This window comes from Empedobacter sp. UBA7252 (assembly GCF_002472765.1).
GTDB classification, from domain to species: domain Bacteria; phylum Bacteroidota; class Bacteroidia; order Flavobacteriales; family Weeksellaceae; genus Empedobacter; species Empedobacter falsenii_B.
In genome coordinates this window covers 1-115343 of sequence record NZ_DKSQ01000044.1, presented here as the reverse complement: position 1 = coordinate 115343, position 115343 = coordinate 1, and the positions used below count along the sequence as shown (strand labels likewise).

95 protein-coding genes, 4 tRNA genes and 4 pseudogenes (1 of these 103 running past the window's edge) are annotated in these 115343 nt (G+C 32.8%); 61 read left to right on the top strand and 42 right to left on the bottom strand.

Going from position 1 to position 115343, the window contains the following annotated elements:
* Positions 1–59, top strand: partial view of a TIGR00730 family Rossman fold protein gene (locus tag B2X73_RS06000; protein ID WP_225538918.1) — the final stretch only. The gene continues 658 nt to the left of window position 1, outside the view; 59 of the gene's 717 nt are visible here — the last part of the coding sequence; its start codon lies beyond the left edge, outside the window; its stop codon occupies positions 57–59.
* A 53-nt stretch (positions 60–112) separates the two neighbouring features.
* Here the strand turns inward: B2X73_RS06000 and B2X73_RS05995 are convergent, their stop codons facing one another.
* The 7 genes from B2X73_RS05995 to B2X73_RS05965 form a co-directional block, all read right to left on the bottom strand.
* Positions 113–280: a sialidase family protein gene (locus tag B2X73_RS05995; RefSeq protein ID WP_225532378.1), complete on the bottom strand. Its 168-nt coding sequence runs from the start codon at positions 278–280 to the stop codon at positions 113–115.
* Positions 267–470, bottom strand: coding sequence for a sialidase family protein (locus B2X73_RS05990; protein ID WP_225532379.1), 204 nt, complete (start codon positions 468–470; stop codon positions 267–269). Before B2X73_RS05990 ends, B2X73_RS05995 begins: the two co-directional genes overlap by 14 nt.
* Positions 464–850 (bottom strand): sialidase family protein, encoded by a 387-nt coding sequence (locus B2X73_RS05985; protein ID WP_349678966.1) that lies wholly within the window; start codon positions 848–850, stop codon positions 464–466. Before B2X73_RS05985 ends, B2X73_RS05990 begins: the two co-directional genes overlap by 7 nt.
* A 366-nt stretch (positions 851–1216) precedes the next feature.
* Positions 1217–4021, bottom strand: coding sequence for an alpha-amylase family glycosyl hydrolase (locus tag B2X73_RS05980; RefSeq protein ID WP_188319574.1), 2805 nt, complete (start codon positions 4019–4021; stop codon positions 1217–1219).
* 88 nt (positions 4022–4109) lie between these two features.
* The gene (locus B2X73_RS05975; protein WP_125349454.1) at positions 4110–5135 is read right to left on the bottom strand and encodes a SusE domain-containing protein; all 1026 of its coding nucleotides are present in this window, start codon (positions 5133–5135) and stop codon (positions 4110–4112) included.
* A 1-nt stretch (position 5136) separates the two neighbouring features.
* The gene (locus B2X73_RS05970) at positions 5137–6762 is read right to left on the bottom strand and encodes a RagB/SusD family nutrient uptake outer membrane protein (RefSeq protein ID WP_291095999.1); all 1626 of its coding nucleotides are present in this window, start codon (positions 6760–6762) and stop codon (positions 5137–5139) included.
* A gap of 10 nt (positions 6763–6772) precedes the next feature.
* Complete coding sequence (locus B2X73_RS05965) at positions 6773–9691, bottom strand: SusC/RagA family TonB-linked outer membrane protein (protein WP_125349452.1); 2919 nt, start codon at positions 9689–9691, stop codon at positions 6773–6775.
* Positions 9692–9915: 224 nt separating this feature from the next.
* On the opposite strand from B2X73_RS05965, the gene B2X73_RS05960 reads away from it, so the two are divergent.
* The 11 genes from B2X73_RS05960 to B2X73_RS05910 all read left to right on the top strand — a co-directional run bounded on the left by B2X73_RS05960 (position 9916) and on the right by B2X73_RS05910 (position 27821).
* Entirely contained in the window at positions 9916–10935 is a 1020-nt protein-coding gene (locus B2X73_RS05960) for a LacI family DNA-binding transcriptional regulator (RefSeq protein WP_291095997.1), read from the top strand.
* A gap of 162 nt (positions 10936–11097) precedes the next feature.
* Complete coding sequence (locus B2X73_RS05955) at positions 11098–12444, top strand: MFS transporter (RefSeq protein ID WP_038331042.1); 1347 nt, start codon at positions 11098–11100, stop codon at positions 12442–12444.
* A 5-nt stretch (positions 12445–12449) separates the two neighbouring features.
* A complete protein-coding gene (pgmB, locus tag B2X73_RS05950; RefSeq protein WP_221853995.1) occupies positions 12450–13106 on the top strand; it encodes a beta-phosphoglucomutase in 657 nt (218 codons plus the stop codon).
* A gap of 27 nt (positions 13107–13133) precedes the next feature.
* Positions 13134–15431 carry a glycoside hydrolase family 65 protein gene (locus B2X73_RS05945; RefSeq protein ID WP_114998830.1) on the top strand — a complete coding sequence of 766 codons (2298 nt, stop codon included), beginning with the start codon at positions 13134–13136 and terminating at the stop codon, positions 15429–15431.
* Positions 15432–15706: 275 nt separating this feature from the next.
* A complete protein-coding gene (locus B2X73_RS05940; RefSeq protein WP_291047710.1) occupies positions 15707–17563 on the top strand; it encodes a glycoside hydrolase family 13 protein in 1857 nt (618 codons plus the stop codon).
* 107 nt (positions 17564–17670) lie between these two features.
* Positions 17671–19776 (top strand): glycoside hydrolase family 97 protein, encoded by a 2106-nt coding sequence (locus B2X73_RS05935; protein ID WP_219033777.1) that lies wholly within the window; start codon positions 17671–17673, stop codon positions 19774–19776.
* Positions 19777–20091: 315 nt separating this feature from the next.
* Positions 20092–22260 (top strand): glycoside hydrolase family 97 protein, encoded by a 2169-nt coding sequence (locus tag B2X73_RS05930; protein WP_221853992.1) that lies wholly within the window; start codon positions 20092–20094, stop codon positions 22258–22260.
* Positions 22261–22329: 69 nt separating this feature from the next.
* Entirely contained in the window at positions 22330–23985 is a 1656-nt protein-coding gene (locus B2X73_RS05925) for an alpha-amylase family glycosyl hydrolase (RefSeq protein WP_291095995.1), read from the top strand.
* 25 nt (positions 23986–24010) lie between these two features.
* Entirely contained in the window at positions 24011–25399 is a 1389-nt protein-coding gene (locus B2X73_RS05920; protein ID WP_291095993.1) for an alpha-amylase family glycosyl hydrolase, read from the top strand.
* Between the two features lie 79 nt (positions 25400–25478).
* Positions 25479–26090: a PepSY-like domain-containing protein gene (locus B2X73_RS05915; protein ID WP_286495093.1), complete on the top strand. Its 612-nt coding sequence runs from the start codon at positions 25479–25481 to the stop codon at positions 26088–26090.
* 129 nt (positions 26091–26219) lie between these two features.
* Entirely contained in the window at positions 26220–27821 is a 1602-nt protein-coding gene (locus B2X73_RS05910; RefSeq protein WP_221853989.1) for a class I SAM-dependent methyltransferase, read from the top strand.
* Between the two features lie 73 nt (positions 27822–27894).
* On the opposite strand, the gene B2X73_RS05905 is transcribed toward B2X73_RS05910, so the two are convergent.
* Both B2X73_RS05905 and B2X73_RS05900 read right to left on the bottom strand, forming a co-directional pair.
* Positions 27895–28911, bottom strand: coding sequence for a hypothetical protein (locus B2X73_RS05905; RefSeq protein ID WP_038331054.1), 1017 nt, complete (start codon positions 28909–28911; stop codon positions 27895–27897).
* Between the two features lie 218 nt (positions 28912–29129).
* On the bottom strand, positions 29130–31811 hold the full coding sequence (locus tag B2X73_RS05900) for a M16 family metallopeptidase (RefSeq protein ID WP_257468010.1): 2682 nt from the start codon (positions 31809–31811) through the stop codon (positions 29130–29132).
* Between the two features lie 180 nt (positions 31812–31991).
* Here B2X73_RS05900 and B2X73_RS05895 point away from each other — a divergent pair, with 180 nt between their 5' ends.
* Both B2X73_RS05895 and B2X73_RS05890 read left to right on the top strand, forming a co-directional pair.
* On the top strand, positions 31992–34406 hold the full coding sequence (locus B2X73_RS05895; protein WP_291047720.1) for an alpha-ketoacid dehydrogenase subunit alpha/beta: 2415 nt from the start codon (positions 31992–31994) through the stop codon (positions 34404–34406).
* Positions 34407–34490: 84 nt separating this feature from the next.
* Positions 34491–35747, top strand: coding sequence for a type IX secretion system plug protein domain-containing protein (locus B2X73_RS05890; protein ID WP_286495085.1), 1257 nt, complete (start codon positions 34491–34493; stop codon positions 35745–35747).
* Positions 35748–35752: 5 nt separating this feature from the next.
* Here B2X73_RS05890 and B2X73_RS05885 read toward each other — a convergent pair whose 3' ends face one another.
* Positions 35753–36112, bottom strand: coding sequence for a DUF2200 domain-containing protein (locus B2X73_RS05885; RefSeq protein WP_219033767.1), 360 nt, complete (start codon positions 36110–36112; stop codon positions 35753–35755).
* A 100-nt stretch (positions 36113–36212) separates the two neighbouring features.
* On the opposite strand from B2X73_RS05885, the gene B2X73_RS05880 reads away from it, so the two are divergent.
* From B2X73_RS05880 to B2X73_RS05860, 5 genes are all read left to right on the top strand, one after another.
* Positions 36213–37202: a hypothetical protein gene (locus tag B2X73_RS05880; RefSeq protein ID WP_291095991.1), complete on the top strand. Its 990-nt coding sequence runs from the start codon at positions 36213–36215 to the stop codon at positions 37200–37202.
* Positions 37199–39760 (top strand): hypothetical protein, encoded by a 2562-nt coding sequence (locus B2X73_RS05875; RefSeq protein ID WP_291047727.1) that lies wholly within the window; start codon positions 37199–37201, stop codon positions 39758–39760. The genes B2X73_RS05880 and B2X73_RS05875 overlap by 4 nt, the downstream gene beginning before the upstream one ends.
* Positions 39761–39826: 66 nt before the next feature.
* Complete coding sequence (locus B2X73_RS05870) at positions 39827–40546, top strand: DUF1003 domain-containing protein (RefSeq protein ID WP_291047729.1); 720 nt, start codon at positions 39827–39829, stop codon at positions 40544–40546.
* Between the two features lie 113 nt (positions 40547–40659).
* On the top strand, positions 40660–42288 hold the full coding sequence (pruA, locus tag B2X73_RS05865; protein WP_219033765.1) for an L-glutamate gamma-semialdehyde dehydrogenase: 1629 nt from the start codon (positions 40660–40662) through the stop codon (positions 42286–42288).
* Between the two features lie 58 nt (positions 42289–42346).
* Positions 42347–43276, top strand: coding sequence for a cation diffusion facilitator family transporter (locus B2X73_RS05860; protein WP_125349438.1), 930 nt, complete (start codon positions 42347–42349; stop codon positions 43274–43276).
* 98 nt (positions 43277–43374) lie between these two features.
* Here B2X73_RS05860 and B2X73_RS05855 read toward each other — a convergent pair whose 3' ends face one another.
* Positions 43375–44019: an OmpW/AlkL family protein gene (locus B2X73_RS05855; RefSeq protein ID WP_286495079.1), complete on the bottom strand. Its 645-nt coding sequence runs from the start codon at positions 44017–44019 to the stop codon at positions 43375–43377.
* Between the two features lie 239 nt (positions 44020–44258).
* On the opposite strand from B2X73_RS05855, the gene B2X73_RS05850 reads away from it, so the two are divergent.
* The 19 genes from B2X73_RS05850 (at position 44259) to B2X73_RS05760 (ending at position 62006) form a co-directional block, all read left to right on the top strand.
* Positions 44259–45401, top strand: a complete 1143-nt coding sequence (locus B2X73_RS05850) for an acyl-CoA dehydrogenase family protein (protein WP_291059283.1) — start codon at positions 44259–44261, stop codon at positions 45399–45401.
* Positions 45402–45469: 68 nt separating this feature from the next.
* A complete protein-coding gene (gene rpsU, locus B2X73_RS05845; RefSeq protein ID WP_038331168.1) occupies positions 45470–45664 on the top strand; it encodes a 30S ribosomal protein S21 in 195 nt (64 codons plus the stop codon).
* 82 nt (positions 45665–45746) lie between these two features.
* Positions 45747–46646 (top strand): tyrosine-type recombinase/integrase, encoded by a 900-nt coding sequence (locus B2X73_RS05840; protein WP_291095989.1) that lies wholly within the window; start codon positions 45747–45749, stop codon positions 46644–46646.
* 2 nt (positions 46647–46648) lie between these two features.
* Positions 46649–46948: a ribosome hibernation-promoting factor, HPF/YfiA family gene (hpf, locus tag B2X73_RS05835; RefSeq protein ID WP_038331066.1), complete on the top strand. Its 300-nt coding sequence runs from the start codon at positions 46649–46651 to the stop codon at positions 46946–46948.
* A 130-nt stretch (positions 46949–47078) separates the two neighbouring features.
* Positions 47079–47152, top strand: a tRNA-Thr gene (locus tag B2X73_RS05830).
* A gap of 32 nt (positions 47153–47184) precedes the next feature.
* A tRNA-Tyr gene (locus tag B2X73_RS05825) sits at positions 47185–47265 on the top strand.
* Positions 47266–47338: 73 nt separating this feature from the next.
* A tRNA-Gly gene (locus B2X73_RS05820) sits at positions 47339–47411 on the top strand.
* A 185-nt stretch (positions 47412–47596) separates the two neighbouring features.
* Complete coding sequence (tuf, locus tag B2X73_RS05815; protein WP_038331067.1) at positions 47597–48784, top strand: elongation factor Tu; 1188 nt, start codon at positions 47597–47599, stop codon at positions 48782–48784.
* Between the two features lie 60 nt (positions 48785–48844).
* A tRNA-Trp gene (locus B2X73_RS05810) sits at positions 48845–48915 on the top strand.
* 15 nt (positions 48916–48930) lie between these two features.
* Positions 48931–49119: a preprotein translocase subunit SecE gene (gene secE / locus B2X73_RS05805; protein ID WP_038331172.1), complete on the top strand. Its 189-nt coding sequence runs from the start codon at positions 48931–48933 to the stop codon at positions 49117–49119.
* Positions 49120–49151: 32 nt separating this feature from the next.
* Entirely contained in the window at positions 49152–49700 is a 549-nt protein-coding gene (gene nusG / locus B2X73_RS05800) for a transcription termination/antitermination protein NusG (protein ID WP_219033762.1), read from the top strand.
* Between the two features lie 73 nt (positions 49701–49773).
* Positions 49774–50214, top strand: a complete 441-nt coding sequence (gene rplK, locus B2X73_RS05795) for a 50S ribosomal protein L11 (protein ID WP_038331069.1) — start codon at positions 49774–49776, stop codon at positions 50212–50214.
* A 17-nt stretch (positions 50215–50231) separates the two neighbouring features.
* A complete protein-coding gene (gene rplA / locus B2X73_RS05790; protein WP_038331070.1) occupies positions 50232–50927 on the top strand; it encodes a 50S ribosomal protein L1 in 696 nt (231 codons plus the stop codon).
* A gap of 18 nt (positions 50928–50945) precedes the next feature.
* A complete protein-coding gene (gene rplJ, locus B2X73_RS05785; protein WP_115001950.1) occupies positions 50946–51458 on the top strand; it encodes a 50S ribosomal protein L10 in 513 nt (170 codons plus the stop codon).
* A 46-nt stretch (positions 51459–51504) separates the two neighbouring features.
* Positions 51505–51873, top strand: a complete 369-nt coding sequence (gene rplL, locus B2X73_RS05780) for a 50S ribosomal protein L7/L12 (protein ID WP_019974307.1) — start codon at positions 51505–51507, stop codon at positions 51871–51873.
* 102 nt (positions 51874–51975) lie between these two features.
* On the top strand, positions 51976–55818 hold the full coding sequence (gene rpoB, locus B2X73_RS05775; RefSeq protein WP_125349434.1) for a DNA-directed RNA polymerase subunit beta: 3843 nt from the start codon (positions 51976–51978) through the stop codon (positions 55816–55818).
* Between the two features lie 62 nt (positions 55819–55880).
* The gene (gene rpoC, locus B2X73_RS05770) at positions 55881–60158 is read left to right on the top strand and encodes a DNA-directed RNA polymerase subunit beta' (protein ID WP_291047741.1); all 4278 of its coding nucleotides are present in this window, start codon (positions 55881–55883) and stop codon (positions 60156–60158) included.
* Entirely contained in the window at positions 60158–60451 is a 294-nt protein-coding gene (locus B2X73_RS05765) for a DUF3467 domain-containing protein (protein ID WP_038331074.1), read from the top strand. Before rpoC ends, B2X73_RS05765 begins: the two co-directional genes overlap by 1 nt.
* A 235-nt stretch (positions 60452–60686) precedes the next feature.
* Positions 60687–62006, top strand: coding sequence for a dihydrolipoamide acetyltransferase family protein (locus B2X73_RS05760; protein WP_291059149.1), 1320 nt, complete (start codon positions 60687–60689; stop codon positions 62004–62006).
* 38 nt (positions 62007–62044) lie between these two features.
* On the opposite strand, the gene B2X73_RS05755 is transcribed toward B2X73_RS05760, so the two are convergent.
* Positions 62045–62620 (bottom strand): DUF3575 domain-containing protein, encoded by a 576-nt coding sequence (locus B2X73_RS05755; protein WP_291047747.1) that lies wholly within the window; start codon positions 62618–62620, stop codon positions 62045–62047.
* Between the two features lie 99 nt (positions 62621–62719).
* Here B2X73_RS05755 and B2X73_RS05750 point away from each other — a divergent pair, with 99 nt between their 5' ends.
* Entirely contained in the window at positions 62720–63235 is a 516-nt protein-coding gene (locus B2X73_RS05750) for a hypothetical protein (RefSeq protein WP_291047749.1), read from the top strand.
* Here B2X73_RS05750 and B2X73_RS05745 read toward each other — a convergent pair.
* The 3 genes from B2X73_RS05745 to B2X73_RS05735 form a co-directional block, all read right to left on the bottom strand.
* On the bottom strand, positions 63207–63689 hold the full coding sequence (locus B2X73_RS05745) for a hypothetical protein (RefSeq protein WP_286495068.1): 483 nt from the start codon (positions 63687–63689) through the stop codon (positions 63207–63209). The genes B2X73_RS05750 and B2X73_RS05745 overlap by 29 nt on opposite strands.
* 67 nt (positions 63690–63756) lie before the next feature.
* Complete coding sequence (locus B2X73_RS05740; protein ID WP_291095987.1) at positions 63757–64056, bottom strand: hypothetical protein; 300 nt, start codon at positions 64054–64056, stop codon at positions 63757–63759.
* Between the two features lie 263 nt (positions 64057–64319).
* The gene (locus B2X73_RS05735) at positions 64320–65837 is read right to left on the bottom strand and encodes a Do family serine endopeptidase (RefSeq protein WP_221853974.1); all 1518 of its coding nucleotides are present in this window, start codon (positions 65835–65837) and stop codon (positions 64320–64322) included.
* A gap of 161 nt (positions 65838–65998) precedes the next feature.
* On the opposite strand from B2X73_RS05735, the gene dapF reads away from it, so the two are divergent.
* Genes dapF through B2X73_RS05720 form a run of 3 tightly spaced genes read left to right on the top strand, consistent with a single transcriptional unit; the run spans position 65999 to position 69237 of the window.
* A complete protein-coding gene (dapF, locus tag B2X73_RS05730; protein ID WP_038331176.1) occupies positions 65999–66775 on the top strand; it encodes a diaminopimelate epimerase in 777 nt (258 codons plus the stop codon).
* 9 nt (positions 66776–66784) lie between these two features.
* The gene (mltG, locus tag B2X73_RS05725; protein WP_038331083.1) at positions 66785–67807 is read left to right on the top strand and encodes an endolytic transglycosylase MltG; all 1023 of its coding nucleotides are present in this window, start codon (positions 66785–66787) and stop codon (positions 67805–67807) included.
* Positions 67808–67836: 29 nt separating this feature from the next.
* The gene (locus B2X73_RS05720) at positions 67837–69237 is read left to right on the top strand and encodes an FAD-dependent oxidoreductase (RefSeq protein ID WP_291095985.1); all 1401 of its coding nucleotides are present in this window, start codon (positions 67837–67839) and stop codon (positions 69235–69237) included.
* 46 nt (positions 69238–69283) lie between these two features.
* Here the strand turns inward: B2X73_RS05720 and B2X73_RS05715 are convergent, their stop codons facing one another.
* The 9 genes from B2X73_RS05715 to panB all read right to left on the bottom strand — a co-directional run bounded on the left by B2X73_RS05715 (position 69284) and on the right by panB (position 78984).
* Positions 69284–72031, bottom strand: a complete 2748-nt coding sequence (locus B2X73_RS05715; RefSeq protein WP_291095983.1) for a TonB-dependent receptor — start codon at positions 72029–72031, stop codon at positions 69284–69286.
* A gap of 95 nt (positions 72032–72126) precedes the next feature.
* Positions 72127–72903: a GLPGLI family protein gene (locus B2X73_RS05710; RefSeq protein WP_291095981.1), complete on the bottom strand. Its 777-nt coding sequence runs from the start codon at positions 72901–72903 to the stop codon at positions 72127–72129.
* 141 nt (positions 72904–73044) lie between these two features.
* Complete coding sequence (gene pncA, locus B2X73_RS05705) at positions 73045–73647, bottom strand: bifunctional nicotinamidase/pyrazinamidase (protein ID WP_114998876.1); 603 nt, start codon at positions 73645–73647, stop codon at positions 73045–73047.
* Positions 73648–73746: 99 nt separating this feature from the next.
* Positions 73747–74529 carry a GLPGLI family protein gene (locus B2X73_RS05700; protein WP_291095979.1) on the bottom strand — a complete coding sequence of 261 codons (783 nt, stop codon included), beginning with the start codon at positions 74527–74529 and terminating at the stop codon, positions 73747–73749.
* A gap of 71 nt (positions 74530–74600) precedes the next feature.
* Positions 74601–75389, bottom strand: a complete 789-nt coding sequence (locus B2X73_RS05695; RefSeq protein ID WP_291095977.1) for a GLPGLI family protein — start codon at positions 75387–75389, stop codon at positions 74601–74603.
* Between the two features lie 106 nt (positions 75390–75495).
* Positions 75496–76488 carry a glycosyltransferase family 2 protein gene (locus tag B2X73_RS05690; protein ID WP_286495060.1) on the bottom strand — a complete coding sequence of 331 codons (993 nt, stop codon included), beginning with the start codon at positions 76486–76488 and terminating at the stop codon, positions 75496–75498.
* 13 nt (positions 76489–76501) lie between these two features.
* On the bottom strand, positions 76502–77362 hold the full coding sequence (locus B2X73_RS05685) for a lysophospholipid acyltransferase family protein (RefSeq protein WP_221853966.1): 861 nt from the start codon (positions 77360–77362) through the stop codon (positions 76502–76504).
* Between the two features lie 24 nt (positions 77363–77386).
* A complete protein-coding gene (locus B2X73_RS05680) occupies positions 77387–78070 on the bottom strand; it encodes an RluA family pseudouridine synthase (RefSeq protein WP_221853965.1) in 684 nt (227 codons plus the stop codon).
* A gap of 98 nt (positions 78071–78168) precedes the next feature.
* Complete coding sequence (panB, locus tag B2X73_RS05675; protein ID WP_221853964.1) at positions 78169–78984, bottom strand: 3-methyl-2-oxobutanoate hydroxymethyltransferase; 816 nt, start codon at positions 78982–78984, stop codon at positions 78169–78171.
* Positions 78985–79231: 247 nt separating this feature from the next.
* Between panB and B2X73_RS05670 the strand changes: the two genes are divergently transcribed.
* From B2X73_RS05670 to B2X73_RS05650, 5 genes are all read left to right on the top strand, one after another.
* Complete coding sequence (locus B2X73_RS05670; RefSeq protein WP_291095975.1) at positions 79232–80398, top strand: nucleotide sugar dehydrogenase; 1167 nt, start codon at positions 79232–79234, stop codon at positions 80396–80398.
* A 21-nt stretch (positions 80399–80419) separates the two neighbouring features.
* Positions 80420–81466, top strand: a complete 1047-nt coding sequence (gene rfbB, locus B2X73_RS05665) for a dTDP-glucose 4,6-dehydratase (protein WP_221853962.1) — start codon at positions 80420–80422, stop codon at positions 81464–81466.
* 262 nt (positions 81467–81728) lie between these two features.
* Positions 81729–82139 (top strand): ABC transporter permease, encoded by a 411-nt coding sequence (locus B2X73_RS05660; RefSeq protein ID WP_221853961.1) that lies wholly within the window; start codon positions 81729–81731, stop codon positions 82137–82139.
* Positions 82140–82840: 701 nt separating this feature from the next.
* The gene (locus tag B2X73_RS05655; RefSeq protein ID WP_221853960.1) at positions 82841–83557 is read left to right on the top strand and encodes a hypothetical protein; all 717 of its coding nucleotides are present in this window, start codon (positions 82841–82843) and stop codon (positions 83555–83557) included.
* 193 nt (positions 83558–83750) lie between these two features.
* Positions 83751–83930: a glycosyltransferase family 2 protein gene (locus tag B2X73_RS05650; RefSeq protein WP_221853959.1), complete on the top strand. Its 180-nt coding sequence runs from the start codon at positions 83751–83753 to the stop codon at positions 83928–83930.
* 2 nt (positions 83931–83932) lie between these two features.
* On the opposite strand, the gene B2X73_RS05645 is transcribed toward B2X73_RS05650, so the two are convergent.
* The 6 genes from B2X73_RS05645 to nusB all read right to left on the bottom strand — a co-directional run bounded on the left by B2X73_RS05645 (position 83933) and on the right by nusB (position 88871).
* Complete coding sequence (locus B2X73_RS05645; protein WP_221853958.1) at positions 83933–84628, bottom strand: response regulator transcription factor; 696 nt, start codon at positions 84626–84628, stop codon at positions 83933–83935.
* 4 nt (positions 84629–84632) lie between these two features.
* A complete protein-coding gene (locus tag B2X73_RS05640; RefSeq protein ID WP_221853957.1) occupies positions 84633–86186 on the bottom strand; it encodes a sensor histidine kinase in 1554 nt (517 codons plus the stop codon).
* A 72-nt stretch (positions 86187–86258) separates the two neighbouring features.
* Positions 86259–86861 (bottom strand): dephospho-CoA kinase, encoded by a 603-nt coding sequence (coaE, locus tag B2X73_RS05635; RefSeq protein WP_221853956.1) that lies wholly within the window; start codon positions 86859–86861, stop codon positions 86259–86261.
* A 70-nt stretch (positions 86862–86931) separates the two neighbouring features.
* Positions 86932–87288, bottom strand: a complete 357-nt coding sequence (gene yajC, locus B2X73_RS05630) for a preprotein translocase subunit YajC (RefSeq protein WP_221853955.1) — start codon at positions 87286–87288, stop codon at positions 86932–86934.
* A gap of 24 nt (positions 87289–87312) precedes the next feature.
* Positions 87313–87804: a DUF1573 domain-containing protein gene (locus tag B2X73_RS05625; protein WP_221853954.1), complete on the bottom strand. Its 492-nt coding sequence runs from the start codon at positions 87802–87804 to the stop codon at positions 87313–87315.
* Positions 87805–87848: 44 nt separating this feature from the next.
* Positions 87849–88871 (bottom strand): transcription antitermination factor NusB, encoded by a 1023-nt coding sequence (nusB, locus tag B2X73_RS05620; protein ID WP_260509518.1) that lies wholly within the window; start codon positions 88869–88871, stop codon positions 87849–87851.
* On the opposite strand from nusB, the gene B2X73_RS05615 reads away from it, so the two are divergent.
* Positions 88862–90619, top strand: coding sequence for an ABC transporter ATP-binding protein (locus B2X73_RS05615; protein WP_291095973.1), 1758 nt, complete (start codon positions 88862–88864; stop codon positions 90617–90619). The two genes, nusB and B2X73_RS05615, sit on opposite strands and share 10 nt — an antisense overlap.
* A 117-nt stretch (positions 90620–90736) precedes the next feature.
* A complete protein-coding gene (locus B2X73_RS05610) occupies positions 90737–91117 on the top strand; it encodes a PUR family DNA/RNA-binding protein (protein WP_280052022.1) in 381 nt (126 codons plus the stop codon).
* 56 nt (positions 91118–91173) lie between these two features.
* On the opposite strand, the gene B2X73_RS05605 is transcribed toward B2X73_RS05610, so the two are convergent.
* Together B2X73_RS05605 and sucC are read right to left on the bottom strand one after the other, a co-directional pair.
* Positions 91174–91884 (bottom strand): hypothetical protein, encoded by a 711-nt coding sequence (locus B2X73_RS05605; RefSeq protein ID WP_286495049.1) that lies wholly within the window; start codon positions 91882–91884, stop codon positions 91174–91176.
* A gap of 203 nt (positions 91885–92087) precedes the next feature.
* Entirely contained in the window at positions 92088–93281 is a 1194-nt protein-coding gene (gene sucC, locus B2X73_RS05600) for an ADP-forming succinate--CoA ligase subunit beta (RefSeq protein WP_221853950.1), read from the bottom strand.
* A gap of 402 nt (positions 93282–93683) precedes the next feature.
* Between sucC and B2X73_RS05595 the strand changes: the two genes are divergently transcribed.
* Together B2X73_RS05595 and B2X73_RS05590 are read left to right on the top strand one after the other, a co-directional pair.
* On the top strand, positions 93684–94358 hold the full coding sequence (locus tag B2X73_RS05595; RefSeq protein ID WP_038335263.1) for an ABC transporter ATP-binding protein: 675 nt from the start codon (positions 93684–93686) through the stop codon (positions 94356–94358).
* A pseudogene (locus tag B2X73_RS05590) lies at positions 94359–94874 on the top strand (DUF2400 domain-containing protein); the annotation flags it as partial.
* A 16-nt stretch (positions 94875–94890) separates the two neighbouring features.
* Here B2X73_RS05590 and B2X73_RS05585 read toward each other — a convergent pair.
* A complete protein-coding gene (locus tag B2X73_RS05585) occupies positions 94891–96765 on the bottom strand; it encodes a recombinase family protein (protein ID WP_291095971.1) in 1875 nt (624 codons plus the stop codon).
* Positions 96766–96795: 30 nt separating this feature from the next.
* Between B2X73_RS05585 and B2X73_RS05580 the strand changes: the two genes are divergently transcribed.
* The 4 genes from B2X73_RS05580 (at position 96796) to B2X73_RS05565 (ending at position 103492) form a co-directional block, all read left to right on the top strand.
* The gene (locus tag B2X73_RS05580; RefSeq protein ID WP_291095969.1) at positions 96796–98346 is read left to right on the top strand and encodes a type I restriction-modification system subunit M; all 1551 of its coding nucleotides are present in this window, start codon (positions 96796–96798) and stop codon (positions 98344–98346) included.
* Between the two features lie 66 nt (positions 98347–98412).
* A complete protein-coding gene (locus B2X73_RS05575) occupies positions 98413–99633 on the top strand; it encodes a restriction endonuclease subunit S (RefSeq protein ID WP_291095967.1) in 1221 nt (406 codons plus the stop codon).
* A 15-nt stretch (positions 99634–99648) separates the two neighbouring features.
* Positions 99649–102510 carry a type I restriction endonuclease subunit R gene (locus B2X73_RS05570; RefSeq protein WP_291095965.1) on the top strand — a complete coding sequence of 954 codons (2862 nt, stop codon included), beginning with the start codon at positions 99649–99651 and terminating at the stop codon, positions 102508–102510.
* Positions 102511–102895: 385 nt separating this feature from the next.
* Positions 102896–103492 carry a hypothetical protein gene (locus B2X73_RS05565; protein ID WP_291095964.1) on the top strand — a complete coding sequence of 199 codons (597 nt, stop codon included), beginning with the start codon at positions 102896–102898 and terminating at the stop codon, positions 103490–103492.
* A gap of 199 nt (positions 103493–103691) precedes the next feature.
* Here the strand turns inward: B2X73_RS05565 and B2X73_RS05560 are convergent, their stop codons facing one another.
* Positions 103692–104306 (bottom strand): recombinase family protein, encoded by a 615-nt coding sequence (locus B2X73_RS05560; protein ID WP_276681381.1) that lies wholly within the window; start codon positions 104304–104306, stop codon positions 103692–103694.
* 99 nt (positions 104307–104405) lie between these two features.
* On the bottom strand, positions 104406–105164 hold the full coding sequence (locus tag B2X73_RS05555) for a TIGR02757 family protein (RefSeq protein WP_276681380.1): 759 nt from the start codon (positions 105162–105164) through the stop codon (positions 104406–104408).
* Between the two features lie 47 nt (positions 105165–105211).
* Between B2X73_RS05555 and B2X73_RS05550 the strand changes: the two are divergent.
* Both B2X73_RS05550 and B2X73_RS05545 read left to right on the top strand, forming a co-directional pair.
* A pseudogene (locus B2X73_RS05550) lies at positions 105212–105481 on the top strand (DUF2400 family protein); the annotation flags it as partial.
* Positions 105482–105542: 61 nt separating this feature from the next.
* Positions 105543–106193, top strand: coding sequence for an alpha/beta hydrolase (locus B2X73_RS05545; protein ID WP_291095960.1), 651 nt, complete (start codon positions 105543–105545; stop codon positions 106191–106193).
* A gap of 139 nt (positions 106194–106332) precedes the next feature.
* Here B2X73_RS05545 and B2X73_RS05540 read toward each other — a convergent pair whose 3' ends face one another.
* Positions 106333–106848 (bottom strand): hypothetical protein, encoded by a 516-nt coding sequence (locus tag B2X73_RS05540; protein ID WP_221853947.1) that lies wholly within the window; start codon positions 106846–106848, stop codon positions 106333–106335.
* A gap of 105 nt (positions 106849–106953) precedes the next feature.
* Between B2X73_RS05540 and B2X73_RS05535 the strand changes: the two are divergent.
* The 3 genes and pseudogenes from B2X73_RS05535 to B2X73_RS05525 form a co-directional block, all read left to right on the top strand.
* Positions 106954–107121 (top strand): annotated as a pseudogene (locus B2X73_RS05535) (glycosyltransferase); the annotation flags it as partial.
* Between the two features lie 16 nt (positions 107122–107137).
* A complete protein-coding gene (locus B2X73_RS05530; protein ID WP_312081786.1) occupies positions 107138–107887 on the top strand; it encodes a CpsD/CapB family tyrosine-protein kinase in 750 nt (249 codons plus the stop codon).
* A gap of 5 nt (positions 107888–107892) precedes the next feature.
* Positions 107893–108468: a sugar transferase gene (locus tag B2X73_RS05525; RefSeq protein WP_221853946.1), complete on the top strand. Its 576-nt coding sequence runs from the start codon at positions 107893–107895 to the stop codon at positions 108466–108468.
* A 53-nt stretch (positions 108469–108521) separates the two neighbouring features.
* On the opposite strand, the gene B2X73_RS05520 is transcribed toward B2X73_RS05525, so the two are convergent.
* The 4 genes from B2X73_RS05520 to glmM all read right to left on the bottom strand — a co-directional run bounded on the left by B2X73_RS05520 (position 108522) and on the right by glmM (position 113766).
* Positions 108522–110150, bottom strand: coding sequence for an acyl-CoA carboxylase subunit beta (locus tag B2X73_RS05520; protein WP_286495349.1), 1629 nt, complete (start codon positions 110148–110150; stop codon positions 108522–108524).
* 63 nt (positions 110151–110213) lie between these two features.
* Entirely contained in the window at positions 110214–110807 is a 594-nt protein-coding gene (locus B2X73_RS05515) for an ACP phosphodiesterase (protein WP_280045538.1), read from the bottom strand.
* A gap of 104 nt (positions 110808–110911) precedes the next feature.
* A complete protein-coding gene (locus B2X73_RS05510; RefSeq protein WP_291095958.1) occupies positions 110912–112291 on the bottom strand; it encodes a tetratricopeptide repeat protein in 1380 nt (459 codons plus the stop codon).
* Positions 112292–112383: 92 nt separating this feature from the next.
* Positions 112384–113766: a phosphoglucosamine mutase gene (gene glmM / locus B2X73_RS05505; RefSeq protein WP_286495351.1), complete on the bottom strand. Its 1383-nt coding sequence runs from the start codon at positions 113764–113766 to the stop codon at positions 112384–112386.
* A gap of 119 nt (positions 113767–113885) precedes the next feature.
* Here glmM and B2X73_RS05500 point away from each other — a divergent pair, with 119 nt between their 5' ends.
* Complete coding sequence (locus tag B2X73_RS05500; protein ID WP_180905890.1) at positions 113886–114200, top strand: GlsB/YeaQ/YmgE family stress response membrane protein; 315 nt, start codon at positions 113886–113888, stop codon at positions 114198–114200.
* A gap of 66 nt (positions 114201–114266) precedes the next feature.
* Here B2X73_RS05500 and B2X73_RS05495 read toward each other — a convergent pair whose 3' ends face one another.
* Both B2X73_RS05495 and B2X73_RS05490 read right to left on the bottom strand, forming a co-directional pair.
* Complete coding sequence (locus B2X73_RS05495; protein WP_286495352.1) at positions 114267–114833, bottom strand: acetate uptake transporter; 567 nt, start codon at positions 114831–114833, stop codon at positions 114267–114269.
* 213 nt (positions 114834–115046) lie between these two features.
* A pseudogene (locus tag B2X73_RS05490) lies at positions 115047–115343 on the bottom strand (membrane protein insertase YidC); the annotation flags it as partial.

Sequence of the window (115343 nt, the reverse complement as noted above, 5' to 3'; positions counted from 1 at the left end):
AAGCAGTTGCTCACATCGAGAATTTCTACGAAAAATATAATATTAAGCTTAATTTTTAAGCAACAAAAAACCTCATCATTTGATGAGGTTTTTTATATTTTTATGATTGAATTTATTTTAAATCAACTACTTCAAAAACCATATCTTGGTAATCATTAGCTTCATAAAAAATACCAATTTTATTTTTTGATATATTCGTTAAAACGGAATAAGCCGAAGAATTTGGTTCTATAGTTTTGAAAAAATTCCATGTTTTCGCTTGATCTCTACTTACTTTCAATCCCAGGTTTTTGACTATCTTTTGAATCATGCAAATTACTAAACACAATATCTTTTCCTAAAACCAATGTCGAAGCATTACAAGTTGGATCAATTAATTGTTCATCCATTTTAGAAGTCCATGTTTTTCCTTGATCTTTTGAGATAAATATTTTACGGAAACCAGCATTTTGAATGCGCGCATTTAACATCCAATTTTTGTTTCGTCAGCTTTTTCTGCAACACTCGAAATTCGTTCCCACGTTTTTCCATGATCTTTACTTCCGAATACGTAAACACCGTCTTTCAATCGAACCAATGTATTCAAAATCCAACCTTCTTTTGTGTATGCGCCACGACCAGAAGTAATGAATTTAAAATCTTTTTTCCATTCCGTTGGCGTAATTTGGTCCGTAATATCAACAGGTTTTGACCACGTTTCTCCATTGTCAGCACTTTTTACAAAATGTAATCGAAATTCATTTTTCGCAATTTTATGATTCATGTAATTGTAAAAAAGATAAATTTCTTTTGTCTTTTCATCCAAAACCATTGATACATCAGAAGCAGATTCTTGATCTGGAAAATCGATAACTCGCTTGATTGCTGACTATGTTTTTCCCTTGTCATCACTTTTCCTAATCACAATATTGATATTAGGATTGTAAAGTAAATCGCCACAATTTGGAACACGCTCGTCGATTGCCGCAATCAATATTCCTTTTGCTGATGTAATGATACTCTAAATGCGATAACATTTGACATCCGATTGATTTTTGATTGTAAATAAAACTTGTTTGTTGGTTTGGGCAAATCCCAGCGTATAAGCGAAGGAAAAAATGGCAAGTAGAATTTTTCTTTTTTGTCATGGTGTAAATTAACCGACAAGTTATTGATTTTTCAACGATTTGTGAAAATGAAAAGCCATCAAAACGAATTTTAATGGCTTTTTTTAAAATTAATTTTTAATCAGTTTCGCCGACGATTTTCGATTTTTAGCTTCAATGTCAAGAATGTAAATACCTTTTGGTAATTCTTTGATGTTAAATTGATGTATTGCTGAAAATTTTCCTGAAAATTCTTTGACCAACTTTCCTGATAAATCATAAATTTTTACTTTTTCTGAATTAATATTTAATGAAAAAGAGGAAGAAACTGGATTTGGAGTTACAGAGATTTTTTCTGAATTAACCTCAATATTATCTGTTGATAAATTTGCTTTTGCATTCCCGAAAATTCTAAATTCACCTGGATTTAGATTAACTGTAAATGATGAATTTGTATTGGTGACATTCAGCGTTGTTTCGTCCATCAAATTGTACCAATTTCCTGTAAATGGAAAAAGTGGCGCAATTGCTTGAGTGCTTGTTGTGAAGTTTGCAATAACAATTACCTCATATAAATCAGACGACGATAATAAATTATTTGTAATCTGAATACGCGGTTTTAAATCTCCAGATGTAATTGTATAATTATCAGTTTCGAAAACTTTGTTGTTTAATTTAAGACCAATAATTTTTGACCAAACTTCATAAACAGATTTTCTATCGGCATTTGTTAAGTAACCAATTTCGCTTGGAATAGGTTTTGGATTGGTGCGACATCCGTCATTATTTGTTCCATCTTCGCAATGATTGATCGAATAATCATATCCTAATTCTCCAAATTGCCACAACATTTTAGGACCAGGAATCGTAAATAGAACGGCACCTAAAGCTTTTTGTCTTTCTAAAGAAGTTTTTAAATCTTTTACATTATAAGTTCCTGATGATGCACCATATTGTAAATTCTTGTACATCATTCTTTCTTCATCATGACTTTCTGCGTAGGCAACCAAATGTTTTTTCGTAAAACCTTTTACAGTATGCTTCAACCAATCAAAGTTACTATCCGAAGCATATCCCATTGTATTTTGATTAAAATTATTAGTCGCTTTACCCCAAAGCATAATTCCTTTACCTTCGTTAATGCGATAATTCGCCCATTCTGTTTCCTCTTGTGCTGAACCATTATTTCCTAAATGTTCAAAAATGATGTAGGAATTCGGATCAATTGTCCATTGCATATCTGCATATTTTTTTAAAATTGCTACACGATCAGCCTGATATCCGTTTGTACAAGTTTCATCAGAAGGTGTACAATTTTGTGTAAATCCTTTTGTTAAATCCCATCTAAATCCATCAATTTTGAACTCTTCAATCCAATGTTTTAATGTACGTTGTACATAATTTTGAGTTGGTGTTAATTGATGATTTAAATCGTATCCAACATTGTAACTATGTTTTGAGGTTTGATTAACATAAGGATTTGTAGTAGTTGGTTCTCCAAAACCATCATTGTCGGGATCATTCATCCACATTCTAACCAACGGAGATCGACCATAAACATGATTTAAAGCAACATCTAAAATGATTGAAATTCCATTTTGATGACACAAATCGATGAACTCTTTCATTTTATCTGCTGGTCCATAAGCTTTATCCAAAGCAAGATGATAAGCTGTATTATAACCCCAAGAAATATTTCCTTCAAACTCCATTACGGGCATAACTTCGATTGCGTTGATGTTTAATTTTTTGAAATAATCAAAATCATCAATTAAAGATTGCCATGTTTTTGTCGAATTGAAATCACGAATTAATAATTCGTAAATCATCAAATTCTCTTTATTTGGGCGATTGAAATTTGAAACTTTCCAATTGTATTTTGCTTGATTTGTTTGTAAAACCGAAACTTCAAATTGTTGTCCAGTAGGATATACAGGCATATTTGGGTAAGTTGCTGCGGTAATATACGGATCATCATAAGGCGATAAAACTAAAGTCGAATAAGGATCTGCAGTTTTGATTCCATCACTTGTTCGATATTGAAACGTATAGATTTCACTTGCTTTAAGATTAGATAATTCAATCCAATATAAATCCTTGTTAGTTGTATCTCGATTCATCACATATTGATCAGAAAGTTGCCAATTATTGAAACTTCCGATTACATGAATGAACTCTTTTTGTGGAGCGTATAAAACCAAATATGCTTTTGTAAAATCATTATTCAAATAATTAATTCCTTCATGTAAATTAGATGGAATGGCTACATCTTTAACCGTTGGTTTGATATTAATTGTAAAAGATTTGCTTATTGTTTGACCATTAAAAGTTGCATTTAATGTATAATTCTGATTTTGTAAAATGGTATAATTTTTATCAAAAGAAGTTGAATTATTTAATGCATCAATTTGAGTTCCGTTAGCAGATAATGTCCAATTAGCAGATTTTGTAGCTATCGCTTTGATGTTAAAACTTGATCCTGAAGAAACATTTGTAATTGAATTTTCGAGCGGATTAGTTAAAGTAACTTTGAAAGAACCTACCGAAATAGAAAGATCCGTAGTTTGTTGTTTTCCATCTGCACTTCTAAAAACAACATCTATTGCTGTAATATTTTTAGAAGTATCAACTCCATAGAATTGATAAATAGATGTAGGGATTTCTAATTTGTAGGTTGATCCAGAAACGAAAGTTAATTTGGGTTGAGTGGTATTATTTCCCCAACTTTCAATTATATTTTCCCATTGTTTTCCATCAATAGTTACGCCTGTATGCGCATAAATATCTCCTGAATAATTGGCAAGACCTGTTCCTGTTTTATCGAAGTTTATTACAACTGCTTGGTTTGCTTCGGGTGGTGAAGGAGTTGTTGTAATTTGTGCTTTGGTAAAAGATATTACCATTAAAAGCATTAAAATAGATAGAATGTTTTTCATGTTTTGTGTAGTTTTAGAAAAAAGCCATTAAAAAACGTAATTGAATTTTAATGGCTTTTAAAAAATTATTTGTTGATGAGAAAAAATTTTATTGAGCTTCTACTGTATAAGTTTTCTTGTTGAAATTAGCTGTGATTTTATATTTCCCAGCTTTTATTTTGATGTTAGTACCGTCTTTGTCTGTTAATTCTCCTGCATTACTTGTACCACCAAAATTTGTTCCCCAATCATTATTTAAACGGAATTTAAATTCTCCATCTTTTAATGTTGTAGTAATAGTCCAAGCATCTAAAGTACCATCATAAGACAATTTTTGGTCTGGACCATCCCATCCGTTTGCTGTAGCGTCACCTACTAATCCCCAAGAATAATTATCTAATTTATAAGTTAGATTTGTTAAGTCCATAGTTATCTTGTAAGTACCGGCATCTACTGCGATGTTTTTACCTCCTTTTTCAAGTTTTCCATTAGATCCACCATAATCTAACTCCCATTTGTTGTCTTGACGGAATTTGATTTCACCAGCTTTTAAATCTGTATACGCTACAAATACATTTGTAACATCAGTTTTCCAAAATTGAACATCTGGCCCGTCCCAACCGTTAGGAGTAGCAGAACCAACAACACCCCAATTTGTAGATAAATCTGTTGGATATGGCGTTATTTTTAATATATTGACATTAGAAATTAACTGTTGAGAACCAGGAGTACCAACTGTAGAGACAATACGATATTCTATTTCTCCTTCTTTAAAAGGTTCTAATCCTAAAGCAATAACTGCTAAATTCAATTCTTTTACGGTAACATCAGCTGTTAATGTTGAAGTTGAAGTAAGAACTTGATGATTTTCAAAATTATCTCCTTTTACATCAATTTGTAATTCATATTTAGGAGGAGTATTTGTTCCATAATTTGCGGCACTCCAATTAAATGTCATTGCTGTATTTGCAGCATTTTCTTCTAATAATTCAATTGTTGATGAAGCAGGTGTTTCTACTTTCGGTGCAACAAAATTTGAGGGATCTAATTTGATGATATCTTCATCATCGTTACATGCGCTTAAGGCAAAAATACTCGCACAAGCTAACGAAATATATTTTATAAAATTTTTCATCTTAATAACCTGGGTTTTGAGTTAAGTTTGGATTAATGACAATAATATTGTTTGGAATTGGGAAGATAGCTTTTGTAGCATCTACAGAAGTTCCGTTATGAACGCCTCCTTTCCAAGGCCAATTGTAATTATTTGTATATCTACTGAAACGAATTAAATCCGTTCTACGCGTTCCTTCCCAGTACAACTCTCTTGATCTTTCTGCTAAAATGAAATCTAAGTTTAATTGTCCGTCAGTAATATTACCTGATGTATTTCCGTATGCACGAGTTCTTAATTCGTTGATTAAGCTCAATGCAGTTGCACGATCACCACCAGTTCCTCCACGTAAAACAGCTTCGGCATAGTTTAAATAAACTTCTGCTAAACGAATTATAGGAACATCTGTGTCAACATATTCTCCTGTTGCGTCGTTTGCACTTTTTCCGTCTGAACGTTTATTTGACCATTTGTAAACAGCATAACCTTCTCCAAATGTACCTATGTTGTTAATTTCAAATGTTTGTCCATCTGTAAAGAACATCGCACGTTTATCTTTCCATGCAGTTGGATTTCCGTTACTGTCTTTCGTTGTTACAGCATCTGTAAATTGATTCACCAATGCTTTTGTAGAACGAGGACCTCCCCATCCACCATTTACACCATAATCAGCAGCTGTCATTTTTCCACCAATTGCAGCTTTTACTAAGAAAGTAGAACCTCCATATGTACGAGAATTATTTCCGTCAAAATTTAAAACGAAAATAGCTTCGTTCTGCGCGCCATTCGTATTGTTATCAGCTAAAAATAATTCGTCATAAGCAGAACCATTTTTATTTCCATCAGTTATGTTAAGCGTATATCCAGCTTGCATAGCCAATTTAGAATAAGTGATGGATTCTGTATATTTTGCTTCACCAATCCAAGTTTCTGCATTTAGATATAAACGAGATAATAATGCTTCGGCAGCTGCTTTGTCTACACGTCCGTATTCGTTTGTACGACCAGCTTTTAATTCAGCTTCGATAGCTTTTAGTTCGCTTTCAACGAAAGTGAAAATCTCTTTACGATTGCTTTGTTTCGGTAATTCAGAAGAAACTTCTGTTACTAACGGAACATTCGCATATAAATCCATTAAGCTATAATAAGCATATGCTCTAATGAAACGCGCTTCAGCTACATATTCTTTCACTTCTGGAGTTGTGCTTGATAAAGCTTCAGCGTTTGCAATAAATGAATTAGAGAAAGAAACGGTTTGTGCTAAACGATAATACATCGCTTCAACAAAACTGTTACTTGCTCCCCAAGAAATCTCATGCAAGTTTGGTAAACCTGGATCTCCCCAGCCAACAATAGATTCGTCTGTTGTTAATACATTTAAGTTGAACATTAAACGAGTATATTGAGAAGCACCTTCGTCAATACCTTGAATATCTCCACTTCCCGCTGGACCTTTTTGTCCAGTAAGTGCTAAAGAAGAATATACTTTTGCTAAAGCAGATTTTGCAGTAGCAACATCTTTGAATACATCAAATTGTGTATAAGTATCTGGATCATTTGGCATTAAATCTAAATCATCATGACATGAAGAAACAGAGAAAGCCAATGCCGCAGCTAAAATATATGTTGAAATTTTAATCTTTTTCATTGTAGTTTTCTTAGAAATTAACATTTAAACCAAATACATACGTTCTCGGTCTTGGATAAAAACTATTATCAATTCCGCGGTAAATTTCAGGATCTAAACCACTGTAATTTGTGAATACAGCTACGTTTTGAACCGCTCCATAAAGACGAATATCTAATCCTTTGATTGCTTGTTTTAGGTTGTAACCTAATGTAATGTTATCAATACGGAAGAAAGATGCATCTTCTATAAAGTGGTCACTTAACAAATTAGTTTCTGTGATACTTGTGAAACCTGTGTTGTAGTAGCTTGAAAGCACATTAGATAAATAGTTTTGACCATTTCCTGTCGCTTTTTTGCTGTAACCTTTAGACGAAGCCATGTTATTGTAAGCATAGTTTCCGATATTAGCACGAGCAGTTGCACTTAAATCCCAATTTTTGTAACGGAAGAATGTATTGAATCCCATTGTTACTTTTGCGAAAGGACTTTTGTGAATATAACGGTCTTTTTCGTTGATGATTCCGTCGTTGTTCAAATCTTCGTAAGCTCCTTCGATAGGCTTTCCGTTTGCATCATAAATTTGTTTGTATACGTAGAAACTAAATGGTTCTTCTCCTTCACGTTGAATTTGAATATTGTTACCAGTTCCTCCATCGATACCACCTGTTAAATTATCAGTAGGTAAGTTGACAATTTTATTATCATTAAAAGCGATGTTGTATCCAAAAGACCAATCAAAATCTTTTGTTTTTACGATATCAGCATTGATGCTAAATTCGATTCCTTTATTTTCCATATCACCGATATTTTTATCGATCATATTTCCAAAGTTTGTAAATGGATCTACATAAACACTCGCAATTAAATCACTTGTTTTTTTCTTGTAAACGTCTAATGTACCATAGATTCTATTTTTGAATAAAGAGTAATCAATACCAGCATTTAATGTACTAGAAATTTCCCATTTTAAATCACCATTAAATGGTTGAGGACGATAAGTTTGATAGAATGTTGAACCAAATTGATAATAAGCAGTTGATTCTGATCCTTGATAACGCGTTAAGAATTGGAAGTTTCCTAATCCGTTCACATTACCAACTTTACCATATCCAACACGTAATTTCAAATCATTTACAACAGAACTTCCTTTCAAGAATTCTTCTTTAGAGATATTCCATGCAATAGCTGCAGAAGGGAAATAACCCCATTGGTTGTCATGGCTTAATTTTGATGAAGCATCTGCACGCATAGTAGCTGTTAAGATGTAACGATTATCAAAATTATAGTTTAAACGTCCGAAGTATGATAGTAAAGAATAGTGATCACGGTCTACGAATGTAAATTGATCAGAACCTTGTTGTTCTAATTCACTATCGTAATTGGTGTTGTATGTATTAAAGTATTGATAACTGTAACCTCCAACAACAGTTAATCCGTGTTGTCCAAAATCTTTGTTGAATGTTAAATATGCATCAAATAATTTGTTGTAGAATTGTGCGCTAAATGTTGTTTTAGAACCATCCCATGTCAAAGAAGAGTTTGGCATATTTGCAGTTGTTACATTACGTCCATTCGCATTAGAAATATCATAACCTACATTAACTGTTGCAGTAACAGATGGTAAGAAATGTAATTTATAATCCATTTTTGCATTTCCTACAAAACGACGAACTTCTGATGTATCTCTGTTTTCGTTGATTAATGCAACTGGGTTAGTTGGCGCTAAATTGTGTTTAACAGATCCGTCCATCCAAGTGTGGTAACCTCCAAATATATTTGCTCCAGAATAAACTGGTTGAGTTGGATCATACTCTAAAGCAGCTCCAATTGCACCTCTGTTTGCAAATTGATTTTCGATATAAGAACCTCGAGCATTCAATTCAAATTTTAAGTGATCATCTAAGAAAGATGGACTTAAGTTCATAGAAGCTGTTGTACGATTGATGTTATCTCCTTTCAAAATACCATCTTGATCTGTGTTAGAAATAGAAAAACGAGACGGCATTTTACCTCCAATATTTCCTGTTGCACTAAAGTTGTGATCAAAACCTACAGCTGTTCTATAAATTTCTTTTTGCCAATCTGTATTTGCGTTACCTAAACGAGAAATTTCGTCAGCTGTTCCTACAGATTTTACCAATTCACGGAATTGATCTGCATTCATTACATCAATATAACCTTCTGGTTGATAAATTGATGTAATTGAATTATAATTAAAACGGAATTTTTTTCCTTTTCCTTTTTTAGTTGTAACCATTACAACCCCATTCGCAGCACGAGAACCATAAATGGCAGTTGCAGAAGCATCTTTCAAAATAGTCATCGTTTCGATGTCGTTAGGATTTAAGAAATCCAAAGGATTTCGAGAACCTCCAATATTTACTTCAGATAAAGGAACACCATCAACTACATATAATGGTTGAGAGTTTAATGATAACGAACTATTACCACGAATGATAATGTTTTGACCGTCACCAGGAGCTCCACCAGCAGATGTTACCACAACACCAGCGATTTTCCCTGTCATTAATTCTTGCGCAGAAGTGATTGATCCTTTGTTGAAATCTTCTGAATTTAATTGATTTACAGAACCTGTGACATCTTCTTTTTTAGCTGTACCATATCCAATTACAACTACTTCTTTCAAGTTTTCTGTCGTTTTAGACATACGAAGTTGTAATTGCGTTTGTCCCGCAAAAGTTATTTCTTGATCGTCATAACCAAAAAAACTGATAACAATTATATCACCATCGTTCGCTTCTAATGTAAAATTTCCTTTTTCATCAGAAACTGTCGATTCTCCTGTTGTAATGTTCGAAACATCTGCACCAGCTAAAACCGTGTTATTAGCGCTATCTTGTACTGTTCCTTTTATCGCAGTTTGTGCAGATAAAATAGCAGGGCTTGATAAAACTAATGCTAGAAGAGATTGTTTTAAAATCCTCATATATTTTTTGTTTTGTTTCGTTAATTATTAATTTATATTTTTACTTCTCATTACCAAATATAAGTTGTTTAATTGATTGATTGTGTATGTAATACACTAACTAGTTGAACGAAAACGTTTTCGTGTTAATAAATAATTAAATTAATTGTTATAGCATGTTAATTTTTAATAAAAAAGACGGAAATTAGTAGAATAAGATTGATGGTTAAGGTAGAAAGAAGATTATGAAAAAGAATTTGACATTAAAACAGATTGCAAAAGAGTTAGATGTTTCGATATCAACGGTTTCTAAGGCGTTGAAAAATAGCGAAGAGATTAGTGCTGTAACGAAACAAAAGATTCAGGCATTTGCAAAATTATACAACTACAAACCGAATAATATAGCATTAAGTCTAAAGAATCGTAAAACGAAAACCATTGCCGTGATTATTCCCGAAATCGTTCACGATTTTTTTGCGATGGTAATTAGTGGAATCGAAAATTTAGCCAATCAATATGGTTATAATGTCTTAATATGTTTGTCAAATGAATCGTACGAACGTGAAGTGATTAATATGGAGATGCTTGCAGCGGGTAGTATAGACGGATTTGTGATTTCTCTTTCGAAAGAAACTCAAGCCAAAAAAGATTATCATCATATCAAAGAAATCATGAACCAAGGAATGCCAGTTGTGATGTTCGACCGTGTAACGCGTGAGGTTTATACTGATAAAGTGATTATTGATGATGTACTTGCGACACAAGAAGCAATTCAGTATTTTATAAGTAAAGAACGCAAGAAAATCGGTTTTATCACAACGCCAGATTATATAAGTGTTGGACGCTTAAGAACCGAAGGATATAAAAGAACATTAGAAGCGAATGGAATTGCAGTTGACGAAAACTTGATTTTGCGTGTAGAAGACGAGAGTCAGTTGGACACTATGATTGATGAGTTTTTCGAAAAAAATAAATTTGACGCAGTAATGGCAGTAAATGAATTATATGCCGTAAAAGTGTTGAGAGCAGCACTGAAAAAAGGAATCAAAGTGCCAGAAGAATTACATTTAATAGCTTTTACAGATGGTGTAATTTCCAAGAACTCAATTCCAAGCATTTCTACAGTCAAACAAAATGCATTCAAAATGGGTGAGATTGCAGCGCGTTTATTGATTCAAAAATTAGAGTCAGAAAACGAGCATGAGCATTACATTACCGAAGTTGTCGGAACAGAATTATTACACAGAGAAACTACAACGATTTAGTAAGTTTTTTTTGGTTAAATAATTGTTACAGTTGCAATAATTCCAAAAAAAAGTTTTAACATTGTAAACAAATCAAAACATATTTTTACTTCTCAAATTACAAAAATATAGTTTTGATAAGCATAAAACGCTTATCGTAAAATACATAAAAAAATTACGATAATGAGAAAGCGTAGATTAGGATTTCTTGAAATCTGGAATTTAAGTTTCGGATATCTAGGAGTTCAAATGGGTTTCGCCTTGCAAAACGCAAATGCGAGCCGTATTCTAAGTTCATTTGGTGCCGATGTGCACGAATTGTCTTGGTTTTGGATTGTTGCACCGCTAATGGGATTGATTGTTCAACCTATTATTGGTCATTATTCAGATAATACTTGGTCTAAATTTGGACGAAGAAAACCATACTTTTTAGTAGGAGCTTTATTGGCTTCTTTCGGATTAATCTTAATGCCACAAGCAGGTGCATTTACGGCATTGATGCCTGCATTATGGATGGGTGCTGGATTCTTGATGATAATGGATGCTTCATTCAATATCGCGATGGAACCGATGCGTGCATTTGTAGCAGATATGTTGCCTTCGGATCAACGTACATTAGGATATTCAATTCAAACTGTAATTATTGGTTTAGGAGCTGTTGTCGGTTCGTGGTTGCCTTATATTTTGAGCAACTGGTTTGGTGTTTCAAGTATTGCAGCGGAAGGAGAAGTTCCGTTTCACTTAATTTTATCATTCATTATTGGAGCAATTGCAATTATTGTAACCGTTTTAATTACCATTTTTACAACAAAAGAATATTCGCCAGAAGAATTAGACGCTTTCGAAAAAGCAGAAGGTAGAGAACCAATTGTTGAAGAAAAAGCAAGCTTAACACAGATTTTTACCGATTTTGGGAATATGCCAAAAACGATGAAACAATTAGGTTTGGTACAGTTCTTTACGTGGTTTGCATTATTCGGTATGTGGGTATTTGCTACGCCTGCAATCGCTCATCATGTGTACGGTTTGTCTTTGAGTGATACACATTCAGAAACGTACCAAAAAGCAGGGGATTGGGTTGGAATTATCTTCGGAGTTTACAACGGAATTTCTGCAATATTCGCCTTCTTTTTACCAGCAATAGCCTTAAAATTTGGTCGAAAAACAACACATGCTATTTCATTAATTTGTGGAGGATTAGGATTAATTTCAATCTATTTTATTCACGATCCAAAATTACTAATCCTTTCCATGATCGGAGTAGGAATCGCTTGGGCAAGTATCTTATCGATGCCTTATGCAATTTTAGCGGGAGCAATTCCAGCGAAAAAAATGGGTGTTTACATGGGAATTTTCAATTTCTTCATTTGTATGCCTCAAATCGTCAACGCATTGTTAGGCGGTCCAATTGTAAAATATTTATATCACGATAATCCAATTTTCGCCATTGTTACCAGCGGTGTTGCGCTAATTATTGCAGCACTTTTTGTAACGCGCGTAAAAGATGTGGATGAACCAATCAAAGCATAATCATTTTGAAAACTAAAGCATTTATTTTTGATTTAGATGGTGTCATCGTCGACACTGCAAAGTACCATTATTTAGCATGGAAAAAATTAGCGAATAATCTAAACATCGATTTTACGCACGAACATAACGAATTATTGAAAGGTGTTTCTCGTGTGCGATCATTAGAAATTATTCTTGGATTGGGAAATGTTGAAGCTTCTGATGAGCAGAAAAACGAATGGTTAATTCAGAAGAACAAAGAATATTTAGAATACATTGATAAGATGGACGATTCTGAAATTTTACCAGGCGTTATGGACGTTTTAAACTTTCTAAAAGAAAACAATCAACCAATTATTTTGGGATCAGCTTCTAAAAATGCACGTCCAATTTTAGAGAAAGTTAATATTCTAAATTATTTCGATGATATCGTAGATGGAAACGATGTTTCTAACGCAAAACCAGATCCAGAAGTTTTTATCGTTGGAGCGAAAAAAGCGAATCAAACAAACGAAAATTCAATTGTATTTGAAGATTCTGTTGCAGGAATTGAAGCAGCAAATGTAGCAGGAATGACAAGCATCGGAATTGGAGAAGCTTCGGTTTTGAATGAAGCGAAATACAACTTTAAAAATTTTACTGAAATCTCAGAGGATTTCTTGGTCGAATTAATCAATCAATAATTATACAAACTACATACAACAAACAAAATGAATCAAGATTATATCATCCCGAATGCGTGGTCAATTATCGAAGAAGGGTTTGAAAAAGATCGTGTAAAATCGTCTGAAAGTTTATTTTCTATCGGAAATGGAGCAATGGGACAACGTGCCAATTTCGAAGAATTTTATTCAGGTGATACATTTCAAGGAAGCTATATTGCCGGCGTTTATTATCCTGACAAGACAAAAGTGGGATGGTGGAAAAACGGTTATCCAGAATATTTTGCAAAAGTATTAAATGCGCCAGTTTGGATTGGAATTGACATCGAAATTAACGGTGAAAAATTTGATTTAAACACTTGTAAAGAAGTTAAAAATTTCCGTCGCGAATTGAATATGAAAGAAGGTTTATTGGATCGTTCATTTATTGCGATTTTACCTTCAGGATTAGAAATTGAGGTTTTTGTTCGACGTTTTCTTTCTGCTGATTTAGATGAATTAGGAGCAATTAAATATGACATCAAACCAATCAATGATGATGCGAAAATTGTCTTCAAACCTTATGTTGATGCAGCTGTAAAGAACGAAGATGCGAACTGGGAAGAGATTTTTTGGGAACCAATTTTTTCTGAAATTAAAGGTGAACAAGGTTTTGTACAAGCGCGTACGTTCAAAACTCATTTTGAAGTCGTAACATTTATGCAGAATAAAATCTTGGTAAATGGAAGTTATCAACAAAATACACCAACAAGTGATGTTAAAACTGAAACAAAAGTAGAATTTACATATGAAGTTGAGGTAAAAGCGAATGATACCGCGACAATTGAGAAATTTGGAGGTTATGTAGTTTCGACAAATCATCCTAAAAATGAATTAATTAACGCTGCCGAAAATGTATTATCTCAAGCAAATGAACAAGGTTATGAACAATTGTTAATAAACCAAAAAGAAGCTTGGGCAAAGATTTGGGAAATGGCTGATATCACTATAGAAGGTGATACAAAAGCGCAACAAGGTATTCGTTTTAATATTTTTCAATTAAATCAAACGTATTCTGGAAAAGATGAGCGTTTGAATATCGGTCCAAAAGGCTTTACGGGAGAGAAATATGGAGGTTCTACATATTGGGATACAGAAGCATATTGTTTGCCATTTTACATGGTAACAAAAAATCAAGAAGTTGCGCGAAACTTATTAATGTATCGTTTTAATCAATTGGATAAAGCGATTGAAAATGGAGAAAAATTAGGCTTCAACAAAGGTGCAGCTTTGTATCCGATGGTTACGATGAATGGTGAAGAATGCCATAACGAATGGGAAATTACATTCGAGGAAATTCACCGTAATGGAGCTATTGCATTTGCGATTTACAACTATGTTCGTTTTACGGGAGATCAAACGTATATTCCAGAAGCTGGTTTAGAGGTTTTATTAGGAATTGCACGTTTTTGGAAACAGCGTGTGAATTGGTCAAACGACAAAAAACAATATGTGATGTTAGGAGTTACGGGACCTAACGAATATGAAAATAATGTCAACAACAATTTCCATTCAAATTATTGTGCACAATGGTGTATGAATTATTTGTTGGAACAAGTTGAAAACGTCAAAACAAATTATCCAGAGGATTTCGCTCGAATCGCTGCAAAGAGAAGTATTACTGATGCTGAATTAGCAGAAATGAAAGAAGTTGCAGAGAATATTTATTTTCCATTCAGTGAAGAATTAGGAATTTATTTACAGCAAGATGGTTTCTTGGATAAAGATTTAACACCTGTTTCTGAATTACCAAAAGAAGAACGTCCGATTAATCAAAAATGGTCTTGGGATAGAATTTTACGTTCAGCTTATATCAAACAAGCAGACGTTTTACAATCGTTCTATTATTTCGAAGATCAATTTTCGAAAGATCAATTAGAAAAACATTTTGATTTTTACGAACCATTAACGGTTCACGAATCATCATTATCGCCTTGTGTTCATTCCATCCAAGCAGCAACGTTAGGAAGAATGGAGCAAGCATATACATTTTATTTGAGAACTTCTCGTTTAGATTTAGATGATTATAACAAAGAAGTTCACGAAGGATTACACATCACATCTATGGCTGGAACTTGGATGTCGATTGTAGAAGGATTTGGTGGAATGCGTGTGAAAAACGATCAATTGTATTTTGAGCCGCGTTTACCAGAACAATGGGAAGGTTTTTCGTTCAAAGTCAATTTCCGTCATCAAATCCTAAAAGTTATTGTAAATAAAGGAGAAACAATTTTTGAACTGGAAGGAACAGAACCGTTAGAGGTTTATGTTTTCGACCAGAAAGTAGTTGTTCAGCCTTCGATTTAATAAAGGGAATCTAATACCTTGAAGGCTTCGGTTTTCAGGGTATTTTTATTTAGAATAGATGTTTTAAGTTCTAAGTTTATTCTGAAAACTTATTTTAAAAAAGTCATCCTGAATTCATTTCAGGATCGCATGAAGCAGAGAATGAGAAGCTGAAACAAGTTCAGCTGGACAGAGAATTTAAAAAGATTCTTTGATAAACTCAGAATGACAAGTTCATTAACGACAATAAAGTAAATGTCATTCCGCAGAATGGAGGAATCTAAAAAACAAAACACATGAAAAAAATACTATTATTATCATCTTTCCTATCAACATTTGCTTTTGCACAGATTCAAAAAGTAGAGCCAATGTTTTGGTGGAAAGGAATGAAAAATCCAGAAGTTCAAATTCTGGTTTATGGAAAAGATATTAGTAAATACAATATTGAATTATCGGATAATGTAAAAATTCAAAATTTACAGAAAACTGAAAATCCAAATTATGTTTTTGTAACGATTAATACGAATGAAGTAAACAAATCATCATTCAAAATTAACATCAAAAACAAAAATAAAATCGTTGATTCGTATACATACGAGTTAAAAGATCGTCAACCAAATTCAGCGAATCGTTCATCGTTTTCATCAAAAGATGTGGTGTATTTAATTATGCCGGATCGTTTCGCCAATGGAGATGAAAGCAATGATTCGAAAAAAGAATTGCGTGAGAAAGTTAATCGTCAATTGCCAGGTGGTCGTCACGGAGGAGATTTACGAGGAATTATCAACAACTTAGATTATATCCAAAATTTAGGAGCCACTGCAGTTTGGTTAACTCCAGTAAACGAAGACAATGAAAAAGAATATTCGTATCACGGGTATGCTCAAACCGATTTATATAAAATTGATGGTCGTTACGGGACAAACGAAGAATACCGTGAATTGTCTCAGAAATTGAATCAACGTGGAATGTATTTGATTCAAGATTATGTCACGAATCACTGGGGAATCTCACATTGGATGATTCAGGATTTACCTTCAAAAGATTGGATCCATACATTTCCAGAAGGAGAAAATGGATTCCGTCGTTCGAATTATAGAACAACAACCCAATTTGATCCTAATGCTTCAGAGATTGATAAAATAGGCGCATTAAATGGTTGGTTCGATACGACGATGCCAGACATCAATCAAGCAAATCCATTAGTATTAAAGTACATCACTCAAAATGCCATTTGGTGGATAGAATATGCCGAATTAGGAGGTTTACGTGTAGATACATATCCTTACAATAACAAAGAAGGAATGGCAACTTGGGTAAAAGCAATTACAGATGAATATCCCAATCTAAATGTAGTAGGAGAGGCGTGGATGCATTCGCCAGCTCATGTATCGTATTGGCAAAAAGATTCGAAAATCGGTGAAATGGCGGGGTACAATTCGAATTTACCAGCGGTGATGGATTTTTCGTTGTATGCAAATATGACGAAAGCTTTTCAGGAAGAAGAATCGTGGGATAAAGGTTTGGTGAAAATCTACGAATCATTCACGAATGATTTCTTATATCCAGACATCAATAATTTATTGGTCTTTTTTGAAAATCACGATACCGAACGTTGGAACGAAATCTACAAAGGAGATATTAAGCCGTATCAACTAGCAACGACTTTAATCGGAACGGTTCGTGGAATTCCACAAATTTATTACGGCACTGAAATCGGTATGGCTGGAGATAAAAATACTGGTGGAGATGCAGCAATTCGTCAAGATTTTCTTGGTGGTTGGAAGTCTGATACACAAAATGCATTTAATCCAAATTCACGAACAGCAACGCAAAAAGCGTTCTATGATTTTACAGCGAAAGTATTCAATTGGCGTAAAAATAAAGAGGTGATTCATTCCGGTAAAACCAAACATTATGCACCAATCAATGATGTCTATGTGTATTTCCGATACAATGACAACGAATCGGTAATGGTGATTTTAAATAATAAATTAGATAAGCAAACCCTCCAATTGGATCGTTTTGAAGAATCGATCAAAGGATATCATACTGGAAAAGATATTTTATCGAATCAAGATTTCACAATTCATCCAAACGGTGAAATCACAATTGATGGAAAATCTTCGATGATTATTGAATTGATGAAATAGAATTACTGTCACACTGAGCTTGTCGAAATGTTTTTTATAATTCTTAAAAAGCTCAGAATAACAAAATCGTATAACGTAAAACATATCACGTACAACGTAAAAAGCAAATGAAAAAATTAACAACAACTATATTTACTTTACTTGCCATAGGCGCATTAAATGCCCAAATCATTGAATCGCCATCAAAGGAAGTAAAAGTTAACTTCGAATTAACAGCTAATGGTCAACCATCGTATTCGGTAACTTATAAAGGAAAAGAAATTGTAAAACCTTCAACATTAGGTTTCATTTTAAAAGATGCAGAAGCTTTAGAAAACGGATTTACAGTTACAAATTATACGACTAAATCAGTAAATGATGCTTGGCAACCTGTTTTAGGAGAATACAAAGAAATTAAAGATATTCATAACGAAGGTACGTTTCAATTAACGCAAACTTCTACTAACCGAAATGTAAATGTTACGTTTCGAGTTTTTGATGAAGGTGTAGCTTTTCGCTATGAATTTCCGAAGCAACAAAACTTAAATTACTTTGTCGTAAAAGAAGAAAAAACACAATTTAATTTAACAGGAGATCATCAAACATTTTGGTTACCTGGTGATTTCGATACACAAGAATATACATACATCGAATCGAAGATTTCAGGAATCGATCACAGTAAAATTGATATGAATAATGGGATTGGAGTGAAATCAATTGGGAAACCAAATTCAGTTCAAACGCCATTACAAATGAAAACTTCGGATAATATTTACTTAAATATTTTCGAAGCTGCAGTGGTTAATTATCCAGTAATGCATTTAGAATTTGATAAAAACTCCTATCAATTCAAATCGCATTTAGCACCAAACGCAATTGGAGATTTAGCTTATTTACAAGCGCCTTTCAACACACCTTGGCGTACAATAATGGTATCAGATGATGCCCGAGATATCGTAGGGAAAGGTCCTCAAATGATTTTAAATTTAAATGAACCATCAAAAATTGAAGATACATCTTGGATTAAACCAATGAAATATGTCGGAATTTGGTGGGAAATGCACGTTGGGAAATCAACGTGGGATCGTCAAGGAACTCAAAACGCACAAAACCAAGTCGGACAGGAGGCAATTAAATTTCCTCACGGAGCGACTACAGAAAATACAAAACGTTACATCGACTTTGCAGCGAAACACGGATTCGACGGAGTTTTAGTGGAAGGTTGGAATGAAGGATGGGAAGATTGGTATGGGAACTGGAAAGAAGATGTTTTCGATTTCACAACACCTTATGCTGATTTCGATATCAAAGAAATTTCTGCTTATGCAAAATCAAAAGGTGTAAAAATGATTATGCACCACGAAACTTCTGGTTCAGTAGCCAACTACGAACGTCGTTTTGACCGTGCAATGGAGGTAATGAAACATTACGAATATCCTGCAGTAAAAACAGGTTATGTTGGTCGCATCATTCCAAGAGGAGAATATCACGATGGACAAACAATGGTCAATCATTTCAATTGGACGGTAGAGCGTTTCGCTGAAAATAAAATTTTAGTCAATACACACGAGAGTTCTCGTCCTTCGGGTTATCACCGTACGTATCCAAATTATATTGCTGCTGAGGCAGGGAGAGGAAACGAGTTTAATGCATGGAGTTATGGAAATCCTCCAGCGCACGAAACCATTCTACCCTTCACACGTCAGTTAGGTGGTCCTATGGATTATACGCCTGGTATTTTTGAAACAGAAATGAAAGTGTATAATGTTGGTCGTGATACAAAAGTGCATACCACTTTAGCGAAACAATTGGCTTTATATGTGACGTTATATTCTCCGTTACAAATGGCTGCCGATTTACCAGAAAACTACGAGAAGTATGCCGATGCTTTCCAATTCATCAAAGATGTGGCAGTGGATTGGGACGATACAAAATACTTAGAAGCTGAGCCTGGTGATTATTTAACAGTAGCGCGTAAAGCAAAAGGAAGGGAGAATTGGTTTGTAGGTGCGATTACAGATGAAAATCCTCGAAAAACTGAAATTAAATTAGATTTCTTAACGCCTGGAGTAACTTACGAAGCAACAATTTACCAAGATGCGAAAAATGCACATTGGGATAAAAATCCAAAAGCATACGACATCAAAAAAGTAAAAGTAAATTCAAAATCAAAACTGAAATTGAATTTAGCGGCGAGTGGAGGAACAGCAATTTCGATTTTTCCAATAAAGTAGAAAATGTTTTAAGTTCTACGTGATACGTTTTACGTAGAACTTCTTTCAATTCTCATTAATAAATTGTCACACTGAGCTTGTCGAAGTGTATTTTTAAGCTTCTTTGATAAGCTTAGAATGTTATTTAAAGTAATCTTGAATAGGTCACTGAGCGAAGTCGAAGTGCAGGATCAAATTAAAGATGATGAGAAGCTGAAATAAATTTAGCTTGACAATTTGAATACTTTTTTATCAAGAAAAGAATATTGGAGAATTAATTCTTCGGCAATCTCAAAAAGACAAAAAAATATAGATATAAAAAATAAACAAATTATAATGAAACACTTAAAATCAATTATAGCGTTAGGAATTTCAATGATGAGCGTCGTTTACGGTCAAGAATTGAAATCACCAAATGGAAATTTCAAATTAGATTTTTCTTTATCGAAAGATGGAAAACCAACGTATCAATTAAAATACAAAGGGAAAGATGTCATCAAACCTTCAACTTTAGGATTCGAATTTAAAGCGAACAATCAAATGAGTTTTGAATGGGAAAATCAAGTCGGAGATAAAAATGCATTTACAAATTTTGTATCTGGTTTTCAAATCGTAGATACAAAGACTTCAACTTTTGATGAAACGTGGACACCAGTTTGGGGAGAAGTAGCTAAAATCAGAAATAATTTTAACGAATTAGCAGTTACAGTTTCTCAACCGAAAACAGATCGTCAAATGGTGATTAGATTCCGATTATTTGATGATGGTTTAGGATTCCGTTACGAATTTCCTGAGCAAAAGAATTTAAAATATTTTGTGATAAAAGAAGAGCATTCTCAATTTGCTATGGCAGGAGATCACAAAACATGGTGGATTCCGGGTGACTATGATACGCAAGAATATGATTACACAGAATCAAAGTTATCAGAAATTAGAGGATTATTTGATCAAGCCTATACTGGAAATGCATCACAAAAATCATTTTCTAAAACAGGAGTTCAGACTTCATTAATGATGAAAGCTGAGAATGGATTATACATCAACATTCATGAAGCAGCTTTAATCAATTATCCAGCAATGAATCTAAATTTAAACGATAAAAATTTAGTATTTGAATCGTGGTTAACGCCTGATGCATTAGGTGATAAAGGATATTTACAAGCGCCTTTTAATACACCTTGGAGAACAGTTATTGCAAGTGATAATGCGGCAGATATTGCGTTTAAAGGGCCACAATTAGTATATAATTTAAATGAACCATCAAAGATTGAAGATACTTCATGGATCAAACCAGTGAAGTATGTAGGTATTTGGTGGGAAATGATTACAGGTCGTGGTTCTTGGGCTTATACAGACGATTTTTCTACAGTGCAATTAGGAATAACGGATTATAAAAACGCAAAACCAAATGGAAAACATGCGGCTAATAACGAAAATGTAAAAAATTACATTGACTTTGCTGCAAAACATGGTTTCGATGCGGTATTGGTAGAAGGTTGGAACGAAGGTTGGGAAGATTGGTTCGGAAATCACAAAGATTATGTGTTCGATTTTGTAACGCCTTATCCAGATTTTGATGTAAAAGCATTAAATGAATATGCAAAATCAAAAGGTGTAAAAATTATGATGCATCACGAAACTTCGGGATCAATTCGTAATTACGAAAGACATTTGGATAAAGCATATAAATTCATGAACGATAATGGTTATACATCTGTAAAAAGTGGATATGTTGGTGATATCGTTCCTCGTGGAGATTATCATTACAGCCAAAATACAATTAATCATTATCAATATGCAATCGAAAAAGCGGCTGATTATAAAATAATGGTCAACGCACACGAAGCGGTTCGTCCTACAGGAGTTGCGCGTACATGGCCAAATTTAATCGGAAACGAATCTGCACGTGGAACAGAATACCAAGCTTTCGGTGGTTCTAAACCAAATCACGTAACGGTTTTACCTTTCACACGTCTATTAGGTGGACCAATGGATTACACGCCTGGTATTTTCGAAATGGATGTGAAAAAATTAAATCCAAACAATCATTCTCACGTTAATTCTACGATTGCAAATCAGTTGGCTTTATACGTGACAATGTATTCTCCTTTACAAATGGCTGCTGATATTATCGAGCATTACAAACAATTTTCTGATGCATTTCAATTCATCAAAGATGTGCCTGTAGATTGGCAAGATTCTAATTATTTGGAAGCTGAACCAGGAAGATATTTAACAATTGCGCGTAAAGATAAAAATTCGAACAATTGGTTTGTTGGAAATGTAAATGGTGAAACGCCTCGTTCAACAAAAATTAAATTAGATTTCTTAGATAAAGGAAAAAAATACGAAGCGAAAATTTATGCAGATGCAAAAGATGCGCATTACAAAACAAATCCACAAGCCTATAAAATTGAAACAAAAAAGGTTGATTCAAAATCTGTTTTAGATTTAACATCTCAAGCTGGTGGAGGTTTTGCAATTAGTATCAAAGAAATTAAATAAGTAATGAGTGATGAGTATTGAGAAACTTGTTACTCAATACTCAAAACTTACTACTCAAAACTTTTTAGTATGAAAAAAATACTTTTCACGTTAGGAATAGCTTCATTGTTTTTAAGCTCTTGTTCAAAAACAACAACACAAGCTACGCAGACAAATCATTCAGAAAAACAACTATTTGTTTGGAATGGTGCAAATATTTATTTTTTATTGACCGATCGTTTCGAGAATGGAGATAAAAAGAATGATGTTAATTACGGGAGAACTGCTAAAACATCTAAATTAAGAGGTTTTGAAGGAGGAGATTTTCGTGGGGTAATCAATAAAATCGAAGATAATTATTTTTCAGATTTAGGAGTTAATGCGATTTGGATGACACCGATTGTGGAGCAAATTCATGGATATGTTGATGAAGGACAAGGAAAAACATATGGATTTCACGGTTATTGGACAAAAGATTGGACGTCGATTGATAAAAACTGGGGAACTGAAAAAGAGTTACAGGAATTAGTAGACAAAGCACATGCGAAAGGCATTCGTATTATGTTGGACGCGGTGATTAATCACACAGGTCCAGTTACAAATTCGGATGGTGTGTTTCCTGCTGATTGGGTTCGTGTTTCGCCACAATGTACTTATGAGTCTTACAAAACGACGATTGAATGTACGTTGGTAAAAAATCTTCCAGACATTTTAACGGAATCAGAAAATGATGTGATGTTGCCCCCGCAATTGTTAGCAAAATGGTCGCAAGAAGGTCGTTTAGACAAAGAAGTTGCTGAATTGAATGCTTTTTTCGCGAAATATAATCTTCCAAAAGCACCGAAATATTACATTATGAAATGGCTTTCAGATTATATTAGAAAGTATGGAATTGATGGTTATCGTGTCGATACGGTGAAACATACGGAAGAAAATGTTTGGAAGAAATTCGAAGAAATTTGTCTAGATGCTTTCGCAGAATATAAAACGAATAATCCTACAAAAGTATTGGATCAAAATAAGTTTTTCTTGTTAGGAGAAGTTTATGGATATTCGATTAATGATGGTCAGCAATATAATTTTCCTGATAAAACAGTTAATTATTTCGAGAATGGATTTGATGCATTAATCAATTTCGATTTGCGTTCAACTCAAAAAGAATCTAATCAAACTGTTTTTGATCGATACAATGATATTCTTCAAAATAAGATGAAAGGAAAGTCTGTGATGAGCTACATTACCTCGCACGATGACGGTTCGCCTTTTGATAAAAATCGTCAAAATACTTGGGATGCAGGAACTCGATTGTTATTGGCGCCAGGGATTTCGCAAATTTATTATGGAGACGAAACGGCTCGTCCGTTAGAGATTGAAGGTGTTGATGGAGATGCAAATCTTCGTTCGAATATGAACTGGGAAGATATTAAACCAAATTCAGAAACGGAATCATTATTGAATCATTACCAAAAATTAGGACAATTTAGACGAAATCATCCAGCGGTTGGAGCAGGAAATCAAACAGATTTGCAAAATTCTCCGTATATTTTTACAAGAAAATATAAGACAGACGAAGTGGTGATTGGATTGGAAATGCCAATTGGAAAAAAAACAATTAATGTAAGTTCTGTTTGGAAAGATGGTACCAAAGTTCGCGATGCTTATTCAGGTTTTTCTGGAAAAGTTGTGAACGGAAATTTAGAATTGAATACGACTTCCAATATTGTATTATTGGAAAAAGTGAATTAGTTTTTTGAGAAGTAATAGAAGAAAAATGATAAAAAAAATAGTTGGTTTAACCTTGATGACAACTTTGTTTTTAACAAGTTGTGAAAGCAAAAAAGAAACAAAGTCAGAAGACGTTAAAACTGAAAGGAAAGAACAAAGCATTTTGCCTTTTACGGCTGATATGGCAGAAACTTCTGTGATTTATGAAGTGAATGTTCGTCAGTTTTCACCAGAAGGAACTTTTGCAGCGGTTACAAAAGAGATTTCGAATATCAAGAAATTAGGGGTTAAAATCCTTTGGATTATGCCCATTTACCCAATTGGAGAAGAAAATCGAAAAGAAGGTTTAGGTTCGTATTATTCGATCAAAGATTATAGAGGAATCAATCCAGAATTTGGAAATGCCGAAGATTTTAAGAAATTGGTTGATGAAGCGCACAAAAACGGAATCTATGTGATTTTGGATTGGGTTGCGAATCACACGGCTTGGGATCATCCTTGGGTAAAACAACATCCTGATTGGTACGAACAAGATAAGAACGGGAAAATGCATTCTCCTTACGATTGGTCGGATGTTGTGGCGTTAAATTTCGATAACAAAGAAATGCGCAAACAGATGATTGCCGATATGAAATATTGGTTAGATGATTTCAAAATTGATGGTTTCCGTTGTGATATGGCGCACGAAGTTCCGACAGATTTTTGGAATGAAGCAAAACCGCAATTGGCAAATGGTCGCGAAATTTTTATGTTAGCTGAAACGGAGAAACCAGAATTATTAGCAAATGATGCATTTGACGCCGCTTACGGATGGGAAATTCATCATATCATGAATGATATTGCAAAAGGTAAAAAGAATGTTTCTGCGATTGATGCGTACATGGATTCGATTCCGAAAAAATGGCAAGCAGATGATTACAAATTATTATTCACATCAAATCATGACGAAAATTCTTGGGCTGGAACTGAATACGAAAGAATGGGTGATGCGGTAGAAACATTTGCTGCATTAACGTATACTTTACCTGGAATTCCATTGATTTATAATGGACAAGAAGAAGATTTTAATCGTCGTTTAAAATTCTTTGTCAAAGATTCTATTGATCGTAATCCAACAGCAAAAATGCGTGGCGTTTATGAAAAGTTAGGAGAACTTAAAATCACAAATGAAGCATTTAATGGAGCGAAAAAAGCGGCTTCTTACGAACGTTTGAAAACATCTGATGATAAATCTATCTTAGCGTTCAAACGTCATAAAAATACGACAGAAGCTTATTTTATTGCGAATTTTACGAAAGCAAATAAAGAAATTATAGTTCCAATTAATGGTGTGTACAAAAACTTTATGAACAACGAAGATGTTACATTTGATGCAACAACAAAACTGAAATTAAAACCTTGGGAATACCTGATTTTAGTTCAGAAGAAAAAATAAATTCTTAAAAGCTGGTTAAATTTTTAATCAGCTTTTTTTATGGTATAATGCTTGTTGATAAACGTTTAAAATCCAAATCATGAGAAAAATAATTTTATCAACAGCCGCCATTTTAAGCTTAGTTTTCTCTTCGTGTGAATCGAAGAAAACAGAAAACTCAGAAGTTATCACAAGTAAATCTGAAGTTGCAGAACAGCCAATTGTTTCGGAAAGTGATATTGCGAATCATCCAGAGTCATCGACTTCACAAAATACTTATGAGGTTTTACAAGATAATGGTCAACAAAAAACGGTAAATATTGATCCAAATGAAACGGTGATTTCAGCAAATAGTTTACCTATTAATGCACAAAATTTTGTTTCGAAAAACTTTGGTAATATGGAGTTTGTGAATGCGATAAAAGAAGTTGAACGCAATATCACAACATATAATATTCAGTTGAAAGACGGAACAAAAATAGAATTTACAGATAATGGTGATTGGAAGGAGGTGAAAAATGGTTTAGGAAAAGCGATTCCGATTAAATTTTTCCCAGATAATATTCAAAAATATCTTCAATCAAAATATCCTAAAATCGATGCGAAATCAATTGAAATGGATACAAAAGACAAAGAAATAAAAGTAGAATTGTTACAAAATAATGTCGATTTGAAATTTGATTTGAATGGTAATTTTATCAAAATTGATTAATCAAATACATCAAAAACCTTGTCAATAGATGAGGTTTTTTTTAATTTCTAATTTTTAAAATTTTACAATAACCTTCACATCAACTTTTCGCAATTTTCAATATATTTATAGTAGAAAAAATCGCCCAAAATGGATAAAAAATATTTGAGATCGTTAATTTTTAGACATCTCGATGGTTTGGTAACGGCTCCGGTATTAAGTGCTTTGGCTAAAAAAGGAGCTTTGCATTATATCGTCGAGCGTAAAACTATACAGTTAGAAGAATTGACAAACGAATTTCAGGCAAACGAAGGTTATCTAAATGTTGCTTTGCGTGTGTTGGCTTCGCAGAATATGTTAGAATATTCAGTGAATAATGCAGAAAATAGCGTCGAGATTCAAACCAATAAATATTCAGATCGCGCATTTACTAATGTTGATATTTACCATGATTTAGCTGTTTTTTTGGCAGAAAATGAAGTAATTAATCAACATGATTTTTCGGATGAATTTTGTAAAAAATGGATTAAATTATTTGATAAATATAAAACTTATTTGATGACTGCTGACGACGAAGAGTTTCTTGAAAAACCTTTGCATTATCAAATTACCAAACATATCGAAGGCGTTTTAGTTGGACCAATTATTGTGCGAATGGGAATGAGTGGTTTGTTTCATAAATACTTTATGGAAGCTTCTTTCAATCCAGATGAATTTCACAAAAACCCACAAACTTTCGAGAAAATATTGGAACGATTAACCGAATTAGGTTGGTTTACAAAACACGAAAAAAACTATAAATTCACAGAAATAGGATTATTTTTTGCGCGCCGTGCAACATCTTATGGTGTTACAGTTTCTTATTTACCAATGTTCGCGAAGTTGAATGATTTGCTTTTTGGTTCGCCAACAAAATTGCGTGAAATTACCGAAGGCGAAGATGAACAACACGTGAATCGCGAAATGAATGTTTGGGGTAGTGGAGGAGCGCATTCCACTTATTTCAAAGTGATTGATGAGTTTATTGTAGATATTTTTAATCGTCCAATAGAAGAGCAACCGAAAGGAATTTTGGATATGGGATGCGGGAATGGAGCGCTTTTACAACATTTGTATGATGTGATAGAACGTCAAACCTTACGGGGAAAACATCTCGACGAATATCCACTTTTTTTGGTTGGTGCAGATTATAATCAAGCAGCGCTGAAAGTAACGCGTGCCAATTTAATTAAAAATGATATTTGGGCAAAAGTGATTTGGGGTGATATTGGTGATCCAGATCGTTTGGCAACAGATTTGAAAAATGATTATTCAATAGAGTTGAGTGATTTATTAAACATTAGAACATTTTTAGATCATAATCGAATTTGGGAAGATGTAGAAGATATCAAAACAAATCGAATTAGTGCTTCTACAGGAGCTTTTGCGTTTAGAGGAAAACGATTGTCAAATAATGATGTGGAACAAAATTTATTGAATCATCTCAAAAAATGGGCGCCTTATGTAGATAAATTTGGTTTGTTATTGATCGAATTACATACGATTGCTCCAGATTTAACGGCGGAGAATTTAGGAAATACACCTGCAACAGCGTATGATGCAACGCATGGATTTTCGGATCAATATATTGTAGAAGTCGATGTTTTTCATCGAATTTGTCAAGAAACTGGTTTAGTTCCAGATAAAACATTGTTCAAAAAATATCCAAACAGTGAATTGGCAACTGTTAGTATCAATCTTTTGAAACGATAATATTTAAAAGATATATTAAATCAAAAAAAGCTCAGCAATTGCTGAGCTTTCTTGGTTAGTCTTGTGTCAATAATTAGTTTAGGGTTATTTTTGCTTGACTAATCTTAAATCCATTTTCGTAAACATTGAACGTGTAAACTCCTTTTTGGAATTCCTCGTTTTCCCAATCAAACGTAATATTTTTTGTTTGTCCGTTTGTGTAATTAAAGTTGATTGCATCAGAGAAATTAACTGTATCTCCAGATCTCAATTCAATTTGTCCGCCTTGCGCATTTCCATATCTTCCTAATGTTCCGTCAGGATTATAGATAGCAACATATAATTTTTTGTCTCCAGATTCTGTTCTCGAATTACGATCTACATCAAAAGAAACACGAATTTTATCAATACGTTTTGCACGTGTTTTTTCAACTTCTTTTCCGCTATTTCTTACACGAATTCCTTTGATTTGTTGATTAGAAACAGATAAAGTTGAACTTAATTCATTGATCTTTCCTTTCGAAATTGCATTGTCTTTTTGACGAACACTTTTTTCTGTTTCGTAGTTATATGTTAACTCTTTATTGTTTTCTCTTAAATTGTTGTTGTCTGTTGTTAAAGCAGAATTTTTATTATTTAATTCGTCAACGCTACGTACAAGAATTGCATTTTCTTTTTGTAAACGAGCAACTTCAGATTTGTAATTTTTTACACTTCCTTCTAAATCGTTAATCATTTTACGAGCACGATTCATTTCCTCTGCAGTTGGATTGTCTTTATCTAAAATTTCTTGAATATCTTGATTCTTTAACTGAATCATATTTTCTTTATCGCTCAATAAATTGTTACGATCTTCGATGCGTGCTTTATATTGTGTATAGTCGTTTAAAATCGAATCATATTGTTTACGAATTTGATCCTTTTGACCTGTTTCGTTTTTAAGGATTTGAGAATTTAAAGATTCATTTTTTTCAAGATTTCCGATCTGATTTGCTTGATAAATATTATATCCTACACTTCCTGCTAATAAGATTCCGACTAATGCCAAAGGAACTACTAAACCATTTTTTCCTTTGTTTGTTGGTTGATTGTTTTCTTCTAATCCTTGCATATGAACTATTATTTAAGGTTAATTGTTTTTTTATTGTTTTTAGTGTTAAGAAATTATGATGCCAAAAACTTAGTATGATGTTAAAATGAGGATTTTTTAACAAATTTTTTCACATTTTAGACCGAAAATGAATAATTATGCAGATTCTTATTCTAAATAAATCATAAAAAAAGCTTCAGATTATTCTGAAGCTTTTTTTTAATTAATATGAATTGTATTTACTTTTTATCAAAAGTTCCTGTGTAAACAGAAGTTAATTTATCTAAAGAAATGTACTTTTTGAAAACCTCGTTTACTTGGTTTACATTAAGAGCATCTACTTTTTTCTCTAAATTATCAAATTCATCAAACGTAATTCCATTCAATAAATAACCATTCGATAAGCCTAACAAAGTTCCGTCAGTTCCCAAAGAAGTTGTACGACCGTTTTTCCAACTTACAATATTTGTTTTCAATTCGTCCGCTGTGAAACCATCTTTCAATGCTTTTGCAACTTCTTCTTTCAATGCTTTTTCAACTGCTTCACGTTTTGTAGGGTTTAAAAATGCATAATATCCCCAAGAAGCTACATCGTTTTTAGGATCGTTTGGAATCGAAACATATGAACCTGCACCATAGCTGATTCCTTCTTTTTCTCTTAATCGCATTGGAATACGAGCAGATAAAAATCCTCCACTTCCAATCATTTCATTTGCCATAACCATTGCGGCGTAATCAGCACTTTCACGATTCATTTTGAAGTTAATTGATCCAACTGCAGCAGCATTTTCTTTGTCTGGAATGTTATAAAGTTTATCCTCTTTTTTCGTTGCTGTAAAAGTTGGATACGCTTTTTCGTACTTCGATTTGCTATTCCATTTACCAAAAGTATCGTTTAATAATTTTTCAACTTTCGCTTTGTCATTTGTTCCAATAATAGAAACAACACCATTTTGTGCACCTAAAATATTTTTATAAAAATCAACTAAATCAGCTTGTTTGATTTTCTTTAAATCATCTTTTGTTTCAGCAAAAGAAGCTGTATAAAAAATAGAAGATTTAGGATAATTAGATGTTAAACGACTAATTTCGTTGAAGGCTAATGCTTGCGGATCGTTTGTATTTGCATCTAAATATGTTGTGTATTCATTTACAGATTTTGCTAATTCAGCTTCAGGAAAAGTTGGTTCTGTAATGATTTGACGCACGATATCCATTGTTTTGTCTAATGAATTTTTGTACGTATTAATTGTTACAGATAAATTTTGTCCTCCAAATCTAAATCCAACCGAAGATTTTAAAGCATCTAATTGATCTTTGATTTGTTCTTTTGTTAAATTCTTCGTTCCAGACATTAACAATTCAGCCGTTAATTGACCGATCATTCCTTTGTTTGCCAAATCTTTTTCATTCGAAACAGGTAAATTAAATGAAAGAATTACTTTTTCACCTTTAATTTCTTTGTCGATGATTCCATATTTTAGACCATTGTTCAATTTTCCTTCTGCATAATGAGCTTTTAAGTTTTTGATTGAAGCTTCAAATGGTTTTGCTTCTTTCTCAACTGCACGACCTTTGTAATTCGAAACTAATTCTGTAATCTGTTTATTCGTTAATTCAGCTGGTTTTACACGAATTTCATCTTTTGTCGGAATAAAAGTTCCAACTGTTCTATTATTCGCTTTAAAATATTTTTCAGCTACACGTTTTACATCTTCTTTGGTTACTTTTTCGATATTATCGCGGTATAAGAAACCTAAACGATAATCACCCGCACCAACAATTTCTGTTAAACCAATGGCATAATTAATCGTATTATTTTTTTGATTTTCGATGTTTTTCACAATACTTGCTTTCGCACGTTGTACATCTTGATCAGTATAATTAATTGTAGCAACTTTGTCTAATTCTGCACGAATATCATTTTTCGTTTGTTCGATGTTTTTCTCTTTTGGAATTTCAGTTCCGATATAGAAGAAACTTGCATCACGAACTTCTGGACTATACGCCCAAATTGAAGCAATTTTGTGTGTGTCAACTAAAGATTTGTACAAATATCCCGAAGGATCTGAAGTTAAAATATTATTTAAAACATCAATTGCTGCATAATCTTTATCGCTATATGCTGCAACGTGATACATTACACCAACAGATTGGGAATCTCCTGCACGTTTTACTTCAACAAATTTTTCACCATCTTGCGCTGGCTCAACTGTTAAAATTTCGTCTAAAACACGAGTTGGTTTTGGAATCGAAGCAAAATACTGATTCACATATTCCATCGTTTTTTTCTCGTCAAATTTTCCAGCAATAATTAAGGTTGCATTATCTGGTTGATAATATTTTTCGTAGAATTTGCGCAACTGTGGTGTTTTTACACGCTCAATATCTTCTTTAGATCCAATTGTAGATTTTCCGTAATTGTGCCATAAATAGCCAGCAGAAATAACGCGTTCCATTAAAACACTTGACGGATCATTTTCACCAATTTCAAATTCATTACGTACAACCGAAAATTCTTTGTCCAAATCTTCTTGTTTAATGGTTGCATTAATCATACGATCAGCTTCCATTTCCAAACTCCAACGTAAATTTTCGTCGCTTGATGGGAAAACTTCGTAATAATTTGTACGATCATAATATGTCGTTCCATTTGCACGTCCACCTTTGTCAGATAACATTTTCTTGATATCACCTAAGTTTTTTGTTGATTTAAACAACATATGTTCTAACAAATGCGCCATTCCTTTTTCACCGTAACCTTCGTGTTTAGAACCAACATTGTAAACAATATTTACTACAACATTACTTTGCGATTGATCAGAGACTAATAAAACTTGTAATCCATTTGGTAGTTTGTATTCCTTAATTCCTTCTACTTGCGTCACAAAAGTTGCGTTTCCAGATTTCGTTTGAGCCATTAAGTATGGTGAATTTGCAAAGGCAAAAACCAGACATATACTCAGTAAAGTTTTTTTCATGTATTTATTTTTATAGTTATTAATTGGATGATACAATTCTATAATCTATTCGTTAGACGCAAATTGTATGGTGTAAGTTACAAATCTTTTGTTAAATTTGTGATGCAACAAACAAAAGAAATGGAAACAAAAGAGGTAAATAAAATTACTTTCGAAGAGTTTAAAAGTCAAATCATTAATGATTACAAGACGGCTTTTATGTCTCGTGAAGCAAGTCTTTTAGGAAGAAGAGAAGTACTTACTGGGAAAGCAAAATTTGGGATTTTTGGTGATGGAAAAGAATTACCACAAATTGCAATGGCAAAAGTATTCAAAAATGGAGATTTCCGTTCTGGATACTATCGCGATCAAACATTTATGTTCGCAATTGGTCAATTAACTGTTGAACAATTTTTTGCACAATTATACGCTTTAACAGATTTAGAGAAAGAACCTTCATCAGGAGGTCGTCAAATGACATCTCATTTCGGAACACGTTCTTTAAATGAAGATGGTTCTTGGAAAAAATTAACAGAACAAAAAAATTCGAGTGCTGATATTTCGCCAACAGCTGGTCAAATGCCACGTTTGTTAGGCTTAGCACAAGCTTCAAAATATTTTAGAAATGTTCCTCAATCAGACGAAGATCAACAATTTTCTGTAAACGGAAATGAAATTGCTTTCGGAACAATTGGTGACGCAAGTACTTCTGAAGGTCATTTTTGGGAAACGATAAATGCAGGTGGAGTTTTGCAAGTGCCAATGGTTGTTTCTATTTGGGACGATGGTTACGGAATTTCTGTACCAGCTAAATTTCAACGCACAAAATCGAATCTTTCTGAATTATTATCAGGTTTCGGAAGAACGGAAGAGGAAAGAGGTTACGAAATTATTACTGTAAAAGCGTGGGATTATCCTGCTTTGATTGAAGCGTATACACGTGCAGAAAGATTTGCGCGTGAGCATCACATTCCGTGTATTGTACACGTGCAAGAATGTACGCAACCACAAGGTCACTCGACTTCTGGTTCGCACGAGCGTTATAAATCAGAGGAGCGTTTGACATGGGAAAAAGATTTTGATGGAATCTCAAAATTCCGTGAATATATTTTAGCATTTGCAGATCATTCAGAAGCAATTATTTCTGCGGAAGAGTTGGATCAATTAGAAGCTGAAGTAAAAGCTGAAGTAAAAGCTTCTCAAAAACAATGTTGGGACGATTATTTGAATCCAATTTTGGATTTGAAAAATGAAGCGTTAGAATTATTAACGAAAATTGCTTTAGAAAGTGCAAACGGTGCTTTTATCAACATTGAAATTAGTAATCTAAAATCAAAGAAAAGTCCTTTCAAACGTGATGTTTATGGAGCTGTTCGTAAAGTAATTCGTTTAATACGTTCAGAAAATTTAGTTACAAAAGCTGAATTAATTTCTTGGTTAGATGCCAAAATGAAGCGCGAAGAAGAAATCTATTCGACTAAATTAGTTTCAGGAACGGCAACTCAAGTACCACAAGTAAAACCTGAGTTTGGAGAAAATCCAGCGTTAGAAGATGGTCGTGTAATTGTTCGTGATAACTTTGATAAAATTTTCGAAAAATATCCAAAGGCATTAGTTTTTGGTGAAGATGCTGGAAATATTGGTGATGTAAACCAAGGTTTAGAAGGTCTTCAAGCAAAATATGGTATCGATCGTATTTCGGATACAGGTATTCGCGAAGCAACAATTCTTGGTCAAGGAATTGGATTAGCGATGCGTGGTTTACGTCCAATTGCAGAAATTCAATATTTAGATTATATCCTTTATTGTTTACAAGGAATTTCTGATGATTTGGCAACTGTGCTTTATCGTTCGAATGGAGGTCAAAAAGCGCCTGTGATTATCAGAACGCGTGGTCACCGTTTAGAAGGTGTTTGGCATTCAGGTTCGCCAATGGGAGGAATTTTGAATTTGGTTCGTGGCGTGAATGTTTTAGTTCCACGTGATTTAACAAAAGCCGCAGGTTTTTACAATACATTGATGCAAGCAGATGAGCCTGCAATTGTTGTAGAAAGTTTGAATGGTTATCGTTTGAAAGAACCTGCACCAACTAATATTGGAGAATTTACAACGCCAATAGGTGAAGTAGAAATTACAAAAGAAGGAAAAGATGTAACGTTATTAACATACGGTTCTACTTGGAGAATTGTGATGGATGCTGCGAAAGAATTGGAGCAACTAGGTATTTCTGTTGAAGTAATTGATGCACAATCTTTATTGCCTTTCGATATCAATGCAGATGTTGCAAAAAGTTTGAACAAAACGAATCGTTTAGTTATTGTTGACGAAGATGTTCCAGGTGGAGCAAGTGCATTCTTGTTACAAGAAATTATCGAGAAACAAGGTGGATATTTTACATTAGATAGCGCACCATTGACGATTACAGCGAAAGCTCACCGTCCTGCGTATGCGACTGATGGAGATTATTTTTCAAAACCTTCTGTTGATGATATTACAGAACAAGTCTATGAACTAATGCGCGAAGCGAAACCAAACGAGTTTCCTGCTTTGTACTAAAAAATAAATTTTAGAGTTATATAAGCGTATGTCTTTTTCAAAAAGGCATGCGCTTTTTTTGTATTTTTAACAATCAAAATTATAATGAAAATGAAATTCTATTCGATTATACTTTGTCTATTGACTTCAATTCTTTTTGGGCAATTTCAAGATGTAATTCCTCCAAAGAATATCAAGACGGTTCAAGTTTTTAATCCGCAAACAAACGATAATACACCCGTTATCAAGTTAGGTTCTAGCGAAAGATTAATTTTTCTTTTTGATGATATCAGTGCAGGTTATAAGCGTTATCAATATTCTATTGAACACAGAAATGCAGATTGGTCAGAATCGAATATTTTTCAAACCGAATTTTTAAATGGTGTTAATGCTGATTATGCGCGAACATATAAGAATTCATTCAATACGTATCAAAAATATACCAATTATCAAATTCAATTTCCGAATGATCAAATGAATGTAAAATTACCTGGAAATTATGTGTTAAAAGTGTATTTAGAAAATGATTCAAACCCAATTTTCACGAAACGTTTTGCCGTTTATCAACCAATTGCGGATGTTGGAGTGATGGTTTCTCGTTACAATAATCCAACCGTAAAAGAATTGAATCAGCGTTTGCAAGTTCAAGTTTCGAGTGGAACACAAAATTTAACTGAAGTTCCTGATGGTGCAAGATTATTTTTGATGAAAAATAACAATTGGAACGAAGGTTATTTTGTCAATCGACCATCTTTTTCTCGTCCAAATCAATTAACATATAATGATACTAATATTTTGTTTGACGGTGGTGCAGAATACAATTGGTTTGATAACAAAAATTTAGAAGTTCCGAGTTTAACAACAGAAAAAACATTCAGAAAAGATAGTGTTTATCACACTGTTTTGCGTGCAGATATTCCGAAATATAATTTACCTTATGATGATTATCCAGACATTAATGGTAATTTTTATATCCGAAATAACCGTTATGGAAACGAATATGCAGCAAATTCTGAAGCAGATTATTCATGGGTTTATTTTGCCTTAGATGCTTTCGAAGATCAAAATGGATTATACGTTCCGTATGTTGTAGGTGCTTTTAATAATTGGGAAATTGATGAAAATTCGAAATTAGAAAAAGACGATGCAGGATTTTGGGTAACCGAATTATTCTTGAAACAAGGTTATTACAATTATCAATATGTCGTAAAAAATACCAAAACAGGCAAAATCGATCCAAGTTATGTGAGCGGAAGTTTTTGGCAAACCGAAAATCAATATCAAGCATTGTTTTACTATCGCCCTTGGGGACAACGATACGATGTGTTGATGGGATATGGAACTGGAAATTCGAGGAGATAAGTAGCTTAACTTCTCAAAATTTTTTCCATTATTTTTCCTTTGGCTAATTCATCGATTAATTTGTCTAAATATCGAATTTTTTGCATCAATGGATTTTCAATTTCTTCCACACGATAACCGCAAATCACACCTTTTATTTTAGTTGCATTTGGATTAAACTTTGGTGCATTTTCAAAAAAATCATGAAAGTTAGTTTTCTTCGTTAAAATTTCTTCCAAATCTTTTTCAGTATAACCTGTTAACCAAAAAATAATTTGATCAACTTCCGTTTTTGTTCGGTTTTTCTTTTCTGCTTTTGTGATGTAATGCGGATAAACACTTGCAAAAGACATTTCGATTACACGCTGAAAATTTTTATCATTCATTTTTTAAGAATATTATAGAGGATAAATTTCGACAATTAATTTGATAAAATCTCACTATTTTCATCGATTGTGATTTATAGATTTTGAGTTAAATTTGAGTATGAAATTTTTATTTAGATTTTTAATACTGTTTACGATAATTAGTTTGGTTGGATGTACTTCTGAAACCAAAAAATCACCAATTGATTTTTATTATTGGCGAAGTAATTATTCGGTGAATGAAACAGAGAAAAAAGCGGTTGATTCACTAAAAGTGGAAAATATTTATGTTCGTTTTTTTGATGTGGATAAAAAGTTGAATAAAATTTCTCCAGTTGGAATTATTCAGAATTTTGATGCAACGAAACTCAATGTCAATTATATTCCGACGGTTTTTATTACCAATCAAACTTTTCTGAATACATCAAAAGATCAAATCAAAATTTTAGCAAAAGATGTGTATAATTTTTTGAGTGAAACGGCTGAAAGAGGAAATCTAAAAAGTTTCAATGAAATTCAGATAGATTGTGATTGGACGAAATCTACGCGCGAAAATTATTTTATGTTTTTGTCGGAATTGAAACATATTTCGGGCAAAAAACTTTCGGCAACTTTGCGTTTGCATCAAGTCAAATTTAAAGACAAAGAAGGAGTTCCGCCTTTGGATATAATGGTTTTGATGTGTTATGCAACCGAAAATCCAACTGATCAATCTGAAAATAATTCGATTTTAGATTTGAAAATAGCAAAAGATTATTTAAAAAACTTGAACGATTATCCAATCAAATTAGATGTTGCTTTGCCAATTTATTCGTGGGCAATTTTGACAAATCATCAAGGAAAAATAAAATTAATCAATTCTTTTTCGGAGCAAGATTTGATAGGAAAACCTGTAAAGAAAATCAGAAATGGATTTTATGAAGTGGAAGATGATTTTTTTGTACGAAATTTTTATGTGAGCAAAGGTTTTACAATAAAAGTTGAAATGATTTCTCCTGAATTATTAATTGAAACAAAATCATTTATCGATACAAAATTATCTTACAATTATCGCTTGATTTATTTTCATTTAGACTCAAAATTTTTGAAAACAATACCAACACAATTATGAAAAAAATAGTACTTACTTTATGCTTAACTTTTGGTTTAACCAAAGTATTTGCGTGTGCTGATGGAGGTGGAGAAGATTATTATTACTACAATCTTTTTTCGCAAACTTTAAGCGAAGCGCCTCAATATCAGCCATTTTTGATGACGTTGGATAATCCATATTATACGATGGATGCAAATCAAAAGAATGAGAATATTTTGGATTGGCAAAAAACGTTAGGAATTAGCTATCAGCAAGCGTTTGAGTTGGTTTTTAAAGTATCGAAACAAGAAATTGATTTGATGGTAAAGAATGGAAAATCGTCCAATACGAACTATAATTTTGCGACAACAGATTGGGTAAAAAAGAATAAGCAAAGTTTACTTTACTTGTCGTATGCCAAGTATTTAGAGCCTTATATGGCTTTTTATTATATCGATAATGGTGAATGGTCGTATGTAGATCGTCCAGAAAAAAATGTCAATAATCTAAACTATAGAAAAGTTCTTGAGGTTCTAAAGAAAAGTTGGAATGCAGAAACGGACAAAGAATTAAAAGTTCGTTACGGTTATCAATTGGTGCGTTTTGCGCATTATTTCCACGAATATAAAGACGCTATCAATTATTTTAATATGTATGTGGCGTCGCAAGGACTCAAAAATTCGATGTATTATTATGCGTTAGATCAAAAAGGTGGAGCGGAGCGTGCACTTGGAAATTATATTCAGGCGAATTATGACTTTTTCGAAGTTTTTTCTCATTCGAATGATCGAAAAATGAGTGCTTATCAATCGATGCGCGTGACAGAAGATTTGAATTATGAGAAAATGTTAGCCAATGCCAAAACGATTCAAGAAAAAAATGATTTGTATTTATTGATTGGTTATAATGATTTTTCGAATCCGTTAGCTCCTGCGAAAAAAATTATTGCGAATGATGTAAATGCGCCACAAGCGAGAATTTTATTTGCACGTTCTATTAATTTAATTGAACGCGAATATTTGCAACAAAATCCTGAAGATTATTATTGGAATTCTTCTCAAGAACGAAAAAAATATACAGATTTATATTTACCTGTAAAAACAAATGGCAATTATTACAGTAACCCCGAAGATTCAAAAGATGAAGTTCAGATTAATGAATTGATTGCTCTGGCAAAATCACAAGCGATAAAAGCTGACGACAAAGAATATTGGAAATTATCGGTGGCATATTTGAATTTATTGAACAAAAATTTTGCGGAAACAAAAACGTATTTAACCAAAGTAAATTCAACTTCGAAAGAATTTCAACAACAGAAAAAAGTGATTGAAATTTTATTAGAAATTTTCGAACAAAAGAAAATTACAGATAGTTTTGAGAATCAATTGATGCAAAAATATGCGTCGATTTTGAATTATGAATATCCAAAATTACCAGAAGATGTCTATGGTTATTCGGATGAAGATGATCAAAAAATGAACTTGAAAAATGTGATTTTAGATGTTTTAGCAAATCGATATTTTTTGCAAGGTGACAAAGGAAAAGCATTTTTGATTCATAATGAAATTACACAATTAGGTTCAAATCCAGATTGGGCGATTATCAATGATTTAGATAAATTGGATAAAAAATCGAATAAAACAGCTTTCGAAAAATATTTGATTAATGCAAAAGTAAAATCGAGTTCATGGGATTGGAGAACAAAAAAATCAAAAGAAATTCAGTTTAAATTATCAGATTATTTAGCCGATTTCAAAGGAACATTGTATTTAGGCGAAATGAAATTTGATTTGGCGAAAAAAGAATTTGAGAAGATTGATCAAAAATATCACACGTCAGAAAGTGCTTATTTTGTTTATGATTACGATTATACAACAGAAAAAGAAAGCAAAACTTGGGTAGAAAATCAGTTTGATGGTTATCATAATATTCCGAATAAAATCTTTGGATATAATAAGATTGAATGTTTTAATTGTGACGAAAATCAAGTGATCGCAACTCCTTATTTGAATGAATTTAAATTTATCAAACCAAAAATGTCAAAATTAGAATTGACAAATGCGATGATTGAATTGAATAAAATAGCAAAGAAGAATACCGAAGAAGCTGCAAAAGCGAATTATTTGTTGGGGAATTTCTTTTACAATACGACGACTTTAGGCTATTATCGTTATTTGTTGACATTTGATCGAAACAATGATAATGGACCAAAATTTAATAATTATGGTGATCAATATGAAGCGACAAGCAACTTCTTTTACAAAAGTTTCGGTTGGGGTGGAAACTACGTAGATAATTTTACGCCGTCAGAAAATTATTTGAAAAAAGCTTTTGATTCGACAAAAGACAAAGAAATGAAAGCGCAAATTTTATTTGCATTGTCTAAGAATGAACAAGGAAGATTTTATAATGCAAAAGATCCTGTGTTGAAACGTTTGTACGAAAATCAATATGACAACGAAGATAAAATTTTAGCGTTTAAAGTGGCAAATTATCGTTCTAATTTTAAAAATTTGAAACAATATTCGGACACGAAAACATATCAAGAAATAAAATCAAATTGTAAATATTTCGATTATTACACAAATAACTTTTAATAATTAAAACGCTTCTAATTTTAGGAGCGTTTTTTGTGATGTGATTTTTGACTAAAATAGATTATTATGAAATGTTTTGTAACTCAAGAACCAATTAATCGCTACGAAGCTGTAAAAGGAAAAGAAATTCAGCAAGAGATTTTTAAATTGATTGAGCAAGATTATCCAGCAATTACCGAAGAAGATTATGTTTCGATAAAAATATTGAACAAATATCGTCGTCAATTTTTTGCAAATTTGATTTCGCAAGAAAAAGGTGAAATGGAAAAATTGGATCAAGATGTAGTAGAAGCAATTCGTGATAATTCTATTCTTTCCGAAAATATAAAAGAAAATACATCAAAGCCATTGACAACAGGCGATAGAATCGCAGATAAAGTAGCGTCTTTTGGAGGAAGTTGGACATTTATTATTTCGTTTTTTATTTTCTTATTGGTTTGGATGTTTCTTAATTTTTGGATGTTGCACAACAAAGGTTTTGATCCCTATCCATTTATTTTACTCAATTTGATTTTGTCTTGTTTAGCAGCAATACAAGCTCCAATTATTATGATGAGTCAAAATCGTCAAGAAGATAAAGACCGTGATAGAGCCGAACATGATTATAAAATTAACTTGAAAGCTGAATTGGAAATAAAATTATTAAGCGAAAAAATAGATCATTTATTGGTTCATCAGAATAAGAAATTATTAGAAATACAGGAAATGCAAATCCAATATTTAGAGAATATCGAAAATCAAATTCTTCATACAAAAGATAAAAAAGAAAATAAAAAGGAAGAATAATGGATGATTTTATGTTTAAAGTGGTAAAAGACTTAATTATCTGAACTGAAACATTTCCATTTATTTTTCTTAAATTTGAACTTTGAAAAGTATAAACAAACAAAATAATCAAAATGTCAAAATCATTTGCTCAAATTCCTCACGCTGTTAACGAAGAGGTAAAATCATATGCTCCTGGAACACCAGAGCGTGCGCAATTATTAGACGCTTACAAAAAAATGTTTAACGAGGTAACTGAAGTTCCTCAATACATTGGTTCTGAAGAAATTTTTTCAGGAAATAAAAAAGAAATTCGTCCTCCACATGACCACCAAAAAGTTGTTGGTTATTTCCACGAAGGAACACAAGATGATGTAAGAAAAGCGATTGATACAGCTTTAGCTGCAAAAGAAGCTTGGGTTGCAATGCCTTGGGAAGATAGAGCGGCAATTTTCTTGAAAGCTGCAGATTTGATTGCTGGTCCTTACCGTGCAAAAATAAATGCTGCAACAATGATTGGTCAATCTAAAAATGCAATGCAAGCAGAAATTGATTCAGCTTGTGAGTTGATTGACTTTTTACGTTTCAATGTACAATACATGACAGAAATTTATGCAGATCAACCAATTTCTTCTCCTGGAATTTGGAATCGTGTAGATTATCGTCCATTAGAAGGATTTACTTTCGCAATTACTCCATTCAATTTTACTGCAATCGCTGGTAACTTACCATCTTGTATGGCTTTGATGGGGAACGTTGTAGTTTGGAAACCTTCTGATAAACAAACTTTAGCTGCTAAAGTAACAATGGAAGTGTTCAAAAAAGCTGGTTTACCAGATGGTGTAATCAACATGATCTTAACTGATGGAGCAGAAACTGCAAAAACAGTTTTAGAACACAAAGATTTCGCAGGTTTACACTTCACAGGTTCTACAAAAGTTTTCAATACTTTATGGAAACAAATTGGAGATAACATCAACAATTACAGAACTTATCCACGTATCGTAGGAGAAACAGGAGGAAAAGATTTCGTAATGGTTCACAAATCAGCTTGTCCAACAGAAGTTGCTGTAGGTTTAGTTCGTGGAGCATTTGAATACCAAGGACAAAAATGTTCTGCTGCTTCTCGTGCTTATATTCCATCTAACTTATGGAACGAAGTTGAGAAACAAATGAAAGAAATGTTAGCAACTGTTAGATTAGGATCTCCAGAGGATTTCTCTAATTTCATGACAGCGGTTATCGATAAAAACTCTTTCGAAAAATCTAAAGCATATATCGATCGTGCTCAAGCATCTTCTGAAGCTGAAGTTGTAATAGGTGGTACTTATGATGATTCAGTTGGGTATTTTGTTCAACCAACAGTTATCAAAGCAACGAACCCTAAATATGAATCAATGGTAGAAGAAATCTTCGGGCCTGTATTATCAGTTTATGTTTATGATGAAAATGAATTTGAAGCAACTTTAAAATTAGTTGACGAAACTTCTGCTTACGCATTAACAGGATCAATTTTCGCGAAAGATCGTGCTGCTGTAGAATTAGCTGCTAAAGCATTGAAAAATGCTTGTGGAAATTTCTACATCAATGATAAACCAACAGGTGCAGTTGTAGGTCAACAACCATTTGGTGGAGCGCGTGCTTCTGGTACAAATGATAAAGCAGGTTCTGCAATGAACTTGTTACGTTGGACTTCTGTTCAAACAATCAAAGAAACATTTGTTCCTGCAAAAGATTACAAATACCCATTCTTAGAAAAATAATATTTTCGAGATACAAAATTAGAATAAGCCTTACATTTGTAGGGCTTATTTTTTTGGTATGAATGATAATTCGGAAAAAGCAATCAAAGCTTCAATTTTTAGTATTGTAGGAAACGCTTCTTTGGCTGGAATTAAGTTTTTGGCTGGTTATTTTGGGAATTCTTACGCACTTATTGCAGATGCAATCGAGTCTTCGGCAGATGTTTTTTCTTCTATATTTGTTTTCTTTGGACTAAAGTATTCTGCAAAACCTGCAGATGAAAATCATCCTTATGGACACGGAAAAGCAGAAGCGTTAATCACATTTTTAGTGGTTACTTTCCTTATTGTTTCTGCGATTATCATTGCAAAAGAAAGTATTAACAATATTATTACACCACATCATCAGCCCAAACCATTTACCTTATTAGTTCTTGGAGGAATTATTTTATTCAAAGAATTATCGTTTCAGTATGTAATGCGAAAAAGTGTTGAAACCAATAGTTCTTCTCTAAAAGCAGATGCTTGGCATCATCGTTCGGACGCAATTACATCGTTAATGGCGTTTATCGGAATTTCGATTTCATTGGTAATGGGACCAGGTTGGGAGGCAGCAGATGATGTTGCAGCACTTTTTGCATCAAGTTTTATTTTATATAATGCGTACAAAATCCTTCGACCTGCGTTGGGAGAAATTATGGATGAGCAATTGTACGAAAATGAAATTGAACAAATTAGAGAAATCGCTTCGCATGTTCCGGGTGTTATGGCGACTGAAAAATGTAATGTGCGTAAGAATGGAATGAATTATTATGTCGATTTACATGCAATAGTCGATGGAACGATTTCGGTGGTGGAAGGACATAAAATTAGTCATGATCTGAAAGATGCTGTACAAGCTAAAATGCCACAAGTAAAAGATGTATTAGTGCATATAGAGCCTACTTTTGTCTCGGTTCGAGAATATTTTCGAACAAATCACATCGAAGATAAAAGAGTGGAGGAGTAAAAATAAATTATATTAAATAAAAAAAGAGAAGCAATTGCTTCTCTTTTTGATCTTTTAGTTGGTTAATAAAAAATCATAATATATATAAAAGGTCGATTTTAGAATAATTTGAAACCAATACCAGTACTGATTAACCAAGGATTAAGATCTACATCTGCTGGTACATAAACTTGTTTGTCTAAAGCTGCACCAACTGTAACGTCTGTGTTTAAGTATAATTTTTTAACATCTACGTTCCAGTATAATTTATCATTGATTTTGTAATCAAATCCTAATTGAAATCCGAAACCTACATTGTTTTTGTAATCTACACTAGTTACGGCTGCGTTTCTCCCTTTTCCTTGCCCTTGATCATAGAAGATTGTATAATTAATTCCAGCACCAACATAAGGTTTTAGGTTTTTGGTTGGATACAAATGATATTGTACATTAAGAGTTGGAGGTAACAGCATTACTCGTCCCAAATCTAAATTTCCTAATGCAGTATTTACCGCTACAACTTCGTGTTTAGATGTTCCTAAGATTAATTCGGCCGCGATATTTTTTGTAATATAATAGGTAAAGTCAATTTCTGGAATAAGATTGTTTGTAACTGCTACATTTCCACCTATTGCTTCTATTTTAGCATCTTCCATAGGAACTACACCAGTTGCTCTTACACGCATATGTAATTCACTAGCCTCTTGTCCAAATGAAATTGTTGATGCAAAGATTGCTCCTAATATTAATAGTCCTTTTTTCATAATGTTTATTTTATTTTTCGAAACAAAACTCGGATTAATTCATCCGAATTAAAATGTCAAATATCATTTCCGAAAATGACTTTAAACATTTGTTTTTTTTAAGGATATTATTAACTTAAACACGCTGATAGTCAATTATTTTTAATGAGTAAAAATAATCGTAAAAGAAAAACTTTTCACTTAATAGAAATTTATTACTTTTGGAGGAAAGTCATAAAAAAACAAAAAAACTCAAAAAAATGGATTTCTTAGAAAATGAAAATTTATCATTAATCGCGCAATCGGCAAGAGATTTTGCAAAACAATACATTCAACCGAATATAATGGAGTGGGATGAAGCTCAAACTTTTCCAGTTGAAGTTTTCAAAGAACTTGGAAAAATGGGATTCATGGGAATCGTTGTTCCAGAAGAATATGGAGGAAGTGGTTTGTCATATGATGAATATGTATCAATTGTAGATGAAATTTCACAAGTTGATCCTTCTATCGGTTTGTCTGTAGCGGCACATAATTCACTTTGTACAAATCATATTTTAGAATTCGGAAACGAAGAACAAAAACAACGTTGGTTACCAAAATTAGCAACAGCAGAATGGATTGGTGCTTGGGGATTAACAGAGCACAACACAGGATCTGATGCTGGAGGAATGTCTACAACAGCTGTAAAAGATGGTGATGAATGGGTGATTAATGGAGCAAAAAACTTTATTACACATGCAATTTCTGGTGATGTTGCGGTTGTGATGACAAGAACAGGAGAGAAAGGAGCTAAAAATAACGCGACAGCTTTTGTAATAGAAAAAGGAACGCCAGGTTTTACATCGGGTAAAAAAGAAAATAAATTAGGAATGCGTGCTTCGGAAACGGCAGAGTTAATCTTCGATAACGTACGTGTTTCGGATGTAAATCGTTTAGGAAATGTTGGTGATGGTTTCAAGCAAGCACTTAAGATTTTAGATGGTGGTCGTATCTCGATCGCAGCTTTATCTTTAGGAATTGCGAAAGGAGCTTATAAAGCAGCATTGAAATATGCACAAGAGCGTCATCAATTTGGAACTGCAATTGCAAATTTCCAAGCAATTAACTTTAAATTGGCTGAAATGATTACAGAAATCGAAGCTTCAGAATTATTAATTCGTAAAGCATCTTATTTAAAAAATCATAAAAAACCAATGACGACAGAAGGTGCAATGGCAAAATATTATGCATCGGAAGCGTGTGTTAAAATCTCGAATGAAGCAGTTCAAATATTTGGTGGATACGGATATACAAAAGATTTTCCAGTAGAGAAATTCTACCGTGATTCTAAGTTGTGTACAATCGGTGAAGGAACAACTGAGATCCAAAAATTAGTGATTGGAAGAAATATTTTGAAAGATTAATACAAAACGATTTGTTTAATTACTAAAGAGTTGTATATTTGCCATCTCAAAAAGAAATAGATAAAATTATGTTGATTATACCAGTAAAAGACGGAGAGTCAATCGAAAGAGCTCTAAAAAAATACAAAAGAAAATTTGATAAAACAGGTGTTGTACGTCAGTTAAGAGCACGTCAACAATTTACAAAACCTTCTGTTACAAATAGAATTAAGATGAGTAGAGCAATCTACAAACAAGCCTTAATCGAAAAGGAGGAAGCATAAATTGCCGTTTTAAACGATATAAAGAAATTAATTTCTGTTGACCTATTTGTTAAAGTTGTAACTTTGATGAATAGGTTTTTTTATGGAATTTATTCAACTATTCTTAGATTATTTAGCGCTCGAGAAAAACTATTCTACGCTAACAATTACTAGCTACAAAAGAGATTTGGACGATTTTGTTGAGTTCTATCAACAAGAAGAAAATTCGTCAGAAATACAACTTGCAACAAAAAAACATATTCGTGCATTTGTGATGCATTTATCAGAATTAGAAAAGTCTGAGAAAACAGTTAATCGCAAATTAAGCGCTTTACGAACGTTTTATAAATATTTGGTCAAAGAAAATCATCTTTCCATTAATCCAATCGAGCAAATTCATTCACTTAAACAAAATAAACAAGTTTTAGTACCTTTTACAGAAGCAGAATTGAATGATTTGTTGAATAATGATGAATTTTTCCCTGACACATTCGAAGGTTTACGTGATCGATTAATGATTGATGTAATGTATCAAACAGGAATTCGACGTGCCGAATTAATTGGTTTGAAAGAAAATGATATCGATCCGAATACACTTTCTATAAAAGTTCTTGGAAAAAGAAATAAAGAACGCATAATTCCTATTTCTACCTTTCTGTTAGAGGATTTGGCGAATTATAACACTAGAAAACATAACGAAATTACTTTACAATGTACGAATGTTTTTGTAACAGAAAAAGGAAAACCTTTGTACGATAATCTTGTTTATTCGAAAGTAAAATACTATCTTAGTCTTATAAGTGTAAAACATAAAAAAAGTCCTCATATGTTGAGGCATTCATTTGCGACTCATATGTTAGATTCAGGAGCAGATCTGAATGCAGTAAAAGATATTTTAGGGCATTCAAGTTTGTCATCGACTCAAATTTATACACATGGGAGTATAGAAAATTTAAAAAAAGTGTTTAACAAAGCTCACCCGCGTGAGAACAAAAAAGAGTAATTATGACAATTAACTTTCAAGCAGTAAACTTCAATACTAAACCAGGTTTAGAGGAGTATTTAGAGAAAAAATTAGAAAAATTAGAAACTTTGTCAGACAAAATCATTGCAGCGAATGTTTCTTTTAAATTAGAGAATACTGCAGAAAAAAATAACAAGACAGTTGATATTAAGTTAGAAGTACCAGGAGATGATATTGTTGTAAGTAAAACAGGACAATCTTTTGAAGAATGTATTGATTTAGCGGTAGATACATTAAAAAAATTAATTATCAGAAAAAAAGAAAAAATTAGCGAAAGATAAAAAATAGGGAATTGACTAAAAAAAGAACCTAAAAATTTGGTTAATTCAAAAAACAACGTAAATTTGCAGTCCGTTAAACAAACATATTTAACGGACTGTTCTTTTAAATAACGCTTTTAAAAACAAAAATGCCGATGTAGCTCAGCTGGCTAGAGCAGCTGATTTGTAATCAGCAGGTCGTGGGTTCGAGTCCCTCTATCGGCTCAAAGTTTTTAGAAGAACAAAAAAAGTAAGGCGGGGAGATACTCAAGCGGCCAACGAGGACGGACTGTAAATCCGTTGGGTAACCTTCGCAGGTTCGAATCCTGCTCTCCCCACAAATTTAATTTTTAAAATTTTTTGTGGTTTAGGATTTAATCTTTAGATTTGCAAAGCTTTTTAGAAGTGAATGCGGGAATAGCTCAATTGGTAGAGCGTCAGCCTTCCAAGCTGAATGTTGCGGGTTCGAGTCCCGTTTCCCGCTCAAATTCTGGTTCGTCCAGTATAGTTAATCTTTTAAGTAGTTGTTGAAACTCATTTAAACCAAGGTTAACGCGAGTCAAAAATTAATATCTTTATATAAATCAAAAAGTGTATTTTTACACTTGAAAATAATTTAAAGTTATTTTTTTAATTTAAGTATAACAATAGAAATTAATAAAAAGTAAAATGGCAAAGGAAACTTTCAACCGTAATAAGCCGCACTTAAATATTGGTACTATTGGTCACGTTGACCACGGTAAAACAACTTTGACTGCAGCGATTACTAAAGTATTAGCTGATGCTGGTTATTCAGAAGCAAAAGCTTTCGATCAAATCGATAATGCTCCAGAAGAAAAAGAGCGTGGTATTACAATTAATACATCTCACGTAGAGTATGAAACTGCTAACCGTCACTACGCACACGTTGACTGTCCAGGTCACGCGGATTACGTAAAAAACATGGTTACAGGAGCTGCTCAAATGGATGGTGGTATCTTAGTAGTAGCTGCTACTGATGGTCCAATGCCTCAAACTCGTGAGCACATCTTATTATGTCGCCAAGTAAACGTTCCTCGTATCGTTGTTTTCTTAAACAAAGTTGATATGGTTGACGATGCTGAGTTATTAGAGTTAGTAGAAATGGAAGTAAGAGATTTATTATCTTCTTACGAATATGACGGAGATAACACTCCAGTTATCCAAGGATCTGCTTTAGGTGCATTAAACGGTGAGCCTCAATGGGTTGAAACTGTATTGAACTTAATGAACAATGTTGATGAGTGGATTGAGCAACCAGTTCGTGATCAAGATAAACCGTTCTTAATGCCAGTAGAGGATGTATTCTCTATTACAGGTCGTGGTACTGTTGCTACAGGACGTATCGAGGCTGGTGTAATTAACTCTGGGGATCCAGTTGACATCGTTGGTATGGGAGAAGAAAAATTAACTTCTACTGTAACAGGTGTTGAAATGTTCCGTAAAATCTTAGATAGAGGTGAAGCTGGTGATAACGTAGGTTTATTATTACGTGGTGTTGATAAAACTGACATCCGTCGTGGTATGGTTATCGCAAAACAAGGATCTGTTAAACCACACAAAAAATTCAAAGCTGAGGTTTATATCTTAACTAAAGAAGAAGGTGGTCGTCACACTCCATTCCACAACCGTTACCGTCCACAGTTCTACGTACGTACAACTGACGTAACAGGGGAAATCAACTTACCAGAAGGAGTTGAGATGGTTTTACCAGGAGATAACTTAACTATTACAGTTGAATTATTACAACCAATCGCATTAAACGAAGGTTTACGTTTCGCAATCCGTGAAGGTGGACGTACAGTTGGTGCTGGTCAGGTAACTGAAATTTTAGACTAATTAGTCAAAATATAATATAGAAGATGTGGTAATCTTCAATGATTACCACTCTTTTTATCTACGGGCATAGTTCAATGGTAGAATAGCGGTCTCCAAAACCGTTGATCAGGGTTCGAATCCTTGTGCCCGTGCTAAATGAAAACGATATGAAAGTCGTACAATATTTTAAAGATTCCTTTGTAGAATTTAAAGATCATGTTACATGGCCATCATTCTCAGATCTACAAAGAGACACAATTATTGTTGCAATAGCTACAGTTTTGTTAGCTATATTTTTATATGCGGTAGATACATTATTCACACAAGTGCTTAACTTTATCTACGGCGCTTTTTAGTTTGTAAAATATCCCGTTTAGTAATTAGAATCATGAGTGAAAAGAAATGGTATGTAATCAAGACTGTAGCTGGACAAGAGCTGAAAGTTAAGGATTATATTGAAAGAGAAATTCAGTACCAAAATTTGAATGATTATGTAGGACAAATTGTTGTTCCTATGGAAAAAGTGATTCAAATCCGTAACGGTAAAAAATATCAAAAGGAAAAAGTACACTTTCCTGGTTACATCATGATAGAAGCCGAACTTGTAGGGGAAATTCCTCACATGGTAAAGAATACATCAGGTGTAATTAGCTTTTTGAGTGCAACGAAAGGAGGTGATCCTGTACCAATGAGACAATCGGAAGTTAACCGAATGTTAGGTAAAGTTGACGAATTAGCAGAAAACGTTGATACAAACTTAGGAATATCTTACATCGTAGGAGAAACTGTAAAAGTAATCGACGGACCATTCAATGGGTTCAACGGAACAGTTGAAAAAATCATTGAAGATAAACGTAAACTTGAAGTGATGGTTTTAATCTTCGGACGTAAAACACCACTAGAGTTAAGTTTTAACCAAGTTGAAAAGATTGCATAATCAATCTATCAACAAATTAAAAGTAGAAATTTAGGCTGCTTCCACATAACGCTTAATTTTAAGAATTAAAAAAATGGCAAAAAAAATTGAAAAAGTTGTAAAACTTCAAGTTAAAGGAGGACAAGCAAATCCTTCACCACCAGTAGGGCCAGCTTTAGGTGCTGCAGGTGTTAACATCATGGAGTTTTGTAAACAATTTAATGGACGTACACAAGAAAAACAAGGTGCAGTGTTACCAGTTGTTATTACTGTGTATCAAGACAAATCATTCGATTTCGTAATTAAAACTCCACCAGCTGCTATTCAGTTAATGGAAGCTGCGAAATTGAAAAAAGCTTCAGGTGTACCTAACCGTCAAAAAGTTGGTACTGTTACTTGGGATCAAGTTAGAGCTATTGCTGAAGACAAATTAGCGGACATGAACTGTTTTACTGTTGAATCTGCTATGAAAATGGTTGCTGGAACTGCACGTTCTATGGGTATAACTGTAAAAGGTGGGCAAGCTCCAGAATAATTAAAACATTTTAGGAAATGGCAAAGTTAACAAAAAGACAAAAAGAAGTATTAGCTAAAGTAGAAAAAAACAAACTTTACTCTATTGATGAAGCATCATCATTAGTAAAGGAAGTTAACTACGCTAAGTTTGATGCTTCTGTAGATATAGCAGTTCGTTTAGGTGTAGATCCTAAGAAAGCTAACCAAATGGTTCGTGGTGTAGTTTCATTACCACACGGAACAGGTAAAGATGTAAAAGTATTAGCATTAGTTACTCCAGACAAAGAAGCAGAAGCTAAAGCAGCAGGTGCAGACTATGTAGGATTAGACGAATACTTACAAAAAATTAAAGAAGGTTGGACAGATGTTGACGTTATCGTTACTATGCCAGCAGTTATGGGTAAATTAGGGCCATTAGGACGTGTTTTAGGACCTCGTGGATTAATGCCTAACCCAAAATCAGGTACTGTAACTTTAGAAGTTGGTAAAGCTGTTTCTGAAGTGAAAGCAGGTAAAATCGACTTCAAAGTAGACCGTTACGGAATCATCCACGCTGCAGTTGGTAAAGTATCTTTCGATGCTGATAAAATTAAAGAAAATGCGAATGAATTAATTCAAACTTTAATTAAATTAAAACCAACAGCTGCTAAAGGAACATATGTAAAAAGCATCACGCTTTCTACAACTCAATCTGTAGGTGTATCAGTAGATCCAAAAAGTGTAAACGCTTAAAATTAGTAGATTATGGCAATGACAAAACAAGATAAAGCAAATATGATAGATGAATTGCAAGCTGTATTAGCAGAAGCAAAAATCATCTACTTAGCAGATATCGACGGATTAAACGCTGTTAATACTACTGAATTAAGAAGAGCTTGCTACAAAAGCAATGTATCTTTACGCGTAGTAAAAAACACTTTATTAAAGAAAGCTATGGAGCAAATCGAAGACAAAAACTTCGAAGAGCTTTACGGATCTTTAAAAGGAAATACAGCATTAATGACTGCTGAAGTTGGTAACGCACCAGCCAAAGTAATCGATACTTTCAGAAAAAAATCTGAAAAACCTATTTTAAAAGGAGCTTGGATTGAAGATAATACATTCGTAGGTGATGACAAATTACCACAATTAGTAGCATTGAAATCTCGCGAAGAATTAATCGCAGACATCATCATGTTACTTCAATCTCCAATCAAAACTGTTGTTTCTCAATTAGAGAACAAAGAGGCTGCAAAAGCAGAAGAAGGAGCTTCAGAAGAATAAGACACACTCATATCAAATAAAAGTTTAAAAAACAAAAAGCATTAAAATGGCAGATTTAAAAAAATTAGCTGAAGAGTTAGTAAACTTAACAGTATTAGAAGTTAATGAATTATCTACAATCTTAAAAGATGAATACGGAATCGAACCAGCTGCTGCTGCTGTAGTTGTTGCTGCAGGTGGAGCAGGTGAAGCTGCTGAAGAGCAATCAGAATTCGACGTAATCTTAAAAGAAGCAGGTGCATCTAAATTAGCAGTTGTTAAATTAGTTAAAGAATTAACTGGAAAAGGATTAAAAGAAGCTAAAGATTTAGTAGATTCAACTCCAGCAACAGTTAAAGAAGCAGTTTCTAAAGACGAAGCTGAAGCTTTAAAGAAACAGCTAGAAGAAGCTGGTGCAGTAGTAGAATTGAAGTAATTTTTATTACTCAAAAATATAGGTTTGGACCTAACACAGGACGTGTTAGGTCTAAACCTTTTTACGCATAAAGTCATTATATAAACCAAAATTCATTCGAAATTGGCCACTAAAGCAACATTAAGCAACTCGACTGAGAAAAAAGAAAGATTGAACTTCTCTTCTGCAAAAGCAGTCGCTCAGTTCCCAGATTTCCTTGACATTCAGATCAAATCGTTTGAAGATTTTTTCCAGTTGGAAACAAGACCTGACCAACGAAAAAATGAAGGTCTTTACCGAACATTTGCTGAGAATTTTCCAATTACGGATACTCGCAATCAGTTTGTTTTAGAATTCTTAGATTATTTCGTAGATCCACCACGTTACACAATTGATGAGTGTATCGAAAGAGGATTAACGTACAGCGTACCATTGAAAGCTCGTCTTAAATTGTACTGTACGGACGAAGAACACGAAGATTTCGAAACTGTAGTGCAAGACGTATACTTAGGAACAATTCCTTATATGTCTCCTTCAGGATCATTCATTATTAATGGTGCAGAGCGTGTTATTGTATCTCAATTACACCGTTCTCCTGGGGTATTCTTCGGACAATCTTTCCACGCGAATGGTACAAAATTGTACTCATCTCGTATCATTCCTTTCAAAGGATCTTGGATTGAGTTCGCAACAGACATCAACAGCGTAATGTACGCTTACATCGATCGTAAGAAAAAGTTACCATTAACTACCTTATTACGTGCTATCGGATACGAAAGAGATAAAGATATCTTAGAAATTTTCGACTTAGCAGAAGAAGTAAAAGTTAATAAAGCTAATTTAAAGAAAGTTGTAGGTCGTAAACTTGCTGCACGTGTATTAAATACATGGCACGAGGATTTCGTAGATGAAGATACAGGAGAAGTTGTATCTATCGAGCGTAATGAAATTATCTTAGACCGTGAAACAATCTTAGAGAAAGATCACATCGATCAAATCGTAGATTCTGGTGTTAAGACGATTTTATTACACAAAGAAGACATCAATTCTGCTGATTATGGAATTATCCATAATACTTTACAAAAAGACCCTACTAATACTGAAAAAGAGGCAGTAGAGTATATCTATAGACAATTACGTAACGCTGAGCCACCAGATGAGGAAACAGCAAGAGGAATTATTGACAAATTATTCTTCTCTGATCAACGTTATTCATTAGGTGAAGTAGGTCGTTACAGATTAAATAAAAAATTAGGCTTAAGCATTAGCGAGGACGTACAAGTATTGACTCGTGAAGATATCATTTCGATTATTAAATACTTAATCGAATTAATCAACTCTAAAGCAGAGGTGGATGATATCGACCACTTATCTAACCGTCGTGTAAGAACGGTAGGTGAGCAAATGGCTAGCCAATTCGGAGTAGGTTTAGCTCGTATGGCTAGAACTATCCGTGAAAGAATGAATGTTCGTGACAACGAGGTGTTTACACCAATCGATTTGATTAATGCTAAAACATTATCATCTGTTATCAACTCATTCTTCGGAACGAACCAGTTATCTCAGTTCATGGACCAAACAAATCCATTATCAGAGATTACACACAAACGTCGTTTATCAGCATTAGGACCTGGAGGTTTATCAAGAGAAAGAGCGGGATTCGAGGTACGTGACGTACACCACACTCATTACGGACGTTTATGTCCAATTGAAACTCCTGAGGGACCAAACATTGGTTTGATTTCGTCATTATGTGTATTCGCTAAAGTTAATAACTTAGGGTTCATCGAAACACCGTACAGAAAAGTAGAAGATGGAAAAGTGGACGTCGAATCAGCACCAATCTATTTAACTGCGGAAGAGGAGGAATCAAAAGTAATTGCTCAAGCCAATATCGACATGACAGACGATGGTACTATTGCTACTGAACGTGTAACTGCTCGTGAAGATGGGGATTTCCCTGTTGTAACGCCAGCAGAAGTTGATTTAATTGACGTTGCACCTAACCAGATTGCATCTATCTCAGCATCATTAATTCCTTTCTTGGAGCATGATGACGCCAACCGTGCGTTAATGGGATCGAACATGATGCGTCAGGCAGTTCCATTATTAAAACCTCAAGCACCAATTGTAGGTACTGGATTAGAAAAACAAGTTGCAAAAGATTCAAGAATCTTAGTAAATGCAGAACGTGAAGGTACAGTAACTTATGTTGATGCTGACATTATAACAATTAAATATGATCGCTCAGAAGACGAAGAATTAGTAAGCTTCGATACTGCTGAGAAAACATATAATTTAACAAAATTCAGAAAAACGAATCAAGGAACTACAATTACGTTGAAACCAATTGTAAAAGTTGGTGATCGTGTAGAGAAAGGACAAGTTTTATCTGAAGGTTATGCAACAGAAGGAGGAGAATTAGCAATTGGTCGTAACATGGTTGTTGCCTTTATGCCTTGGCAAGGATACAACTTCGAGGATGCCATTGTAATCTCTGAGAAAGCTGTTCGCGAAGACTGGTTTACATCTATCCACATCGATGAGTATTCATTAGATGTACGTGATACAAAATTAGGTATGGAAGAATTAACTTCAGACATTCCTAACGTTTCGGAAGAGGCTACAAAAGACTTAGACGAAAACGGTATGATCCGTATTGGAGCAGAAGTAAAACCTGGTGATATCTTGATTGGTAAGATTACTCCAAAAGGAGAATCTGATCCAACTCCAGAAGAAAAATTATTACGTGCGATCTTTGGTGACAAAGCAGGTGATGTAAAAGATGCTTCTCTTAAAGCCTCTCCATCATTACGTGGTGTTGTTATCGACAAAAAATTATTCTCACGTAGTATTAAGGATAAACGTAAACGTTCTCAAGACAAAGCTATTATTGATAGTGTAGAAGCTGAGTACGACGTTAAATTCAACGAATTAAGAGAGATTTTATTAGAGAAATTATACGTTTTATTAAACGGAAAAACTTCTCAAGGTATTTACAACGACTTGAACGAAGAAGTAATCAAGAAAGGTGTAAAATACACACAAAAAATCTTATCTAATGTTGAAGATTTCTTAAATTTAACTGGAGCAGAGTCTCTTTGGACAACAGACGAGGATAAGAACGAATTAGTAAAAGAATTGTTACATAATTACAAAATTAAGTACAATGATTTACAAGGAGCACTTAACCGCGAAAGATTTACAATCTCTGTTGGAGACGAGTTACCTGCAGGTATCGTTAAATTAGCAAAAATCTACATTGCGAAAAAACGTAAACTAAGAGTAGGGGATAAAATGGCAGGACGTCACGGTAACAAAGGTATTGTTGCACGTATCGTTCGCGACGAAGATATGCCTTTCTTAGAAGACGGAACGCCAGTAAATATCGTACTTAATCCACTTGGGGTACCATCTCGTATGAATATCGGTCAGATTTATGAAACGGTATTAGGATGGGCTGGACTTAAAATGGGTCAAAAATTTGCTACACCTATCTTCGATGGTGCTGAAATCGCTGATATCGATCGCATCACAGAAGAAGCAGGTATTCCAAAACACGGTACAACATATTTATATGACGGTAATACTGGAGAACGTTTTGATCAAAAAGCTACTGTAGGGGTGATTTACATGTTGAAATTAGGACACATGGTTGACGACAAAATGCACGCGCGTTCTATCGGACCATACTCATTAATTACTCAACAACCATTAGGAGGTAAAGCACAATTCGGTGGACAACGTTTCGGAGAGATGGAGGTTTGGGCATTAGAAGCATTCGGTGCATCTAATATCTTACGCGAAATCTTAACAGTTAAGTCGGATGACGTAATTGGACGTGCGAAAACTTACGAAGCAATCGTAAAAGGAGAGCCAATGCCAGAACCTGGTATTCCAGAATCATTTAACGTATTGTTACATGAATTACAAGGTCTTGGATTAGACATAAACTTGGAAGAATAATAGGGCAACCTATTATTCTACCTTTTTCGTTATAATAATATAATTGTTAGATACATTTCTATATGTCAACAAAAAATAAAACAAGTCAATTCTCAAAAATCCGTATCGGGTTAGCTTCTCCAGAATCGATTCTTCAAGAATCTAAAGGTGAAGTTTTAAAACCTGAAACGATTAACTATAGAACGCACAAACCAGAGCGTGACGGGTTATTCTGTGAGCGTATCTTTGGACCTGTAAAAGATTACGAATGTGCCTGCGGAAAATATAAAAGAATCCGTTATAAAGGTATCGTTTGTGACCGCTGTGGGGTTGAAGTTACTGAAAAGAAAGTTCGTCGTGAGCGTATTGGACACATCAATCTTGTTGTGCCAATTGCACATATTTGGTATTTCCGTTCATTACCAAACAAAATTGGTTACATCTTAGGATTACCATCTAAGAAATTAGACATGGTAATTTACTATGAAAGATATGTAGTGATTCAACCAGGTATCGCAAAAGGACCAGAAGGTGAAGAATTAAATAGATTAGATTTCTTATCAGAAGAAGAGTATTTAGATATCTTAGAAACTCTTCCAATCGAGAATCAATATCTAGAAGATACAGATCCTAATAAATTCGTTGCGAAAATGGGTGCTGAAGCATTAGAAGACCTATTATCTCGTATCAATTTAGATGAGTTATCTTACGAATTAAGACACAAAGCACACAACGAAACTTCTAAACAACGTCGTACAGAAGCGTTAAAACGTTTACAAGTTGTTGAGTCGTTACGTGAGTCAAATATGCACCACGTAAACCGTCCAGAATGGATGGTAATGCGCGTTATTCCGGTTATTCCACCAGAATTACGTCCGTTAGTTCCATTAGATGGTGGTCGTTTTGCAACATCAGATTTAAATGATTTATATCGTCGTGTAATTATCCGTAACAATCGTTTGAAACGATTAATGGAAATCAAAGCGCCAGAAGTAATCTTACGTAATGAAAAACGTATGTTACAAGAAGCGGTTGATTCATTATTTGATAACACGCGTAAAGCATCTGCTGTAAAAGCTGATGGTAACCGTCCGTTAAAATCATTATCTGATTCATTAAAAGGTAAACAAGGTCGTTTCCGTCAAAACTTATTAGGTAAACGTGTAGATTATTCTGCTCGTTCTGTAATTGTTGTTGGACCAACACTTAAATTACACGAATGTGGTTTACCAAAAGATATGGCAGCTGAATTATACAAACCATTCGTAGTTCGTAAATTAATCGAGCGTGGAATTGTAAAAACAGTTAAATCGGCTAAGAAAATTATCGATAGAAAAGAGCCAGTTGTTTGGGATATTTTAGAAAATGTAATCAAAGGTCATCCAGTTTTATTAAACCGTGCCCCTACGTTACACCGTTTAGGTATCCAAGCATTCCAACCGAAATTAATCGAAGGTAAAGCAATTCGTTTACACCCATTAGTGTGTACTGCCTTCAATGCCGATTTCGATGGTGACCAGATGGCTGTTCACTTACCATTAGGACCAGAAGCTGTTTTAGAAGCACAATTATTAATGTTGGCTTCTCAAAATATTTTGAATCCTGCAAATGGTTCTCCAATTACTGTACCTTCTCAGGATATGGTTTTAGGTCTTTACTACATGACGAAAATTCGTCGCACAGACCACCAATTTACAGTAAAAGGAGAAGGATTAACTTTCTATTCAGATGAAGAAGTTCAAATTGCATACAACGAAGGAGCTGTTGACTTAAACGCGCCAATTCGTGTAAAAGGAACAATTCGTGTAGGAGAGGAGTTGATAGAAAATCAATTAATCGAAACTTCTGTAGGACGTGTGTTATTCAACCAAATCGTTCCGAAACAAGTAGGTTATATTAATGAAGTATTAACGAAAAAATCGTTACGTACAATTATTAATAAAATTATCAAGATTACAGATTTCCCTACAACGGCTGCTTTCTTAGATGATATGAAACAATTAGGATACCGTAATGCCTTCGAGGGTGGTTTATCATTCTCATTAGGAGATATCTTAATCCCAGAACAAAAGAAAGACCTTATCTCAGGTGCGATCAACCAAGTTGAGAACATTAAGATGAACTATAACATGGGTCTTATTACAAATAACGAACGTTACAACCAAGTTATTGATGTTTGGACAACAACAAACGCGACATTAACAGAAATTGTAATGAAACGTATGACAGAAGATCAACAAGGATTTAACTCTGTATTCATGATGCTTGATTCTGGAGCACGTGGATCTAAAGAGCAAATTCGTCAGTTATCAGGTATGCGTGGATTGATGGCTAAACCTCAAAAAGCTGGTTCTACTGGTGGGGATATCATCGAAAACCCAATTATCTCTAACTTCCGTGAAGGTCTGTCTATCTTAGAGTACTTTATTTCTTCGCACGGTGCGCGTAAAGGTCTTGCCGATACTGCCTTAAAAACTGCCGATGCTGGATACTTGACTCGTCGTTTAGTTGACGTTGCGCAAGACGTTATCGTAATGCACGAAGATTGTGGTACATTAAGAGGTTTAGAAGTATCTGCACTTAAGAAAAAAGAAGAAATCATCGAAAGTTTATCTTCTCGTGTATTAGGTCGTACTTCATTAAATGATATTTACAACCCAGATAATGGTGAATTAATCATTTCTGCTGGTAACATTATTACAGAAGATATTGGTGATGCCTTAGAAGCAGCTGGTATTGAAAATGTAGAAGTTCGTTCTCCATTAACATGTGAAGCAAAAACTGGAATTTGTGCTAAATGTTACGGACGCAACTTAGCTACAGGTAAAGGTGTTCAGAAAGGTGAATCAGTTGGTGTAGTTGCTGCGCAATCTATTGGTGAGCCTGGTACACAGTTAACATTACGTACTTTCCACGTTGGGGGTACTGCGGGTAACGTTTCTGAGCAAAATACAATTAATGCTAAAGTTGATGGTACAATTGAGTTTGATGACTTACGTACTGTTGAATCGACAGATGATGCAGGTAACAAAGTAGATACAGTTGTTTCTCGTTCTACAGAGATGAAAGTAATTGACGATTTAGGAAACGTTCGTCAACAAACTAACATCGCTTATGGTACTATCTTATCTGTTAAAAACGGAGCTAAAGTTCAAAAAGGTCAAGAGATTGCAAGTTGGGACCCTTATAACGGGGTAATCATCGCAGAATCTACTGGTAAAATCGAATACGAACAATTAGAGCAAGGGGTAACTTTCCAAATTGAAATCGATGAGCAAACAGGATTCCAAGAAAAAGTTATTTCTGAATCACGTAATAAAAAATTAGTTCCAGCGTTAAGAGTTATCACGATTGATGGTGAAGAAAAAACATATAACTTACCAGTAGGTGCACACTTAATGGTAAATGATGGTGAAAAAATTAATGCAGGTAAAATCTTAGTTAAGATTCCTCGTAAGTCAGCTAAATCTGGCGATATTACAGGAGGTTTACCTCGTATTACAGAGTTGTTAGAGGCTCGTAATCCATCTAATCCAGCAGTTGTTTGTGAAATGGATGGAGTTGTTTCTTTTGGTAAAATAAAACGTGGTAACCGTGAAATCATCGTTGAATCTAAAAATGGTGAAATCCGTCGTTACTTAGTTAAATTATCAGCACAGATCTTAGTTCAAGAAAATGACTTCGTACGTGCAGGTGAGCCTTTATCAGATGGAGCAATTACACCAGAAGATATTTTAAGAATCTTAGGGCCAACAGCGGTTCAAGAATACTTAGTAAACGAGATTCAAGATGTATACCGTTTACAAGGGGTAAAAATTGATGACAAACACTTCGAAATTATCGTACGTCAAATGTTACGTAAAGTTCGTATTGTAGACTCAGGAGATTCAAGATTCTTAGAAGATAGTTTAGAGCACAAAGACGATTTCATGCAAGAAAACGATCGTTTATTTGGAATGAAAGTCGTAGAAGATGCTGGTGATTCTGACACATTAAGTCCAGGACAAATCATCACAGTTCGCGAATTACGTGACGAAAACTCTAAATTAAAACGTGAAGACAAAAACTTAGTGACAGCTCGTGAGGCTTTACCTGCAACAGCAGAAGCCGTTTTACAAGGTATTACAAGAGCATCTTTACAAACTAAATCTTTCATGTCTGCGGCATCGTTCCAGGAAACTACAAAAGTTCTTAACGAAGCAGCTGTAGCTGGTAAAGTAGACGGTTTAGTAGGATTAAAAGAAAACGTTATTGTTGGACACTTAATTCCTGCCGGAACTGGATTAAAAGAGTATCAAAACATCATCGTAGGATCTAACCGTGAATACGAGGAATTAATAAACGCAAAACAAGAATTATAATGTCAGAAAATCAACAAAACGAAGGATTAAACATTGAGTTAAACGAATTAGTAGCTCAAGGTGTTTATGCTACAGGAGCAATCATCAACCACTCACCATCTGAGTTCGTTGTAGATTTCGTTCAATTTTTACCAGGTGCTAGACCATCAGTAAAATCAAGAATTATTTTGTCTCCATTACAAGCAAAACAATTATCTCAATCGTTAGCAGAAAACGTAACTAACTTTGAGAAAAGCTTTGGTGAAATCAAAGAACCTCAAGTAAACAACGGTACTGCAACTTACGAAGCTTAAGAATCATTCTTAATATTTCAAAAAGTCCCTCAATCTTAGATTGGGGGATTTTTTTATGCAATCAAAACTATCAAATCATTAAAAATAATCTTATAAATGTTAGATCAATTATTAAATTGATAATTATTTATGATATTAATGCGAATAATTTAAAAATAAAATACATTAATCTTTTTAACAGTATTTTTTTGAATCGAAAAAATGTTTAGATTTGTATTTAGCAAATAACACAAGAATGTCTGACTATAAATTAATTCTACCTTCTATGGGAGAAGGTGTAATGGAAGCTACTGTAACAAATTGGATCAAAAATATTGGCGATTCGATTAGTGAAGATGAATCGGTTGTAGAAATCGCAACAGATAAAGTAGATTCTGATGTTCCTTCGCCAGTTGCAGGAGTTTTAAAAGAAATCTTAGTTCCAGTAGACAAAATTGCAAAAGTAGGTGAGCCTATCGCAATTTTGTCTGTTGATAGAGTTGTAGAACAAGCTGATTCGGTAGAAGAAGTAGATACAAATAGCGATCAGGAAATTGCTGATGCAGCAAAATCTATCGAAGCTGAAGTTGCAACAATCAAAACTGAAACGCTTATTACTTCGTCAGATGATAAATTTTATTCTCCTTTAGTAAAATCTATTGCGAAAGAAGAAGGTGTTTCTCAGGCTGAGTTAGATCAAATTTTAGGTTCAGGAAAAGACGGACGTGTAACGAAAGATGATATTTTGGATTTCGTTAAAAATAGAGGAAATCAACCAGCGAAAACAGTTGTTACGACTTCTGTTGCTGCACCAGTTGCTCAACCTCAAGCACCGCAAGTGCAATCTGCGCCAATTTCTGTTGGTGAAGGAGACGAAATTATCGAAATGGATAGAATGCGTAAAATTATTGCGCAAAATATGCTACAAGCAAAACAAATTGCTCCTCACGTAACGTCTTTCGTAGAAGTTGATATGACGAATATTGTGTTGTGGAGAGATAAAAATAAAAATGAATTTCAGAAAAAACATGGTGAGAAAATTACCTTCATGCCAATTTTTATCGAAGCTGTAGCAAAAGCAATTCAAGATTTCCCAATGATTAATGCTTCGGTTGATGGAGATAAAATTATTAAGAAGAAAAATATCAATATTGGAATGGCGGCTGCTTTACCAAGTGGAAATTTAATTGTTCCAGTTATCAAAAATGCAGATCAATTTAATTTAGCGGGGTTAGCTTCTCAGGTTAATGATTTAGCAAATCGTGCGCGTAATAATAAATTGAAACCAGCAGAAATACAGGGAGGAACGTATACAATTACAAATATTGGTTCTTTCGGAAATACATTAGGAACGCCAATTATTCCTCAACCTCAAGTAGCTATTTTGGCTGTTGGTGCAATTGTGAAAAAACCTGCTGTTATCGAAACTCCGCAAGGAGATATGATTGCAATTCGTCATAAAATGTACTTATCTCATGCTTACGATCACCGTGTTGTGGATGGAGCTTTAGGAGGTATGTTTGTAAAACGTGTTGCCGAATATCTAGAGGCTTTCGATATGAATACGCCTGTGTAAGAGTAAAATAATACTAGATATAAAAAATCCAACTAATTTTAGTTGGATTTTTTTCGTTTAAATTTATAAGTAAGCATTACACCGCCTTTGTAAAGCAGCCACTCCCCACTTTTATTAAATGATTGCGCAGAATCATATCGTCCCAAATTAGGAGAATCTTCTTTATAATATCCTTTGTAATTTCCTTGAGAGTGTCCTCCACCAACAAAAACATCTAATCCCCAATGTTCGTTAATTTTTACTTGATAACCTATTGTAGCTCCTGTTAAGATTGCTACTCCACGTTGATATTTATCAGTGTTCCAATAATTCCATTTTTGAATATCAAAGAAACCAACTCCAATGTTTGGACCTATATAAAATTTACTAAAAGATTTATCAAAGTAATATCTACCTTCACCAAAAGCCATATACATTTGTAAATGATTACCTGCAAATGATTTCCAAGGAGAGATAAAACCGTCAGCTTGTAAAGTTATTCTATCTGTGATTGCATGTTCAACACCAAGATTTACCATTGCAAGTGGCATTGTTAACGCATTAACTTTTATTTGTGTTTCTCCTTTTTGAGCAAAGATTGTGGCGGGAAATAACAACCAAATTAATTTATTCATTCGTAATTTTTATCAGTTTGCGAAGCTAAGGTAAAAAAAAAGGTTTATTTAGATATTAATTCAAGCTTTTTTATAACTTTACTTAACATTTAATATATTATGGCACCAATCATATCAATCCTAATAATATTTTTGATTTTCGGAATTTTTGTTTCGATATTCTTTGTTATTGCCGTATCTGATGCGAAAGTCAGAGAGAAAAATGAACAACATACGCTGAAAAGTTTACCAGATCAGGTAGATCTAAAGGCTGTTGTACGTTATAATATTGGGCGTCCGCAAGGTAGATTTCTTAAAATGAAATCTTTTCAAGGAAGTGGTGTGTTGTATGCGCAAGGAGAACAATTAATCTTCAAAGATATTTTGGGTAATGAAGATCATATTTTTGATTTGAAAACATGCAAATTATCTTGGGTTGAGAACAAAATAAATGGGATTACAAATGCTTTTAAAGTAGCAGATCACGAAGCTATCATCTTCTTTTATATTGATAAAGGTGTCTTTATTTTTAATGCAATTGAAGAAAATGCGTCGACTTCAGATTTATATATTCGTTTGAAAGAATTGCGTAAAAGTATTAGAAATGCTAAAAAAGCTGAGTCGGCAAGTGAATAGTTAATCCAGCTCGGAAACCGCTCATATCTTTAAAATCCTTATTTTCTCTAAACTCGAAAGAATAGCCAGCATTTAACTCTACAATGCTCAAAACTGCGATACCAGCTTTTGGAGTAATTGTCCACGGAGAAACTTCAGTACGGATAACATAAAAAGCAGAGTTAAAGTTAGAGCTATATGGATCACCAGTATTGTTGCGAAAATTGAACATATATCCAGCTCCAACTTCTGGAATTACACGAAATTTGTCTTTCATATAACCCAAATTAGCATTGGCGCTAAACGTCAAAATATTGTTATTATCTTGTACTAAGAACAAATCTGTTCCAACTTTTCCGTAATTTCCGTTCCAATATTCATAACCAAGATTAATTGTAAAATAATCGGATAAATTTTGTTGTGCTTTCGCTTGAAAACTAATGATAAAAACAAAGATTGCGATGAACTTTTTCATGTGATAAAATTAATGAATTATTTAGCTTTCTCCCAAAAAATAAATTTTCATCATCATTAATGATTTTTTATTTCAAATTGAGAGGTATATTTACTCCAATTGAAAATTGAAAACCTTTGATAGGTTTAAAACTATCTTTTTTATTAATCTTAAAACCATATCCAAAACCAAAATCTACAAAAGAAGCTAATGAAATACCAGCTTTTGGAGTAATTGTATAAGGTGTAAATTCACTTTCTACAAATGGAAAAATATACATCAACTGGCTCGCGGTAACATATCCTGTAATGCCAACTTCAGGAATTACGTGAAAATTATCTCGCATATATCCCATATTAGCATTTGAGTCTAATTTAAAATCAACCATATTATCACCTAAGCCGAAAAGAAAAAATAAACCTGCTTTACCAAAGTTTCCAGATTGATTAGAGTAGCTTAAGGTTGGTCCCCATAGAACTTCTTGTTAATAAGAAAAAGAACTAAACAAAAGAAAGAGTGAAAGAATAATTTTTTTAATAAATATGGGATAGTTTTTCGTTAAACAAATATAATGTAAAGATAAATAGCTACAACTTATCTTGTTGTAGCTATTTATAATGATTTATTAAAATTTAAAATCTACTCAAAATTTTAATCCATCGTGAATCCTTTTGTATAGATTCGTCCGTAATAATCTGCAAATTTAATTGACACGCGACCTTTATAATTTTTTAAGATTTTTTCGATATCGTCTTGTGAACTTACATTTTTATCATTGATAGATAAGATAATAAATTCTTCTTGAACACCTGCTGCTGCTAATTTTCCTGCATTATCTAAATGTTTTACCATGACACCATAATTAATTCCGAAACTATCTTTTTGACGTTCTGTTAATGGCTCAAATTCTGCACCAAGAACTTCAGTTGGCGTTAAGTCAGATTTGCTTCTCACTTTAGTGCTTCCTTTAGCATCTTTCAATGTGATGTTGTATGTTTTCTCAGAGTTTCCACGTCTTACAGTAAGTGCAACATTGTCACCAGGACGTTTGCTACCTACGATGAATGATAACGAAGAGAAAGATGTAATTGGTTTTCCATCAACAGCTGTAATGATGTCTCCTTCTTCGATTCCAGAATCAATTGCTGATCCTTTCGCAACCAATTCAGTTACCATTACTCCATTATCGGTTTTAATGTTCTTTTTGAACTGTTTGTTATATTGTTTTACAGCATCTTCATTCGATAAATCAAAACCTTTGATACCTAAATATCCACGTTGTACAATTCCGTACGATTTGATATCCTCAACAACTTTTTTTACCAAGTTTGCAGGAACAGCAAACCCGTAACCAGAATAAGCTCCTGTTGGCGAAGAAATAGCTGTATTAATACCAATTAAATCTCCGTTTGCATTCACCAAAGCACCACCAGAGTTTCCTGGATTAATCGCTGCATCGGTTTGAATAAACGATTCGATTGGTGATTCAGAATTTTTACCTAAAATATTAATGCTACGCCCTTTTGCTGAAACAATACCTGCTGTAACAGTAGAAGTCAATCCAAATGGATTACCAACTGCTAACACCCAATCTCCAACATTAATGGCATCAGAATCGACAAATTTTGTGAATGGTAAACCTTTTTCACTAATTTTCAATAAGGCAATATCTGTACTTGGATCAGTTCCAACTAATTCAGCAATATAACTTTTTTGATTATTCAAAGTCACTTCAATCTTAGAAGCACCTTGTATCACGTGATTATTTGTAACTATATATCCATCTTGAGAAATAATTACACCAGAACCCATTCCGGATGGTTGATCTTGATCTGGTTGCTGTTGTTGTCTTCTTCTTTGTTGTTGTTCTGGTTGACCAAAAAAGAAATCAAAAGGATCAAACATTTGTTGCTGTTGTTGCTGTCTTTGATTCGAATAATTTTTGATACTCACAACCGTATGTACTGCTTTGTTAGATGCCTGCACAAAGTTTGGCGCATCATAGCCATAATTTCCTTTATAATCTACAAATTCAAAGTCTCCGTTTTTCTGATGACTTGCGTTTGTAATAAATGGATTACTTCCATTTTCGTTCATCAAATAAAAACCTCCCATAGTTGTCATAGAACTCACTAATCCAACTAATAAGTATCCTGTATATTTTTTCATCTTTATTATATAAGTTTTTAATGTTTTAGATTTAATCAAATTTAAGACCAAAATTTTAACATTTCAAACCGTTTAACGCATGTTAACACTATATTATAAATCTTTTATAACATTAGTTAAGAGTGACAAAAATGTCTTTACTTTGTTTAAAATTAAAGAAGTTGAAATTAAAATTTTATAAATATCAAGGAGCTGGGAATGACTTTGTCATGATTGATGATCGAGAAAAAACGTTTCCAATCTCTACAGAATTGATTAATAGGCTATGTGATCGTAATTTTGGTATAGGAGCTGATGGTTTGATTTTGTTACAAAATGATGAAAATTCAGACTTCAGAATGGTGTATTTCAATTCGGATGGAAACGAAAGTACAATGTGCGGAAACGGAGGACGTTGTATTATTCGATTTGCAAATGATTTGGATGTTGCCAATGACAAAATGACATTTAATGCGATTGATGGTTTGCATCATGGTATCGTAGATCAAGAAGTTATTCGTTTACAGATGATTGATGTAAATGAAGTAGAAGATCACGACAAATATTTATTTATGAACACAGGTTCCCCGCATCACGTAGAATTTGTGGAGAATTTGAAAGATATTAATGTCTACAAAAAAGGAAAAGCAATTCGTAATGGTGCGCCTTATTTTGAGAAAGGTTCTAACGTAAATTTTGTTGAAGTTATGCCAGATAATAGTCTTGCAATTCGTACGTATGAGCGTGGAGTAGAGGACGAAACCTTGGCTTGTGGAACAGGAATTACGGCAGCTGCGATTTCTGCTTATGTCAAAAATTTGGTAGACAAAAAAGATATCAAAGTAAAAGCAATGGGTGGAGATTTATCTGTAAATTTTGAAGAAAATAATCATAACTTTGTCAATGTTTGGTTAAATGGACCAGCAGTAAAAGTTTTTGAAGGTGAAATTGAAATTTAATTCAATCCAATGAAAAAATTAAATTTAGTATTAATATTAATCTGTTCATTCGCATTTGTAGGATGTACATTTATAGACGGTTTCAAAGGGAATGCAACCAAAGATGGTTATATCTATATTTCTCGTGGAGCTAAATTTGAACAAGTTTTAGATTCTTTAAAACCATTTTTGAAGGATGTAAAATTGTTCAAACAATATGCAGAAGATGCAGATTATCCAGCAACGATAAAATCTGGAAAATATAAAATATCAAGCTCAGATTCTAACCGCGATATTATTGATCGTTTGCAAGGGGGAGAGCAAGAAGAAGTGAAGCTTCGTATCAAAAATGAGCCAACAATTTATCATTTGGCGGGTTCAGTTTCCAAACAAATTGATATGGACTCTATCGAAGTTTTGACAGCTATTCGCGATTTTGTGAAAGAAAAAAACGATACAACGTTAAACGACGAAACAGTTAAACAATATTTTATTCCAGAAACGTATTTCGTGTATTGGGGATTAACACCAGAAAAGTTTGTGGACAAAATGGTGGCGCAGCACGACAAAGTGTGGAATGCAGATCGTTTGGCAAAAGCAAAAGCGCTCAACATGACACCTTTGCAAGTGACAACTTTGGCGTCTATTGTACAGTTGGAATCATCTGATAATATGGATGAACAACAAAAAGTTGCACGTGCATATATGAATCGTTTGGCGAAAGATATGCGTTTAGAAGCCGATCCAACATCTATTTATGCGTACAAAATGGAAAATGGTTGGGATCAAAAAGTACAACGTGTGTACAAAAAATGGACGTGGTCTTCGAATGCGTACAACACATATCGTAACAAAGGTTTGCCACCAGCACCAATTTGTTTACCAAATTTAGGAGCAATTGATGCGGTTTTATCACCAGCAAATCACGATTTTATTTTCTTTGTTGCAGATCCTAAAAAACCAGGTTACCACATTTATACCAATGATTATCAGGAACATTTGAAAAATGCTGAGAATTATAGAAATTGGTTAAAAGAGAATAATATCAAATAGTTGTATCTTTAGCTAAACCAATTTTAGCTATGTTACAACCAAATTATACAAAAAGAGAATTCCTAAAACTGCTTGGTACAGGTAGTTTAGGAATTTTTTTTATGTCTTTTTATTCGTTTGATGATTTTTTGGATGATGATTTAATAATCTTGACAAAAGATGATGCAAAATATGATCAATACCGAAAATCATTCAACAAAAGAATTGAGAAGTTTCCGAAAATTATAGCAGTTTGTAAATCTGAAACTGGAATAAAAAAAGCAATTGCATTAGCAAACGAAAAGAAACTAAAAATTGCCATTCGAAGTGGAGGACATAGTTTTGAAGGTTTTTCGAATGTTGATAACGGATTGTTGATTCATCTTGGATTGATGAAGAAAATTACGTGGTTGCAAGAGAATAAAGTGAAATTACAACCAGCTTGTTTGTTGCAAGAGATTTATGCGAATTTTTTACCTAAGAAAAGAATTATTCCAGCTGGTTCGTGTGGAACTGTCGCTATTGGTGGTTTGACTTTGGGCGGTGGTTATGGTTTTTTTAGTCGGAAATATGGTTTGACTTGTGATAATCTGCTTCGTGTAAAAATGATCGATTACAAAGGAAATACAATCGACTCTGATAAAGATCCAGATTTACTTTGGGCGTGTAAAGGAGGAGGAAATGGAAATTTTGGAGTTGTGACGGAATTACATTTCAAAACTTATCCAGCACCACAATCTTTCAGTGGATATCGCATGAAGTTTAATAATTTGACTTCTGATAAATTTGTCAAATTAATTCTACTTTGGTTTCAAGCAACGGAAAAGTTACCCAACGATGCTTTTTCGGCTTTTGTGTTGAATGGAAAATTTTTAACGATTTTATTTACCAATTTTGCAGTAAATCAAACAGATTTTGAGAAAATATTTTCGAGTTTAATTCCATTATCGAATGATTACAAACCTATGAAAAATAGAAATCTGGCTGCTGCGCTCAAAAATTATTATGGCGTAACAGAGCCGATTTATTTCAAAAATTCTTCGGCTGGTTTGTACACAGGAATTGAAGATATAGAAAAAGGTTTGGAAGATATTTTTGCAAAAGTTGTTGCTTCTAAAGGAATGATTTATCAGATCAATACTTTGGGAGGAAAAATAAATGAAGTCAAAGCTTCAGATTCTGCTTATCCACATCGTGATATTAATTATTTGAGCGAATTACAAGCATATTGGGATTTGCCTTCGCAAGAAGAAAAGTTGACAAAATCATTTGAAGAAGTGCAACAATTGTTAAGAAATCTTGGAAATGTAAAACAATACCGAAATTATCCAGATATCAATTTTCCTGATGCAAATAATGCTTATTTCGGGAATAATTTGGTTCGATTACAAAAGTTGAAAAAGAAATATGATCCGAATAATTTGTTTGATTATCCACAAGTGATTAAATAGTAAAAGCCCTTCAATTGAAGGGCTTTTACTATTTAATTCATTTATTTTAGAACTTATATCGTAAACTCACGATAAAATACCTTCCCAAAACATTTTTAGTTGTAGTCGATATGTAGTTATCATTAAATCCATTCGAAACAATTACGTTGTTTCCTAATAAGTTTCCACCTGTAAGAGTTAAATAAGTTTTCTTCGCAATATTATATCGTGCAGAAGCATTCCATTCTTTTGCTGTGTTTATTTCTACTCCATCGCGGTATTGTAAACGATAAGAGAAATCGGTCTGAACTAATAATTTACTTGTAGCGGACCAAGCAGCTTCTCCATATGGACGCCAGTTCGTAAATTTCTGTTCAGATAATGATTGATATTTACTTAGGTTTAAATTAACCCCAGCCTTCAATTCAAATTTCTTTTTGAATGTAAATGAGTTCTCTAAATTATAAGTTTGATTAAAACTCTTGTTGTTAACATTGTTTAATTTATCATTTGTTACAACACCATTTTTGTATTCAATATTTCGTGTAATGGTATAATAATTAGAAGTAGAAATATTACCTGTTAATCGTGCATTGTACCATTTAGCAAAACGTTTCCCAATCATGAAATATCCTGAATAAGTTTCTTGATTATTACCAGAATTAATTAAGGTATTGAATTGATAGTTATTTACAATTGTATCGTTTCCTGAGATGATAAAATCACGGTTTAAAACAGATTGTGTTTGTATACTTTTTTCTTGTAATGTATAACTCAAATTCGCAAAAATATTAAAAAATGTGAATGAGTTAAAATGACTAAAATTAAGACTTGCTGTATGTGTCAAAGCTTGTCTTAAGTTTCTATTTCCATAGAAAATCGATTGATAACTTTGAATTGTGTACGAATCATTAAAATCTTTTGTGTACGGATAGCTATAGTTTTGTGTATAACTAGCGCGAACACTTGTTGCATTGTTAAACTTGTATTGCAAATTCAAATGAGGTAAAAATTTTGTTTCCGAACGATTTAATTTTTCACCATCTTGGTATTTAGATTTTTCATTAAAAAATGAAATTCCTGCTCCTGCATCTACTTGAAAGTTTCCTAATTTTTTTGTCAACGTTACATCAGCAAAAGACTCGTTGTAATCTAGATCTGTATTACTGATTAATAAATTATTATTCATTAATTTCTGAAAATCATAGATTTTATTCTCAAAATCTTGTGTACTAAAATTTGTTCCAACTTTTACTTTAAGGTTAGATGTATTTGTCAACAAATGATTATAGATTCCATATAATTGAACAGTATTCAAAACAAAGTTTTGATCTTGATTGATATTATATTGATTATTTACTTGAGATAAATTCTTGAACAAATTAAAAGATGAGAACGGATTTGCTGTTGATAAAACATTGTAATCTGGCGTATCTTTTTGATATTGATGACGGAAATATAAACCAACATTATCATCGCGCCCAACTTTACGGATGTAAGATAAAGTTTGTGATAAAGAATAATTCTTCTGTTCAGAATTTACATTTCTAAAGCTATTTTTTTGATCATTATAATAGCTATCAACCAATTGCTCGTTTTCGCTATCTAAATAATTAAAGTTTAAGCGATATTTAATTTGTCCTTTATCATTCGGATTATAATCTAAACGCAAACGCGACATTCCCATCAAAATATTGCTCTTATTTTGTTCTTGATCGACAGTTGTATAAGGCGTTTCGATGTTGTTGTAATAACGCTCAGATTTAGAATTGTAACGAATATTATTGGTATTAAGTAAACCAAAACCAGAGATTTTTAATTTCTTATTTGGTTCAACACCAAAATGCACAGCACCATTATAGGTATTCATACTCGGCGCATCATTTTTTGTCATTAAGTTTAGATTGTTCGAATTTCCTCTTAATGAATAAATACTTCCTTCAGAATTAAATTCAGAATATCCACCAAAGAAGCTCATATAATCATCTTGATCAAAAACTTGTTTCCCGAATGTATTAAAATCATTGATTAAAGTACCGTCCGTTTTTTCTGAGAAATAGAAAATCTTTGCTTGTGCATCTGTATGTTTATCCGCATCTCCACCTAACGTCACATTACCAAATGCAAGACGTTTCATATCATCTTTTAGTTCGATGTTTAACGAGAATTGTTCGTCATCTTCTTGTAAGGAAGAAGCAAACGGATTTGATTTGAACTTAGTATTTAATTGAATTTTAGAAACTGCATCCGAAGGTAAATTTTTGTTCAATAATTTTTCGTTACCACCCAAAACTTCACGTCCACCAACTGTTACTTGCGACATTGGTTTACCTTTGTACATTACCTTACCATTCTGAACTTCAATTCCAGGTAATTTTTTAAGAATATCTTCTAATGTTTCCTCATTTCCAACTTTGAAAGAATCTGCATCAAACTCAATTGTATCACCTTTTACTTTGATTGCTTGTTGAGCTTTTACAATTGTTTCTTTTAAGGAAATTTCTTTTCCTTGTTTAAGCTTTATTTTTTTGTTGACATTTTCAGTCAAATCAACATTCTCAACATATGTTTCGTAACCAGCTTGCTCAATTTCGATGTCATATTTTTGTCCACAAGGCAATTTGAATTCAAATTCACCCATATTGCTTGTAAAAACAAAACCTTTGCCTTCGTTTTTACTATCAAAAATAGAGACAGAAGCGTCTGTAACAGGAATTCCAGCATCATTTGCAACAGATCCTTTTAATTTACATTCTTGCGCAAACGAGATTTGAGCTGCAGAAGTAAATAAAATTAGATAGAGTAATTTCTTCATATGTATTTTTTAGTTGATGACTCAAATAGATTTTTTTGTAAAACACATCTGTTTATGTGTTAGAAACAGATGTGTTTTTATATGTTTTGAATGAATTATTTAGTGTCTAGACCTCCATTCATTTGTTCTTGCATTTTTTTCTGAATATCCATTACGATTTTCATAAATTGATCTTGTGTAACAACTTCTCCTTTTGTAGGTAAAGCAATTTTCAATTCTTTTTCAGAAATTTTTAAATCTTTCAATGTGTAAATTAATTTAGCTCCATTCATTTCAAACTCAGCTTTTATAATCAAACCTGGCAATCCAGCTAATGAAGTTGGTCCATCTTTTACAGGGATTTCTGGCGCATACCAAGCTGTCACAGGAATAGAATCCATCATAACGCCTTCCGCTTTTGTCGCTTTGTAACCAGCTATATCCGTTTTTTCACGCGAGATTTTCCATTTATAATCTGGAATTTGATCTTTAATCAAATATTGTTTTACACCCATATCAACTTCTTTGTAATACATATTTGGAGTTACAGTAAAGTCTTTATAAGTTGGTTTATTATCCATTGCAGCCATTTGTTGAGCAATTATTCCTAATCCACCTTGTCCGTTATTTACTTTTTCTTCTAATGTAAATGTTGAATTTTTGGAATTACTTTTAAAGAAGTAAGTCATAAAAATTCCTGCATCAATTTCAGCTTTTAGCATTCCTCCAACTTGAGCTCTGTATGCTTCTGGAATAGTTTTCATGGTTTTTTCGTAGTCCATTTTAACTTCCATTACATAAGTTGCATCGATATTTTGTGTTTTATTGTCTTGCGCGATAGAAATTGTAGTTGTAATAATTCCTAAGACAAATGTTAAGATTGCTTTTTTCATAATTATTGTATTTGTCTAATTAGTCTGCTTTTGTAGACTAATGTTACAGATATTTTTTGAATTTATTCTAAAAAATAAAATGTCATTCAAAAAGTTAAGGATTTCCAAATGACATTTTTATCTAGCGATTTATTGATAATATTATAATAAATACGTCGAGACATTTCCTCCTTTTTTGATAAAATCTTCTTTCAATTCATCAAAAAGTTCTTGGTTAATAGCCTTTGTTGTTCCTTCTAAAATATATGTTGTATATCCCAATGCTAAAGCATCTTTTGCTGTGTAATATACACAATAATCTGCTGCTAAGCCGCAAATGTATACACTTGTTACATTATGATCTTTCAAAAATCCATTTAGCCCTGTCGGATTCTTTTTATTCACATCAAAAAAAGCACTATACGAATCAACTTCTGGATTCATACCTTTTCGGATTATTGCACTTATTTTATTTTGCTTGATATCTTTGTGTATTTCTGCTCCTTTAGTGCCTTGTACACAATGATCTGGCCACAAAACTTGACGATTTCCACCTAATTCGATTACATCAAAAGGTTGTTTATCTGTGTGTTGCGAAGCAAAACTTTTGTGATTTGCTGGATGCCAATCTTGCGTTGCCACAACAACATCATACTTTTCTTGTAATTTGTTTATGCGTTCGATAATTTTATCTCCGTCATTCACAGCTAAGGAACCTCCTGGTAAAAAATCGTATTGCATATCTACGATGATTAAAGCTTTCATAGTATTTTATTTCTTAAGATTAATTTAGAATTAAATATAAGTTTTATGATATGAAATTGAATTAATTATTACAAATAATTAATTCAATTTTAAGAAACCTTAATCTCGTTTATTTACGCCAGAATTTCGCATTTCTTCAAAACGTGAGCGTTGTTCTTGCATCAATTTATCAAATTCTGTTTGAGAAATAGCACCTTTATCTTTTGGTTTTTCTATTGGTTTTGAATTTGTTGATGTTTTGATATCCGTCAAAGAAATAATTTTAGAGCCTTTAAACATGCCTCTGTTAATCTCTGTTTGTACTTCTGCAATTAAACCTGGTAATCCCCAATAATTTTCTGGACCAGTTTTATATTTCAAAGTTGGAATGTACCAAACTGTTGTCTGAACGCTATCAATAATAGCAGTTGCTTTTTTGGCTTCGTTTCCTAAAATTGTTTTTGTTTCGCGCGTTAATTTCCAATCAAAATTTTGCAAAGAATCTTTTATAACATAGCTTTTTCCCATCATGTTTTGTTCCTTTAAGAGCAAATGGTTTGTACTATTTTTATAAATATTATCTCCATTCATCGACATCATTCGCATTCCGCCTCTCATTCCTCTAGAACCTTGATTTTGATCGTTTGATATTTTTTCAACCATTTTATACAACGATTCATCACCCAAAATAGTCAACTTAGCTTCTTGCGGCTCTTGAATATTTTTCTTGAATTGCTCTTGCATTTCTTTTGGCATCGTACGTCCATTACCGCCACTAGGAGGTTGAAATGTAAAATCGTCTGGTAAAATGATACGTGTTGTGTACGAAACTTCTACTTTTTCTTGTTGCGCAAAGGCTGAAAAACTAAATAGTAAAACAAAAATTGAAATTATTTTTTTCATTTTAAATGTGCTTATAGTTCTTAGACAAGAAATTGTATGAAATGTTTAACGATTGATAAAAAATATTTTCTTTAATCCTTACTCACACCTTCAGACCTCATTTCTTTGAAACGTTCCATCTGTTTTTTAGCCAACTCTTCGAATTCCTTTTCTGTAATTACATTTTTTTCCTTAGGTTTTTCAATTGGCTTCATGTCCGGGACTTCTTTCACTTCAGTTGCTCTAATTGTTGTGTTGCCAAATGATTTTTTTTCTGATTTCGAATTATTAATAATTTCTAATTCCAAAATTAAACCAGGTAAACCATTGTAAATTGAAGGTCCATCTTTTATGGCTATACTCGGCGCATACCAAGCAACTAAAGATTTTGTACTATCAATAACTGCAGTTGCTTTTTTGACATCAAAACCAATTAATTTTTTAGTTTCACGTGTCAATTGCCATTTGTACTCGGTTAATTTATCTTTTATTAAATACGATTTATCCATCAAATTAGCGCTTTTCGAATATTCCTTTTTTGATAGATCTTTTACAATTCCATTTCCTCCACCAGAAAAACTCACAGACATAGAAAAGCCTCCATTACCTTGACCATTACTAATTTTTTCAACTTTTTTATACGTAGATAAATTATCATTAATTGTTAGTGTAAAATCTTTAGGTTCCGACAGGCTCTTATACATATTGTCATAAAAGTCTTTTGGTAAATTAACTGAACCAGAAGTTTCAACTTTCATGTTTTTCTTTAACTCATCTACATTAATATCAGTAGTTTCTTGATAATTCACTTCAAGCTTTTGTGCAAAAGAAATAGTGGTAAGTAGAACGAAATAAGTAAATAATGTAACTATTTTTTTCATTGTAGTTTGATTTGTTCTACAATGATAGTAAAAGATTTTATTTCTACAATAATAGACTTAAAAAATTATAGAAATTTTAAGAAATGATTTAATATTTGAAGATAGATTATTTTAAATCCTTAAAGTACTGACGTTTTTGCACGAAATATTGAAATGGCAATAACTCTTTATCTGAATAATTTTTAATTTGATGTTGTTGACGCTTTTTATACATTTTTATAAAACCAAAATAAAAATGCATATGTGATAAGAAAACAGCCCAAACATGTGGAAGTCCTTGTTTGGGTAAAAAGGCAACAGCAGCAATTCCATCCATTGAAAGACGTGTGAAAAGCATCGGAAAAAGTTTGTTTGCAGGTAGATTTTTAAGCATCATCCACAAACTATTTCGGTAATTTAAATACCATTTTTTTGGATTGGATTTATCCAAAGTTGCACCGCCCAAATGATAAACAGTTGATTCTCCACAATAATAAATTTTTCGCCCAGCATTGTTTAACCGCCAACACAAATCGATTTCTTCCATATGTGCAAAGAATTCTTCATCAAAACCATTTTGATCAAAGAAATCTTTTTTTCGGATGAATAAACTTGCACCGGTTGCCCAAAAAATTTGTGCGGTATCGTTGTATTGCCCATTGTCTTTTTCTAAAGTTGAAAAAACACGTCCGCGACAAAATGGATAACCAAATTTATCAATGAAACCTCCTCCAGCACCCGCATATTCAAAATATTCTTTGTTTTTGTAGTCTAATATTTTGGGTTGAATTGCGGCGATATCAGGATTGTTGTCAAACAATTTTTCAATTGGTTCTATCCAATTTTCAGTTACTTCGACATCCGAATTTAATAAACAGAAATATTCTGCATCAATTTCTTTTAAACCTTCGTTATAGCCTTGTGCAAAACCATAATTTCCTTTGTTCTGAATGATTTTGACAGAAGGAAATTGAGTTGTCAACAATTCGATAGAGTTGTCAGTCGACGCATTATCAATTACATAAATTGTTGCGTTTTTAGAATTGTTAATAACCGAAGGTAAAAATTGAGGCAATAATTTTTCGCCATTCCAATTTAGGATTGCAATTGCTGTTTTCATGAATATTTAAAAATTACAAATCGGCATATTTCCAACGTTTGTGGCTCCAAAGCCAATTATCTGGATGTTGTTGAATAGTTTGTTCTAAATGATGAAAAAATTGATGAACAATTTCATTTTCTTCAAATTTATCTCGTTGAGGTTGTAGTCGAATAAAAGTTGTGTGATAATGACCGCGTTTTATTTTTTCGGTTTGACAAAAGACAACAGCCATATCTTTGCGGCGTGCAATTTTATCAAAACCATTAAATACGGGAGTTCTCTGATTGAGAAAATCAATAAAATAATGAACAGCCGATTGTTTTGGACTTTGATCTGCGACAAATAAATAGGCTAATTCTCCATCATTTGGAGCTTTCATCATAAAACGCAACACATCTTTCATGTCCAATGCTTTTGTTCCGAAACGCCCACGCATAGCGTTGATTTTATCGTTCCAAAATGGATTTCGAATTTTATGATAAACAGCTGCACTTTCTTTTGTTGGTAAATGTTTCACCGTTCCAATAAACCATTCCCAGTTAAAAATATGCCCACACATCAACATGACATCTCGTTTTTCAGTTTTTATTTCATTAAAAACGTCGAGATTAGAATATGTAAATCGTTTGTCCAATTCTTCTTGAGAAATAGAAAAACTTTTTAAAGTTTCGACCAAATAATCACAAAAATTTGCATAGAATTTTTTATGAATTGCTTTGATTTCTTCGTGAGATTTTTCAGGAAAAGAGTTTTCTAAATTTGTTCTAATGACACGTCTTCTATAACCAATAACCGTGTACAACAGAAAGAACAGAAAGTCCGAAAATCTGTATAAAACCGAAAGTGGTAAACGTGAAATTTGAAAAATTATGAAATAAAAAATGCTGTTCATTTAACAAACAAATAAGCGACAAATTTACGAATTAAATTTGTTCGTTGCTTGCCAAATTGCATCTTTCGGAACAGGAGCTACAATTGTCAATTCTTCTTTTTTGACAGGATGCTCAAACGTGATGCGATGCGCATGTAAACAAATGCTTCCATCAGGATTAGAACGTTTAGCGCCGTATTTCAAATCGCCTTTGATAGGACAACCAACTGAAGAAAGTTGCGCGCGAATTTGATGTGAACGACCTGTAAATAACTTCACTTCGACACAATGAAAAGTATCCAAAGCACCTAAATAGGTGTATTCTAAAATTGCTTTTTTAGCATCAGGCGTTGGTTTAGAATAAACAGTTGTTTTATTATTTTTTGGATTTTTCTTTAGATAATGTTCTAATCTTTCGAAGTCTTTTGACGGTTTACTTTGAACAATTGCACGGTAAACTTTGTCAATATTTCGTTTCTGAAACATTTCGTTCATTCGTGTTAACGCTTTCGAAGTTTTAGCAAAAATCAACACACCAGAAGTTGGACGATCCAAACGGTGCACCAACCCTAAGAAAACATTTCCAGGTTTGTTATCGCGTTCTTTTATATAGTTCTTCAGACTATCGATAAGCGGAATATCGCCTGTTTCGTCTCCTTGTGCTAATTCACCTGCTTTTTTGTTGATGATTAACAAATGATTATCTTCGAATAAAATTTTTGGATTCATGAGTGAGTTTTGAGTGGTGAGATAAAAGTTTTGAGTTAGAATTTCCTCAAGTTGTTATTGAAAAACTCACTACTCAAAACTTATTACTCATGACTTATTTAATATTGTTCATTCACATTTGGAAAGTCGCCCGATTTTACATCCAGAACATATTGTCCAATTGCTTGGTGAATTTGATCTTCTAAGTTTAAATATTTACGAACAAATTTTGGTTTGAATTCGTTGTTTAATCCCAACATATCATGTACAACTAAAACTTGACCGTCGCAACCTGCACCTGCACCAATTCCAATTGTAGGGATATTAACAGAGGCTGTTACTTTAGCAGCTAAATCAGCTGGAATTTTTTCCATTACTAATGAAAAACATCCTAATTCCTCTAATAATTTAGCATCGCTAATTAATTTTTCTGCTTCCGCATCTTCTTTTGCACGTACTTTATATGAACCAAATTGGTAAATAGATTGTGGTGTAAGACCTAAGTGTCCCATAACAGGAATACCAGCATTTACGATACGACGAATAGATTCTTCAATTTCTTTTCCACCTTCTAATTTGATCGCATGTGCACCAGATTCTTTCATGATTCGAACAGAAGACTCTAAGGCTTTTTGTGGATCAGATTGATAAGTTCCGAAAGGTAAATCAACCACAACCAAAGCACGTTTAGCTCCTCGAACGACACATTGAGCATGGTAAATCATTTGATCCAAAGTAATTGGTAAAGTAGTTTCGTGACCAGCCATTACATTCGCTGCAGAATCACCAACTAAAATAACTTCAGTTCCAGCCGCATCTACAAGCGAAGCGATTGTAAAATCGTAAGCCGTTAACATCGAAATTTTTTCTCCGGTAAATTTCATGTTACGCACAGTTTCGGTAGTGATACGTTTGATTTCTTTATTTACAGACATTACGTTTATATTTTTAACTTTTGTAAAGTTAATTTGAATATTAAGACAGAACTAATTTTGACTGATATTTTTTCCAGTTTGACAGATGAGGAATAAGATAAACGGTTAGTTAAAAATGAAATAACAATTTTCACAATTTTGTAAAAGTAAATATACTTGTCTATTTGCTCATTTTTAGTAAATTGGTGTTCGAATTGAGAGAATTTCACTAAATTTGTTCTCTTAAACTAATTTTAAATAACCATAAATGAAAATAGCAATAGTGGGGACAGGCTACGTTGGTCTGTCTAACGCAATTTTATTAGCTCAGCGTAATGAGGTAGTGGCGTTAGATGTTGTTCCAGAAAAGATTGCAATGCTCAATGCAAAAAAATCTCCAATTGAAGATAAAGAAATTATAGATTTTTTGCAGAATAAGGAGCTTAATTTTCTTGCGACTTTAGACAAAGAAACTGCGTATGCAAATGCAGAATATGTGGTTGTTGCAACGCCTACGGACTATGATCCAAAAACAAATTATTTTAATACATCAAGCGTAGAATCGGTTATAAAGGATGTCAAGCAATATAATCCGAATGCTGTAGTTATTATAAAATCAACTGTTCCGGTTGGTTTTGTTGAAGATTTAAAATCACGATTAGACTATCAAAATATTATTTTTTCTCCCGAATTTTTGCGAGAAGGAAAAGCTTTATACGACAATTTGTATCCATCAAGAATTATTATCGGTGAACAAAGTGAAAGAGCAGAAGTTTTTGCTAATTTGTTAATAGAAGGAGCAATTAAGAAAGATATTCCGACATTGTTTACACATTCAACAGAAGCAGAAGCAATCAAATTATTTTCGAATACCTATTTAGCGTTGCGTGTCGCTTATTTTAATGAGTTAGATAGTTATGCACAAACATTCAACTTGGATAGTAAACAAATTATCGAAGGAGTTGGTTTGGATCCTCGTATCGGTTCGCATTATAACAATCCATCGTTTGGTTATGGAGGATATTGTTTGCCAAAAGATACGAAGCAATTATTGGCTAATTATGATGCAGTTCCGAATAATATTATTCAAGCAATTGTTGATGCAAACAGAACGCGAAAAGATTTTATTGCAGATTCTATCATTGCAAAAAATCCTAAAAAAGTTGGTGTTTACCGCTTAATTATGAAATCAGGTTCAGATAATTTTAGAGCATCAGCAATTCAAGGAGTAATGAAACGTATCAAAGCAAAAGGAATTGAAGTGGTGGTTTATGAACCAGTTCTGAAAGAAGATTCTTTCTTTGGATCGAAAGTGATGAATGATTTTGAAGCTTTTAAACAAGAATGTGATGTGATTATCTCGAATCGAAATGCACCTGAATTAGCTGACGTGAAAGAGAAAGTTTATACGCGCGATTTGTTTGGAAACGATTAAAAATAACAACTATAAAATACTATGAAAACTATTTTAATTACAGGTGGAGCTGGATTTATCGGTTCTCACGTTGTAAGAGAATTTGTCTTAAAATATCCTGAAACGAAGATTATCAACCTTGATGCATTGACATATGCAGGAAATTTAGAGAATTTGAAAGATATCGAAAGTAAATCAAATTATGAATTCGTAAAAGCTGATATTACTGACGCAAAACATATATTAGAAGTTTTTGAAAGACATCAGCCAGATGGTGTTATTCATTTAGCTGCCGAATCTCACGTGGATCGTTCGATCACAAATCCATTAGACTTTGTGATGACAAATGTGATTGGAACAGTAAACTTATTGAATGCTGCAAAAACAATTTGGAACAATAATTTCGAAGGAAAACGTTTTCATCATGTTTCTACAGATGAGGTTTTTGGCGCTTTGGGTGATGAAGGATTCTTTACGGAAGAAACATCGTATGATCCGCATTCACCATATTCGGCATCAAAAGCATCTTCGGATCATTTTGTAAGAGCTTATCATGATACCTATGGTTTACCAATTGTGATGACAAATTGTTCGAATAATTATGGGCCAAATCATTTTCCAGAAAAATTAATTCCGTTGTGTATTCATAATATTTTGAACGGAAATCCGCTACCTATTTATGGAGATGGAAAATATACACGCGATTGGTTATTTGTAATCGATCATGCAAAAGCGATTGACTTGGTTTTCCACGAGGGAAAAAATGGAGATTCTTACAATGTAGGAGGTTTCAACGAATGGAAAAATATCGATTTGGTAAAAGAATTGTGTAAACAAATGGACGAAAAATTAGGTAAAGAAGCGGGAACTTCAGAACAATTAATCACTTTTGTGAAAGATCGTCCAGGACATGATTTACGTTATGCAATTGATGCGACTAAAATCAACGAAGAATTAGGCTGGAAACCAAGTGTGACGTTTGAGCAAGGTTTGAGCCTAACAATTGATTGGTTTTTATCAAACAAAGAATGGCTGGACAATGTAACATCTGGCGATTATCAAAATTATTACGAAAAACAATATAATTAAAAAAGGGTTTTATAGGTTAATGAAGAAATTAATCTATAAACTTAAAACCTTAACCTAAAAAGTTTTTATGAGTTTAAAAACAGTAGTTTACTCTTCTGACAAAAAAAACACATTTCCTCAAGGAATTAAAAAATATATTTAAAGATATATCAAATTCTCACTTTTTAGCTTTTCAGATGGCTAAAAGGGACATACAAGCACAGTATAGACAGTCTTATTTGGGTATTTTTTGGCATTTGCTCCAGTTATTATTAACTAATTAGTGTGGCTGTTTTTAAATGGATCAGGTGTTGTTTCAGTACAAGGAGTTGGTATTCCTTATCCTTTGTTTGTTGTGATTGGTACAATTTTATGGAGTGTATTTGCTGATACAGTTCAAAGCTCTATGGTTTCTGTAAACGCAGGAAAGGGAATTATTTCTAAAATTAATTTCCCTAAAGAAGCGCTTCTAATGGCTGGTATGTATAAAATAAGTTTCAATCTAGGATTGAAACTTATTTTGTTAGTCGTCTTTTTAATTTATTTCGGTGTTAATTTAGATATTAATTTTCTCTACTTTCCATTTCTATTGGTGGTACTTTTAATTTTTAGCTTTGCTATCAACAATATCCCAGTTTATTATATCAATCAGATTACTGCCGTTTATACTTTTTCCGAATATATTCACAGTTAGCAAAAAATCATTCAAATCTTATAAATATTAATAATAAGGAGGTTAGCAAATTAAAGAAACTTTAAAAAAAAAGCTAAATAATTCACAAAAGAAACTAATTCATAAAAGAATTAAAAATCATATTTTTTTTATTTTGAAATACTCAACGTTTGATATTTCGTATATAAATTATATTAAAGATATTGGCTTTAGAACATCTTTAAAACTAATAAAATGGAAATGACAACATTTCTACTAAATTAGAGTTACTAAAAAAATCAAGATTACTAAAATTACTATATAAATTAGGACTATTTAAAGGATATAAATACCTATAATTAGAAAAAGCTCATATTAATCGGTAACAACTTTACTTTACAACAAAACCTAATAGCTAACCTCTACTAATCTACATTTAGCAAGAAACACTAAACAATCTGTTTGTATAAAACAAATCAAAATCAAAATTAAGCAATCCACAAATTTATTCAGCATCATTATAGCTAATATACATGAAGTATCATCACAAATTCCTATAACAAACCTCCTCTTTAAGTCGGCTTAGAGGCGACATAAAGGTAGCACAGAGGTAGCATAGAACTACTATAAAAATAACTTAGGAATACAGTTGAAGAAGTAAAAAATAATTAAAAAGGAGAAAAATAGAAATAAATTCGCTAAATTTAATTAATTGATTTTCAATAGTTAAATATAGTAAATTTATGGCTAAAACAGATAATGAATTTAATATAAATGGTAAATTAGGAAATTTAATTTTTTTTCAACGTAATGGTAAATCTTTTGTCAAAAAATATGCAGGCGGATTTGTTAATAGTTCAGCACAACAACATCCAAATACAATAGAAGTTAAGAGACGTTTCAAAGAATTATCGATGTTTTCCGCATCATTCAAGAAACACATACTACCATTCAACTGGAAACAAAAAGACGGAACTTTTCACAACCAATTGGTTTCATTTTTTTCTACTATAAAAAAAGAAACCAATCAATCTACCATGTACACAGCACTAGTAGAAGCCTACAAAAATGGTAAATTACAACATCGTTCACTCAACAAAAAGTGCAAACTATCCCCGTTTTATGTGGAATATAATGCCCAAACAAATGAATTAAAAATACAAGCAGGCCTAGTATTTCAACACAAATCCAAATTCCCAAACGCTTTTTTAGAAATCAGTATAGGATGGTTGGTTTGCACCGAAGAATTAGAGTTAAATCTTATCAATTTTCAAAATTTCTATGTTCCAATAGATAACCTTGCTACACCACTTGCAGAAATTAAATTATCACCACAAATACAAGAACAACAAAACTCATCAACAATTTTTCCTTTTGTCGGCATATCCATTGTGACACAAGACAACGAACAAGCTAAACTCTTTCATCCTTTTCACTATACACTCACCACATTCCTATAAATAAGAAAGCATAAGCTATAATTAGTAAATCTACTTTTCATTAAGAATATCTTAATTATCGTATAAAATAAATAATGATAAATAAATACGCTTAAAAAATAGAAAAGCAATGCCATCAAATAATAACTTGTATATTCTTACAAATGAAGTAACATTGTAAACAGCTAAATTAGAAACACTTAATATACACATCATGCAACAACCTCTTATTTCGGTTATTGTTCCTTGCTACAATCAGTCTATTTATATGGACGAATGTCTACAATCAGTCTTAGATCAAACCTATCAAAATTGGAAATGTATTATTGTAAATGACGGTACAATACCACAAAAAAACCTCAACTATGTTGAGGTTTTTTTCTATAAAGATTAATCTTATTCCTGAATTAAAAGTCGGAATCCTTCACCGTGAATATTCACGATTTCTACTGCTGGATCTTTCTTCAAATACTTACGTAATTTCGCAATATATACGTCCATAGAACGTGATGTAAAGTAATTATCATCGTGCCAAATACGTGTTAAGGCAATCTCACGAGGCATTAAATCATTTTTGTAAACTGCCAATAAACGTAATAATTCGTTTTCTTTTGGCGAAAGTTTCTGTGATTTACCATCGTAAATTAATTGTCTCAATTTTGCATTGAACGTAAACTTACCAATTTTGAAATCTTCTTGTTCAAATTTTTCTTCTTCGCCAGAATTACGTTGTAAAACAGCTTTTATTTTGTACAATAAAACTTCTGAATCAAATGGTTTTAAGACATAATCGTCTGCTCCAATTTTGTAACCATTCAAAACATCCTCGCGCATGTTTTTCGCTGTTAAAAATATAATTGGTTGTTCACTTTTTAGTTCTTTGATCTCTTTTCCTAATGTAAAACCATCTTTTTTAGGCATCATTACATCAAGGATGCATAGATCATAATCACTTTCTTTAAATTTGGTAAGACCGTCCTCACCATCGATTGCGTGCGTTACGTCAAAATCGTTTATAACCAAATAATCCTTTAATACACTTCCGAAGCTTGGATCATCTTCTACTAAAAGTAATCGTTGTTTATCACTCATTGATCTATGATTTTAGAGGGATTTTAATGAAAAAAGTACTTCCTTTTCCTGCTGAACTTTCTGCCCAAACCTGTCCGCCGTGAAGCTGAACGATTTTTTTGACATAAGCCAACCCAAGTCCATGACCTTTTACATTGTGTATATTTCCCGTTTCTTCTCTATAAAATTGTTCAAATATTTTTTTCAGAACGTTTTGCGACATTCCCATTCCTTTATCAGAAATTTCAATTAAAAAATTGTTGTCTTTGTTGTATGTTTTTACTCTAATCTCTGGTGTGTTTGGAGAGTATTTTCGAGCATTATCCAATACATTAATAACGATATTCTCTAAATGGAAGGGATCTCCTTTTACAAATGATTGTTCTGCGTTGTATTCCTCAAATATTGTACCATTTCTTTCTTCTACAATAAATCTTATCGGCTCAACACTTTTTTGTACAATACCATTCAAATTTACTTCCTGAAAATTCATGTCCATTTGATTGCGATCAAGCTTCGACATTCGTAAGACCATCTCAACGTGAGCATTCATACGTTTGTTTTCTTGTTTGATCAAATCTGCATAATATTTCACCTTTTCAGGATCAGTAAATATCTTTTCATTACGCAATGCATCAGACGCAATATTAATGGTTGCAATAGGCGTTTTGAATTCGTGCGTCATATTATTGATGAAATCTGTTTTGATTTCCGAACTCTTGCGTTGCAATTGCATATAATAAATTGACAAGGAGAAAACCGTAATAATAATCATGGTTAAGATAAATGTCAACGAAATAACTGGAACGGTTGGTGCAATAATGGCTAAATTTCGGTTAACAAAATTTGCTGCCAAATAATATTCGATATGATCCTTTCTATCCAAAAATAGCGGAACCATAAACTCAATTTTATTGCGATCGAAATCTTTTGATTTGACATTTGTTTCTGTCGAATCTTTTTTCAAAACTGCCAAAATTGGCATTGCTTGGTGAATTCCTCTGTTGCGTAATTCGTTTTTCAAAATAGAATCTAGCATCGCATAATTCACACGTTTGTCGATTGGCGTAGAACCAGCGTCCCAACGTGCAGCACTTTCCAATGTAAATGTTCCGTCTTGTAAAGCGTGTTCAAAATTCAGATTAAGATTCGGAATTCCTCTTGCAGAAGAATCTTTGTCTATTTTGAAAACGCGTTCTTGCGAATAAATATTCGCTTTCGTTAAGCTGTCATTGTATTTTCCAGATGATGGCAACATCGATTTTTCGACTACATAGCGCGTTACATAAGCGTACGTTACACCAAGCGAATCTTTGATGACTTGATTGGTTACAACTTGCGGTTTATCTTTATTTGATTTTAAATCAGATTGTATATTATTGAATTTCTTATAATAACGCTCTAATTCGTTTTTGTTTATTTTCTCTGTTGTATAATTCATCGCTTGGTACACATTGTTGTTAAAACTGTCTGTACCATTCTGAATTGTTAAGTTTAGCCAATAGAATTGAATAATTATCAATCCTATAAGCGCAACACTCATGATAACGATTAAGATTTTATAAAATCCTTTTTTCATTTATTTTTTATTGAATGATTAAAAATAGTTTAATCTTTTCTAATTTCTATCTTTTTGTTAAAATTTGGACGATTAAATCATTTTTTTGATTTTGATAAACGTTTGTTCCACTTCATTTTTCAAGTGAGCTAAATCGCCATTATTATCAATAATAAAATCTGATTTAGCGATTCGTTCTTCGTCCGAAATCTGATTGTTTATTCTCGCAAGAATTTCTTCTCGTGATAAACCATCTCTTTCTATAGTTCGTGCAATTCGCGTTTCTATATCGACCACTACACTTATCACAACATCGCAATCTTTGTAACTACCACTTTCTATTAAAATGGCAGCTTCTTTCATTACAATGTCCGATTTTTGAGCTTTTTTCCAATCTTCAAAATCTTGGAAAACTGCTGGATGAACAATTGAATTTAATAGCTTCAATTTTTCATTATTCTGAAAAACTTGTTTTGATATAAATGGTTTATTCAAACCATTTTCATTGTACGCTTCTTCACCAAAAGCTGCAATAATTTTAACTTTTACTTCAGAGTTTTCATTCTGAATCGTTTTCGCTCTTGTGTCAGAATTATATACCGGAATACCTAATTCTTCGAAGAATTTTGCTGCTGTACTTTTGCCAGATCCTATTCCGCCAGTAATACCTGCTACAAAAGGTTGGTTGTTTTTCATGGTTTGAAGTTAAAAAAATGCCGAAGAATAATTCCTTCGGCAATCAGTTAAATATATGTTAACCTTAAACTTAGTTTTTTTCTTCTACTACTTTGTCTGATTTTTCAGCTTTGTCAGTCGTTTTTGAATAACGTGCAGCAGTTAATTCACGAGAAATTGCAGCCTTTTCAAATTTAATTTTTCCAGCTCCAGTTTCGATGATAACAGCGTCGTCATAAATTTCGTTGATTTTCCCGTGAATTCCAGAAGTTGTTACAACTTGATCACCACGTTTGATATCCGTTTGAAATTGTTTTTCTTGTTTCGCTTTCTTTTGTTGAGGACGAATCATGAAAAAGTACATAATTACGAACATTCCTCCGAACATCAAAAGCATAGACATTCCTCCGCCTTGTGCACCAGCTTGTAAAAAGATTGTTTGAATCATTTTTATATTTTATCGATTTAATACTTATTGTCCAAATGCTTGTTGCGCATTTTGATCATTTGCAGTAGCTCCAACAACGTTTGCAGAAATATCAAATTTCTCGTGACCGTTTACTGTGTTTGTTACTAAAGTTACTGTTTTTTGTTGTTTTCCGTTCATGTTTCCAGCTGTGTAAACAACTTTGATAGAATCTGTAGCTCCTACCGCAATTGGAGTAGAAGGGAATTCAGGAACGGTACAACCACAAGTTGCAGACGCATCGCGAATAACTAATGGAGATTTACCATCGTTTTTGAACTTGATATATGTTTCTACTTTATTGTTAGCTTTTACATCTCCAAAATCGTGATTTGCTTCTGCTAATGTTAAAACTGGAGCTGTAGCTGGATCTACAACATTTTCAGCTTGTTGAGCTGTTTCTTCTGCTGTAAAATTGTCGCTAGCTTTTTTCTCTCCACAAGAGCTGATTGCGAATGATAATGCAAATGCACCTAAAATAAATAATTTACTTTTCATTTTTATAATTATTTGTCTTAGTCAAAATTAAGAAAAAATAGTGATTATAATAAACCTCTACCGTATTTTGGTAAATTATTATTGTCTTTTAACTCTTTTAATGTTTTATCTAAGATTCCGTTAACAAAAACACGCGATTTTTCTGTCGAATAACTCTTCGCTAATTCCACATATTCGTTGATTGTAACTTTTGCAGGAATATTTGAGAAATATAAAAATTCTGTCAAAGCCATTTCTAAAATAATCAAATCGATTGTCGCAATACGATCTAATTCCCAGTTTTGAGCTTTTTCGTCAATGATTTTTCTTGTTTCTACTTGGTGACGAATAGTTTTACGGAATAATTCTTCAGTAAATTTTTTGTCATCTAAATCTTTGTAAACTTTGAACAAAGAAATCAACGGAGAACTGTTTTGACGGAACGATTTTATCGTTGTGTGTACCATCGCATTTGCAATATGTACATCGTCTGCCCACGTGATCTGAATTCCTTCTAAGTAATCGTGCAAATCTTCATATTCAGCAATAAATTCTACGAAAAAGTTCAAGATAAATTCTTTGTCTTCTTCAAAAGAATGTTTGTCGCTGCTCATGTACGTTTTGTACAATTCGCTTTCTGTCAAATTTTTAAAGATATTGTTTGGATAAGAATCATAAATATCCCAAAGTAAAAATTTGTTGTCATTTGAATAACGAGATAATTCAAGATTTTGTTCAATAATTTTGAATATTTTATTCTGAACAAATTTTAAATTTGGATTTAAATCTTCTTGGGTTGGAAAGTTTTTTGATTTTGCAAGTTCAATTTTATGCTCTGCAATGTCCTTTTGAACTTTAATCAAATTTAGGAGATAAATGTACAAATCATAGATTTGATCGATACTTTTCATCATATTTTTCTCGACCGCTCTTTCTTCGCCTTCAGTTCCTAAACTATTGTAAGCATAGATATTCTGCATTACTTTTTCGCGTAGTTGTCTTCTTCCCAACATAATTTCAATGATATAACGTCTAATAAATTGATGCAAAGGTAAAAAAAAGAATGTAATTTTGTTTTGTGAAATCATTACAAAAGTTAAATAAATTTTTATGGAAGTATAAATGGAGAATATTTTTGGGCTTCATTTTTACGATTTGTGCCAATTGGGTGCAGGTTTATTCCGTTACATATATTAGAGAAGCGATTAATACAGTTGAAGAATTGCTACGAAATTTTAAGAAAGAAGGAACAGATAACCTCGATCTTTTGAAAGATGGTTTGATGTATGCCAGTTTGGCTTTTTTCTTTTTTAAAGTTTTGGGAGGAGTTTTGACGGTTGGTACACGACAAATGATTATTGTGGCGTCGCGTTATATTGAGTTCGATTTGAAAAATGTGATTTACGATAAGTATCAAAAATTATCGTTGTCCTTTTACAAAAAACACAAAACGGGCGATTTGATGAATCGTATTACCGAAGATGTCGGATTGGTGCGTATGTATCTTGGACCTGGAATTATGTATCCAATTGATTTGGTATCGCGAGTTGTGATCATTGCGTATTTTATGTTGCAAATTGATCAACAATTAACGCTTTATACATTAGCTCCATTACCGATTTTATCATTGTTAATTTATAATGTTGCACGAAATATTAACAAGAAAAGTAAGCGCGTACAAGAACAACAATCTACGATTTCGTCATCTGTACAAGATACTTTTGCTGGAATTCGTGTGATAAAATCATTCAATTCGGAAGAATTTATTAAATCTAAATACGAAGTAGAAGCAGACGAATATCAGAAACGTGCGCTTAATTTAGCTCAAATTCAGGCAGCTTTTGGACCATTGATGGTTGTTGTAGTTGGTGTGAGTAATTTGGTGATTTTGTATTTGGGAGGAGTAAAATATATAGAAGGAACAATGGATATTGGTTCTATTGCACAATTTTTCCTTTACCTAAATATGTTAATTTGGCCATTTACTTCGTTGGGTTGGATTACAATGGTTGTGCAGCGTGCGGAAGCATCAATGTTTCGTATCAACGAATTTTTGAATGCTGAAACTGATGTGAAAGAAAAACAATTAGTCAATCATGAAGTAGAAGGAACAATCGAATTTAAAAATGTGACGTATATCTACGAAAACACAGGAATTAAGGCGTTGGATAATGTTTCGTTCAAAATTAATAAAGGTGAAACTTTAGCGATTCTTGGAAAAACAGGTTCAGGAAAATCGACAATTGCTTTGTTAGTTGCGCGTTCGCTGGAACCGACTTCTGGTGAAATTTTGATTGATGGTAAAAATATTCATGATATTAATGTAGAATCTATTCGAGAAAAAATTGGTTATGTTCCGCAAGAAGCTTTCCTTTTCTCGGATTCGCTAACCAATAATATTTTGTTTGGTTCTGACGATACAGATGAGCAAACGGCTGAAATTTTTGCGAAGAAAGCTGTTGTTCATGATAATATTGATCGATTTAAAGAACGTTACGAAACAGTTGTTGGTGAACGCGGCGTTACGCTTTCTGGAGGTCAAAAACAACGTGTTTCTATAGCTCGTGCATTGGTAAATGATCCGAAAATATTAATCTTTGATGATAGTTTGTCTGCTGTAGATACCGAAACCGAAGAACAAATCTTGAATAATTTATCTTCTGAGATTAATGGTAAAACAACCATCATTATTACGCATCGTGTGTCTTCTGCAAAGCGCGCTGATCAGATTTTGGTTTTAGAAGATGGTCATGTTTTAGAAAATGGTTCGAACAGCGAATTATTAAATAAGCATGGTTATTATTATGAATTGTACAATAAACAACTGCTAGATTAAGTTTATTTATATAGATTTAATAAAATAATAGAAAATAATTGTTTAAAACGTTGTTATTTTCTTAATTTTTTTTAGATTTGTTAGGAAACATTTAACAATTAAACTCTATTTAGACTTATGAATGATTTTGAAAACCAAGAAAAGGTGGATGCAGAAGGAGTCTTTTCAAAGGTATTAAGGGCTGGAAGAAGAACTTATTTTTTCGATGTCCGCGAAACAAGAGCAGGGGATTATTACTTGACGATTACTGAAAGTAAAAAAAATACGCAGGAAGATGGAAATGTGTATTACAAAAAACATAAAATCTACTTGTACAAAGAAGATTTTGAAAGTTTCAAAGATATGTTAGACGAAACGACCGATTTTGTTTTTGCTCAAAAAGGACAAGAGGTAATTTCGGAAAGACATCAGAAAGATTTTGATCCAAAAATTAAAGTTGTGGGTAAAGACGAAACGCAAGTTGAATCTTTTACCAATATCGATTTTGACGATATATAGACTTTACTAAATATGCGTAAAAAGAAACCTCCACTCAATAATTTGAGCGGAGGTTTTTATTTATGCTTGAATATTTTTATGTCTCCTATCAACAATCCTCCATCTTTTTCAAAATCTATATTATCCAAAATAGTTAGATATTTAGTTATATTCTTTTTCTTGAGAAATTTGTTTAATATTATTGAATATATTCTTTGAATCTCATAATCAAACTCACATAATAGAGATTCAAGATCATAAGATTCATCAATATCTTGATTTTTTATTAATAGAATTTTATCATTTTCTAAATCAACCCGTGAAATTTCGTAAACATCAAAATCTTTAGAGTCATTGCTTATGTAATTCGTAGAGTGAGCACCAATTTTATTTCTTAATTCAATTATTTTATACTTTTTTAAATCATTAACTATTTTGGATTTGTGTGGAATTTTATGAATCTCAATTAAGTTAATTATTGCTAATTGTTGTTGATAAACAGCATTTAAAATTCCGTAAAGCCTCAGGTATTGTTCTCCTATATCTAGTATTTTAGTAGGTCCAGATAATTTAAATTTTAAGTAATTTTTCTTGGCGTATTCTGTGTCATCAATTACGTATAGAGCATTTAATAATATATTCCAATCAAATTCTTTTTCAAAGTAAAAGAATTTAATAACATCTGATTTAAAATTTTTAGATTTTTCAGGATTCCATTTAATTGAAAAATCACTTAAAACTTCATTATGTAAATCTTTATATTTACTTATAATAGACCTATTGTCCATATTTATTTTTTCTAAAATTACAATATTTTAATTTATCAGCTTTATTTAGTAAAATCATTTAATTACAAAATGTCAAGTAGAATTTATTTCAGGTTCGCATCTCGTGAGATTCTGAAACAGGTTCAGAATGACAATAAATCATACAAAAAAACCTCTCAAAGAATTCTTTGAGAGGTTTGATATATTGTAAATAAGTTAAAATCCTAACCTACTAATTCTTCTACTTTGTCAGCAGCGTCTTTTAATGTGATAGCAGAGTGAACAGCGAAACCTGATTCATCAATCATTTTCTTAGCGATTTCTGCATTTGTTCCTTGTAAACGAACAATAATTGGCACATTAATTTCGTCACCCATATTGTTGTAAGCATCTAAAATACCTTGAGCAACACGATCACAACGTACAATACCACCAAAAATATTGATTAAGATAGCTTTTACGTTTTTATCTTTTAAGATAATACGGAAACCTTTTTCTACACGCTCAGCATCAGCAGTACCACCAACGTCTAAGAAGTTTGCAGGATTACCACCAGATAATTTGATGATATCCATAGTTGCCATTGCTAAACCAGCTCCGTTAACCATACATCCTACGTTTCCGTCTAATTTTACGAAGTTTAATCCAGCTTCACCAGCTTCAACTTCTGTTGGATCTTCTTCTCTTGTATCACGTAAAGCAGCGATATCTGGATGACGGAATAATGAGTTATCATCGATAGATACTTTAGCATCTACAGCGATAATTTGATCGTCAGATGTTTTAAGAACTGGGTTAATTTCGAACATAGAAGCGTCAATCGCAACGTATGCATTATATAAAGCAGTGATAAATTTAACACCATCTTTGAAAGCATTTCCTGATAAACCTAAGTTAAAAGCAACTTTACGCGCTTGGAAACCTTGGATTCCTACAGCAGGATCAATTTCTTCTGTAAAGATTTTGTCTGGTGTGTGCTCAGCAACTTCCTCGATATCCATTCCACCTTCAGTAGAATACATAATCATGTTTTTACCAGTTGCACGATCTAACAATACAGAAACATAGTATTCTTCAGTTTCAGATTCACCTGGATAATAAACATCCTCAGCAATTAAAACTTGATGAACTTTTTTACCTTCAGCCGAAGTTTGAGGTGTTACTAACTGCATTCCGATGATTTCGTTTGCTTTCTCTTTAACTTCGTCCAAGTTTTTAGCAAGCTTTACTCCACCACCTTTTCCACGACCACCTGCGTGTACTTGTGCTTTTACGACATGCCAACCTGTACCAGTTTGTTCAGTTAATTGTTTAGCAGCTTCTACAGCTTCTTCTGGTGTAGTAGCAACGATACCACGTTGTACTTTCACACCATATTTACTAAGAATTTCTTTTCCTTGATATTCGTGAAGATTCATTTTTTTTGATTTTTCAATTACAAAAATAAAAATATTGTTGATGTATTCTAAATTTTGCCATATTAATTTTATCAGCTTATGCTAAAAAAGTGATTAATATTATTTATTTAGAGGTTACAAGATACGAATATTAATGATTTAAAAAGTCAAAACAATTGTTATATAATTTTTAAATCGTACCAAGTACACTAAAATTGTTTGTTTTGGGTTTAAAGCATTTTCGACGGAGGATTGATTTTATAATTTTATCAATAAAAAACCGTCAATTCTAGTGAAATTCTATTCTCGATACAATTTTTTATCATTTCATTTCTAAAAATTACTCGAACTGACGAATTTTAATTCAAAAAAAACTTATCACTTATGATTTAAGACTTAGTACTTAATTTATATCTTTACCTCATGATAAAAGCAGAAAATATTGTTAAGAAATTTGGTGAATTAGAAGTGCTAAAAAATGTTTCTTTATCGATTGTAGAAAAAGAAATCGTTTCTATCGTTGGTGCTTCTGGAGCAGGAAAAACAACTTTGCTTCAAATTTTAGGAACATTAGAAAAAAGTTCTGAGCCAAAGAAATATAATACTTCTATTCAGATTGCGGGACAAGATATCACGAAGTTAAACGATCGCGATTTATCTAAATTTCGTAACGAAAACATTGGATTCATTTTTCAGTTTCATCAATTGTTGCCAGAATTTAATGCAATAGAAAATATTTGTATTCCAGCTTTTATCAAGAAAACAAAAAAAGCAGAAGCCGAAAAGCGTGCAAAAGAGTTAATGTCTTATTTGGGACTTTCGCAACGTTTGACACATAAACCTAATCAACTTTCTGGAGGAGAACAACAACGTGTAGCAGTAGCTCGTGCGTTGATTAATCAGCCTAAAGTAGTTTTTGCTGATGAACCTTCTGGTAATTTAGATTCTAAAAATGCTGAAGAATTACATGAATTATTTTTCAATCTTCGAAACGAATTTGGACAAACTTTTGTCATTGTGACACATAACGAAGAATTAGCAAATATGACTGATCGAAAATTGGTGATGGCTGATGGAATTTTTCAAATAGAAATGTAAATGATTCAAGAAGAATTAAAGGATTTTTTAGACGAAAAAGTTCTTCAATATAATACATTAGACTTTATCGATTCTGATCCAGTACAGATTCCGCATAGATTTTCTGCGAAAGAAGATATCGAAATTGCTGGGTTTTTAGCGGCAACAATTGCATGGGGAAATCGTAAAATGATTATCAATAATGCGAATAAAATGATGCAGTTGATGGGAAATTCGCCTTACGATTTTGTGATGAATTTCTCTGAGAATCATTTAAAGAATTTGGGTGGTTTTGTTCACAGAACATTCAATAGTGAAGATTTGAAATTTTTCATGCAATCGCTTCGTAACATTTATCAAAATCATGGCGGATTGGAACAAGTTTTTGCAAAACATCAAACTTCAGATTCGATGCAAGCATCAATCTCGAATTTCAAACAAACTTTTTTTGAAATAGAACATCCAACTCGAACAACTAAACATATTTCAGATCCATTGAATAATTCGGCTGCAAAGCGTATCAATATGTTACCCCGTACAAATAGGATGGCTTCTACTCAACGTATTTGAGTAGAGAACCATTTTCTAAAATTACATCAAATTTACTACTATCAAAATTAGTTCCATCATAATATTCAATTAGTTCGTTTTCATCACTCATAATCTGATATTCTAATGATAGATCGTCCAATGAATCTTGGGTTAAAGCATCTAACACATCATATTCTTCAGAACTAATATCAAGTGGTTTGTATTTACTATCATTGCGAGTCAACGATAACTCTGTATTAATTCTATTGTTTACCATTTGTTCAACAGTAACTATTTTTTTAGTCTCATTTTTAGGTAACAAAAATCTAAAAACATTAGTTCTTAGACGGTGATAATATGCTATCTCATAATTTATGTATTTAAACCTAATTTGAATTATTGAATCATTACCTTTAAAGGTTATTTTAATTTCATCAATCAAATCAAAACAGATATTATGTAACGTTTCTTTATCTAATGTGTGAAAATTAACTTTTCGGTTTTCGATAATTTTATTAAACGGATCGTGAGTTTTTATTTTCAAAAGTTCCTCTTCTTTATGTTTTATTTCAATCTCTTTCCCTCTTATTTTATCATCAACACTTGTAAACCTTTTTAATACTTCTGGATCATTTTCATCACTGAACTGAATTAAATCTAATAGTCTTGTTTTCTGAGACTTTAATATTTTCAACTCTTTTTTAAGTTTTTCGATGATCTTAGTTACTGTTTCTATATTATCTTCATAATTCTGAAAATACTTCAAGTAATCTTCAACAACAGTGTTTTGAAATATAAGGGTTAAGATTAAATTGTCAAGGTTAGTAATATTGATTCCTTTAGAATCATTACAACGGTTAAGAACTTGTTTAGTTTGGTTCTTGCATCGATATATTGATGTCCTAGATTTAGGTTTATGTATTCCCTTCATCGGATCACCACAGTGTCCACAAGTTAATTTACCAGTTAATAAATAATTGTATTTATTTTTCGGTCCAGATTTAACTTTTCCGTTCTGACGAAGCAATTGAACTTCATCAAATAATATTGGATCAATAATTTTAAACGATAATTCACTAACTACAGCTCCATCTGTTTTATTATTTCGATCAAATTCTCGAATCCCTTTATATATTGTGTTTTTTAATATTCCATCTATTGTAGTACCTGTCCATTTACCAGTACCTCTTTTTGTTGGGTAGCCTTTCTCATGAAGTAGATTTGCTATTTTCCAACACCCAACACCTTGTTTTGATAAGGCAAAAATTTCTCGTACAACATCAGCTTGCTCTTTTATTTCAATATAATTATTGTCCTTATCTCTACCTAAACCAAATGGAAGAATCCCATGTGTTTTTCCTTTTGCAGCTTTCGCACGATTTGCAGATTTTACTTTTTGGGAAGTTATTTTAGCGTAGAAATTATTGAATAGCGACATTAAATTCGCTACTAACATACTTGTTTCATCTGTTAATTCAATCTTATTACTACCTAAATACAGTTCTATATTATAACTAACACAAACCCCACTAAAAAAGGTCCAAATATTCGTTGATCTTTCAATTCGAGATTGGTCATACGCAAACACATGTGTGACTTTTCCTGACTTTATTTCATGCATGAGATCCATCAAAGCAGGTCTATCCATATTAGTACCACTAATACCTATATCTTGGAATATTTCATATTCTAAATTGAGTTTTGTTGCAAGACTTATACCTGTAGAAATTTGGTCTTCAATAGAAAAATCATTTTTATTCAATTTAGAATTTGATGTTCGAGCGTAGATTGCAAGCATAATGAAGATATTTTTTTCAAAGATAATTACTCTACCATCGTAAAAACAACTAATTTTATAAACAATGGTAAATAGCAAAATTATTTGTGTTGTATCCATTTCGTATATTTAACCACTAATTGAATAAAAATGTCAGGAGATCAAAAACAACAACTAGAGCAGAAGCTTTGGGATATTGCAAATACCCTACGAGGACGAATCAATGCAGATGAATACCGTAACTACATATTAGGATTTATCTTCTTCAAATATTTATCCGAAAAACAACATTTATACGCAAACACACTTTTGGAAGATGAAGATGTGACGGAATACACATTGGTGTCTGATCCAGAAACGTTAGAAGCTATTCAAGAAGAATCGTTGGCACAGTTAGGTTATTACCTTGCTCCAAACCAGTTATTCGAAATTATCGCCAAGAAAGGTGAGAAAGAATACATCATTGAAGAATTGGAAGCGACACTGAACTACATCGAGCAATCGACAATGGGTACAGAGTCTGAAGAAGATTTCAATGGTTTGTTCCAAGATGTAGATCTAGCTTCATCTAAGCTTGGTAAGACTCCAGACAAACGTAACGAGGTTATTGTAGAAATCTTAGGTAAGTTAGCTGAAATCGACTTTAAACTTAACGAGATAGACTCTGATGTCTTAGGCGATGCTTATGAGTATTTAATCTCAAACTTTGCGGCTGGAGCTGGTAAGTCGGCTGGAGAATTCTATACACCTCAACAAGTTTCTACGATTCTTGCGAAGATCGTAACATTAGGAAAAGATAAGATCCGTTCGGTATATGATCCGACATGTGGTTCTGGTTCCTTATTGTTGCGTGTTGCCAAAGAATCTAATGTGGCTGATTTTTATGGACAAGAGCTAAACCCAACAACATACAACTTGGCTCGAATGAACATGATTTTGCACGATGTGCATTTCTCACGTTTCAACATCGAGCAGGATGATACACTAGAAGAACCTCATCATTTAGAACAACGTTTTGAAGCGATTGTGGCAAATCCTCCGTTCTCTGCAAACTGGAAAGGAGATGCGAACCCATTATATGCTTCAGATCCTCGTTTTAACCAGTTTGGAAAATTAGCACCTAAAACAAAAGCCGATTTTGCTTTCTTACAGCACATGTATTACCAACTGGCAGATAACGGTACGGTTGCTTCTGTTTTCCCACATGGAGTATTATTTCGTGGGGCAGCCGAAGGTGTGATTCGTGAATATTTTATTAAAGAATTAAATGCCATTGATGCCATTATTGGTTTACCAGCAAATATCTTTTACGGAACATCGATCCCAACATGTATTGTAGTCTTGAAGAAATGCCGTAAAGCTGATGATAACATTGTGTTTATCGATGCCAGTGGAGAGGAGAACTATATCAAAGAAGGTACACAAAATAAACTTCGTCCAGAAGATATTAATCGTATTGTGGATGCGTATGCGAACCGACAAGAGATTGAAAAATATTGCCATATCACTACTTTAGCTGAAATTGCCGAAAATGATTATAACTTAAATATTCCACGTTATGTGGATACGTTTGAGGAAGAGGAAGCAATTGATGTAGAAGCTGTATCAGATCGTTTGAAAACGATTAATACAGAGCTTTTAGAAGTAGATCAACAACTGACTTCATTTTGTAACGAATTAAATATCCCAACACCATTTTAATGTCATTGTCATTCTGAACTTGTTTCAGAATCTCAAAAGATTTAAAATGAATTTAAACACAACAAAATGAAACAACAAAATACATCACAACCCAAGTTGAGGTTTCCTGAATTTAGTGGGGATTGGAATAAATCCAAAATCCAAAATTTATCAAAATTTATTGGTGGAGGTACTCCTGATACTTCCAATACTGAATTCTGGGATGGTGATATACCATGGATATCTAGTTCTGATATTAATGAAAATGAAATCACTAATATTAATATTACTAGATATATTTCTAAAAATGCTCTTGAAAATTCAGCAACAAAACTAATACCTAAAGGAAGCTTATTAGTAGTATCTAGAGTTGGTGTTGGAAAGTTTGCAATAGCATCACAGGATATTTGTACTAGTCAAGATTTCACAAATTTAATTTTAGATGAAAATATTATAAACAATTTATTCCTAGCATATCAATTATATTCAAATAGGAATGTGTTGTATAAAATTTCGCAAGGAACTTCGATTAAAGGTTTTACAAGTAATGATTTAAAAACAGTATCAGTATTTATAACTTCTCTCCCAGAACAACAAAAAATAGCCGATTACTTAACAACCATCGATAAAAAAATCGAACTATTAACGGAGAAAAAAACAGAATTATCACGCTACAAAAAAGCGATGATGCAAAAACTGTTTGCACAAGAAATTCGTTTCAAAGATGAAAACGGCAACGATTATCCTGAGTGGGAGGAGAAACGTTTGGGAGATGTTGGTACTTTTTATTCAGGTCAAGGATTCAATGAGAAAGAGCAAGGTGGTGATATTGGAGTTCCTTTTATAAAAGTTTCCGATATGAATCTTGTAGGAAATGAAATTTTTATTAAATCAGCAAATAATTATGTTACAGATTTTCAAATAAATAAAAACAATTATAAAGTAATAAGTTCTTCTACGATACTATTTGCAAAAGTTGGTGCTGCTATTTTTTTAGAGAGAAAAAGAATAGGTGAAAATTTAATAATTGATAATAATATGATGGGATTCACACCAAATGGTAATATTATTTACTATTATTATATTTTCCAAAATATTAGATTGAGTAAGTATGCTCAAACTGGAGCATTACCTTCTTACAATTCAAAAGATATAGGCACAATAAAAGTGAATATATCTTCGATACAAGAACAGAATAAAATTGCTAATTTCTTATCTGCAATTGATGAGAGCATCACCAAAGTAGAGGAACAAATTAAGGAAACCCAAAACTTTAAGAAAGCGATGTTGCAGCAACTGTTTGTGTAACCTCAACTTAACACTATGAACGCACAACCAGAACAACTACTAGAAAACAATTTAATCGATCAGTTGGTGGGATTAGGTTACGAACGCATCACACTTCGTCAGGAAGCAGATGTGGTGGCTAACTTCAAACAACAGATTGAAAAACATAATAAATTAACCCTAACAGATTCAGAATTTAACCAGATTCTAATCTACATCAACAAAGGGAATACTTTCGACCGTGCTAAAACACTTCGTTCTCGTATTCCTTATGTAAATGAATTGGGTGAGAATAAAACCATCCAACTGATCGACGCTAAAAACTGGTGTAAAAACGAGTTCCAAGTATCGAATCAAATCTCGATGAAAGGTGATTACCAAAACCGTTACGATGTTACTATTCTGATCAATGGTTTGCCATTGGTGCAGGTGGAATTGAAAAGACGAGGTTTAGAGTTAAAAGAAGCTTTCAATCAAATCAACCGTTACCAACGTCATTCATACGGTGCAGGTTTTGGATTATTCCAATTCATTCAACTTTTCGTGATCAGTAATGGGGTTAATACCAAGTATTACTGTAACGGAAGAGTGAAAGACAGATCATTTAAACAAACCTTCTATTGGGCTGATAAAGAGAATGAGTTAATCACCAACCTTTCAGAATTTGCAGATGCGTTTATGAATCCATGTCAGCTTTCTAAAATGATCACACAGTACATTGTACTGAACGAAACACAGAAAGCGTTGATGGTGCTTCGTCCATACCAATACTATGCCGTTGAAGCGATTATCAACCAAGTAAAGACGACAACAGATTACGGTTATATTTGGCATACTACGGGATCAGGAAAAACTTTAACTTCATTTAAAGCTGCTCAGATTTTAACAACATTACCAGAAGTTCATAAAGTGGTTTTTGTGGTCGATCGTAAGGATTTGGATACACAAACGGCAAAGGAGTTCAATAGTTTTAGTAAAGGTTCCATAGATTCTACCAATAACACTAAAACATTGGTAGATCAAATGACGGGTAAGAATAAACTGATTGTAACAACGATACAGAAATTGAATAATGCCATTTCTAAGCCATATTACCTAAAGGATATGAACGCGTTAGAAAATGAGCGTATCGTCTTTATTTTTGATGAATGTCACCGTTCTCAGTTTGGACAAACCCACGAAACCATAAAGAATTTCTTCAAAGGTTGTCAGATGTTCGGATTCACTGGAACTCCAATCTTTGCTAAAAATGCAGGTACAAATGATTATGGAAAACGAACGACAGAAATGTTGTTTGGTAAATCATTACACAAATATGTAATAACGGATGCGATCCGTGATGGGAACGTTTTACGTTTCGCTGTGGAGTACATTAGAACCTTCAAGGAAAAAGAGAACATACAAGACATCGAGATCGAAAAGATCGATGAACCAGAGGTGATGAATTCTCCAATTCGTAGAAAAGCTATCGTTAATCACATCATCCAGAACCATCAAAAGAAAACTCATAATAAAGAGTTTACAGCAATGTTTTGTGTAAGTGATACGGATGCAGCTATTGCGTATTATAAACTCTTTAAGGAAGCGAAAGAGCGTGGAGAACATAACCTGAAAGTGGCTACTATTTTTACTTATGCAGCGAATGAGGAGGAAAAGAAAAATCCTGAATCCAATTACATTCCTGATGAGGATGAATTAAATGTTGCAGCTGAAGAACAAACACCATATCTAGCAAAATACAAGCGTGAAGAGTTGGATGATTTTATTAAGGATTACAATGCCATGTTCCAACGAAATTATTCAACGAAAGACTCAGCGTTGTTCTACCAATATTACAATGATATTGCAGACAAGGTTAAAGCTAAACAAATCGACATCTTGTTAGTCGTAAACATGTTTTTAACGGGATTTGACAGCAAAACCTTGAACACATTATATGTTGATAAGAATTTGAAATATCATGGCTTAATTCAAGCCTATTCACGTACAAATCGTATTCTTGATGAGGTTAAGAGTCATGGGAATATCGTTTGTTACCGAAACTTGAAAGATGCTACGGATGAAGCAATTGAATTGTTTGCAAACAAAGATGCTGTAAGTGAAATTATCGAACCACCATACGAAGCGTTGGATCAGAAGTTACAAGAGAAATATCAATCATTACTGGCAATTACACCAACGGTTGATAGTGTTAACAAATTGCGTAACGAAGAAGAACAAGCTGAATTTATCCAAGCGTTCAGAGATGTGATGCGTTTGATCAATAAAATGAAGCAGTACGGTGATTTTAGCTTTGATACACTACCAATTTCACATCAAGAGTTTGAAGATTATAAAAGTAAGTACCTTGATATCTACGAAGAGAAAATTAAACCTCCACCAGATGGAACAAACACACATTCGATTTTAGATGATTTAGATTTCGAGCTAGAGTTGATCCATCGTGATGAAATTAATGTAACCTATATAATGAACCTTCTGATTAAGTTACAAGCAGCACCAGTTGCTGAGAAACCATCCCAAGAGAAGATGATTCAGGATCTTTTAAACTCAGATATCAAGCTTAGAAGTAAAAAGGAATTGATAGAGAAGTTTATTCAGAAGAATTTACCATTGGTAACAGATCCAGACCAAGTGATCCAAGCTTTCGATGATTTCATTGTAGCTGAACGTAGAGAAGCAATGTTATCATTGAGTCAAGAAGAAGCATTAGATCCAACGAAAGTTGAAAACGTAATTGGTGAATACCTTTTTACGGAGAAAAAACCTTTGCGTGACGACATTGTGAGCACAATGCTAAAAAAACCAACACTAAAAGAAAGAAAAACTAAAATAGAAAGAGTAACCCACCGAATCTACGACTTCGTGAATACTTACGTGGTTGGGTTTGGAAGATAATATAAAGCAGGATTATTCCTGCTTTTTTTATACCCCCTACCTATGGTAGTCCTCCCTCCGTATCCTACAAAATAATCCTCCCTCCGTTTACAATTTCTGAACAAGTAAGTTGGAATGAAAAAAAAATAACCAGTTCAAATTTTAAATATTTTAATTGGACATAAAATATATATCTAAAAATAATCCAACAATACTATTATAGATTATGAAAAATAAATAAAAACATAGTTAATTGATTTTTAATGAATTATTGTTTTTATTAAAAATATTTTTTATAAAAAACTTTACATTTTACTAATGTCCAGTATTTATGATATAGTAGGTTGCTGTCATGGGCACCCTATACAATATGAGTAAGTAATACTCTATTATAAGTTAAATAAATATGGAGAATTTTAAACCAACAAAATATTTTATAGATAATGAATTAACAACTTTATCTGATAGACATTTAAGACGTAATTGCGCAAAAGCCCTTGAAAATGGAGAAACATATGTAAAAATTGGAAAAAATAAGAAGCAGAAGGATATTTGGTTAATAGAAGTATCATCAATTGGGTTAGTTGGTGAAAGAATTCGTAAACCTAAAAAGGAAATTAAACCAGAAAATTACTTCAATATTGAGGTAAGCATCAATTTTAATGATCGATCTGATTACGTATATTATTCTGAAATTGTAAGATTGTTTAAATTTTACTCCGGATGTGATTTAGTTTACAAAATAGAAAATGATCCGAACAATAAATACAATAATCATCTCCATATGGGAGTACATGGTCAATATAAAACTGTAAAGAAATATATAGATTATATAGTCCAAAATATTCTACAAAAAAAATGCAATATGTATTATGATAAATCAACCGGAGAACATAAATCTTCTGTACGTGTTAGAAAAATTGTTGATGAGGATGCTTTTGTTGATTATATAAGTAAAGGTTATGATAGATTAGGTGGTGACTTTCCTAGTTACCTTATTTAGCTTAAAACCAACTCCATTCACCAAATTTCTATTATTTTTCTAAAATTTTCACTAGAATAAATCACAAGTAATTGATTTACAGTGTTTAGTATTTATTTTAGTTGAAAATAATATGTATTTTAATGCAGAAAATGACACATAAAAGTGTTTTAAGTAGTAGAATTGAACATAAAACCAGCACTAAAATACCCCTGCAATACTATACTAATTTTTTCAATTTTTGTACTGTACCACTACTTAGTTTGCATAACTTCATAACCTCTCTAATTGATCTGCCTTTTCGAATTAGTCGTATTGCTTCTGGGTATTTTTCAAGAAATTTTTGATTGGATTCTGTTGACCCAACATTTCTCCCCAGTTTACCACCTTCTGCGATGTATTTTCTTCTTCCGGAATTCAATCGCTCCTTTGTTAATTCTAGCTCATTACGAGCCATTACAGCAGCTATTTGAAGCATTGCCTGAGCCATTGTATTCTCCTTTCCATTAATGAAAGTATGTAACTTGTAATTATCTATCAACAAGTTTATTTGGTGCTTATTGCATTCTTCTAGAAATAGTGAAAATGTAGAAATCTTTCGAGAAATCCTTGAAACTTCTGTTACTAGAATATTCTCAATATTATTCTCAATACAATATTGGAGAATTGAATCATTTTCTATTTGATTATCCAAACCACTTTTATAGTAGGAAAACGTTTTGACAATTTCATATGCACCTTGATATAGATCTGTTAAATCTTCAACTTGACGAGAAACATCTTGTTTAGTTTCATTCGTTGAACATCTTGCGATAATAATAGCATTTGGTTTCATGTTATATCAATTTTAATCAAAGATAAAAAATAATACAATATAGTGTATCAAATTTATATTGAAATAGATTTAAAATGATACATTTATAATATTGATACATTAAAACCCTTCAAAAACGCCTAAACCAAATAAAGCGAAATCATATTTCACTGGATCATTTGCGTCCAGTTCGCGGAGTTTTGTATCCAGTTCTTTCAACGCTTTTGCATCATTTTGTTTTCGTGTCAAAATTCCTAATTTTCGTGCAACATTACCCGAATGTACATCTAAGGGACATGATAAAATAGACGTTGGAATAGATTTCCATATTCCTAAATCCACCCCTTGATTATCTTGTCTACAAAACCACCTCAACATCATGTTTAACCTTTTTGCAGCTGAATTATTCAACGGATCTGAGACGTGTTTCGTTGTTCTATCCAAATGATTAATTTCAAAAAAAGTTTGTTTGAATTTAGAAATTGATTCCTGTGTTGAATCGGAAGTTTGATGTTGACTAAAAACATGTTCTAAACCATCATGATTTTGATAAATATTACGAAGAGATTTCAAGAAAAATTTTAAATCTTCACTATTAAATGTTCGGTGAACAAATCCATCAATAGTATTAATATTATTATCGGACGCATTCATCAAAAAATCATAAGGAGAATTGCCCATTAAATTCATCATCTTATTTGCGTTTTTGATAATCATTTTACGGTTTCCCCAAGAAATTGTTGCAGCTAAAAATCCAGCAATCTCAATATCTTCCTTTAATGAATAACGATGAGGTATTTGAACTGGATCAGAATCAATAAATTCTAATGTGTTGTACTGAACCACTTTTTCGTCTAGAAAATCCTTAATATTAGTCATAATTCAAAGATACAAAGAAGTAATTTTATTATGCTACCTTATTTATACGTGCAAACATGTACTTGCGTTGGATGATTCGTGATGACAAACAAGGCGTAGATTTAGGAATTTGGAAATCCATTCCAACTTCTATTCTTTCCTGTCCTTTGGATGTACATTCGGGAAATGTTGCACGAAAATTAAATATTCTGACTCGAAAACAAAATGATGCAAAAGCATTGAAAGAACTTGATACAAAATTGCGAGAAATGGATGCAAATGATCCTGTGAAATATGATTTCGCTTTATTTGGTTTGGGTGTTTTCGAAGGGTTTTAACTGAACTGAAAATAATTTTATTTAGAAAAATTAGAATTAAATTCGCTAAAAATAAGTTTGTATGAAAGAATTGAATGGAATAAAATATATCGAACGTTTACCTGTTGTTTCGACTGAAAAAACGCCTCTTTTTGTGCTGATACATGGTTATGGAAGCAACGAAGAAGATTTGTTTTCATTTGCACAAGATTTACCGCAGAATGCGCATATTATAAGTGTACGAGCGTTGCATGATATTGTGTATGGCGGATATGCGTGGTATGATATTAATTTTGTGAACAATGAAAAATGGATGGATGAAACGCAAGCAATAGAATCGCGTAATAAATTGGTCGAATTTATTGATGCAATTGTTCAACAAGAGAATTTAGATGACGCAAATGTAACATTGATGGGCTTTAGCCAAGGTGCAATTTTGAGTTATGCGATTTCGCTAAATAATCCAGAAAAGATTAAAAACGTGGCTATTTTAAGTGGTTATCAAGAAGCTAAAATTATTGGAGATTTTGATCAATCGAAAGATTTTTCGAACTTAAATTTCTTTGTTTCGCACGGAACAGAAGATGTTGTATTGCCAATTGAATTAGGACGAATGGGTGACGAGTTTTTAAAATCGATGAATATTAATTTTGAATACCACGAATATAGAAGTGGACACGGAATTGTTCCTCAAAATTATTATGATTTGATGGATTGGATCAAAAGATTTTAATCCTAAAAATAATGAAATTCTGAAACAAATTCAGAATGACTTTCTTTGTTTATAGCCAATGACTAATAATAATGAAAATTGTCATATTGAGTGATTTTCGTTTCGATAGAATAAGAAAATTGTATCGAAATATCTCAATTTAAATAAATTTAACTTCTATGGCGTCGCCGTGATATTCCTTGAACGAGGCGTCATAGAATTCGATATTCGTGTAACGATATAACAATTCGGTAATTTCTTTTTTCAGAATTCCTTTTCCATAACCGTGAATTAAAATCAATCGAATTTGACTTTCGAACATAGCGCGCTCCACCTCATTTCGTGCAACATCTAATTGTGTTTGTATAATTTGCGCATTATCCAAATCACGCCAATTATCAACTAAATTTTCGATATGCAAATCAATTTCTCGCGTTAAATAAGGATGTCGATGAGATTTGCGAAAAGTCTTAAACTTAGGTTTCGAAAATTCTTTGATTTTCTCATCTCGATATTCTTCATAGTCAATTTCAATATCTTTGATGATTTCATCTTGGCGATACTCATATTCAAAACCAAACTCATCATTAAAGTAAACAAAATCACCTTTCAATTTGGAAATTGTTCCCGAAATATTATCATCTATCACTTTAACTTTTGTACCAATTTTGAACATTCGACTACTTTTTCTGCAAAATTAAGAATTATTTTATGAGTTTTTAAGTTGTTGTATTATTCAATTCAAACTCAATGTTGTATTTTTGTTTATTAAACTAACCAAATGTCAAATCAACATAGAAAAATAAAAGTACTTTTTAGGCTTCGTTCATTAGAAATGGGTGGAGTTCCAATAGTAGTTTTAGATTTGTTGCGAAACTTACCAAAAGATAAATTCGACTTTACTTTGATGCTTAACTTGTATCAAGGCGAATTGATTAAAGAAATTCCTATAACCTTTAGTTGTAATCAACAATCCAAAATCAGGAATTTCTGAATCGTTTAGATCAATTCGTTCTAATCTGAAATATTTATACAAGAATCCAGGACTTGAAGATGATAACAAAACGATTTTAATGACATCATTTATTGGAGGTGAAGGTAAAATTTTCAATGCGATGAATATTGCGAGTTCACTTGGTTCTATGGATAAGAAAACGGTTCTGATTGGATTAGATTTACGTCAACCAAAAATCTTTGATGATTTTAACATTAATAATAAAACAGGTGTAACAGACTATGTTGCGGATGATTTAGAGTTAAATCAAATTACACAACGTACAATTTTACCAAATTTAGATATTATTTCAGCAGGTCCAATTCCTCCAAATCCTTCAGAATTGATTTTGAGTAATCGAATGGATCAATTATTTGCTGAATTGAAAGAGAAATATGAATTCGTAATTATAGATTCACCGCCAATAGGATTAGTAACAGATTCGTACGATTTGATGCTTAACGCAGATTGCACATTGTATGTAACACGTTACAACTATTCGGAGAAAAACTTTATCCATGCAATTTCGAATAAATATGATGAAGGTGAGGTTTCGAATGTCGGAATTATATTCAACGATTTCCAAATTAAAACTGGCTACGGTTACGGATATGGTTACGGCTACGGCTACGGATATTTTGCTGGAGATGAGAATTTTGATAATTCATCATTCGGAAAAATAAAATGTTTAGCTTCTCGAAATAAAAGTAAATTCTTTTAATTGAAATGATCTTAAAGAACATATTTGATTATATACTTGCATTAATCCTACTAATATTTTTAGTTGGGTTAATTGTTTTGTTAATTATCATAAGTTCTATAGATACCAATCAATTTGGCGTTTTTACACAAAAAAGAGTTGGGAAAGACGGAAGATTTTTCAATATTTATAAAATCAGAACGATTAAAGGGGTTTCTAAATCGACAATAACAACCGATCAACATCAAATTACCAAAATTGGAAAGATTCTTCGAGATTATAAATTAGATGAATTACCTCAATTATTCAATATTCTAATAGGGGAAATGAGTTTTGTTGGACCTCGTCCTGATGTCGCTGGTTATGCAGATAAATTGGTTGGAGAGGATAGATTGGTGTTGAAAGTTAAACCTGGAATTACTGGTCCTGCTCAATTGAAATATTGTAAAGAAGAAGAAATTTTATCCAATGTAAATGATCCAATCAAATATAATGATGAAATTCTTTGGCCAGATAAAGTTAAGATCAATGTAGAATATGTAAAGAATTGGAGTTTTCGACAAGATTTGATTTACATGTTTCAAACAATATTCAAAAAATAAAAAGAGAATCCTAAATTGGATTCTCTTCTATTTTTAAAAATATTTTCGTTTTTCTAAACTTGGATAACACCTAAATTAAATTGTTTTTCAATCGGAGCATGATTCGCAGCTTCAATTCCCATCGAAATCCATTTACGCGTATCCAAAGGATCAATAATTCCATCTGTCCACAAACGTGCCGCAGCATAATAAGGACTTGTTTCATCATTGTATTTTGCTGTAATTTCGTTCAAAAGTTCTTGCTTTTTCACTTCATCAACTTCTACACCTTGCGCTTTCAAAGTCGCTTCTTTTATTTGTAGCAAAACTTTCGCCGCTTGCTCACCTCCCATAACTGCCAATTGAGCCGAAGGCCAAGCCGCAATTAATCTAGGATCATAAGCTTTTCCACACATAGCATAGTTTCCTGCACCATAAGAATTACCAACTATAATCGTGAATTTTGGAACAACAGAATTCGAAACTGCATTTACCATTTTCGCACCATCTTTGATAATACCACCATGTTCAGATTTAGATCCAACCATAAAACCAGTCACATCTTGTAAGAAAACTAACGGAATTTTCTTTTGGTTACAATTCGCAATAAAACGAGTCGCTTTATCCGCAGAATCTGAATAAATCACACCACCGAACTGCATTCCGTCTTTTTTAGACTTCACGATTTTACGTTGATTAGCTACAATTCCAACCGCCCAACCATCAATTCGAGCATAAGTACAAATAATTGATTTTCCATAATCAGGCTTATATTCGTCCAATTCTGAGTTATCAACAATTCTGTTAATAATGTCATACATATCGTACTGCTCAGCACGAGATTCAGGTAAAATACCATAGATTTCTTGCTCATCTAAAGCAGGCTTTGCTGCTTCAATTCGATTAAATCCAGCTTTTTCATAATCACCAATTTTACCAACAATAGATTTTATTCTATCCAACGCATCTTTATCATCTTTTGCTTTATAATCAGTCACGCCAGAGATTTCGCAATGTGTTGTTGCTCCACCTAAAGTTTCGTTGTCAATATCTTCTCCAATAGCTGCTTTTACCAAATAACTTCCTGCCAAGAAAATAGAACCTGTTTTGTCTACAATCATTGCTTCGTCGCTCATAATTGGTAAATATGCTCCACCAGCAACACAACTTCCCATCACAGCAGAAATTTGAGTAATTCCCATTGATGACATGATTGCATTATTGCGGAAAATTCGACCAAACATTTCTTTATCAGGAAAAATCTCATCTTGCATTGGTAAATAAACACCTGCGCTGTCCACCAAATAAATAATTGGCAATTTATTTTCCATCGCAATTTCTTGAGCACGCAAATTCTTTTTACCTGTAATTGGGAACCAAGCACCAGCTTTTACTGTCGCATCATTTGCAACAACAATACACTGTTTACCAGAAATGTAACCAATTTTCACAACAACACCTCCCGAAGGACATCCGCCGTGTTCTTTGTACATTTCATCTCCTGTTAAAGCACCAATCTCTATGTTCGGTTTTTTTTCGTCCAAAAGATAATCAATACGTTCCCTTGCAGACATTTTTCCTTTGCTATGCAACGCATCAATTCTTTTTTGACCTCCGCCAAGGTAAACTTGTTTCAGTTTTTGGCGTAGTTTAGAAAGTAATAATTTGTTATGATCCTCTCTTTTATTAAAAGTTAAATCCATTGTGGTTTTCTGTTTGTTTACAGCCCTAAACTAATGAATTTTATCGAATTCTTAAAATGAAATTTAGACTTGAGAATCAATGAATACAAAGTTCTTGCAATGCGTTTGGATTTGAGGAAAAAATGATAGAAAATCAGTTTCTAGATTCGCATAATTTTTTTCAAATTCGGGAATGATTTGATGTAAATTATTCTCAAATTTTGCTCGACTTCCGATTCCTTTTAATGTTTTTTGAACGCCTTCTATGGTCGAATAATTTTCGAACCAATCATATTTCAACAAATAAAAAATGATTTCTTGTAGTTTTTTTGGAAGCGAATTGTATTCATCCTTAAATAATTGATAACAATCTGATTTGAATTTTTCGAAAGGAGTTTCAGAATAATTATTCCAATATTTAATCAAAAAATAATCATAAATCACATCAATAATAATTGGTGCAAATTTGTGTTGTGTTTCGTGAAAATAACTTGAACTTTGTTTGACAGTTTCGTGAGAATCTGTAAATGTATCAATTGAACGATGCAATAAAATGCCTTTCTGAATATCTTCTGGAAAATCTAAATATTGTTTTCCCTTTACAGTTTCACCAAGCAAATTTCCAATTTGAAGCGATTGATTTCCGAAAGATAAATATTGATGTGCGACAAAGTTCATAAGGCTTGTTTAGTATCATAAAGTTAAGTTTTTTTGAATAAACCTGTGTTATTTTACTGTGAAGAAAAAAGCCATCTAAAAAAGATGGCTTAAGAATTATATTTTTATTCGTTATTTCCAGAAATTTGATTGATTTTTTCTTCTAAAATCGGATAATATTCGATCATAGAATCTTTTAAATTTCGATCCAAACTTAATGCATTTTGCAACGCTTCATTTCCTAATTGATCTTGCTCTGTAATATAATAGACATTACTCAATTGATAGAAAAATTCGGCACGATTAAAATTCTTTAAAGCGCCTGTTAATAAGACTGCAATCGCTTGTTCGTATTCTCCAACGGCAATCAAAGTTTCGACGTAAGCAAACCAAGTATTGAATACTAAAGGTTTCATTTCAACAAGTTTTGAAAGGTTTTTTATAGCTTCCTCAAACTTCATTTGTTTCAGAAAATAGTAAGTTGAATCTGTATAATATTCGTAATTATCGCCATTCAATTCTATCGCTCGCTGAATGTAATATTCGGCTTCTTCAATATTTTCTAATTTGTTGTAAAGCGAAGCTGCTTTTGCCCAAACTTTATCCAATTGCGGATCTTCTTTTATCGCAATATGATAAGCTTTCAATGCTTTTTGTGGTTTCTCTAACTTTTCGTACAATTCACCAATTTTCATATGCGTAACAGCGGGCGAATCATCAAATTCTAATGTTTCTTCTAGCGTTTCTATTGCTTTATTATATTCTCCTAATTCTTCCAATGAAAGCGCTTTGTTAGCATGACCAACAATAGAGTTAGGATTAATCGCGAGCACGTAATCCAATGCATTTATAGCTTCGTCATACATTTTTTTGTGATTGTACAACAGACCAAGTTGCAACCAAGAAACTTCCGAATATGGATTATCGTCAATAAAATCTTTTAAAAATTCGATGCATTCATCAGGATTATGAATTTCTTCGTAGCATTGAATAATAGAGTAGAAAGTATAATCGTTTTCTGGATTGAATTTCAATGCTTTTTTGAAAGCAATTAACGCAGAATGAACTTCATCTAAATTCAAATATTCATTTCCGATACAATTGCAAATAAAATCAGTTTCTTCTTCGTCTATTTGCAAAGCTTCTTCATAAAAATTTATCGCTTTTCGAGGCATATTTTTCAATCCCCAAAAACGTGCTTGTACAAGAAGGTAATCTAATTCGTTTGCAGCTAAATCTTTTAAATCTTTGATGAGTTTTGCAGCTTTTTTTAAATCCTCAGTTGTAAGAAAATATTCGATTCTCTTGATTTTGATATCTATATTCTCGGGATGCATTTTTTCTGCAAAATCCAACGAACGTTTTGCATATTCGCTATCATTTACTTCAAGATAGAACTCAATAATTTCGACCAAATCCTCCGAATCGTAATACTTATATTCACGATTATCAAGCATTTGCTCAAAACCTTCAATTAGCTCGTTATTAAAAAAATCTTCGTCCATAGTGATAGACTAATTTACAAAATAAAATGTGCAAAAATCATAACGAATTGTTAGAGTTTTGCACATTTGTTAAACAATTAAAATAGATTGTTTTAGATGATATTTTTTATGCTTTCGATCATTTTATCAGCTAATTTATTTGCATTTTCTTCTGAGGTACTTTCAGTATAAATACGAATAATTGGCTCTGTGTTTGATTTTCTTAAATGAACCCATTCTGTAGGGAAATCAATTTTAACTCCATCAACCGTATTGATTTCTTCGTTTTTGTAAACTTCCTGAATTTTAACTAACAATTCGTCAACATTGATTTCTGGTGTTAATTCGATTTTCTTTTTCGCCATAAAATATGCTGGATAAGAAGCTCTCAATTCTGAAACTGATTTATCTTGTTCAGCTAAATATGTCAAGAATAAAGCAATTCCTACTAAAGAATCGCGCCCGTAGTGTAATTCTGGATAAATAATACCACCGTTTCCTTCTCCACCAATTTTAGCATCAACGTTTTTCATTTCAACTACAACATTTACTTCTCCAACTGCTGATGGTGAATATTTTTGACCATATTTTTCAGAAATATCGCGTAATGCACGAGAAGAAGATAAGTTAGAAACTGTTGCTGAAGGCGTTTTTGACAATACATAATCTGCGACTGCAACTAATGTGTATTCTTCTCCAAACATTTCACCTTTCTCATCGATAATTGCTAAACGGTCAACATCTGGATCTACCACAATTCCGAAATCAGCTTGTTCGTCGATTACTTTTTTACAGATATCACCTAAATGTTCTTTTAAAGGCTCTGGATTATGAGGAAAATGTCCGTTTGGCTCGCAATACATATCGTAATGAATTACACCTAAACGTTGTAATAACTTAGGAATTGCAATTCCTCCAGTTGAATTTACTGCGTCAATCGCAACTTTGAAATTTTTCTCTTGAATCGCTTTTGCATTCACTAATGGCAAAGCCAAAATTTTCTCGATATGTAAATCAATTGCATCATCAAAAGTTTCATAAGAACCTAAATCATCAACTTTAGCAAATGTATAATCATCTTTATCTGCGAAAGCTAAAATTTGCGCACCATCTGTTGCAGAAACAAATTCTCCTTTTGCATTCAATAATTTCAACGCATTCCATTCTTTTGGATTGTGAGAAGCAGTTAAAATAATTCCTCCATCTGCATGTAAATGTGTCACCATAACTTCTACAGTTGGAGTAGTAGATAAACCTAAATCGACAACATTAATTCCTAATCCTTGTAAAGTTGAACAAACTAATTGAGAAACCATTTGTCCAGAAATACGAGCGTCACGACCTACAATTACTTTATATTCTGATTGATTTGATTGATTCTTAAGCCAAGTTCCGTAAGCAGCTGCGAATTTTACAGCGTCTATAGGAGTTAAATTATCTCCCGGTTTTCCTCCGATTGTTCCACGAAAACCTGAAATAGATTTGATTAGAGACATAAATTTTATTTTATAGTGTTACAAATTTACAAATTACAAAAACTTTTCTTATCTTTTTGGAACGATTTTAGTTAAGATTTACTTAACAATTTTTAAAACCATAAAAAATACTATTAATTATGATGACAACTTCATTTATTATGTTAGGTATTACCGGAGTTTGGAGCTTTTTGGTATACTTAGTGTTCGGTTTAATTTGTGCTGGAATTGCTAAAGCAATAATGCCAGGTAAAGATCCGGGAGGATTTTGGGTAACTGCACTTATAGGTATTGTTGGTGCATATTTAGGAGCTTATATGCGTACAATTTTAGGAATTTCTCATGATGGAGAAGTGAGTTTTTTCAGTCCGTTGGATTGGATTTTTTCAATTTTAGGATCATTAATTTTATTATTTATCTGGAAAAAATTATTAGCACCAATGTTTAATAAATAATTCATTACAATTATAAAAAAAATCCTTTATCAGAGACTGATAAAGGATTTTTTTTATTCATATTATTTATAAAGGAAGAATTGCTTTTTCGTATTTCTGATTAATCATAATTGCAGAAGCTTCGTAAAAAGCAATAAATCCGCAGATGATTCCTGTCCAACCAGCAAAATGTAAAATACTTTGACTTCCTGTAAAGTTACCTGCTGCTAATAACAAGAATAATAAGGTTAACGAACCAAATAATAATTTTCCGACCAAATTACCTTTTAATGTTTGTAAAAAGTTGATTAATGTAAATAATCCCCACATTCCTAAATAACATCCCATTGCATTTCCGTCCGGTTTTTCTACGCCAAACATCGGTGCTAACCATATAAATACAAGTGTTAACCAAAAAGCACCATAAGACATGAATGCAATACTACCAAAGTTGTTTCCTTTTTTCCATTCCATAACGCCAGCCACAAATTGTGCTCCACCTCCAAAGAAAACACCCATTCCCATAATCATACTATTAACAGGAAAAAAGCCTGCATTGTGTATGTTTAATAAAACAGTTGTCATTGCAAAACCAAATAATCCTAAAGGTCCAGGGTTTGCTGTTTGGTCTTTAATCGAGTAAATATTATTCATGTTATTTATTATTTTTAGACAATAATAATCTGAAAATAATAAATAAAAAAGAATTTATTCATAAAAAGTGTGTAACGTACACTACAAAAGTATTTTAAATGAATAAATTATTGATATTTAATAAATTGGTTACTAAAATTTTTATTGTCTTAAATAAATAAAAAAATCCGTTAATTATTATTAACGGATTTTTGAATTTGAAATATAATGTGATTATTTCTTTTTGTTCTTTTGTTGTTGCTCTTGCATTTCTTGAGCTTGTTTCATCATTTCTTGCATTTTCGAAGCAAACTTACCTGTTTTTTTAGGTTTCGTTTTATTTGTTTCGATGATTTGATGAATCTTCGCTTCGTGAATCATATATTTCTTAATATATAACACGATGAAAATATTAATCGCATTGGATACTAAATAATACCAAGATAAACCTGAAGCGTAATTGTTAAGGAATACAAAGAAGAAAACTGGCATTACATACATCATGTATTTCATGAATTGCATGTTTGGCAT

What these genes read in the sequence shown, in the direction of transcription:
- rplJ (WP_115001950.1), top strand. Translation starts at nt 50,946, where the DNA reads ATGACAAAACAAGATAAAGCAAATATGATAGATGAATTGCAAGCTGTA.
- B2X73_RS05560 (WP_276681381.1), bottom strand. Translation starts at nt 104,306, where the DNA reads ATGAAACCAAATGCTATTATTATCGCAAGATGTTCAACGAATGAAACT.
- B2X73_RS05900 (WP_257468010.1), bottom strand. Translation starts at nt 31,811, where the DNA reads ATGGCTCAAACGAAATCTGGAAACGCAACTTTTGTGACGCAAGTAGAA.
- B2X73_RS05570 (WP_291095965.1), top strand. Translation starts at nt 99,649, where the DNA reads ATGAACGCACAACCAGAACAACTACTAGAAAACAATTTAATCGATCAG.
- B2X73_RS05930 (WP_221853992.1), top strand. Translation starts at nt 20,092, where the DNA reads ATGAAACACTTAAAATCAATTATAGCGTTAGGAATTTCAATGATGAGC.
- B2X73_RS05880 (WP_291095991.1), top strand. Translation starts at nt 36,213, where the DNA reads ATGAAATTTTTATTTAGATTTTTAATACTGTTTACGATAATTAGTTTG.
- B2X73_RS05510 (WP_291095958.1), bottom strand. Translation starts at nt 112,291, where the DNA reads ATGGACGAAGATTTTTTTAATAACGAGCTAATTGAAGGTTTTGAGCAA.
- B2X73_RS05990 (WP_225532379.1), bottom strand. Translation starts at nt 470, where the DNA reads ATGTTAAATGCGCGCATTCAAAATGCTGGTTTCCGTAAAATATTTATC.
- B2X73_RS05765 (WP_038331074.1), top strand. Translation starts at nt 60,158, where the DNA reads ATGTCAGAAAATCAACAAAACGAAGGATTAAACATTGAGTTAAACGAA.
- B2X73_RS05625 (WP_221853954.1), bottom strand. Translation starts at nt 87,804, where the DNA reads ATGAAAAGTAAATTATTTATTTTAGGTGCATTTGCATTATCATTCGCA.
- B2X73_RS05915 (WP_286495093.1), top strand. Translation starts at nt 25,479, where the DNA reads ATGAGAAAAATAATTTTATCAACAGCCGCCATTTTAAGCTTAGTTTTC.
- B2X73_RS05700 (WP_291095979.1), bottom strand. Translation starts at nt 74,529, where the DNA reads ATGAAAAAAATAATTTCAATTTTTGTTTTACTATTTAGTTTTTCAGCC.
- B2X73_RS05540 (WP_221853947.1), bottom strand. Translation starts at nt 106,848, where the DNA reads ATGTTCAAAATTGGTACAAAAGTTAAAGTGATAGATGATAATATTTCG.
- rpoC (WP_291047741.1), top strand. Translation starts at nt 55,881, where the DNA reads ATGTCAACAAAAAATAAAACAAGTCAATTCTCAAAAATCCGTATCGGG.
- B2X73_RS05940 (WP_291047710.1), top strand. Translation starts at nt 15,707, where the DNA reads ATGAAAAAAATACTATTATTATCATCTTTCCTATCAACATTTGCTTTT.
- B2X73_RS05695 (WP_291095977.1), bottom strand. Translation starts at nt 75,389, where the DNA reads ATGAAAAAAATAGTTACATTATTTACTTATTTCGTTCTACTTACCACT.
- B2X73_RS05515 (WP_280045538.1), bottom strand. Translation starts at nt 110,807, where the DNA reads ATGAACTTTGTCGCACATCAATATTTATCTTTCGGAAATCAATCGCTT.
- hpf (WP_038331066.1), top strand. Translation starts at nt 46,649, where the DNA reads ATGACAATTAACTTTCAAGCAGTAAACTTCAATACTAAACCAGGTTTA.
- pncA (WP_114998876.1), bottom strand. Translation starts at nt 73,647, where the DNA reads ATGAAAGCTTTAATCATCGTAGATATGCAATACGATTTTTTACCAGGA.
- B2X73_RS05920 (WP_291095993.1), top strand. Translation starts at nt 24,011, where the DNA reads ATGATAAAAAAAATAGTTGGTTTAACCTTGATGACAACTTTGTTTTTA.
- pruA (WP_219033765.1), top strand. Translation starts at nt 40,660, where the DNA reads ATGTCAAAATCATTTGCTCAAATTCCTCACGCTGTTAACGAAGAGGTA.
- B2X73_RS05595 (WP_038335263.1), top strand. Translation starts at nt 93,684, where the DNA reads ATGATAAAAGCAGAAAATATTGTTAAGAAATTTGGTGAATTAGAAGTG.
- tuf (WP_038331067.1), top strand. Translation starts at nt 47,597, where the DNA reads ATGGCAAAGGAAACTTTCAACCGTAATAAGCCGCACTTAAATATTGGT.
- B2X73_RS05975 (WP_125349454.1), bottom strand. Translation starts at nt 5,135, where the DNA reads ATGAAAAATTTTATAAAATATATTTCGTTAGCTTGTGCGAGTATTTTT.
- B2X73_RS05860 (WP_125349438.1), top strand. Translation starts at nt 42,347, where the DNA reads ATGAATGATAATTCGGAAAAAGCAATCAAAGCTTCAATTTTTAGTATT.
- B2X73_RS05965 (WP_125349452.1), bottom strand. Translation starts at nt 9,691, where the DNA reads ATGAGGATTTTAAAACAATCTCTTCTAGCATTAGTTTTATCAAGCCCT.
- B2X73_RS05690 (WP_286495060.1), bottom strand. Translation starts at nt 76,488, where the DNA reads ATGAAAACAGCAATTGCAATCCTAAATTGGAATGGCGAAAAATTATTG.
- B2X73_RS05925 (WP_291095995.1), top strand. Translation starts at nt 22,330, where the DNA reads ATGAAAAAAATACTTTTCACGTTAGGAATAGCTTCATTGTTTTTAAGC.
- secE (WP_038331172.1), top strand. Translation starts at nt 48,931, where the DNA reads ATGAAAGTCGTACAATATTTTAAAGATTCCTTTGTAGAATTTAAAGAT.
- B2X73_RS05640 (WP_221853957.1), bottom strand. Translation starts at nt 86,186, where the DNA reads ATGAAAAAAGGATTTTATAAAATCTTAATCGTTATCATGAGTGTTGCG.
- B2X73_RS05945 (WP_114998830.1), top strand. Translation starts at nt 13,134, where the DNA reads ATGAATCAAGATTATATCATCCCGAATGCGTGGTCAATTATCGAAGAA.
- yajC (WP_221853955.1), bottom strand. Translation starts at nt 87,288, where the DNA reads ATGATTCAAACAATCTTTTTACAAGCTGGTGCACAAGGCGGAGGAATG.
- rplL (WP_019974307.1), top strand. Translation starts at nt 51,505, where the DNA reads ATGGCAGATTTAAAAAAATTAGCTGAAGAGTTAGTAAACTTAACAGTA.
- rpsU (WP_038331168.1), top strand. Translation starts at nt 45,470, where the DNA reads ATGTTGATTATACCAGTAAAAGACGGAGAGTCAATCGAAAGAGCTCTA.
- B2X73_RS05735 (WP_221853974.1), bottom strand. Translation starts at nt 65,837, where the DNA reads ATGAAAAAATATACAGGATACTTATTAGTTGGATTAGTGAGTTCTATG.
- B2X73_RS05745 (WP_286495068.1), bottom strand. Translation starts at nt 63,689, where the DNA reads ATGAAAAAGTTCATCGCAATCTTTGTTTTTATCATTAGTTTTCAAGCG.
- B2X73_RS05580 (WP_291095969.1), top strand. Translation starts at nt 96,796, where the DNA reads ATGTCAGGAGATCAAAAACAACAACTAGAGCAGAAGCTTTGGGATATT.
- coaE (WP_221853956.1), bottom strand. Translation starts at nt 86,861, where the DNA reads ATGAAAAACAACCAACCTTTTGTAGCAGGTATTACTGGCGGAATAGGA.
- B2X73_RS05910 (WP_221853989.1), top strand. Translation starts at nt 26,220, where the DNA reads ATGGATAAAAAATATTTGAGATCGTTAATTTTTAGACATCTCGATGGT.
- B2X73_RS05565 (WP_291095964.1), top strand. Translation starts at nt 102,896, where the DNA reads ATGGAGAATTTTAAACCAACAAAATATTTTATAGATAATGAATTAACA.
- B2X73_RS05875 (WP_291047727.1), top strand. Translation starts at nt 37,199, where the DNA reads ATGAAAAAAATAGTACTTACTTTATGCTTAACTTTTGGTTTAACCAAA.
- B2X73_RS05605 (WP_286495049.1), bottom strand. Translation starts at nt 91,884, where the DNA reads ATGGACAATAGGTCTATTATAAGTAAATATAAAGATTTACATAATGAA.
- B2X73_RS05740 (WP_291095987.1), bottom strand. Translation starts at nt 64,056, where the DNA reads ATGGTTGATTTTAAATTAGACTCAAATGCTAATATGGGATATATGCGA.
- B2X73_RS05960 (WP_291095997.1), top strand. Translation starts at nt 9,916, where the DNA reads ATGAAAAAGAATTTGACATTAAAACAGATTGCAAAAGAGTTAGATGTT.
- B2X73_RS05645 (WP_221853958.1), bottom strand. Translation starts at nt 84,628, where the DNA reads ATGAGTGATAAACAACGATTACTTTTAGTAGAAGATGATCCAAGCTTC.
- B2X73_RS05555 (WP_276681380.1), bottom strand. Translation starts at nt 105,164, where the DNA reads ATGACTAATATTAAGGATTTTCTAGACGAAAAAGTGGTTCAGTACAAC.
- B2X73_RS05650 (WP_221853959.1), top strand. Translation starts at nt 83,751, where the DNA reads ATGCAACAACCTCTTATTTCGGTTATTGTTCCTTGCTACAATCAGTCT.
- B2X73_RS05885 (WP_219033767.1), bottom strand. Translation starts at nt 36,112, where the DNA reads ATGAATGATAAAAATTTTCAGCGTGTAATCGAAATGTCTTTTGCAAGT.
- B2X73_RS05935 (WP_219033777.1), top strand. Translation starts at nt 17,671, where the DNA reads ATGAAAAAATTAACAACAACTATATTTACTTTACTTGCCATAGGCGCA.
- B2X73_RS05760 (WP_291059149.1), top strand. Translation starts at nt 60,687, where the DNA reads ATGTCTGACTATAAATTAATTCTACCTTCTATGGGAGAAGGTGTAATG.
- B2X73_RS05545 (WP_291095960.1), top strand. Translation starts at nt 105,543, where the DNA reads ATGAAAGAATTGAATGGAATAAAATATATCGAACGTTTACCTGTTGTT.
- B2X73_RS05520 (WP_286495349.1), bottom strand. Translation starts at nt 110,150, where the DNA reads ATGGATTTAACTTTTAATAAAAGAGAGGATCATAACAAATTATTACTT.
- B2X73_RS05750 (WP_291047749.1), top strand. Translation starts at nt 62,720, where the DNA reads ATGGCACCAATCATATCAATCCTAATAATATTTTTGATTTTCGGAATT.
- B2X73_RS05890 (WP_286495085.1), top strand. Translation starts at nt 34,491, where the DNA reads ATGAAAATGAAATTCTATTCGATTATACTTTGTCTATTGACTTCAATT.
- panB (WP_221853964.1), bottom strand. Translation starts at nt 78,984, where the DNA reads ATGTCTGTAAATAAAGAAATCAAACGTATCACTACCGAAACTGTGCGT.
- glmM (WP_286495351.1), bottom strand. Translation starts at nt 113,766, where the DNA reads ATGTCTCTAATCAAATCTATTTCAGGTTTTCGTGGAACAATCGGAGGA.
- B2X73_RS05685 (WP_221853966.1), bottom strand. Translation starts at nt 77,362, where the DNA reads ATGAACAGCATTTTTTATTTCATAATTTTTCAAATTTCACGTTTACCA.
- rplA (WP_038331070.1), top strand. Translation starts at nt 50,232, where the DNA reads ATGGCAAAGTTAACAAAAAGACAAAAAGAAGTATTAGCTAAAGTAGAA.
- B2X73_RS05980 (WP_188319574.1), bottom strand. Translation starts at nt 4,021, where the DNA reads ATGAAAAACATTCTATCTATTTTAATGCTTTTAATGGTAATATCTTTT.
- sucC (WP_221853950.1), bottom strand. Translation starts at nt 93,281, where the DNA reads ATGAATCTTCACGAATATCAAGGAAAAGAAATTCTTAGTAAATATGGT.
- B2X73_RS05670 (WP_291095975.1), top strand. Translation starts at nt 79,232, where the DNA reads ATGAAAATAGCAATAGTGGGGACAGGCTACGTTGGTCTGTCTAACGCA.
- B2X73_RS05850 (WP_291059283.1), top strand. Translation starts at nt 44,259, where the DNA reads ATGGATTTCTTAGAAAATGAAAATTTATCATTAATCGCGCAATCGGCA.
- B2X73_RS05855 (WP_286495079.1), bottom strand. Translation starts at nt 44,019, where the DNA reads ATGAAAAAAGGACTATTAATATTAGGAGCAATCTTTGCATCAACAATT.
- B2X73_RS05715 (WP_291095983.1), bottom strand. Translation starts at nt 72,031, where the DNA reads ATGAAGAAATTACTCTATCTAATTTTATTTACTTCTGCAGCTCAAATC.
- B2X73_RS05720 (WP_291095985.1), top strand. Translation starts at nt 67,837, where the DNA reads ATGTTACAACCAAATTATACAAAAAGAGAATTCCTAAAACTGCTTGGT.
- B2X73_RS05955 (WP_038331042.1), top strand. Translation starts at nt 11,098, where the DNA reads ATGAGAAAGCGTAGATTAGGATTTCTTGAAATCTGGAATTTAAGTTTC.
- B2X73_RS05575 (WP_291095967.1), top strand. Translation starts at nt 98,413, where the DNA reads ATGAAACAACAAAATACATCACAACCCAAGTTGAGGTTTCCTGAATTT.
- nusB (WP_260509518.1), bottom strand. Translation starts at nt 88,871, where the DNA reads ATGATTTCACAAAACAAAATTACATTCTTTTTTTTACCTTTGCATCAA.
- rfbB (WP_221853962.1), top strand. Translation starts at nt 80,420, where the DNA reads ATGAAAACTATTTTAATTACAGGTGGAGCTGGATTTATCGGTTCTCAC.
- B2X73_RS05495 (WP_286495352.1), bottom strand. Translation starts at nt 114,833, where the DNA reads ATGAATAATATTTACTCGATTAAAGACCAAACAGCAAACCCTGGACCT.
- nusG (WP_219033762.1), top strand. Translation starts at nt 49,152, where the DNA reads ATGAGTGAAAAGAAATGGTATGTAATCAAGACTGTAGCTGGACAAGAG.
- B2X73_RS05755 (WP_291047747.1), bottom strand. Translation starts at nt 62,620, where the DNA reads ATGAATAAATTAATTTGGTTGTTATTTCCCGCCACAATCTTTGCTCAA.
- B2X73_RS05710 (WP_291095981.1), bottom strand. Translation starts at nt 72,903, where the DNA reads ATGAAAAAAGCAATCTTAACATTTGTCTTAGGAATTATTACAACTACA.
- rplK (WP_038331069.1), top strand. Translation starts at nt 49,774, where the DNA reads ATGGCAAAAAAAATTGAAAAAGTTGTAAAACTTCAAGTTAAAGGAGGA.
- B2X73_RS05680 (WP_221853965.1), bottom strand. Translation starts at nt 78,070, where the DNA reads ATGAATCCAAAAATTTTATTCGAAGATAATCATTTGTTAATCATCAAC.
- B2X73_RS05525 (WP_221853946.1), top strand. Translation starts at nt 107,893, where the DNA reads ATGATCTTAAAGAACATATTTGATTATATACTTGCATTAATCCTACTA.
- B2X73_RS05970 (WP_291095999.1), bottom strand. Translation starts at nt 6,762, where the DNA reads ATGAAAAAGATTAAAATTTCAACATATATTTTAGCTGCGGCATTGGCT.
- B2X73_RS05610 (WP_280052022.1), top strand. Translation starts at nt 90,737, where the DNA reads ATGAATGATTTTGAAAACCAAGAAAAGGTGGATGCAGAAGGAGTCTTT.
- B2X73_RS05895 (WP_291047720.1), top strand. Translation starts at nt 31,992, where the DNA reads ATGGAAACAAAAGAGGTAAATAAAATTACTTTCGAAGAGTTTAAAAGT.
- B2X73_RS05870 (WP_291047729.1), top strand. Translation starts at nt 39,827, where the DNA reads ATGAAATGTTTTGTAACTCAAGAACCAATTAATCGCTACGAAGCTGTA.
- B2X73_RS05585 (WP_291095971.1), bottom strand. Translation starts at nt 96,765, where the DNA reads ATGGATACAACACAAATAATTTTGCTATTTACCATTGTTTATAAAATT.
- mltG (WP_038331083.1), top strand. Translation starts at nt 66,785, where the DNA reads ATGAAAAAATTAAATTTAGTATTAATATTAATCTGTTCATTCGCATTT.
- B2X73_RS05840 (WP_291095989.1), top strand. Translation starts at nt 45,747, where the DNA reads ATGGAATTTATTCAACTATTCTTAGATTATTTAGCGCTCGAGAAAAAC.
- B2X73_RS05655 (WP_221853960.1), top strand. Translation starts at nt 82,841, where the DNA reads ATGGCTAAAACAGATAATGAATTTAATATAAATGGTAAATTAGGAAAT.
- B2X73_RS05905 (WP_038331054.1), bottom strand. Translation starts at nt 28,911, where the DNA reads ATGCAAGGATTAGAAGAAAACAATCAACCAACAAACAAAGGAAAAAAT.
- B2X73_RS05500 (WP_180905890.1), top strand. Translation starts at nt 113,886, where the DNA reads ATGATGACAACTTCATTTATTATGTTAGGTATTACCGGAGTTTGGAGC.